At 70.6% G+C, this 111,581-nt stretch carries 107 protein-coding genes and 1 riboswitch (2 of these 108 only partly in view); of the genes, 39 read left to right on the top strand and 68 right to left on the bottom strand.

What is annotated here, in order from left to right:
• The 5 genes in view from CP983_RS17835 to CP983_RS17855 are tightly spaced (at most 2 nt apart) and all read right to left on the bottom strand, a layout consistent with a single transcriptional unit that may run on beyond the window.
• Positions 1–197, bottom strand: the 5' end (the start) of a protein-coding gene (locus CP983_RS17835; RefSeq protein WP_126901762.1) for a NuoI/complex I 23 kDa subunit family protein. The gene continues 355 nt to the left of window position 1, outside the view; only the first 197 of its 552 coding nucleotides appear in the window; the start codon lies at positions 195–197; the stop codon falls past the left edge of the window.
• A 2-nt stretch (positions 198–199) separates the two neighbouring features.
• Positions 200–1,168 (bottom strand): complex I subunit 1/NuoH family protein, encoded by a 969-nt coding sequence (locus CP983_RS17840; RefSeq protein WP_150500432.1) that lies wholly within the window; start codon positions 1,166–1,168, stop codon positions 200–202.
• On the bottom strand, positions 1,165–2,412 hold the full coding sequence (locus CP983_RS17845) for an NADH-quinone oxidoreductase subunit C (protein ID WP_150500434.1): 1,248 nt from the start codon (positions 2,410–2,412) through the stop codon (positions 1,165–1,167). The genes CP983_RS17840 and CP983_RS17845 overlap by 4 nt, the downstream gene beginning before the upstream one ends.
• Positions 2,409–3,122, bottom strand: coding sequence for an NADH-quinone oxidoreductase subunit B (locus CP983_RS17850; protein WP_150500436.1), 714 nt, complete (start codon positions 3,120–3,122; stop codon positions 2,409–2,411). The genes CP983_RS17845 and CP983_RS17850 overlap by 4 nt, the downstream gene beginning before the upstream one ends.
• Entirely contained in the window at positions 3,113–3,535 is a 423-nt protein-coding gene (locus tag CP983_RS17855) for an NADH-quinone oxidoreductase subunit A (protein ID WP_107904177.1), read from the bottom strand. The genes CP983_RS17850 and CP983_RS17855 overlap by 10 nt, the downstream gene beginning before the upstream one ends.
• Positions 3,536–3,837: 302 nt before the next feature.
• On the opposite strand from CP983_RS17855, the gene CP983_RS17860 reads away from it, so the two are divergent.
• From CP983_RS17860 to CP983_RS17880, 5 genes are all read left to right on the top strand, one after another.
• Positions 3,838–5,046 (top strand): sensor histidine kinase, encoded by a 1,209-nt coding sequence (locus CP983_RS17860; protein WP_125528237.1) that lies wholly within the window; start codon positions 3,838–3,840, stop codon positions 5,044–5,046.
• A gap of 121 nt (positions 5,047–5,167) precedes the next feature.
• Positions 5,168–6,532, top strand: coding sequence for a sensor histidine kinase (locus CP983_RS17865; protein WP_125528236.1), 1,365 nt, complete (start codon positions 5,168–5,170; stop codon positions 6,530–6,532).
• A gap of 435 nt (positions 6,533–6,967) precedes the next feature.
• Positions 6,968–7,627 (top strand): response regulator transcription factor, encoded by a 660-nt coding sequence (locus CP983_RS17870; protein WP_280116610.1) that lies wholly within the window; start codon positions 6,968–6,970, stop codon positions 7,625–7,627.
• Positions 7,628–7,899: 272 nt separating this feature from the next.
• The gene (locus CP983_RS17875; protein WP_107904183.1) at positions 7,900–9,828 is read left to right on the top strand and encodes a 2-oxoacid:acceptor oxidoreductase subunit alpha; all 1,929 of its coding nucleotides are present in this window, start codon (positions 7,900–7,902) and stop codon (positions 9,826–9,828) included.
• A complete protein-coding gene (locus CP983_RS17880; RefSeq protein ID WP_125528235.1) occupies positions 9,821–10,900 on the top strand; it encodes a 2-oxoacid:ferredoxin oxidoreductase subunit beta in 1,080 nt (359 codons plus the stop codon). The genes CP983_RS17875 and CP983_RS17880 overlap by 8 nt, the downstream gene beginning before the upstream one ends.
• A 54-nt stretch (positions 10,901–10,954) precedes the next feature.
• Here the strand turns inward: CP983_RS17880 and CP983_RS17885 are convergent, their stop codons facing one another.
• The 3 genes from CP983_RS17885 to CP983_RS17895 form a co-directional block, all read right to left on the bottom strand.
• Positions 10,955–11,212, bottom strand: coding sequence for a hypothetical protein (locus CP983_RS17885; protein ID WP_030967202.1), 258 nt, complete (start codon positions 11,210–11,212; stop codon positions 10,955–10,957).
• A 120-nt stretch (positions 11,213–11,332) separates the two neighbouring features.
• Positions 11,333–11,887, bottom strand: coding sequence for a DUF6082 family protein (locus CP983_RS17890; RefSeq protein ID WP_150500438.1), 555 nt, complete (start codon positions 11,885–11,887; stop codon positions 11,333–11,335).
• Positions 11,888–12,117: 230 nt separating this feature from the next.
• The gene (locus CP983_RS17895) at positions 12,118–12,525 is read right to left on the bottom strand and encodes a winged helix-turn-helix transcriptional regulator (RefSeq protein ID WP_125528233.1); all 408 of its coding nucleotides are present in this window, start codon (positions 12,523–12,525) and stop codon (positions 12,118–12,120) included.
• Positions 12,526–12,614: 89 nt separating this feature from the next.
• Between CP983_RS17895 and CP983_RS17900 the strand changes: the two genes are divergently transcribed.
• From CP983_RS17900 to CP983_RS17915, 4 genes are all read left to right on the top strand, one after another.
• On the top strand, positions 12,615–13,469 hold the full coding sequence (locus CP983_RS17900; protein WP_150500440.1) for an SDR family oxidoreductase: 855 nt from the start codon (positions 12,615–12,617) through the stop codon (positions 13,467–13,469).
• Between the two features lie 180 nt (positions 13,470–13,649).
• Positions 13,650–14,603, top strand: a complete 954-nt coding sequence (gene rarD / locus CP983_RS17905; RefSeq protein WP_150500442.1) for an EamA family transporter RarD — start codon at positions 13,650–13,652, stop codon at positions 14,601–14,603.
• Positions 14,604–14,761: 158 nt separating this feature from the next.
• Positions 14,762–15,238, top strand: a complete 477-nt coding sequence (locus tag CP983_RS17910; RefSeq protein ID WP_150500444.1) for a VOC family protein — start codon at positions 14,762–14,764, stop codon at positions 15,236–15,238.
• A 146-nt stretch (positions 15,239–15,384) separates the two neighbouring features.
• Complete coding sequence (locus CP983_RS17915; RefSeq protein ID WP_107904197.1) at positions 15,385–16,332, top strand: M28 family metallopeptidase; 948 nt, start codon at positions 15,385–15,387, stop codon at positions 16,330–16,332.
• Between the two features lie 74 nt (positions 16,333–16,406).
• Here the strand turns inward: CP983_RS17915 and CP983_RS17920 are convergent, their stop codons facing one another.
• Positions 16,407–17,783, bottom strand: coding sequence for a tetratricopeptide repeat protein (locus CP983_RS17920; protein ID WP_150500445.1), 1,377 nt, complete (start codon positions 17,781–17,783; stop codon positions 16,407–16,409).
• A 270-nt stretch (positions 17,784–18,053) separates the two neighbouring features.
• On the opposite strand from CP983_RS17920, the gene CP983_RS17925 reads away from it, so the two are divergent.
• The 3 genes from CP983_RS17925 to CP983_RS17935 all read left to right on the top strand — a co-directional run bounded on the left by CP983_RS17925 (position 18,054) and on the right by CP983_RS17935 (position 20,694).
• Positions 18,054–18,575, top strand: a complete 522-nt coding sequence (locus tag CP983_RS17925; RefSeq protein ID WP_229914941.1) for a DUF6668 family protein — start codon at positions 18,054–18,056, stop codon at positions 18,573–18,575.
• Positions 18,576–18,691: 116 nt separating this feature from the next.
• Complete coding sequence (locus CP983_RS17930; RefSeq protein ID WP_150500447.1) at positions 18,692–19,963, top strand: amidase; 1,272 nt, start codon at positions 18,692–18,694, stop codon at positions 19,961–19,963.
• 146 nt (positions 19,964–20,109) lie between these two features.
• Complete coding sequence (locus CP983_RS17935; RefSeq protein ID WP_150500449.1) at positions 20,110–20,694, top strand: flavodoxin family protein; 585 nt, start codon at positions 20,110–20,112, stop codon at positions 20,692–20,694.
• A gap of 63 nt (positions 20,695–20,757) precedes the next feature.
• On the opposite strand, the gene CP983_RS17940 is transcribed toward CP983_RS17935, so the two are convergent.
• The 5 genes from CP983_RS17940 to CP983_RS17960 all read right to left on the bottom strand — a co-directional run bounded on the left by CP983_RS17940 (position 20,758) and on the right by CP983_RS17960 (position 26,588).
• Positions 20,758–21,660, bottom strand: a complete 903-nt coding sequence (locus tag CP983_RS17940) for an ABC transporter permease (protein ID WP_150500451.1) — start codon at positions 21,658–21,660, stop codon at positions 20,758–20,760.
• Complete coding sequence (locus CP983_RS17945) at positions 21,647–22,756, bottom strand: ABC transporter ATP-binding protein (RefSeq protein ID WP_229914942.1); 1,110 nt, start codon at positions 22,754–22,756, stop codon at positions 21,647–21,649. Before CP983_RS17945 ends, CP983_RS17940 begins: the two co-directional genes overlap by 14 nt.
• A gap of 52 nt (positions 22,757–22,808) precedes the next feature.
• Positions 22,809–24,077, bottom strand: a complete 1,269-nt coding sequence (locus CP983_RS17950) for a LolA family protein (RefSeq protein ID WP_150500454.1) — start codon at positions 24,075–24,077, stop codon at positions 22,809–22,811.
• A gap of 305 nt (positions 24,078–24,382) precedes the next feature.
• On the bottom strand, positions 24,383–25,399 hold the full coding sequence (locus CP983_RS17955; RefSeq protein WP_229914943.1) for a CHRD domain-containing protein: 1,017 nt from the start codon (positions 25,397–25,399) through the stop codon (positions 24,383–24,385).
• 178 nt (positions 25,400–25,577) lie between these two features.
• Complete coding sequence (locus CP983_RS17960; RefSeq protein WP_107904219.1) at positions 25,578–26,588, bottom strand: polyprenyl synthetase family protein; 1,011 nt, start codon at positions 26,586–26,588, stop codon at positions 25,578–25,580.
• Between the two features lie 207 nt (positions 26,589–26,795).
• Between CP983_RS17960 and CP983_RS44955 the strand changes: the two genes are divergently transcribed.
• Together CP983_RS44955 and CP983_RS17965 are read left to right on the top strand one after the other, a co-directional pair.
• A complete protein-coding gene (locus CP983_RS44955) occupies positions 26,796–26,918 on the top strand; it encodes a hypothetical protein (protein WP_268256296.1) in 123 nt (40 codons plus the stop codon).
• A gap of 488 nt (positions 26,919–27,406) precedes the next feature.
• Positions 27,407–27,575, top strand: a riboswitch (cyclic di-AMP (ydaO/yuaA leader).
• Between the two features lie 5 nt (positions 27,576–27,580).
• Positions 27,581–28,309, top strand: a complete 729-nt coding sequence (locus CP983_RS17965) for a transglycosylase SLT domain-containing protein (RefSeq protein ID WP_150500458.1) — start codon at positions 27,581–27,583, stop codon at positions 28,307–28,309.
• 52 nt (positions 28,310–28,361) lie between these two features.
• Here the strand turns inward: CP983_RS17965 and CP983_RS17970 are convergent, their stop codons facing one another.
• On the bottom strand, positions 28,362–29,192 hold the full coding sequence (locus CP983_RS17970; protein ID WP_150500460.1) for an HAD family hydrolase: 831 nt from the start codon (positions 29,190–29,192) through the stop codon (positions 28,362–28,364).
• A gap of 308 nt (positions 29,193–29,500) precedes the next feature.
• On the opposite strand from CP983_RS17970, the gene fahA reads away from it, so the two are divergent.
• Positions 29,501–30,721, top strand: coding sequence for a fumarylacetoacetase (fahA, locus tag CP983_RS17975; RefSeq protein WP_150500462.1), 1,221 nt, complete (start codon positions 29,501–29,503; stop codon positions 30,719–30,721).
• Between the two features lie 348 nt (positions 30,722–31,069).
• Complete coding sequence (locus CP983_RS17980; protein WP_107904224.1) at positions 31,070–32,008, top strand: M56 family metallopeptidase; 939 nt, start codon at positions 31,070–31,072, stop codon at positions 32,006–32,008.
• Between the two features lie 34 nt (positions 32,009–32,042).
• Here the strand turns inward: CP983_RS17980 and recQ are convergent, their stop codons facing one another.
• The 15 genes from recQ to CP983_RS18055 all read right to left on the bottom strand — a co-directional run bounded on the left by recQ (position 32,043) and on the right by CP983_RS18055 (position 50,191).
• Positions 32,043–34,055 carry a DNA helicase RecQ gene (recQ, locus tag CP983_RS17985; RefSeq protein WP_150506670.1) on the bottom strand — a complete coding sequence of 671 codons (2,013 nt, stop codon included), beginning with the start codon at positions 34,053–34,055 and terminating at the stop codon, positions 32,043–32,045.
• A gap of 166 nt (positions 34,056–34,221) precedes the next feature.
• The gene (gene nuoN, locus CP983_RS17990) at positions 34,222–35,871 is read right to left on the bottom strand and encodes an NADH-quinone oxidoreductase subunit NuoN (RefSeq protein ID WP_107904226.1); all 1,650 of its coding nucleotides are present in this window, start codon (positions 35,869–35,871) and stop codon (positions 34,222–34,224) included.
• A complete protein-coding gene (locus CP983_RS17995; protein ID WP_125527281.1) occupies positions 35,868–37,439 on the bottom strand; it encodes an NADH-quinone oxidoreductase subunit M in 1,572 nt (523 codons plus the stop codon). The genes nuoN and CP983_RS17995 overlap by 4 nt, the downstream gene beginning before the upstream one ends.
• Positions 37,440–37,444: 5 nt before the next feature.
• A complete protein-coding gene (nuoL, locus tag CP983_RS18000) occupies positions 37,445–39,358 on the bottom strand; it encodes an NADH-quinone oxidoreductase subunit L (protein ID WP_150500464.1) in 1,914 nt (637 codons plus the stop codon).
• Between the two features lie 16 nt (positions 39,359–39,374).
• Positions 39,375–39,674, bottom strand: a complete 300-nt coding sequence (nuoK, locus tag CP983_RS18005) for an NADH-quinone oxidoreductase subunit NuoK (RefSeq protein ID WP_107904232.1) — start codon at positions 39,672–39,674, stop codon at positions 39,375–39,377.
• Positions 39,671–40,513, bottom strand: a complete 843-nt coding sequence (locus tag CP983_RS18010) for an NADH-quinone oxidoreductase subunit J (protein WP_150500466.1) — start codon at positions 40,511–40,513, stop codon at positions 39,671–39,673. Before CP983_RS18010 ends, nuoK begins: the two co-directional genes overlap by 4 nt.
• Complete coding sequence (gene nuoI, locus CP983_RS18015) at positions 40,510–41,112, bottom strand: NADH-quinone oxidoreductase subunit NuoI (RefSeq protein ID WP_107904236.1); 603 nt, start codon at positions 41,110–41,112, stop codon at positions 40,510–40,512. The genes CP983_RS18010 and nuoI overlap by 4 nt, the downstream gene beginning before the upstream one ends.
• Entirely contained in the window at positions 41,105–42,469 is a 1,365-nt protein-coding gene (gene nuoH, locus CP983_RS18020; protein WP_107904238.1) for an NADH-quinone oxidoreductase subunit NuoH, read from the bottom strand. The genes nuoI and nuoH overlap by 8 nt, the downstream gene beginning before the upstream one ends.
• Complete coding sequence (locus CP983_RS18025; protein ID WP_150500468.1) at positions 42,466–44,970, bottom strand: NADH-quinone oxidoreductase subunit G; 2,505 nt, start codon at positions 44,968–44,970, stop codon at positions 42,466–42,468. Before CP983_RS18025 ends, nuoH begins: the two co-directional genes overlap by 4 nt.
• The gene (gene nuoF / locus CP983_RS18030; RefSeq protein WP_107904242.1) at positions 44,967–46,316 is read right to left on the bottom strand and encodes an NADH-quinone oxidoreductase subunit NuoF; all 1,350 of its coding nucleotides are present in this window, start codon (positions 46,314–46,316) and stop codon (positions 44,967–44,969) included. Before nuoF ends, CP983_RS18025 begins: the two co-directional genes overlap by 4 nt.
• Positions 46,316–47,188, bottom strand: coding sequence for an NADH-quinone oxidoreductase subunit NuoE (gene nuoE, locus CP983_RS18035; RefSeq protein ID WP_150500470.1), 873 nt, complete (start codon positions 47,186–47,188; stop codon positions 46,316–46,318). Before nuoE ends, nuoF begins: the two co-directional genes overlap by 1 nt.
• Positions 47,185–48,507: an NADH-quinone oxidoreductase subunit D gene (locus CP983_RS18040; RefSeq protein WP_107904246.1), complete on the bottom strand. Its 1,323-nt coding sequence runs from the start codon at positions 48,505–48,507 to the stop codon at positions 47,185–47,187. Before CP983_RS18040 ends, nuoE begins: the two co-directional genes overlap by 4 nt.
• Positions 48,504–49,265: an NADH-quinone oxidoreductase subunit C gene (locus CP983_RS18045; RefSeq protein WP_150500472.1), complete on the bottom strand. Its 762-nt coding sequence runs from the start codon at positions 49,263–49,265 to the stop codon at positions 48,504–48,506. Before CP983_RS18045 ends, CP983_RS18040 begins: the two co-directional genes overlap by 4 nt.
• Entirely contained in the window at positions 49,262–49,816 is a 555-nt protein-coding gene (locus CP983_RS18050) for a NuoB/complex I 20 kDa subunit family protein (RefSeq protein WP_010041554.1), read from the bottom strand. Before CP983_RS18050 ends, CP983_RS18045 begins: the two co-directional genes overlap by 4 nt.
• Before the next feature lie 15 nt (positions 49,817–49,831).
• Positions 49,832–50,191: an NADH-quinone oxidoreductase subunit A gene (locus CP983_RS18055; protein WP_030950624.1), complete on the bottom strand. Its 360-nt coding sequence runs from the start codon at positions 50,189–50,191 to the stop codon at positions 49,832–49,834.
• A gap of 713 nt (positions 50,192–50,904) precedes the next feature.
• Between CP983_RS18055 and CP983_RS18060 the strand changes: the two genes are divergently transcribed.
• Complete coding sequence (locus CP983_RS18060) at positions 50,905–51,738, top strand: C40 family peptidase (protein WP_107904250.1); 834 nt, start codon at positions 50,905–50,907, stop codon at positions 51,736–51,738.
• 90 nt (positions 51,739–51,828) lie between these two features.
• On the opposite strand, the gene CP983_RS18065 is transcribed toward CP983_RS18060, so the two are convergent.
• Complete coding sequence (locus CP983_RS18065; protein WP_150500474.1) at positions 51,829–53,655, bottom strand: hydroxysqualene dehydroxylase; 1,827 nt, start codon at positions 53,653–53,655, stop codon at positions 51,829–51,831.
• 108 nt (positions 53,656–53,763) lie between these two features.
• Here CP983_RS18065 and def point away from each other — a divergent pair, with 108 nt between their 5' ends.
• Positions 53,764–54,405: a peptide deformylase gene (gene def / locus CP983_RS18070; RefSeq protein ID WP_150500476.1), complete on the top strand. Its 642-nt coding sequence runs from the start codon at positions 53,764–53,766 to the stop codon at positions 54,403–54,405.
• Between the two features lie 61 nt (positions 54,406–54,466).
• Here the strand turns inward: def and CP983_RS18075 are convergent, their stop codons facing one another.
• Positions 54,467–55,771 carry a geranylgeranyl reductase family protein gene (locus CP983_RS18075; RefSeq protein ID WP_107904256.1) on the bottom strand — a complete coding sequence of 435 codons (1,305 nt, stop codon included), beginning with the start codon at positions 55,769–55,771 and terminating at the stop codon, positions 54,467–54,469.
• Between the two features lie 71 nt (positions 55,772–55,842).
• On the opposite strand from CP983_RS18075, the gene CP983_RS18080 reads away from it, so the two are divergent.
• Positions 55,843–56,376, top strand: a complete 534-nt coding sequence (locus CP983_RS18080) for a GNAT family N-acetyltransferase (protein ID WP_107904258.1) — start codon at positions 55,843–55,845, stop codon at positions 56,374–56,376.
• 155 nt (positions 56,377–56,531) lie between these two features.
• Positions 56,532–56,846 (top strand): PASTA domain-containing protein, encoded by a 315-nt coding sequence (locus CP983_RS18085; RefSeq protein WP_093746921.1) that lies wholly within the window; start codon positions 56,532–56,534, stop codon positions 56,844–56,846.
• A gap of 9 nt (positions 56,847–56,855) precedes the next feature.
• Here the strand turns inward: CP983_RS18085 and CP983_RS18090 are convergent, their stop codons facing one another.
• From CP983_RS18090 to CP983_RS18105, 4 genes are read right to left on the bottom strand one after another with little or no spacing between them, the layout of a single operon-like run.
• Complete coding sequence (locus CP983_RS18090) at positions 56,856–57,551, bottom strand: demethylmenaquinone methyltransferase (RefSeq protein ID WP_150500478.1); 696 nt, start codon at positions 57,549–57,551, stop codon at positions 56,856–56,858.
• 23 nt (positions 57,552–57,574) lie between these two features.
• Entirely contained in the window at positions 57,575–58,906 is a 1,332-nt protein-coding gene (locus CP983_RS18095) for an acyltransferase family protein (RefSeq protein ID WP_150500480.1), read from the bottom strand.
• Positions 58,903–61,185, bottom strand: a complete 2,283-nt coding sequence (locus CP983_RS18100) for a bifunctional polysaccharide deacetylase/glycosyltransferase family 2 protein (protein ID WP_150500482.1) — start codon at positions 61,183–61,185, stop codon at positions 58,903–58,905. Before CP983_RS18100 ends, CP983_RS18095 begins: the two co-directional genes overlap by 4 nt.
• A 19-nt stretch (positions 61,186–61,204) precedes the next feature.
• On the bottom strand, positions 61,205–61,537 hold the full coding sequence (locus tag CP983_RS18105; RefSeq protein ID WP_373309858.1) for a hypothetical protein: 333 nt from the start codon (positions 61,535–61,537) through the stop codon (positions 61,205–61,207).
• A gap of 225 nt (positions 61,538–61,762) precedes the next feature.
• On the opposite strand from CP983_RS18105, the gene CP983_RS18110 reads away from it, so the two are divergent.
• Positions 61,763–62,791, top strand: a complete 1,029-nt coding sequence (locus tag CP983_RS18110; protein ID WP_150500486.1) for a chitinase — start codon at positions 61,763–61,765, stop codon at positions 62,789–62,791.
• Positions 62,792–62,809: 18 nt separating this feature from the next.
• Here CP983_RS18110 and CP983_RS18115 read toward each other — a convergent pair whose 3' ends face one another.
• From CP983_RS18115 to CP983_RS18135, 5 genes are all read right to left on the bottom strand, one after another.
• Positions 62,810–63,415, bottom strand: coding sequence for a hypothetical protein (locus CP983_RS18115; protein WP_150500488.1), 606 nt, complete (start codon positions 63,413–63,415; stop codon positions 62,810–62,812).
• Between the two features lie 7 nt (positions 63,416–63,422).
• The gene (gene mqnC / locus CP983_RS18120; RefSeq protein WP_107904271.1) at positions 63,423–64,622 is read right to left on the bottom strand and encodes a cyclic dehypoxanthinyl futalosine synthase; all 1,200 of its coding nucleotides are present in this window, start codon (positions 64,620–64,622) and stop codon (positions 63,423–63,425) included.
• Positions 64,623–64,714: 92 nt separating this feature from the next.
• The gene (locus tag CP983_RS18125) at positions 64,715–65,440 is read right to left on the bottom strand and encodes a prepilin peptidase (protein WP_373309860.1); all 726 of its coding nucleotides are present in this window, start codon (positions 65,438–65,440) and stop codon (positions 64,715–64,717) included.
• Between the two features lie 19 nt (positions 65,441–65,459).
• A complete protein-coding gene (locus tag CP983_RS18130) occupies positions 65,460–67,229 on the bottom strand; it encodes a serine/threonine-protein kinase (protein WP_150500492.1) in 1,770 nt (589 codons plus the stop codon).
• A 60-nt stretch (positions 67,230–67,289) separates the two neighbouring features.
• On the bottom strand, positions 67,290–68,138 hold the full coding sequence (locus CP983_RS18135; RefSeq protein ID WP_030958190.1) for a menaquinone biosynthetic enzyme MqnA/MqnD family protein: 849 nt from the start codon (positions 68,136–68,138) through the stop codon (positions 67,290–67,292).
• Between the two features lie 356 nt (positions 68,139–68,494).
• On the opposite strand from CP983_RS18135, the gene CP983_RS18140 reads away from it, so the two are divergent.
• Positions 68,495–68,698 (top strand): cold-shock protein, encoded by a 204-nt coding sequence (locus CP983_RS18140; RefSeq protein ID WP_003992177.1) that lies wholly within the window; start codon positions 68,495–68,497, stop codon positions 68,696–68,698.
• A 94-nt stretch (positions 68,699–68,792) separates the two neighbouring features.
• On the opposite strand, the gene CP983_RS18145 is transcribed toward CP983_RS18140, so the two are convergent.
• Positions 68,793–69,341: a helix-turn-helix domain-containing protein gene (locus CP983_RS18145; RefSeq protein ID WP_150500494.1), complete on the bottom strand. Its 549-nt coding sequence runs from the start codon at positions 69,339–69,341 to the stop codon at positions 68,793–68,795.
• Between the two features lie 106 nt (positions 69,342–69,447).
• Here CP983_RS18145 and CP983_RS18150 point away from each other — a divergent pair, with 106 nt between their 5' ends.
• Genes CP983_RS18150 through CP983_RS18165 form a run of 4 tightly spaced genes read left to right on the top strand, consistent with a single transcriptional unit; the run spans position 69,448 to position 71,402 of the window.
• Entirely contained in the window at positions 69,448–70,110 is a 663-nt protein-coding gene (locus tag CP983_RS18150) for an AzlC family ABC transporter permease (RefSeq protein WP_229914944.1), read from the top strand.
• Positions 70,107–70,421: an AzlD domain-containing protein gene (locus CP983_RS18155; protein ID WP_107904288.1), complete on the top strand. Its 315-nt coding sequence runs from the start codon at positions 70,107–70,109 to the stop codon at positions 70,419–70,421. The genes CP983_RS18150 and CP983_RS18155 overlap by 4 nt, the downstream gene beginning before the upstream one ends.
• Positions 70,422–70,446: 25 nt before the next feature.
• A complete protein-coding gene (locus CP983_RS18160; protein WP_150500495.1) occupies positions 70,447–70,695 on the top strand; it encodes a glycine zipper domain-containing protein in 249 nt (82 codons plus the stop codon).
• Between the two features lie 59 nt (positions 70,696–70,754).
• Positions 70,755–71,402: a class I SAM-dependent DNA methyltransferase gene (locus tag CP983_RS18165; RefSeq protein ID WP_150500497.1), complete on the top strand. Its 648-nt coding sequence runs from the start codon at positions 70,755–70,757 to the stop codon at positions 71,400–71,402.
• 60 nt (positions 71,403–71,462) lie between these two features.
• Here CP983_RS18165 and kstD read toward each other — a convergent pair whose 3' ends face one another.
• Entirely contained in the window at positions 71,463–73,235 is a 1,773-nt protein-coding gene (kstD, locus tag CP983_RS18175) for a 3-oxosteroid 1-dehydrogenase (protein ID WP_150500499.1), read from the bottom strand.
• 281 nt (positions 73,236–73,516) lie between these two features.
• On the opposite strand from kstD, the gene CP983_RS18180 reads away from it, so the two are divergent.
• Positions 73,517–74,407, top strand: a complete 891-nt coding sequence (locus CP983_RS18180) for a LysR family transcriptional regulator (RefSeq protein ID WP_150500501.1) — start codon at positions 73,517–73,519, stop codon at positions 74,405–74,407.
• On the opposite strand, the gene CP983_RS18185 is transcribed toward CP983_RS18180, so the two are convergent.
• Entirely contained in the window at positions 74,408–75,544 is a 1,137-nt protein-coding gene (locus tag CP983_RS18185) for a sugar ABC transporter substrate-binding protein (RefSeq protein WP_125527020.1), read from the bottom strand.
• 240 nt (positions 75,545–75,784) lie between these two features.
• Here CP983_RS18185 and CP983_RS18190 point away from each other — a divergent pair, with 240 nt between their 5' ends.
• Positions 75,785–76,324, top strand: coding sequence for a hypothetical protein (locus CP983_RS18190; protein WP_150500503.1), 540 nt, complete (start codon positions 75,785–75,787; stop codon positions 76,322–76,324).
• 17 nt (positions 76,325–76,341) lie between these two features.
• Here the strand turns inward: CP983_RS18190 and CP983_RS18195 are convergent, their stop codons facing one another.
• Both CP983_RS18195 and CP983_RS18200 read right to left on the bottom strand, forming a co-directional pair.
• A complete protein-coding gene (locus CP983_RS18195; RefSeq protein WP_150500505.1) occupies positions 76,342–78,270 on the bottom strand; it encodes an AMP-dependent synthetase/ligase in 1,929 nt (642 codons plus the stop codon).
• Positions 78,271–78,506: 236 nt separating this feature from the next.
• Positions 78,507–79,985, bottom strand: coding sequence for an acetyl-CoA C-acetyltransferase (locus CP983_RS18200; protein WP_229914945.1), 1,479 nt, complete (start codon positions 79,983–79,985; stop codon positions 78,507–78,509).
• Between the two features lie 84 nt (positions 79,986–80,069).
• Here CP983_RS18200 and CP983_RS18205 point away from each other — a divergent pair, with 84 nt between their 5' ends.
• The gene (locus tag CP983_RS18205) at positions 80,070–81,365 is read left to right on the top strand and encodes a 3-oxoacyl-ACP reductase (protein ID WP_150500507.1); all 1,296 of its coding nucleotides are present in this window, start codon (positions 80,070–80,072) and stop codon (positions 81,363–81,365) included.
• The gene (locus CP983_RS18210; protein WP_150500509.1) at positions 81,365–82,216 is read left to right on the top strand and encodes a MaoC family dehydratase; all 852 of its coding nucleotides are present in this window, start codon (positions 81,365–81,367) and stop codon (positions 82,214–82,216) included. Before CP983_RS18205 ends, CP983_RS18210 begins: the two co-directional genes overlap by 1 nt.
• Here CP983_RS18210 and CP983_RS18215 read toward each other — a convergent pair.
• The 8 genes from CP983_RS18215 to CP983_RS18250 all read right to left on the bottom strand — a co-directional run bounded on the left by CP983_RS18215 (position 82,198) and on the right by CP983_RS18250 (position 89,448).
• The gene (locus CP983_RS18215; protein ID WP_107904309.1) at positions 82,198–82,860 is read right to left on the bottom strand and encodes a TetR/AcrR family transcriptional regulator; all 663 of its coding nucleotides are present in this window, start codon (positions 82,858–82,860) and stop codon (positions 82,198–82,200) included. The two genes, CP983_RS18210 and CP983_RS18215, sit on opposite strands and share 19 nt — an antisense overlap.
• 58 nt (positions 82,861–82,918) lie before the next feature.
• Positions 82,919–84,259, bottom strand: a complete 1,341-nt coding sequence (locus CP983_RS18220; protein WP_107904311.1) for an SPFH domain-containing protein — start codon at positions 84,257–84,259, stop codon at positions 82,919–82,921.
• The gene (locus tag CP983_RS18225) at positions 84,256–85,902 is read right to left on the bottom strand and encodes an SPFH domain-containing protein (RefSeq protein WP_107904313.1); all 1,647 of its coding nucleotides are present in this window, start codon (positions 85,900–85,902) and stop codon (positions 84,256–84,258) included. Before CP983_RS18225 ends, CP983_RS18220 begins: the two co-directional genes overlap by 4 nt.
• Before the next feature lie 175 nt (positions 85,903–86,077).
• Positions 86,078–86,389: a DUF4229 domain-containing protein gene (locus CP983_RS18230; protein WP_107904315.1), complete on the bottom strand. Its 312-nt coding sequence runs from the start codon at positions 86,387–86,389 to the stop codon at positions 86,078–86,080.
• Between the two features lie 75 nt (positions 86,390–86,464).
• On the bottom strand, positions 86,465–87,001 hold the full coding sequence (locus CP983_RS18235) for a GNAT family N-acetyltransferase (protein WP_150500511.1): 537 nt from the start codon (positions 86,999–87,001) through the stop codon (positions 86,465–86,467).
• Between the two features lie 47 nt (positions 87,002–87,048).
• A complete protein-coding gene (mqnE, locus tag CP983_RS18240) occupies positions 87,049–88,212 on the bottom strand; it encodes an aminofutalosine synthase MqnE (protein WP_150500513.1) in 1,164 nt (387 codons plus the stop codon).
• Positions 88,213–88,259: 47 nt separating this feature from the next.
• The gene (locus tag CP983_RS18245; RefSeq protein ID WP_030944826.1) at positions 88,260–88,715 is read right to left on the bottom strand and encodes an Lrp/AsnC family transcriptional regulator; all 456 of its coding nucleotides are present in this window, start codon (positions 88,713–88,715) and stop codon (positions 88,260–88,262) included.
• 100 nt (positions 88,716–88,815) lie between these two features.
• Positions 88,816–89,448, bottom strand: coding sequence for a UbiX family flavin prenyltransferase (locus CP983_RS18250; protein ID WP_373309863.1), 633 nt, complete (start codon positions 89,446–89,448; stop codon positions 88,816–88,818).
• Between the two features lie 143 nt (positions 89,449–89,591).
• Between CP983_RS18250 and CP983_RS18255 the strand changes: the two genes are divergently transcribed.
• Positions 89,592–90,209 (top strand): rhomboid family intramembrane serine protease, encoded by a 618-nt coding sequence (locus tag CP983_RS18255; protein WP_229914946.1) that lies wholly within the window; start codon positions 89,592–89,594, stop codon positions 90,207–90,209.
• A gap of 6 nt (positions 90,210–90,215) precedes the next feature.
• Here the strand turns inward: CP983_RS18255 and mqnP are convergent, their stop codons facing one another.
• The gene (gene mqnP, locus CP983_RS18260; RefSeq protein ID WP_125527013.1) at positions 90,216–91,118 is read right to left on the bottom strand and encodes a menaquinone biosynthesis prenyltransferase MqnP; all 903 of its coding nucleotides are present in this window, start codon (positions 91,116–91,118) and stop codon (positions 90,216–90,218) included.
• Positions 91,115–92,572 carry a menaquinone biosynthesis decarboxylase gene (locus tag CP983_RS18265; RefSeq protein ID WP_150500515.1) on the bottom strand — a complete coding sequence of 486 codons (1,458 nt, stop codon included), beginning with the start codon at positions 92,570–92,572 and terminating at the stop codon, positions 91,115–91,117. Before CP983_RS18265 ends, mqnP begins: the two co-directional genes overlap by 4 nt.
• 86 nt (positions 92,573–92,658) lie before the next feature.
• On the opposite strand from CP983_RS18265, the gene CP983_RS18270 reads away from it, so the two are divergent.
• Complete coding sequence (locus CP983_RS18270; RefSeq protein ID WP_107904330.1) at positions 92,659–92,988, top strand: PLD nuclease N-terminal domain-containing protein; 330 nt, start codon at positions 92,659–92,661, stop codon at positions 92,986–92,988.
• 25 nt (positions 92,989–93,013) lie between these two features.
• Here the strand turns inward: CP983_RS18270 and CP983_RS18275 are convergent, their stop codons facing one another.
• Positions 93,014–93,535 (bottom strand): hypothetical protein, encoded by a 522-nt coding sequence (locus CP983_RS18275; RefSeq protein WP_150500517.1) that lies wholly within the window; start codon positions 93,533–93,535, stop codon positions 93,014–93,016.
• A gap of 297 nt (positions 93,536–93,832) precedes the next feature.
• On the opposite strand from CP983_RS18275, the gene CP983_RS18280 reads away from it, so the two are divergent.
• From CP983_RS18280 to CP983_RS18290, 3 genes are all read left to right on the top strand, one after another.
• The gene (locus CP983_RS18280) at positions 93,833–94,282 is read left to right on the top strand and encodes a nucleoside deaminase (protein ID WP_150500519.1); all 450 of its coding nucleotides are present in this window, start codon (positions 93,833–93,835) and stop codon (positions 94,280–94,282) included.
• Complete coding sequence (locus tag CP983_RS18285; RefSeq protein ID WP_229914947.1) at positions 94,275–95,270, top strand: isopenicillin N synthase family dioxygenase; 996 nt, start codon at positions 94,275–94,277, stop codon at positions 95,268–95,270. Before CP983_RS18280 ends, CP983_RS18285 begins: the two co-directional genes overlap by 8 nt.
• Positions 95,271–95,391: 121 nt before the next feature.
• The gene (locus CP983_RS18290; RefSeq protein WP_150500521.1) at positions 95,392–96,789 is read left to right on the top strand and encodes a condensation domain-containing protein; all 1,398 of its coding nucleotides are present in this window, start codon (positions 95,392–95,394) and stop codon (positions 96,787–96,789) included.
• A gap of 9 nt (positions 96,790–96,798) precedes the next feature.
• Here CP983_RS18290 and CP983_RS18295 read toward each other — a convergent pair whose 3' ends face one another.
• The 8 genes from CP983_RS18295 to hemL all read right to left on the bottom strand — a co-directional run bounded on the left by CP983_RS18295 (position 96,799) and on the right by hemL (position 105,028).
• On the bottom strand, positions 96,799–97,200 hold the full coding sequence (locus CP983_RS18295) for an SRPBCC family protein (protein ID WP_107904339.1): 402 nt from the start codon (positions 97,198–97,200) through the stop codon (positions 96,799–96,801).
• A 92-nt stretch (positions 97,201–97,292) separates the two neighbouring features.
• Complete coding sequence (ccsB, locus tag CP983_RS18300) at positions 97,293–98,393, bottom strand: c-type cytochrome biogenesis protein CcsB (protein WP_107904341.1); 1,101 nt, start codon at positions 98,391–98,393, stop codon at positions 97,293–97,295.
• Positions 98,390–100,120: a cytochrome c biogenesis protein ResB gene (resB, locus tag CP983_RS18305; RefSeq protein WP_150500523.1), complete on the bottom strand. Its 1,731-nt coding sequence runs from the start codon at positions 100,118–100,120 to the stop codon at positions 98,390–98,392. The genes ccsB and resB overlap by 4 nt, the downstream gene beginning before the upstream one ends.
• Positions 100,121–100,123: 3 nt before the next feature.
• On the bottom strand, positions 100,124–100,897 hold the full coding sequence (locus CP983_RS18310) for a cytochrome c biogenesis CcdA family protein (protein ID WP_030944790.1): 774 nt from the start codon (positions 100,895–100,897) through the stop codon (positions 100,124–100,126).
• Position 100,898: 1 nt separating this feature from the next.
• On the bottom strand, positions 100,899–101,504 hold the full coding sequence (locus CP983_RS18315) for a TlpA family protein disulfide reductase (RefSeq protein ID WP_107904345.1): 606 nt from the start codon (positions 101,502–101,504) through the stop codon (positions 100,899–100,901).
• 66 nt (positions 101,505–101,570) lie between these two features.
• The gene (locus CP983_RS18320) at positions 101,571–102,872 is read right to left on the bottom strand and encodes a polysaccharide deacetylase family protein (RefSeq protein ID WP_150500525.1); all 1,302 of its coding nucleotides are present in this window, start codon (positions 102,870–102,872) and stop codon (positions 101,571–101,573) included.
• Between the two features lie 111 nt (positions 102,873–102,983).
• Complete coding sequence (locus CP983_RS18325; protein ID WP_150500527.1) at positions 102,984–103,697, bottom strand: histidine phosphatase family protein; 714 nt, start codon at positions 103,695–103,697, stop codon at positions 102,984–102,986.
• Positions 103,694–105,028, bottom strand: a complete 1,335-nt coding sequence (hemL, locus tag CP983_RS18330; RefSeq protein ID WP_150500529.1) for a glutamate-1-semialdehyde 2,1-aminomutase — start codon at positions 105,026–105,028, stop codon at positions 103,694–103,696. Before hemL ends, CP983_RS18325 begins: the two co-directional genes overlap by 4 nt.
• Positions 105,029–105,396: 368 nt before the next feature.
• Between hemL and CP983_RS18340 the strand changes: the two genes are divergently transcribed.
• Together CP983_RS18340 and CP983_RS18345 are read left to right on the top strand one after the other, a co-directional pair.
• Positions 105,397–106,071 carry a hypothetical protein gene (locus CP983_RS18340; protein ID WP_176575950.1) on the top strand — a complete coding sequence of 225 codons (675 nt, stop codon included), beginning with the start codon at positions 105,397–105,399 and terminating at the stop codon, positions 106,069–106,071.
• Positions 106,072–106,324: 253 nt separating this feature from the next.
• A complete protein-coding gene (locus CP983_RS18345; RefSeq protein ID WP_150500531.1) occupies positions 106,325–107,047 on the top strand; it encodes a dienelactone hydrolase family protein in 723 nt (240 codons plus the stop codon).
• 156 nt (positions 107,048–107,203) lie between these two features.
• On the opposite strand, the gene CP983_RS18350 is transcribed toward CP983_RS18345, so the two are convergent.
• Together CP983_RS18350 and CP983_RS18355 are read right to left on the bottom strand one after the other, a co-directional pair.
• On the bottom strand, positions 107,204–107,971 hold the full coding sequence (locus CP983_RS18350) for an NAD(P)-dependent oxidoreductase (protein WP_150500533.1): 768 nt from the start codon (positions 107,969–107,971) through the stop codon (positions 107,204–107,206).
• A 92-nt stretch (positions 107,972–108,063) separates the two neighbouring features.
• Complete coding sequence (locus CP983_RS18355; protein ID WP_150500535.1) at positions 108,064–109,185, bottom strand: EamA family transporter; 1,122 nt, start codon at positions 109,183–109,185, stop codon at positions 108,064–108,066.
• A 79-nt stretch (positions 109,186–109,264) separates the two neighbouring features.
• On the opposite strand from CP983_RS18355, the gene CP983_RS18360 reads away from it, so the two are divergent.
• Positions 109,265–110,164, top strand: a complete 900-nt coding sequence (locus CP983_RS18360) for a LysR family transcriptional regulator (RefSeq protein WP_107904358.1) — start codon at positions 109,265–109,267, stop codon at positions 110,162–110,164.
• Positions 110,165–110,179: 15 nt separating this feature from the next.
• Here CP983_RS18360 and CP983_RS18365 read toward each other — a convergent pair whose 3' ends face one another.
• On the bottom strand, positions 110,180–110,845 hold the full coding sequence (locus CP983_RS18365; RefSeq protein ID WP_373309864.1) for a TetR/AcrR family transcriptional regulator: 666 nt from the start codon (positions 110,843–110,845) through the stop codon (positions 110,180–110,182).
• Positions 110,846–110,980: 135 nt separating this feature from the next.
• On the opposite strand from CP983_RS18365, the gene CP983_RS18370 reads away from it, so the two are divergent.
• Positions 110,981–111,581 carry the beginning of an MFS transporter gene (locus CP983_RS18370; RefSeq protein ID WP_150500537.1) on the top strand. The gene runs 938 nt beyond the window's last position, so only the first 601 of its 1,539 coding nucleotides appear in the window; it begins with the start codon at positions 110,981–110,983; its stop codon lies off the right edge, out of view.

Consider the following 111,581-nt stretch of genomic DNA (forward strand, 5'->3'; position numbering starts at 1 on the left):
ATGCACCAGTCCGGGCACTCGCGGGCGCACAGCATGCAGACCGTGCAGTTCTCCTCGAACAGGCCGATCACGCCGCGCGTGCGGGGCGGGAGGTCGGGCTGAGTGTCCGGGTACTGAGCGGTGACGGACTTCTTCGTCATCGTGCGCAGGGTGACGGCCAGGCCTTTGGCGAGCCCAGAGCCGGGAATGGGGGCCATGGTTACCGGATCACCACCTTGACGACGCCGGTGAGGGCGATCTGGGCGAGGGAGAGGGGGACCAGGAGGGTCCAGGAGAGCTTCTGGAGCTGGTCCTCGCGCAGTCGGGGGTAGGTGACGCGGAGCCAGATCACGATGAAGGCGAGGACGGCCGTCTTCAGCAGGGTCCACACCCAGCCGAGCCCGTCGGCGCCCCAGGGGCCGTGCCAGCCGCCCAGGAAGAGGACGGTGGTCAGGCCGCACAGGACGACGATTCCGGCGTACTCGGCGAGGAGGAAGAGGGCGAAGCGCAGGCCCGTGTACTCGGTGTAGGCGCCGAAGATGATCTCCGAGTCGGCGACCGGCATGTCGAAGGGCGGGCGCTGGAGCTCGGCGAGGCCGGCGACGAAGAAGACGATCGCGCCGACGATCTGCCAGGGCAGCCACCACCACTCGAAGGCGTCGAGGATGCCGGGGAGGGAGACGGTGCCGGCGGCCATCGCCACGGAGGCGGCGGTGAGCAGCATCGGGAGTTCGTAGGCGAGGAGCTGGGCTGCGGTGCGCAGGCCGCCCAGGAGGGAGAACTTGTTGGCGGAGGCCCATCCGGCCATCAGCGAGCCGAGGACTCCGATGCCCATCACTGCGAGGACGAAGAAGATGCCCGCGTCGATGACCTCGCCGACCGCGCCCTCGCTCGGGCCGATGGGGATGGCGAGGAGGACGAGTAGATAGGGGAGCAGCGCCACGGCGGGCGCGAGCTGGAAGATACGGCGGTCCGCGCCGGCCGGGACCACGTCCTCCTTCTGCGCGAACTTCACGCCGTCGGCGACGAGCTGGGCCCAGCCGTGGAAGCCACCGGCGTACATCGGGCCCAGGCGGCCCTGCATGTGGGCCATCACCTTGTGCTCGGTCTGACCGATGATCAGCGGGAACGTGAGGAAGACGACGAACACGATCAGGAGTCGCAGGGTGACGTCGAGCGCGTCGTTCACTGCGGGCCTCCTGCGGAGTCGTTGCGGTCTGCGGAGTCGTTGCTGTCCGCCGGGTCCGATTCCGGATCAGGCTCGGACTCCGGCTGCGATCGCGGCTCAGGCTCGGATTCGGAGTCGGATTCGGACTCGGACGGGCGCTCGCGCTCAGGCTCGTCGAAGGCCGGCCGCGCGTGGTGCCACGGGGCGTCCGAGCTGCGGGACGTCTTGGGGGTCGCCGTCTCGGAGGCGGCCGTATCGGGCGCCGAGTCGGCTGCGGCAGGGGCGCCGGATTCGGCCGGTTCGGGCGCCGACCTGTCGGGAGCGGTCGTTTCAGGTGCCGCCTCCGGCGCGCTCCTCTGGCTCGCCGACCCCTGCGAGGCGCTGCGCGAGCGACGAGGGCCGGACGGGGCAGCGGTGCCCTCGGGCGCTCCGGCGGCCGGTGCCGTCTGGCTCGCCGGCCCCTCGGCCGCCGTACGGGCAGGACGCGCGGGCGCAGATGCCGGCGCCGAACCCTCCGCCGCCCCGGCCTCCGGCGCCGCCTGACTCGCCGAACCCTCCGCCGACGTACGGGCACGACGCACCGGTCGTTCGCCCGCTGCCCGCGCCGGGCGCTCCCCAGCCGCGCGGGCCGGCCGCTCCCCCGCGGCTCCCGCAGCGCGGCCCGCGCCTCGGGCCGGGCGGGCCGGGGCAGGGGGGAGTTGGCCCTTCAGGGGGCCCCATTCGTTCGGGTCGGGGACGCCCGGTGGGAGCATCTGGCGGCGCTTGGGGCCGCCGTGTTCGGACTCGCCGGGTTCCTTGGCGCCGGGCCAGGCCTTGGCGACGCGGGCGGCGAGGACGAAGTCCTTGCGGAGGGGGTGGCCCTCGAAGTTCTCGGGGAGGAGCAGGTGGTCCAGGGCCGGGTGGTCGGTGAAGTCCACGCCGAACATCTCGTGCGTCTCGCGCTCGTGCCAGCCCGCGCCCGCGTACACGCCCACCGCCGAGGGCAGTGTCGGCGCCTCGTGCGGAACGGTCGTGCGGACCAGCAGGCGCCGTACCGGTGACAGGGCCGCGACATGGGCGGCGACGCGGAAACCGGTGCCGGGTTCGTCGACGGCGCTCAGCCAGTCGAAATACGTGCAGCCCAGCCCGTCGCGGGCCGCCTCCAGTGCGGCGAGCCAGGAGGCCGGGGGTACGTCGACCGTCAGGACCTCGTACGACTCCTCGGCCGTGGCCTCGGGGCCGAAGAGGTCCTCGACGGGGGCGGGCAGCCAGCCGGTCGTCGTCATCGGGCGGCCTCCCCCGCGCCGGAGGCGTCAGTACCGGAAGCACCACTACCGGAAGCACCAGTACCGGAGGTACCGGCACCGTCGGCACCCGGTACCTGCGGACCGCGCACCAACCCGCTCTGCAGCGCCGCCGCCGACGGTCGCGCCGAGCCGTGGCCGTACCGCTCCCCCAGCGACTCGCGCGCGATCTTCTCCTGGAGCTTCAGGATCCCCTGGAGCAGCGCCTCGGGGCGCGGCGGGCAGCCGGGGACGTAGACGTCGACGGGGATGATCTGGTCGACGCCCTTGGTGACGGAGTAGGAGTCCCAGTACGGGCCTCCGCAGTTCGAGCAGGCCCCGAAGGAGATGACGTACTTCGGCTCGGGCATCTGCTCGTACAGGCGCTTGACGGCCGGCGCCATCTTGTCCGTCACCGTGCCGGAGACGACCATCAGGTCGGCTTGGCGCGGGCCCGGCGCGAAGGGGATCACGCCGAGGCGGATGAAGTCGTGGCGGGCCATCGAGGCGGCGATGAACTCGATCGCGCAGCAGGCGAGGCCGAAGTTGAAGACCCAGAGGGAGTAGCGGCGTCCCCAGTTGAGGATCACCTTCATCGGCTCGGGCGCGAGGCGGGCCAGCGCGCCCAGTCGCTTCGGCTCCGGGAGCAGTACGGGCTCGGACGAGTTCGTTGCCGCGCGCTCCGGCGAATTCACTTCTGGCGTCACGTCCATGCCAGGACGCCCTTCTTGTATGCGTACAGCAGGCCCACGGCGAGGAAGCCGAGGAAGACGAACATCTCGACGAGGGTGGTCGCGCCGTAGCCCGGGTCGGCGAAGACCGTCGCCCAGGGGAACAGGAAGATCGAGTCGATGGCGAAGATCACGTACAGGAAGGCGTAGACGTAGTAGCGGACCTGGGTGTGTGCCCAGCCCTCGCCGACGGGGTCGACGCCGCACTCGTACGTCATGAGCTTCTCGGGTGTGGGGACCACGGGGCGCAGCAGGCGGCCCGCCCCGAACGCGACGGCGACGAACAGCACGCCGATGACGGCGAGCAGCCCGACCACCGAGTAGGACTGGAAGTAGTCCGCCGAGACGACGACGTTGTGCGCATCCGCCGCGACGACGACGGTCTGATCCGACACGTCCGCCCCTCGCTCCCTGACCTCGTGACCGATGCCCCAGGAACGGGCCCTGGGACCAGTGTCCTGCGATATGTGATCTCGTGAACACCACTGTTCGACGATCTGTACGCACGGGAGTCTAGGCCCTGCTAAAGAGACCGTAAGCAGCCCGTCACGCCTTGAGATCTCGTCGAGACGCGCGACGCGACACCGCGCGGTTGGCGACCGCTGCACGCGATCGGGCCCGGGGTGGGGTTTTCCCCCGGGGATCGCGGCGGTCCGCTCCATGGCGCGGCGGCCCGGCGCGCGGCACGCTAGCCCATATGACCGAACGCCCCAGCCCTGTCAGGGACGCCTCCCGGCGGCCCGAACGCGAGCAGCAGCCGCTGCCGCCGGCCCGTTTCGCCTACGACCGGCAGACCTGGAAGGAGATCGCGCACCTCCTGGCGAACCTTCCGCTGGCCCTGCTCGGCTTCACCTATGTCGCGGTGGTGCTGTTCACCGGCGCCATGCTGACGCTGACGGTGATCGGCTTCCCGCTGCTCGCGGCGGGCCTGGTGGGTGCCCGGCAGCTGGGCAAGATGGAACGCGCACGCGCGCGTGCGCTGCTGAACGTCGACGTGGCCGAGCCGAGTCCGCTGCCGTTGCGCGGCGGCCGGGACGGCTTCTTCCCGCAGCTGTGGCAGGCACTGAAGGACCCGGTCGGCTGGCGCACGATCCTGTACGACTTCATCCGCCTGCCCTGGGGCATCCTCACCTTCGTCATCGCGCTGACCTCGCTGTTCGTGCTGTGGCCGGTGCTGCCGTTCATCGCGCGGGGCCTGACGAACGCGGACCGCGCGATGGTGCGCGGCCTGCTGTCGCCCTCCGACGAGCTGGAGCGCCGGATCGCCGAGCTGGAGTCGGACCGGGGGGTCGTCGTGGACACGGCGGCCGCCGATCTGCGGCGCATCGAGCGCGATCTGCACGACGGCGCGCAGGCCCGGCTGGTGAACCTCGCCATGGGGCTGGGCCTGGCCAAGGAGAAACTTCTGGAGGACCCCGACACCGCGGCCTCGATGGTCGAGGAGGCGCACGGCGAGGTGAAGCTCGCGCTCCAGGAGCTGCGCGACCTGGCCCGCGGCATCCATCCGGCCGTCCTGACCGACCGCGGTCTGGACGCCGCCCTGTCGGCTGTGTCCTCGCGCTGCACGGTGCCGGTGAAGGTGACCGTCGACCTGCTCGCCAGACCGGTCGCCGCCATTGAGGGCATCGCCTATTTCACGGTCTCCGAGCTGCTTCAGAACGTCAGCAAGCACAGTGCGGCGAAGTCGGCGTCGGTCGACGTGTGGCGGTCGGACGACCGGCTGCTCATCCAGGTGCGGGACGACGGCCGCGGCGGGGCGAGCATGGACGGCGGTACCGGTATGCGCGGGCTGGCCGACCGGCTCAACGCGGTGGACGGACTGTTCGTGATCGACTCGCCGCACGGCGGTCCCACGACCGTGACGGCCGAGCTGCCCTGGCGGGACCGCACCCCCGGGCAGGGGTAGGGAAAACCCCCCGTTCAAGACGCCGACGGCCTCCATGTCGCGAGGACCTGCGGCCTAGGAAGGTGGAGGTACGACGGCACAGCCCCGCGGGGGCTACGGGACGAGGAGAACGGACGAGCCGATGGCCACGGAGTACGGACAGGGTTACGGGCACGGGCTCGCTCTCCACGAGCACGGCCTCCCCGAGCACGGCGGCGGGCGACGGCACCGGCTGCCGGCCGGACTGCGGGCGCCGTTCGAGGCACGCAGCTGGCGTGAGTTCGGGTACGTGCTGTTGAGCCTGCCGATCAGCATCCTGCTGTTCGTGTACGCCATCACGATGGTGTCGCTGGGCGCGGGCCTGCTGGTGACGTTCCTCGGCATCCCGGTGCTGGCGGCGGGCCTGGCGGGCTGCCGCGGCTTCGGGGCGCTGGAGCGGGTACGCGCGCGTGCCCTGCTCGGCCTGGAGGTGGCCGACCCGGAGCCGCTGCGGATGCGCCGGCGCGGCTTCATGGCGTGGATGGGCGCCGTACTGAAGAGCGGGACGTCGTGGCGGGCCCTGCTGTACGCGGTGCTGCACTTCCCGTGGGCGGTGTTCTCGTTCGTCGTCGCCCTGAACGTGTGGGTGTACGGCTGGGCGCTGCTGACGTACCCGCTGTGGTTCTGGGTCTTCCCGATGTGGGCCGGCCAGGACGGGCTTCAGATCTACGGCGACGAGACGCACAGCTTCTACCTCGACAACCCCTTCGAGATCACCGTCACCGCGCTGGTGGGCCTGCTGTTCACGCTGGCCACACCCTGGATCGTGCGGGCCCTGACGACGGTGGACCGGCTGCTGGTGCACGGTCTGCTCGGGCCGTCGACGCTGGCCACGCGCGTGGTGGAGCTGGAGTCCGACCGCGGGGTCGTCGTCGATACGGCCGCTGCCGACCTGCGGCGCATCGAGCGCGACCTGCACGACGGAGCGCAGGCCCGGCTGGTGGCCCTGGCCATGGATCTTGGCCTGGCGAAGGAGAAGCTGGCGGAGGACCCGCAGGCCGCCGCGCGGATGGTCGACGAGGCGCACGGCGAGGTGAAGACGGCGCTCCAGGAGCTGCGCGATCTGGCCCGCGGCATCCATCCGGCGGTCCTGACCGACCGTGGTCTGGACGCGGCCCTGTCGGCGGTGGCCTCGCGGTGCACGGTGCCGGTGGAGGTCCAGGTCGACCTGACGGAGCGGCCGGTTCCGGCGATCGAGGGGATCGCGTACTTCACGGTCTCCGAGCTGCTGCAGAACATCAGCAAGCACTCGCGGGCCACATGGGCGGCCGTTGATGTGTGGCGGGTGGAGAACCGGCTGATGCTGCAGGTCGTGGACAACGGGATAGGCGGCGCGGCGACGTCCGGCGGCTCGGGCCTGTCGGGGCTGGCCGAACGGCTGGACGCGGTGGACGGGATCCTCGTCGTGGACTCGCCGGTCGGGGGGCCGACCCGGGTCACGGCGGAGCTGCCGTGGCGGACGGTGTAAGCCAGGGCGTGCCGCTGCCGTTCGCGGCGTGCCTGTGTCGTTCGAGGCGTGGCGTTCGACCGCGCGCCCGGTGAGGTGAGATCCGGCTCCGGTGGGTTCGGGGCCGGATTTCCGTGTGCCGGATTTCCGTTTCCCAGGGTTCGGTCGGCGGAGTTCCGGTCGGCGGAGTTCCGGGGTCCGGCTTTCCGGTCGGCGGGCCTCCGTTTACCGGCTTTCCTTTTGCCGGCTTTTCGTTTGTTTGCAAGCACTCCCTGAGCACGCGCCCCGAAGTCGCCCCCTTTGTGCCCACGCGATCCGAACTGCGTCGGGAAGGTTATCCACAGGCCCGGTACGGAAGAGCCGATCGCGGGATACTGAGGTCGCGAAGGACGACAGGGCCGGGGCACGCTCGGCCGAACGCCAAGGCTCGGGGGGCCGAGGATCGTGGAGGACAGGGTGCGGGTGGTCATCGCCGAGGATTCGGTGCTGCTCAGGGAGGGGCTGACCCGGCTGTTGACCGACCGTGGGCACGAGGTCGTGGCGGGGGTCGGGGACGGCGAAGCCCTGGTCAAGACCATCACCGAGCTGGACGGCCAGGGCGAGCTGCCGGACGTGGTGGTCGCGGACGTACGGATGCCGCCGACGCACACCGACGAAGGAGTACGGGCGGCCGTGCTGCTGCGCAAGGCACACCCCGGTCTCGGGGTACTCGTCCTGTCGCAGTACGTGGAGGAGCGGTACGCCACGGAGCTGCTGGCCGGTTCCAGCCGCGGGGTCGGCTATCTGCTGAAGGACCGCGTGGCCGAGGTCAGAGAATTCGTGGACGCGGTGGTGCGGGTCGCCCAGGGCGGTACGGCCCTCGACCCGGAGGTCGTCGCCCAGCTGCTGGGCCGCAGCCGCAAGCAGGACGTGCTCGCGGGGCTCACCCCACGGGAGCGGGAGGTCCTCGGTCTGATGGCCGAGGGACGGACGAACTCGGCCATCGCCCGGCAACTGGTGGTGAGCGACGGCGCCGTCGAGAAGCACGTCAGCAACATCTTCCTCAAGCTCGGGCTGTCCCAGAGCGACGGGGACCACCGGCGCGTGCTCGCGGTCCTCACCTACCTGAACTCCTGATGGACCGACCCCGTGTCAGTCAAGTGGGTGACCGCTCCGCGGCGTCCACCGGACGGACGCGAGCGCGGCAACCGAACAAACAACAGGGAGCGTCTTCAAAAGCAGCGCCGGGGGCGCGGAAATCATGACAAGTCAGGGTGGCAAACCGGCTCAATTCCTTGTCCGTCATGCGAATGGCCCAGGGAGGGCGACCTTTGCGGACGTAGGGTTGATCCTGGGAAGGCTTGCGGGAAGGCCAGCCCAGACAGCCGCCTCGAAGGAGGTCCAGTTCAGTGACCAGCCAGGTCAGTAGCCCATCGGAGCAGGCCGACGAAGCCGTCGTGGGAGAGCAGCGCAAACCGGCAGGGACGAAGGACGTCCGCCGGCTGGACCGAGTCATCATTCGATTCGCGGGGGACTCGGGCGACGGTATGCAGCTCACCGGCGACCGCTTCACCTCGGAAACGGCGTCCTTCGGGAACGACCTGTCGACGCTGCCGAACTTCCCCGCCGAGATCCGTGCCCCCGCCGGAACCCTGCCGGGCGTGTCCTCCTTCCAGCTGCATTTCGCCGACCACGACATCCTGACTCCGGGCGACGCGCCGAACGTGCTGGTGGCGATGAACCCGGCGGCCCTGAAGGCCAACCTCGGCGATGTGCCGCGCGGCGCGGAGATCATCGTCAACACGGACGAGTTCACCAAACGGGCGATGCAGAAGGTGGGCTACGCCACCTCGCCGCTGGAGGACGGCTCCCTCGACGGGTACAGCCTCCACCCGGTGCCGCTGACGACCCTGACGGTCGAGGCGCTGAAGGAGTTCGACCTCACGCGCAAGGAGGCCGAGCGCAGCAAGAACATGTTCGCGCTGGGCCTGCTGAGCTGGATGTACCACCGCCCTACCGAGGGCACCGAGAAGTTCCTGAAGTCGAAGTTCGCCAAGAAGCCCGACATCGCGGCGGCCAACATCACCGCTTTCCGCGCGGGCTGGAACTTCGGCGAGACGACCGAGGACTTCGCCGTCTCCTACGAGATCGCCCCGGCGACGACGGCCTTCCCGGTCGGCACCTACCGGAACATCTCCGGGAACCTCGCGCTGTCCTACGGGCTGATCGCCGCGTCCCGGCAGGCGGACCTGCCGCTGTACCTGGGCTCGTACCCGATCACGCCGGCCTCGGACATCCTGCACGAGCTGAGCCGGCACAAGAACTTCGGCGTACGGACCTTCCAGGCCGAGGACGAGATCGCGGGCATCGGCGCGGCGCTGGGCGCGGCCTTCGGCGGCTCGCTGGCGGTGACGACGACGTCCGGCCCGGGTGTGGCGCTGAAGTCGGAGACCATCGGCCTCGCGGTCTCCCTGGAGCTGCCGCTGCTGGTGATCGACATCCAGCGGGGCGGGCCGTCGACCGGCCTGCCGACCAAGACCGAGCAGGCGGACCTGCTCCAGGCGATGTTCGGGCGCAACGGCGAGGCGCCGGTCCCGGTGATCGCCCCGTGCACCCCGGCCGACTGCTTCGACGCGGCGCTGGAGGCGGCGCGGATCGCGCTGACGTACCGCACGCCGGTGATGCTCCTTTCGGACGGCTATCTGGCCAACGGCTCCGAGCCGTGGCGGATCCCGGAGACGGACGAACTGCCGGATCTGACCGTGCAGTTCGCGCAGGGTCCCAACCACACCCTGGACGACGGCAGCGAGGTCTTCTGGCCGTACAAGCGCGACCCGCAGACCCTCGCCCGGCCGTGGGCGATCCCGGGCACGCCGGGCCTGGAGCACCGCATCGGCGGCATCGAGAAGGAAGACGGCACGGGCAACATCTCCTACGCGCCCGCCAACCACGACTTCATGGTCCGCACCCGCCAGGCCAAGATCGACGGCATCGAAGTGCCGGACCTGGAGGTCGACGACCCGCACGAGGCGAAGACGCTGGTGCTGGGCTGGGGCTCGACGTACGGCCCGATCACCGCCGCCGTACGCCGTCTGCGCACCGCGGGTGAGTCGATCGCGCAGGCGCATCTACGCCATCTGAACCCGTTCCCGCGCAACCTGGGCGCGGTACTCGGACGTTACGAGAAGGTGGTGATCCCCGAGATGAACCTCGGTCAGCTCGCCACCCTGGTCCGGGCGAAGTACCTGGTGGACGCCCACTCGTACAACCAGGTCAACGGCATGCCGTTCAAGGCGGAACAGCTTGCCAAGGCTCTCAAGGAGGCCATCGATGCCTGAGACGTCCACGGAAGGCACGGGCACGATCGAGGCACTCTCGCTCATTCCCAAGGCCGAGGCACGCCAGTCCATGAAGGACTTCAAGTCCGACCAGGAAGTGCGCTGGTGCCCCGGCTGCGGTGACTACGCGATCCTCGCGGCGGTCCAGGGCTTCATGCCGGAGCTGGGTCTGGCCAAGGAAAACATCGTCTTCGTCTCGGGTATCGGCTGTTCGTCGCGCTTCCCCTACTACATGAACACGTACGGGATGCACTCCATCCACGGCCGCGCTCCCGCCATCGCGACGGGCCTGGCCACCTCGCGCCGGGATCTGTCGGTGTGGGTGGTCACGGGTGACGGCGACGCGCTGTCGATCGGCGGCAACCACCTGATCCATGCCCTGCGCCGCAACGTCAACCTCAAGATCCTGCTGTTCAACAACCGGATCTACGGTCTGACGAAGGGCCAGTACTCCCCGACCTCCGAGGTCGGCAAGATCACCAAGTCGACGCCGATGGGTTCGCTGGACGCGCCCTTCAACCCGGTGTCCCTGGCGATCGGCGCCGAGGCGTCCTTCGTGGCCCGCACGGTCGACTCCGACCGCAAGCACCTCACGCAGGTGCTGCGGGAGGCGGCTGCCCACAAGGGCACCGCGCTGATCGAGATCTACCAGAACTGCAACATCTTCAACGACGGTGCGTTCGAGGTCCTGAAGGACAAGCAGCAGGCCGAGGAAGCGGTGATCCGCCTTGAACACGGGCAGCCGATCCGCTTCGGCACGGACCTCGCTCGTGGTGTGGTCCGCGACGCGCAGACCGGCGACCTGAGGGTCGTCAACGTCACCCCGGAGAACGAGTCGCAGATCGTGATCCACGACGCCCACGCCGCATCCCCGACCACGGCCTTCGCCCTCTCCCGCCTGGCCGACCCGGACACCCTCCACCACACCCCGATCGGCGTGTTCCGCTCGGTGGAACGGCCGGTCTACGACACCCAGATGGCCGACCAACTGGACTCGGCGATCGAGCAGAACGGCAAGGGCGATCTGGGGCAGTTGCTGGCGGGTGGCGACACCTGGACGGTCGTCGGCTGACGGCCGACGGCCATGTGAAGGCCTGGGCGCATTACGACGCCCAGGCCTTTCGCGTCAGGCGTCGGGGATGTCCCGCTTGGCGCGGATGAGGGTGTCGCGATCGATGACGACGATGCGCTCGTAGTCGGCTCGCGCTGCGTCCGGGGGGAGATGAGGGTCGAGATCGGCGGTGGCCTCGGTGCCGATGATCGCGAAATCGCCGTTGCTGAGCTCGAACAGGTCCGGACATGTCTCGCCGGTGGCACTCCCCCGCAAGCTAGGAGGATCCCCGAGCCGACGGGTAATACGGAACGCCGAGACGTCGTCGCGCACCTGAGCGGTCCCCTCTCGGGGCGCGCAGCCCCGCGTCTCAAGGGGCGCCACTCGATGAGTGACGCCCCTTGGGTTCACAGTGTTCTGGATCTTACACGCGTGTGATACCTCTCACATTTATTACCCCTCTAAATCCGGCCCGATTACCCACCATTCGTCCGGGTCATCCCGTAAGTCGTCCAGCATTGCATCAACGACCAGCCCGACCCGACTTTCGAGGGATTCACTGGGAACGCTGCGTCGATGCTCGACCGTGGAGGCCCAATACGCCGCGAAAACCTCATTGCGACATAGAACGCGCAGGTGTCCGACGAGCTCATCCCAGTCATAGACACCCACGCGATGAGCCATCAGCAGCACCCCGTACTGACGATTGGCGAAGAGCATCTGTCGGCGCTGGCGCTCCGAGAGCCCGGTCAACGTGCTCATGGCCGTAGCCAGCGACGGATCGTCGATCGCTCGATCCAGTTGCTCCACGGTGAGGCGGTACTGCTGGATGAGATTCGCCCGACGCATCTCCTCGGTCATCAGCGCCAACTGCCGCAGCAGTTCCAGCAAGAGTTCCTCCTGACGCCGACGACGGCCACGACCGAGAGGCGCACGCAGGAAACCGAGTCCCGCCATTACCGCAGAACCGATCCTGCTGGGCCGGGCGGCCGGAGTTTGTGTGGCCATGTCAAGGCAACCCCCTGGATCCGGTGAGCGTGCGCCATGCGGTGGCAGCGCGGGGCGGCGCACAGGTGGGCGTAGCACTCCGCCTCCACATTGCCCGTCAGTCAACGGCGGCGTGGGAGGCGGAGAGGGGGCGCATGGAAGGACGTGTCTCGCATGTCGACCAACGCCCTGACATATGTGTGCCCCCAGGCGCCGTACGCATTCCTGCCGGCGGGACCAGGCGATTCACATCACCCCTGATCAGAGCCGCCTTTTCGCGCGTCGTACACCTCCCGCGCCTTCTGCACCTCCCCCATCCGCTCCTCGGTCCACAGCGCGAGCCCCCGCACCTGTTCCGCCGCCTCGCGGCCCAGATCGGTGAGGGAGTAGTCGACCCGCGGAGGGATCACCGGCTTGGCGTCGCGGTGGACGAGGCCGTCGCGTTCCAGGGTCTGGAGGGTCTGGGTCAGCATCTTCTCGCTGACCCGGCCGATCGCCCGGCGCAGCTCGCTGAAGCGGTAGGGCCGGTCGAGAAGCTCGATCAGGACCAGGACACCCCAGCGGCTGGTCACATGCTCCAGCACCAGCCGGTGCGGGCACATCTGCTCGCCGGTGTCGTACTTGCTCGCCGTCACGCCCACCACGCCACTTACCGTCATGCCAGTACCTTACTTCAAAGTGGGTACTTTCGCAGAGTTAGCGCACCTCTTAGGGTTAGTGCCACCGCACCCCACAAGGAGTTCTGATCATGAGCATCGTCGTCACCGGAGCCACCGGACACCTGGGCCGCCACGTCGTGGAGCAGCTACTGGAGAAGGTCCCGGCCGACCAGGTGACCGCCGTAGTGCGCACCCCCGAGAAGGCCGCCGACCTCGCCGAACGCGGCGTGAAGCTCGCCGTCGCCGACTACAGCGCCCCCGAGACCTTCGACGGACTGTTCGCCGCGGGCGACAAGGTGCTGCTCATATCGGGCAGCGAGGTCGGCAACGACCGCGTCGGCCAGCACAAGGCCGTCATCGACGCCGCCAAGGCCGCCGGCGTCGCCCTGCTCGCCTACACCAGCGCCCCCGGCAGCCTCACGGCCGCCCTCGCCGACGACCACCGCGGCACCGAGACGGCGCTCCTGGAGTCCGGCCTGCCGTACACCCTGCTGCGCAACGGCTGGTACCACGAGAACTACACCGAGAACCTCGCCCCGGTCCTGGAGCACAGCGCCGTCACCCACGCCGCCAGCACGGGCCGCGTCTCCTCCGCCTCGCGCGCCGACTACGCGGCCGCCGCCGTCGCCGTACTGACCGGCGAGGGGCACGAGAACCAGACGTACGAGCTGGGTGGCGACGTCGCCTGGAGCTTCGCCGAGTACGCCGCCGAGCTGAGCCGGCAGACCGGCAAGGAGATCGCCGAGAACCCCGTCTCCGTCGAGGTCTTCACCGGCATCCTGGCCGGCGCCGGGCTGCCGGAGCCCGTGGCCGCGATCATCGCGGGCGTGGACGCCTCCGTGGAGAAGGGCGAACTCGTCGTCGACAGCGGGGACCTGTCCCGCCTGGCCGGCCGCCCGACCACGCCGATCTCCGAGGCGATCGCCGCCGGACTGAAGGGCTGACCCGACCTCTTCCGGGGTGCCCCGCGGGCGGAAGCAACGCCCCGCAGCGCACCCGGGTGCCCTGACCCCCGCCTGTCATGACCGTATGGCGATACGGGCATGACAGGCGGGGGCTTTCGGCGTTACCTTCGTGCGGGCCGACGTAGGGACGCGGCCACGTGAGGGCACGAAGGAGGGGCCGTGACCGGGAAGTCCAAGGGCGAGCGGCACATAGGTCTGCTGAACGGCTTCGCGGCCTACGGGATCTGGGGGCTGTTCCCGCTGTTCTGGCCGCTGCTGGAACCCGCCGGGTCGGTCGAGATCCTCGCCCACCGGATGGCCTGGTCCCTCGTCTTCGTGGCGGCCGTACTCCTCGTCGTGCGGCGCTGGGCCTGGGCCGGTGAGCTGATCCGGCAGCCGCGGCGGCTCGCGCTGGTCGCCGTGGCCGCGGCCGTGATCACCGTCAACTGGGGCGTCTACATCTGGTCCGTGAACTCGGGCCATGTCGTCGAGGCCTCACTCGGGTACTTCATCAATCCGCTCGTCACCATCGCCATGGGCGTGCTGCTGCTGAAGGAACGGCTGCGGCCCGTGCAGTGGGCGGCGGTCGGCGTCGGCCTCAGCGCGGTGATCGTGCTGACCGTCGGGTACGGACGGCCGCCGTGGATCTCCCTCGTCCTCGCCTTCTCCTTCGCCACCTACGGGCTTGTGAAGAAGAAGGTCAATCTCGGTGGTGTGGAGTCGCTGGCCGCCGAGACCGCGATCCAGTTCCTGCCCGCGCTCGGGTACCTGGCCTGGCTGACGGCGCAGGGGAAGTCGACGTTCACCACGGAGGGCTTCGGGCACGCGTCGCTGCTCGCGGCCGCCGGCGCGGTGACCGCGCTGCCGCTGGTCTTCTTCGGCGCGGCTGCGATCCGGGTGCCGCTGTCGACGCTGGGGCTGCTTCAGTACCTGGCGCCGGTCTTCCAGTTCCTGATCGGCGTCGTCTACTTCCACGAGGCCATGCCGGCCGAGCGGTGGGCCGGGTTCGCGCTGGTGTGGCTGGCGTTGACGCTGCTCACGGCGGACGCGTGGCGCGCGGCGCGTCGCTTGAGGAGCGCCGGGTTCAGGGTGCCGCGGGTCGAGAAGCCGAAGTCGGCCGTGGTGGACGCCTGATCTGAGGGCCGCCGCCCCCAGCCCCCCGCTTCGGCCCTGAACGGGCCTCGTCCTCAAACGCCGGACGGGCTGAAACAGAGCCCGGCCACGCGAGCATGCTGTGCACCGACCGGCGATTCCTGTTGCGTCCCGCTCCCCCACCGCCATTGAGTGGTCGCATGACAAAGGAACCCGCTACCGCACCGGCGCCACTGCACTGGAAGCTCGTCATCGACTGCGCCAACCCCCAGTCCCAGGCCGACTTCTGGGCCGCCGTGCTGCACTACGAGGTCGAGGACAACAACGCCCTGATCGACCGACTGCTGGAGCTCGGCGCGCTGCCGCGCGAGGCCGTCGTCGAGTTCCACGCCCGGCTCGCCTTCCGGGACCTGGTGGCCGTACGGCATCCCGACGACCCGTACGACAAGGACAGCGGTACCGGGCTGGGGCGGCGGCTGCTGTTCCAGCGCGTTCCCGAGAAGAAGACCGTCAAGAACCGGCTGCATCTCGATGTGCACACGGCGGCCGGGGAACGCGAGGACGAGGTCGGGCGGCTGGAAGGGCTGGGAGCGAGCGTGCTGCGGCAGGTGCAGGAACCGTCCGGGGCGTGGGTGGTGATGGCGGACCCGGAGGGCAACGAGTTCTGCGTGCACTGAGCCCGCGACGGACTCAGGGTTTTCCCTATACGAACATCCCGTCCGAATAGCGCTCTTGACGGAGAGTCAGGCTCACCCTCACCATCCAGGCACCCCATTCACTGAGGAATCCCTGCGATTCCCCAAGGAATTCGGAGCCCCCCACCATGAAACTCTCCGTCTCCTGGCGTACGTCGGCGGCTGTCGCCGTCGCTGCCGCCACCCTCCTGACCAGCGGATCCATAGCCGGCGCGGCGCCCAGAGCCGAGGCCCTGGCCGCCGCACCCGACATCCCCGTGGCCGGCGTCAAGGCCCATCTCACCCAGTTCCAGTCCATCGCCACCGCCAACGGCGGCAACCGCGCCCACGGCCGCCCCGGCTACAAGGCATCCCTCGACTACGTGAAGGCCAAGCTGGACGCCGCCGGGTACACCACGGCCATCCAGCAGTTCACGTCCTCCGGCCGCACCGGCTACAACCTGATCGCCGACTGGCCCGGCGGCGACGCCAACCAGGTCGTCATGGCCGGCTCCCACCTCGACAGCGTCACCTCCGGCCCCGGCATCAACGACAACGGCTCCGGCTCGGCGGCGGTCCTGGAGACCGCGCTCGCCGTGTCACGGGCCGGCTACCACCCCACCAAGCATCTGCGGTTCGCCTGGTGGGGCGCGGAGGAGCTGGGGCTCGTCGGCTCCCGCTACTACGTCAACAACCTCTCCTCCGCGAACCGGGCGAAGATCAGCGGCTATCTGAACTTCGACATGATCGGCTCGCCCAACCCGGGTTACTTCGTCTACGACGACGACCCCGCGATCGAGAAGACCTTCAAGGACTACTACGCCGGCCTCGGCGTCGCGACCGAGATCGAGACCGAGGGCGACGGCCGCTCCGACCACGCGCCGTTCAAGAGCGCCGGCGTGCCGGTGGGCGGCCTGTTCACGGGCGCGAGCCGCACGAAGACCGCGGCACAGGTGACCAAGTGGGGCGGTACGGCCGGGCAGTCCTTCGACCGCTGCTACCACTCGTCCTGCGACACGACGTCCAACATCAACGACACCGCCCTCGACCGCAACAGCGACGCCGTCGCGTACGCGGTGTGGGAGCTGTCGGAGTAGTAGGCCGGGTCGCCGGCACGGGACGGCGAACGGTCGAGTAGTACGCCGGGTCGCCGCCACCGGACGGCGAACGGTCAGCCGGTGGGCGGTTCGGTCGACTTGGCGGCCCGGGCGGCGAGGCGGTCCATGCGGGCACGGGCCGCCTCCAGCTCCTCGATGTCGTCGGCGGCCGGACCGCCCTCGGCCGCAAGCTCGTCCCACAGCCCGAGCAGGTCCCGGCCCATGTGCAGTCCCTGGGCCGGGTCCCGCACGGCGCGCCAGGCCGTGGCCGCGCCGTGCAGACTGCCGTACGCCGCCTCCGCGTCACGCGCGCTGTGATGCCTGCGCGCCACGTCCAGGGCGAGCGCGAAGGCGCGCTCCGGTTCGCCCGCCAAGTAGGCGATGTAGGCACCGAGTTCGCGGATCCGCAGCACCTCGGCGTGCTGCGGCCCGAGCACCGCCGACGCCTCCGCCACGGTCCGCTCCGCGAGCTCCGCCGCCTCCGCCGTGCGTCCCGCCGCCACGGCGTCATTGATCCGCGCCATCGATACGCCGAACGGGGAGGCGTCGGCGGTGGCGCCGCCCTGCGGATCCCCGAGAACGGCCTCGGCGACCGCGTCGAAGCCGCGGGGCGGTGCCGGCTTGGGGTCGGGGTCCGAGGCGGGGTCGGGATGGACGTGGGAGTGCGGGTGGGGGCGAGGGTGCGGGTCGGGGCCGGGGGCCGTCTTGGCGGCCGGGGTCGGGACCGGCAAGGGCGTCGGGTCCGAGACGGGGATGCGGGTGGAGGGCTGCGGCGGCGGCGCGTCGGCCGGTTCCGGCCTTGCCTCCGGCCCCGGCGTCGGCGTCGGCTTCGGGTTCAGGGGTGCGTCCATGACCGGCGGTGGCCCGAACTCCCCGAGCGGCGGGGCGACCGTGCCGGGTGCGGCGTCCCGCACCGGCTCGGGCAGGGCGCGCAGCCGGTAGGTGGGCGAGGCGTCCTGCGCCGGGCCCGGCAGCGGTCGTAGGACATGGGTGGGCTTGTCGTGGTGCGGTTCGGCGCTCGGCGCCTGAGACCCGGCCCCGCCCGGCGTCGGCGCTGGATCGGTGCTCGGCGGAGGGGCGGGCAGCGCGGGCCGCTCGGCCGCAGGGGCCACGGCAATGGCCTGTGCCGCGGGCGGACCGGTGCGTACGGGCTCGGCGGTGAAGCGGCTGGAGCCGTCCTCCTCGACCAGCAGCGGGACGACGTAGCCGATGCGCTCGTCGTGGACGGTGGCGTGCACGGGGTGGCCGCCGGCGCGGGCGATGCGCTGGAGGTGGGCCAGGACGACGTGCTGGATCTCCTCGCCCGGGGCCGCCATGACGGGGACGCCGCCGATGGACGCGCCGCCCGCGCCCGGACCGGCGACGGGGACGTGTACGTCGATCGGCGCGGCCACCTGGGCCGCGGCGGCGTGTTTCTGTTCCCGCTTCTTCGCGCGGCTCAGTCGAGGCATCGCTTCCCTCACTCGCATGCGTCGGGGAGTGCGCGGACGGCGCGTTCGGGTTCCATGGTGCTCCCTCTCGCCGTCGGGTTCCGCTTCCCCGGCGTCCAGGTCCGGTTGTACAGGTCGGACACGTCGTACACGTAATCTCGAGTCTCTCCGGCCGCGCACGGTACGGACGTCACCGTGACGTCACAGACTCGTTCCAGGAGCTTGTGCCACGTCACAGCGTTCTCATGCCTGGCTCGAAGATCGTTGGCGTGACGAGGGAGGAGTGCGGGCATGCGGACTGACATGCGCGTGCAGCATGGCCGGCCGCAGCTGGGGCCGGAGATCTGGATCCGCGGGCCGGTGGCCCTCCCGGAGGAACCTCCGCCCTCTCCCGGCGCCTTCCGACCCCGGCGTTTCTCCTGGGTCGGTGTGTGCGGCGGGGCCGGTGTGTCGACGCTCGCCTCGGTCTACGGCGGCCACGACTGCGGACGCGGCTGGCCCGGCCCCGCCGATCCGCCGTCGATACTGCTCGTGGCCCGCACCCACGCGGCCGGGCTGACCGCCGTGCTGAACGCCCTGGAGGTCTTCCGGCGCGGGGAGGCACCGCACGGGCTCGACCTCGACGCGGTCGTCCTGGTCGCGGACGCTCCGGGCCGCCTTCCGCGACCGCTCGCCGAGCGCGTCAAGGTCATCGAGTCGGTGATCGACGTGTACCGGGTGCCGTGGGTGCCGGCCTGGCGGCTCGGCGACCTGAGCGGGCAGCCGCCGAGGGAGGCGGAGGCGCTGGCGCGGCTGACCGGGCGGGCTCGGTGAGGTCGGGTCGGGTCGGGTCGGGTCGGGTCGGGTCGGGGGAGCGTCGGCCGTCGCTGCGTACTGGTGAGCACCGGTCATAGCGCGGAGGCCGGCCCCGGCGCCCGGACAATCACTGCATGACGCGTACACCTGACCACCCCGACGCGGACCCCTCTCCCGCCGCACCCACCTCCCTCTCGGCCGAGGAGATCGCCTCCGCCGTGCGTTCGCGGACCCTGCGCGCGGTCGACGTCGTCGCGGAGGCCCTCGACCGCATCGAGCGGGCCGACCCGGTCCTGTCCGCCTTCATCGAGGTGTGGGCCGACGACGCCCTTCGGCGGGCCGGCGAGGTGGACGCGCGGGTCGCGGCGGGTGAGCAGTTGCCTCTGGCCGGCGTACCGATCGGGGTCAAGGGGCGGCGCGGGCTCGGGACGGCGGGCCCGTTGCTCGAAGCGGGGTGTGTCGCGGTGGGAGCGACGTCGGTTCCGGGGCCGGGAACCGTCTGGCAGACCTGGGGGCTCGGCCGGCACGGCCCCACGATCAACCCCTGGCGCCACGACCGCACACCGGGCGGCTCCTCGGCCGGTTCCGCGGTGGCGGTGGCGGCGGGCCTTGTGCCGCTCGCGACCGGGAACGACGGGGCCGGCTCGGTACGGATCCCGGCGGCATGGTGCGGCGTCGTCGGACTCAAGGTCGGCAACGGGCGACTGCCGTCGAGCGACCGCACCGGGCTCATGGTGCCGGGGGTGCTGACGCGGCAGGTGGGGGATGCGGCGGCGTACTGGCGGGTGATGTCAGGCAAGGCCACGGCAGCCGGCCCTGGGGCTGGGTCTGCGTCCCGGGGTGGGTCCGGGTCCGCATCCGTAACAGCATCCGCATCCACCTCCATCTCCATCTCCGCCTCCGGCGATCAGCCGACCGCCGTCTGGTCCCCCGACCTCGGCTTCGACTCCCCCGACCCGGACGTCGTCGCCGTCGCCCATGCCGCCGCCCTCCGGCTCGCCGAGGCCGGGGCGCTACGGCTGACGTCCCCGCGCACCCCGCTCCGCCTCCACGACCCGGCCCCGGCATGGCTGGCCCTGCGGACGCCCGGCGCGGGGCCCACCCCCGAGGTCCATCGCATCCGGGCCGCGAACGACAGCCGGCTGGCCGCACTCTTCGCCGGCACCCGGCTGCTGCTGACGCCGACGGCACCCACCCCGCCGCACGGTCACGAGGGTCCCGGCGAGCGCTACTCCACCGCGCTCACCTGGGCGTTCAACCTGAGCGGGCATCCGGCGATCAGCATCCCTGCGGGGTTCGGGCCGGACGGCTGCCCCGTCGGACTCCAACTGGTGGCGGCGCACGGCGAGGAGGAACTGCTGCTCGACGTCGGCGGCCTGGCCGAGGGCCACCTCGGGCCCTGGTGAGCACAGCGCCCTCCTGGATCCCCCTCGCCTGGATCCTTCGGGGTCCCCCTGGACAGCTACATGCGTACGCATATAATGCACATGCGATTAGTTGTCGTACGCCGACCATCCGGCCCCCTGTGGAGGCCGACTGTTTGGGGGAAACCATGACCCGCCGCTTCCTGTTCGTCCTCGGCAGCAGCCGTTCCGACGGCAACACCGAGCTCCTGGCCCGCAGGGCCGCCGAGCAGTTGCCCGAGAGTGTCGAGCAGCAGTGGATCGACCTGGCCGCGCACCCGCTGCCCGACTTCGAGGACCTGCGCCACGACAGCGACCATGTGCGCCCGACCCGGGGCAACGTGGCACTGCTGCTCGACGCCACGCTCGCGGCGACGGACGTCGTGATCGTCTCGCCGCTGTACTGGTACTCGGTGTCCGCCCACGTCAAGCGCTACCTCGACTACTGGTCGGGCTGGCTGCGCACCCCCGGCGTGGACTTCAAGGCGACCATGGCCGGACGCACCCTGTGGGGCGTCACCGCGCTCGCGCACGAGGAGCAGGAGGTCGCCGACCCGCTGGTCGGGACGCTCAGCAACTCCGCCGCGTACCTGAGGATGCGCTTCGGCGGCGTACTGCTCGGCAACGGCAGCAAGCCCGGTGACGTGCTCGGCGACGCCGACGCCCTGGCCCGGGCGAAGACGTTCTTCGCGCAGGACGCGCCGCTCGCGCGCTTCCCGTACGAGACCGACTGAGCGCCACGCCGTGAGGTCCTGGGCCGTGAGGTCCTATGCCTCGATGTCCTACGCCTCGATGTCCTACGCCGTGATGTCCTTCGCCGTGAATCTCGCCCACGCCGCCGAGCCGAACACCGCCGCGTAGAGGCCCTGGAGACCGAGGTTCTTCACCAGATCGTCCCAGTAGACGGGCTCGCGCATGAGGTCGGCAAAGGACAGCCAGTAGTGCGAGAAGAAGTACGGCTGAAGCGCGTGCAGCTGGGGGATCTGGTCGAGGATCTGCACGGTGATCAGCAGGCCCACCGTCGTCGCCATCGCCGCGATCCCGCTGTTGGTCAGCGTCGAGACGAACAGGCCGAGCGCCGCCACGCCGATCAGTGACGCGGCGACGACCAGGGCGATCAGCAGGGCTCTGGCCAGGCCCTCGCCGAAGCTGATCCGGGTGCCGGAGATGGTCGTCAGATCGCCGAGCGGGAACAGCAACGCGCCGACGGTGAGCGCCGAGACCGCGACCACCAGGGTGGCCACCAGGCAGAACGTCATCGTGGTCGCGTACTTGGTGAGCAGCAGGCGGGTGCGGCCGGCGGGGGCGACGAGGAGGTAGCGGAGGGTGCCGGCGTTCGCCTCGCCCGCGATCGCGTCGCCCGCGATGACGCCGATCGCCATCGGCAGGAAGAAGGGGAGCGTCGCGGCGAGTGCGGTGAAGACCAGGAACAGGCCGTTGTTGGTGATCTGTGAGATGAACGCCGGACCGCCGCCGCCCTCGGGTCCACCGCCCGCGGACGAGCCGTCGCCGGTCTCGATCTTCACGGCGATGCCGACCAGGATCGGCACGGCGGCCAGGACGGCGAGCAGTGCGAGGGTGCGCCAGCGCCGGAAGGTCGTGACGAGTTCGCTGCGGAAGAGACCGAAGGTCCACAGAGGGCTGGGCTTGCGGCCCGTTCCGATCGCGCCGCCCTGCTCGACGACGTCAGCCCGCGACATCGAACCCCTCCCCCGTCAGTGCCACGAACGCGTCCTCCAGAGAGGCCCGTTCGACGCCGAAGCCGCGGACGCGGACCCCGGCCCTCACCAGCGCCGCGTTGACGTCCGCGAGATCACGGTCCGGGGGCTCGGCGGTCACCCGGTCGTCGGTGATGACGACATCGCCGGCGCCCTGCTCCTTGAGCACCCGGGCCGCGTCCCCGGTGTCGGGGGTGGTCACGACGAGCCGGCCGCGTGTCCCGGCCGCCAGCTCCGCCACCGCGCCCTGGGTGATCAGCCTTCCCTGGGCCATCACGGCGGCGTGGGTGCAGACCTGCTCGATCTCGTCGAGGAGGTGGGAGGAGAGGAAGACGGTCGTGCCGTCGGAGGCCAGCTCCCTGACCAGCGAACGGATTTCGCGCATGCCCTGCGGGTCGAGGCCGTTGGTCGGCTCGTCGAGGACGAGGAGCCTGCGCGGCTGGAGCAGCGCGGCCGCGAGCCCGAGCCGCTGCTTCATGCCGAGCGAGTACGCCTTGGCCTTCTTGCCGGCGGCGGCCGTCAGGCCCACCCGGTCCAGCGCGGCCGTGACGCGGGCGCGCCGGGTGCGGGGATCGGCGGTGGGGTCGGCGGCGTCGTAGCGCAGGAGGTTGTCGCGGCCGGAGAGGAAGCCGTACAGGGCGGGTCCCTCGATGAGCGCGCCGACGTGCGGCAGTACGGCGCGCGCGGCCCGGGGCATGGGCTGCCCGAGCACGCGTGCGGTACCGGAGGTGGGCTCGATCAGGCCCATCAGCATGCGGATGGTGGTGGTCTTGCCCGAGCCGTTCGGGCCGAGGAAGCCGAAGACGCTGCCCGCCGGGACGGCCAGATCGAGACCGTCCACGGCGAGCTGTCCACCGCGGTAGCGCTTGGTGAGGCCGTGGGTGGCGATCACGGCATCGCCGTCATCGGGCGCCGTGGAACGACCGCCCTCACCGAGCACCGCGGACCGACCACCGTCACCGGCCGCCGCGGACCGACCACCGTCACCGGGCGCCGCGGACCGACCGGCGTGCGCGGCCTCGTCGGCCTGCCGGCTCCGGTCGGCCTCGTCAGCATTCCCGGCGGGCGGTTCCTCCATCGGCGCCTCGGGCTCCTCGCTTCGTGGTGCGGGTGGGGCGGTCGGCGGTGGGCTACTTGCCCGAGTCCGCCGCCTTCACGAGCGCGTCCTTGGTGACGGCGCCGACGTAGACCTTGCCGTCGTCCGTGACGAGGGCGTTGATCAGACGCGTCTTGAAGACCGTGCCCGAGCCGAACTTACCGGTGGCCTTGTCGCCCAGGGAGTCCAGGAAGCCACCCATGTCGCCGCCGACCTCGCTGCCGGACGGGATGCCCTCGCCGCCGGTGTCGAAGACGGCCACGGAGTTCCAGCCCTCGCCGATGACCTCGGGGCCGCCCTCGGCGCCGTTGCCCAGCGCGCCTCCGGTCAGCGGGCCGCCGAACTCCTTCTCGAAGTCCTTGCCCAGCCCGTCCTCGGACTTGGCGCCGCCGTGCTCGCGGGCCGCCTTGTCCAGCTCGCCCTCCTCGGTGACCGTCGCGCCCTTGGGCGGGGTGAAGTCGAAGGTGGAGCCGGCGGGCTTGGCGAAGCTGACCTGGGTGAAGCCGGCGTCGATCACGGCCGCGCCGCCGCTCGACGGAGTCAGCGTGAACTTCAGCGGCATGCCGGTCTCGGCGTCCACGGCCACGCTGATCGCGCCGACCGTGCTCCCGGACTGCTTCGGCTTGATGACCAGCCGGTAGGCGTCCCGGCCCGCGACCTGCGCGGTGCCGTCGACGGTGACGGACGTGGTGTCGTCGACCGCCTTCAGGGCCTCCTCGGTGAACTCCTTCGGCGTGGCGGGGACCTCTTCGGACTTGCCCTTGTCCGCCTGCGCCTCGTCGGCGGTGCCGTGGAAGACCTCGTTGGACTTGCTGTCGTAGCCCCAGATGTCCTTGCCGTTGTGGATGAGGCTGTACTCGGAGGCGTTCTCCAGCAGGGAGAGCTTCTGCTTGTCGTCGCCGTCCACGGCGAGGCGCAGGGTGTGCGTGCCGGACGCCAGCTCGGTCAGCTTGGCCGAGGGGTCGGCGGACGATCCGTCACCCGAGCCGGAGGCCATGGCGCCGGAGGCGAAGCCGGCACCCAGCCCGCCGAGGTCGGGCAGACCCAGGTCGGTGGTGATCTTGAAGGTGCCGGACAGCTGCTCCACGTCCGACTTCGCGATCTTCTCGATGAGTTGCTGCGCGGTGATGTCCGGCAGGTCGGGGTCGCCGGAGTCGGCGATCGCCGGGACGAGCCCGATGGTCGCCGCCGCGATTCCCACGACCGCGACCGGAACGACGTACCGCGCGGCCTTGCGACGCCCCGCGCGCAGGTCGTCGGCCTCCCCTGCGGTCGTGCTGTCCTCGGATTCGTACGGTGCCATGTGTGCCTTACCTCCGTCGTCGGCGGCGGCTGTCCGTCTCGTTCCCTCGCTCGCGAGTCCTGTGACCCCGCACTCGCCCACCCCGTAGCCGCCATTCTCACCCGAATCGGTGAGGAGTGGTGTTTCCGTGGTCTCCATCTGACCAAATCGGCCAGGGAGATTCGTCAGCCTCCGGAGCCAACTCCGTGTACACCTGCGGTATGACACACGGAGGCGGCGCCTCCCCCGACCCGTAGGGGTCGACGGGGAGAACGCCGCCGGGTGGGCGCCGCGCGGACGGCCGTTCAGGCCGCCGCGGCCGCCGATCAGCCGTTGATGAACACGTAGTCCGCCTGGTACGGCACACCGACGATCGCGCCGGGCGTGCAGGATCCGGTCGGGGCCACTCCGCCGACGGTGTTCAGCCGCAGGATCTCGGCGGTGTCGGCGAGCAGCCCGTGGTGCTTGCCGGACTGAGTGGCCTTCAGGTCGAGCTCGGGGATGTTCTTCTCGCCGTTCGGGGTCCTGGAGATGACGGACCCCGTCACCGCGCTGCCGTCCCGTGCGATCCACTGCGGCGTACCGGAGTTGGGCGCCACGAAGGAGTGCGCGATACGGCCGCCGAGCACGGCGCTGACGTCCCGCTGGGCGAACGCGTACCCGCCGCCGTCGGCCGGCTTGCACTCGTAGATCTGCTTGCCCTTGACGACGGAGGCCTGGAAGTTGTCGAGCGCGTCGCGGAAGTCGAACCCGGCGACGGTGACCTTGTGGAGCTGCCCCCGCACCGCGCCGCCCGGGAACTCGGCCGTGTGGAGGTTGGCGTAGAAGGAACTCGGGTCGTTCTTGAGGGTGTTGAGCAGGGCGGGGTCCTTCACCTCGACGGTGCCGGTGACGCTGTGCCCCTTGCTCCTGCCGAGCAGGCCGCCGAAGTCGATCTTGATGCCGCCGTTGGTGCCCTTGGCGCCCTGGTGGATGTGGAGGGCGGTCGGCCGGCCGGTGCCGCGCCAGGTGACGGCGACGGACACCTTGTCGCCCTTGACCTTCACGAACTCCAGAGCGGCGCCGTCCTTGTCCCCGACGGCGGGCCCGCCCTCGACGGGCACCTCGTTGGCCCCGCGGAGGGAGGCCGCGAGGATCGTGCCCCCGCTGCCGCCGGTGCCGCGGGCGGTCCCGCTCTGGCTCACGATCCCCTGCGTGTCGCTTCCGGCGTGGCCCGCGTGGTCGGCGCGGTCACCTCCGGCGGCGAAGGCGGGAATCACCGCGGCGGCGACACCACCGGCGGCGGCCACCGCGACGGCGGTGACGATCAGGCTGTTGCGGCGCTTCGAGAACGTCGTCTTCATGCCCATGATTCTGTTTTCTCCCCGTAATGCAGCTGACGCCCCCTGCGTCAGCTTCTGGGCATTCATACGGAGCGGATCTTAGTTTGGACTCAGTCCAGGCTTGTGACGTGCGTCACGTACCGAGTGGGGGTGGCCGATCCGAGAGGGGATGGCCGATCCGACTGGGGGCGGCCGATCCTCAGCCCGCCCGGTGCACCACCGCGTCGCACAGCTCCATCAGCGCGGCCTTCGCGTCCATGTCCGGCAGCGGCGCCAGCGCGGCCCGCGCCTCCTCCGCGTACCTGACGGTGTCCCGTCGCGCCTGCTCCAGCGCCGGGTGCTCGCGGAGCCCGGCAAGCGCCTCCGCCAGCCGCGCGTCGTCGCTCAGGTCGGACTCCAGCAGCTCGCGCAGCGCGATGTCCTCGGCCAGCCCCAGCCGCGCGGCACGCTCCTGGAGCCGCAGCACCGGCATGGTCGCGATGCCCTCGCGCAGATCCGTGCCCGGCGTCTTGCCGGACTCGTGCGAGTCGCTCGCGATGTCCAGCACGTCGTCCGCCAGCTGGAAGGCGACGCCCAGCCGCTCCCCGTACTGGGTCAGCACGTCGACGACCGTCTCGTCGGCGCCCGACATCATCGCCCCGAACCGGCACGAGACCGCCACCAGCGAGCCGGTCTTCCCGCTGAGCACGTCCAGATAGTGATCCACGGGGTCGCGCCCGTCCTGCGGCCCCGCCGTCTCCAGGATCTGCCCGGTGACCAGCCGCTCGAACGCCTCGGCCTGCACCCGGACCGCCTCGGGCCCGAGGTCGGCGAGGATGTGCGAGGCCCGCGCGAAGAGGAAGTCGCCGGTCAGCACGGCGACGGAGTTCCCCCAGCGGGCGTTCGCGCTGTCGACCCCGCGCCGTACGGCCGCCTCGTCCATCACGTCGTCGTGGTACAGCGTGGCCAGATGGGTGAGCTCGACGACGACGGCCGAGGGGACGACCCCCGGCGCGTACGGGTCCCCGAACTGGGCCGCGAGCATCACCAGCAGCGGCCGGAACCGCTTCCCACCCGCCCGCACCAGATGCTGGGCGGCCTCGGTGATGAAGGGGACCTCACTCTTGGTGGCTTCGAGCAATCCCTCCTCGACAGCCGCCAATCCGGCCTGGACATCGGCTTCCAGAGCCTGGTCCCGCACGCTCAGCCCGAACGGCCCGACGACGGTCACGAGGGGTCTCCTGTCTGCTGGTGTCCACTGGCTGTTACACGGTTTGTCGATAGGTCGCTGCCATCACTCAAGTCAGCGTATCCGGTCAGGTTTCGATCACCGATGCCGCCCACCCGTCCACCACGGGCGGTATCGGATCACGGCCGGTATGTTTTTGATCACCTGATAAGGCCGGATATCGATCGACTTATACGGAAGTAGCGAGCCGTGTCCCGAACCGGCCCCGCCGCCGTCCCGGCCGTCCCGGCCGCCCTCACCCATCTGACCTCCCCCGTCGACGGCCGGCTCACCGATCACACCCTCCGCCGGCCGGACGGAGGACTGCCATGACAACGACTCGCACCGCGCACGAGGTTCCACCCTCAGGGTCGACATATGCGCCCGGAAGCGCTGGCCATGGCGCGACGGAACTCCCCTTGCGCGCACGCACGTTGGACGGAACGGAGATCATCGCGAGGCGGTCCGCACGCAGGGCGAAGGCGCGCTTTTCCGTCCAGCACGGGAAAAACGGACTCCACGGACAGCCGGATAAAGGCGAGTTGGAGCCATTGCCCGATTTGCCGCTCTTGCGCCTGCCAGTGAGTTGGGTCACTCACGCCCGTCGACACACCCCTCCGACAGCATCCCTTCCCGCCTTGCCCCGAAAGCAAGTTGAGGATTAACAACCGCAAAGGATCAAGCGCCTCATTCGCCTCAGACCAAGGTCAAACTGCCCTACAGGTGACGACGGCACTTGTTCCGGGCATGTGCTCTCGCATACGTTCCCGCTCGTCGGGCGGACGCCTAATCCTGCCGCCGCCCGAGTCATCCACCCACGTAACTCACAAACGCACGGCAGGAGCGGGGGACCCAGGTAAGCCGCCGGACCGGACGCCTTCATGGCGCGCCGGCCCGGCTAGGGGTGAAGTCGCGCTGCCGCACGGTGGCCCGGCCGGGCATCTCCCGCCCGAACCCGACAGCTCACCTCGCAGGCGTCGGAGAGGAACAGCGCCATGCCCCGAGGCAAGCACCGCCGCCCCCGCACCACCCCGCTCACCCGCCGTGCCGTCATCGCCGGAACCAGCACCGCCGCTCTCGCCCTCCCCCTCCTGGGCGCGACCGCCGCAACCGCCGCCGAGCCCGCGACGGCGAAGGTCGGCTCCGTCGCGTACACCACCAAGAAGGGCGACACGCTCTACGGCATCGCCGACCGCTACGACTCCCAGGGCGGCTGGAAGCAGCTCTACAAGGACAACCGCAAGGCCATCGGCGACGACCCCCGGCTGATCCACCCGGGCACCGACCTGAAGGTCCGGGCGACCAAGAAGGTCAGCACGCCGGGCAAGACGGCCTCCAAGGCCGCCGCGCCCGCCAAGAAGTCCTCCGTCGCGCAGGCCACCCAGTCCTCCGTGAAGACGTTCCCGGACAACCTCGACGGCTGGATCCGCAACGCCCTGGACATCATGGGACAGAACGGAATCCCGGGTTCGTACGAGGGCATTCACCGCAACATCATGCGTGAGTCGTCCGGCAACCCGCTGGCCATCAACAACTGGGACTCCAACGCCGTGGCCGGCACCCCGTCCAAGGGCCTCCTCCAGGTCATCGACCCCACCTTCGCGGCCTACCACGTGCCGGGGACCGTGTACGACCCCTACAACCCCGTCGCGAACATCGTGGCCGCGTGCAACTACGCGGCCGACCGCTACGGCTCGATCGACAACGTGAACGGGCCCTACTAGAAGCAGCGGCCCTACGGGGAGCAGCGAGCCACCCATCGACGCGTATCACCCCTTACCGGGTGATACGCGTCAGGGTGTCCGCGAACAGTCCCTCCAGGACGACGGCGATGCCGTCGTCCTCGTTCGAGGCCGTGATCTCGTCGGCGACCGCCTTGAGTTCGGGGTGCGCGTTGGCCATCGCGACCCCACGGGCGGCCCAGTCGAACATGGGGATGTCGTTGGGCATGTCCCCGAAGGCGATCGTCTCGCGCGGGCCGAGGCCGAGATGCTCGGCGGCGAGCGCGAGTCCGGTCGCCTTGGTGATGCCGCATGGCTGGAGTTCGACGGTGCCGGGCCCCGACATGGTGACCGTCGCCAGCGAACCGACCACCGCACGCGCCGTCGCCGCCAACTCGTCGTCCGACAGAGTCGGGTGGCGCAGCAGCACCTTGCTGATCGGCTCGCACCACAGGTCGTCGCGGCGCCTGACGCGTACGGCGGGCAGCGTGGGGTGCGGCATCAGATACCCCGGCTCGATGAGCGTGAGCCCGTCGACGCCGTCCTGGTCGACGGCCGCGTACACCTGCCCCACCTCGGCCTCGATCTTGCCGAGCGCGGTCTCCGCCAGCTCCCGGTCCAGCGTCACGGACCACAGCAGACGGTCCGCGCCGGCGTCGTACAGCTGCGCGCCCTGCCCGCACACCGCGAGCCCCGTACTGCCCAGGATGTCGAGCAGCGGCCGCACTCTGGGCGCCGGCCGCCCCGTGACGACGAGGTGTTGAGCACCGGCCGCCACCACCCGCCCGAGCGCGTCGAGGGTACGGTCGGACAGCGTGTCGTCACCGCGGAGCAGCGTCCCGTCCAGGTCAGTGGCGATGAGTGAATATGCGATGGGTGGGGCCATGATCAGAGAATACGGACAGGAAGCCCCATCGACTCGACCTGAACCGGACGGCTGCTGGGTTCACATGTGTTGACACCTGTTCCGGTTCCATTTGTGCTATTGCGCGCACAACTGCCTTCCTGCCCCTGTGATTTCACTCCGACGTGGCCGTGCGCTACGCCCGGGGCCCCGCCGGGGGTGACGAGCCGCCGTTCCACCGGTCCCCGCGACGCGGTTTTTTGCACTGCCCAAGGCAGGCGGCTCACACGTAACGTGTGGCCCGACCGACCACATGGCATACGGAGCGTATGAGAGTGAGGCAGCACCCCATGCCCCCCTTCGATCTCCCCGAGGGCGACCCCTTCGGCACGCACAACCTTCCGTACGGTGTCTTCTCCCTCCCCGGCTCGGACTCCGCACGACGGGTCGGCGTCCGGCTCGGCGATCACGTCCTCGACGCGGGCAGGGCCGCCCAGGCCCTCGGCTCGCCCTACGCCCCGCTGCTCGCCCAGGACTCCCTGAACCCGCTGCTCGCCGCCGGCCGCACCACCTGGTCGGACGTACGGCGCGCGCTGACGGCATGGGTGACCGTGCCCGCGCACCAGGAGGTCGTCCGCGACCTCTTCCACCCCCTGTCCTCGGTGACCCTGCACCTCCCCTTCCAGGTCGCCGACTACGTCGACTTCTACGCCTCCGAGAACCACGCCCGGAACGTCGGCCAGATCTTCCGCCCCGACGCCGAGGACTCCCTCACCCCCAACTGGAAGCACCTGCCGATCGGTTACCACGGCCGCTCCGGCACCGTGGTCGTGTCCGGCACGGATGTCGTACGTCCGTCGGGCCAGCGCAAGGCCCCCACCGACCCGGCGCCGGTCTTCGGCCCGTCGATCCGGCTCGACATCGAGGCCGAGGTCGGCTTCGTGGTCGGCACGCCGTCGCGGATGGGCGAGCCGGTGGCGCTGGGCGACTACCGGGAGCACGTCTTCGGCCTGTGCCTGCTCAACGACTGGTCGGCACGCGACATCCAGGCCTGGGAGTACGTCCCCCTCGGCCCCTTCCTCGGCAAGTCGTTCACCACGTCGGTGTCGGCGTGGATCACCCCGCTGGACGCCCTGGACGACGCGCGGGTGGCACCGCCGCAGCGCACCCACCCCCTGCTGCCGTACCTGGACGACTCCGGCTCCGAGACCGAACCCGGCGGCTACGACCTGCGTATCTCGGTGGCCGTCAACGGCCACGTGATCTCCGAGCCGCCCTTCTCCACCATGTACTGGACCGCCGCCCAGCAGCTCGCCCATATGACGGTGAACGGCGCCTCGCTGCGCACCGGCGACCTGTACGGCTCCGGCACGGTCAGCGGCCCGACGGAAGGCGAACGCGGCTCACTGCTGGAGCTGACCTGGAACGGCCGCGACCCGCTCGAACTCCCCGACGGCAAGCGGACGTTCCTGGAGGACGGCGACGTGGTGACCCTGTCCGCCTGGGCACCGGGGCCCGGCGGGGTCCGGGTGGGACTGGGCGAGGTCACGGGGCGCATCGCGGCGGGGTGACGGCGAGGCGGGGAGGGCGGCCCGGACCGGGAGCGGGGCCGACACCGGGACGGCGGCCGGGGCCGGGACGGCGGCCGGGGCCGAAGTCGAGGCCGGTGCTCACTCGCTTGTCGAGGTCGGGGCCAACTCGCTGATTCCGCAGGACGTTTCGCGTCAGCGGCGACGGCACCGGCGCCCCGGCCGTACGGTCGTCCGGGGCGCGCATTCGGCGCGTCCTTCCCCCTGACTCCGCCGGCGGTCACCGTCATACTGACTGGCGGTGGGATGCGAGCCGTGTCCGGCGTTCGCGGCCCGCCGCCCTGCACGGCCGCCCGCGCATCTTCCTGCCCAGGATCCGGAGACCAAGGCATGACCGTCTGCATGCTCCTGTTGAGCATCGTCGCCCTGACGGCCGCCGTACCCGTCCCCCGAGCACTGACCCGGGCCACCTGGCCCGAACGGGAACCTGTGGTCGCGCTCTGGGTGTGGCAGTGCATGGTCGCCACCGTCCTGCTGTGCTGCCTGACGGCCCTGTCCCTGGGCACGGCCGCGGTCTTCGGCACGGTGCGCGCCCAGCTCTTCGCTCCGGCTCCGCCGTCGGTGACGGAGGCGTACGACCTCTCGGCCGCGCCCGCCTGGGCCGCCGCCCTCACGCTGCTGCTGGCCTGCGGTGCGGCCTGGACGACCGCGATGCTGGCCCGCGAGACCGTCGAGGCCCGCCGGCGACGTGGCGTGGCCAGGGCCCACCTGCGCGAACGCGCCCCCGACCTGCCCGCGGGCCTGGGCTCGGCGCGCGGCCCGCTGCTGGTGCTGGAGGACGAGTACCCGGACGCCTGGTGGATGCCCGGCAGCCCGGCCCAGCTCATCGTCACCACCGGTGCCCTGCACCGCCTGACCGACCACCAGTTGGATGCCGTCCTCACCCACGAGCGGGGCCATGCCCGCGCCCGCCACGACTGGCTGCTGCACCTCTCCACCGCGCTCGCCACCGGATTCCCCCGCATCCCGTTGTTCGCCCACTTCTGCGACCAGACCCACCGCCTGGTCGAACTGGCCGCCGACGACACGGCGTCCCGCCGCTGCGGTCACCTGACGACGGCCCTGGCCCTGATCGAGCTCAACCAGCACCGGGGCGTCCTGTCCTGCGCGTCCACCCACCGCCTCCTGGGCGAACGCGTCGACCGCCTCCTCCAGCCCCCACCCCGCCTGGGCCGCCGCGACCGCGCGCTCACGACGACGCTGGCGGCACTGATTCCGCTGCTCCCACTGTTGATCACGTTCGCACCGGGGCTGACGGCACTGGCGTGACCGGGGTGCCGGACCGTCGGGTCCCCGACCCTCCCTAGGCCCAGTCCTCCGGCTCCGGCTCCATCTCCATCTCGGGCCAGTCGTCCATCCCGTGCCCCGCCGCAGGAGCCGCGTCGGACGCCGCCTCTGAACCGGCCCCGGACTCACCCCGCGCCGAGACCAGCACCTCGAGCACGCCCTCCCCGTACGTGGCCAGCTTCTTCTCGCCGACCCCGCTGATGCTCCCGAGCTCCCGCACGGAGGCGGGCCACACGGTCACGATCTCCCGCAGCGTCGCGTCGTGGAAGATCACGTACGCCGGGACCCCCTGCTCCCGAGCCTGCTCGGCACGCCAGGCACGCAACGCCTCGAAGGCCGGCACCAGCTCCTGAGGCAGCTCGGCCGCCGCGGCCTTCGCCTTCTTCTCCCCGCGCGCGCCGGAACCCGACCCCGACCGCGAGGTCGCCGGCTTCTTCGGTTCCTTCCGCAGCGGCACCTCCCGCTCGCGCCGCAGCACCGACCCGCTGGCCTCGGTCAGCACGAGCGTCCCGTACTCCCCCTCGACCGCGAGCAGCCCCTGCGCCAGCAACTGCCGTACGACGCCCCGCCATTCGCCCTCGCCGAGGTCCTCGCCGATGCCGAACACGGACAGCTGGTCGTGATCGAACTGGATCACCTTGGCGGTGCGCCGCCCCAGCAGGATGTCGACGATCTGCACCGCCCCGAACTTCTGGCCGCGCTCACGCTGCAGCCGCACCACCGTCGACAGCACCTTCTGCGCCGCGACCGTGCCGTCCCAGGTCTCCGGCGGGGTGACACAGGTGTCGCAGTTCCCGCAGCCCACCGGCTCGGCGTCCTGGCCGAAGTAGGCGAGCAGCTGGCCGCGCCGGCACTGGGCCGTCTCGCACAGCGCCAGCATCGCGTCGAGGTGGGAGGCGGCCCGGCGCCGGAACGCCTCGTCGCCCTCGCCCGAGTTGATCAGCTTGCGCTGCTGGATGACGTCGTTGAGGCCGTAGGCCATCCAGGCCGTGGAGGGGAGGCCGTCACGGCCGGCGCGGCCGGTCTCCTGGTAGTAGCCCTCGACCGACTTGGGCAGGTCGAGGTGGGCGACGAAGCGGACGTCCGGCTTGTCGATGCCCATTCCGAAGGCGATGGTCGCGACCACGACCAGGCCGTCCTCCCGCAGGAACCGGGACTGGTGCGCCGCGCGCGTGCCCCCGTCGAGCCCTGCGTGGTACGGCACCGCCTCGATGCCGTTGCGGGCCAGGAACTCGGCCGTGGCGTCCACCGACTTGCGGGACAGGCAGTACACGATGCCCGCGTCGCCCGCGTGCTCGTCCTTGAGGAAGCTCAGCAGCTGCTTCTTCGGGTCGGCCTTCGGCACGATCCGGTACTGGATGTTCGGCCGGTCGAAGCTCGCCACGAAGTGCCGGGCGGCCGGCATGTTCAGGCGTTGGGTGATCTCCTGGTGGGTGGCCCGGGTGGCCGTCGCCGTGAGCGCGACCCTCGGGACGTCCGGCCAGCGCTCGCCGAGCAGCGACAGGGACAGATAGTCGGGCCGGAAGTCGTGGCCCCACTGGGAGACGCAGTGCGCCTCGTCGATGGCGAACACCGAGATCTTGCCGCGGGAGAGCAGCTCCAGCGTCGCGTCGAGGCGCAGCCGCTCCGGTGCGAGGTAGAGCAGGTCGAGCTCGCCCGCCAGGAACTCCGCCTCGACCACCCGGCGCTCGTCGAAGTCCAGCGTGGAGTTGATGAACCCGGCGCGCACGCCCAGCGCCCGCAGCGCGTCCACCTGATCCTGCATGAGTGCGATGAGCGGGGAGACGACCACGCCCGTACCGGGTCTGACCAGGGACGGGATCTGGTAGCAGAGGGATTTTCCGCCACCGGTCGGCATGAGCACGACCGCGTCGCCGCCCGCCACCACATGCTCGATGACGGCTTCCTGCTCGCCGCGGAAGGCCTCGTATCCGAAGACCCGGTGCAGCATGGCCAGCGCCTCACTGCCGCCGGTCTGCGCCGTCTCGGTCACCCCTGGCATCTCCCTGATCCCACCCGTCGCGCCCATCGTCATGTCCCCCGTACGTCGTCCCTCGACCACTGCCTCCACGATAGGGGCCAGGACCGACAGTGCCGGAGTTATCCACAGGCTCGCACCCACCTCGACACGGCTGCGGCCCGGCACCCCTCGGAAGGGGTGCCGGGCCGCAGCCGTGATGCACGAGGCCGTCGCGTCAGCGCACGAACACGCTCGCCTGGTTCGCCAGGTCCAGGAAGTACTGCGGCGCCACACCCAGCACCAGCGTGACCGCGACACCGACGCCGATCGCCGTCATCGTCAGCGGCGACGGAACGGCGACCGTCGGGCCCTCGGGCCGCGGCTCGCTGAAGAACATCAGGACGATCACGCGGATGTAGAAGAACGCCGCGATCGCGGACGAGATCACACCGACCACGACCAGCGGGGCCGCCCCGCCTTCCGCCGCCGCCTTGAACACGGCGAACTTCCCGGCGAACCCGGAGGTCAGCGGGATACCGGCGAAGGCCAGCAGGAACACCGCGAACACGGCCGCGACCAGCGGTGAACGGCGGCCCAGACCGGCCCAGTTGGACAGGTGCGTGGCCTCACCGCCGGCGTCGCGCACCAGCGTGACCACCGCGAACGCGCCGATCGTCACGAACGAGTACGCCGCCAGGTAGAAGAGGACGGACGACACCCCGTCCGGCGTGGTCGCGATGACACCCGCGAGGATGAACCCCGCGTGCGCGATCGACGAGTACGCCAGCAGTCGCTTGATGTCGGTCTGCGTGATCGCGATGATCGCGCCGCCGAGCATGGTGACGATCGCCACGCCCCACATGACCGGCCGCCAGTCCCAGCGCAGGCCGGGCAGGACGACGTACAGGAGCCTCAGCAGCGCGCCGAACGCCGCCACCTTGGTGGCCGCCGCCATGAACCCGGTCACCGGCGTGGGCGCACCCTGGTAGACGTCGGGCGTCCACATGTGGAACGGGACCGCGCCCACCTTGAACAGCAGGCCCATCACGATCATCGCGGAGCCGATGAGCAGCAGCGCGTCGTTGCCCATGGTGTCCGCGAGCGCCGGGTTGACGTCCGGCACCGTGCCGTCGACGACCTGCGCGATCGTCGCGTACGACACGGAGCCCGCGTACCCGTACAGCATGGCGATGCCGAACAGCGTGAACGCGGAGGCGAAGGCTCCCAGCAGGAAGTACTTGACCGCGGCCTCCTGCGACATCAGCCGCTTGCGCCGGGCCAGCGCGCACATCAGGTACAGCGGGAGCGAGAGCACTTCCAGGGCGATGAACAGCGTCAGCAGGTCGTTGGCCGCCGGGAAGACCAGCATGCCCGCGATGGCGAACATCAGCAGCGGGAACACCTCGGTGGTGGTGAACCCGGCCTTGACCGCGGCCTTCTCGCTGTCGCTGCCCGGCACGGACGCGGCCTGCGCGGCGAAGGAGTCGACCCGGTTGCCGTGCGCCTCCGGATCGAGCCGCCGTTCGGCGAAGGTGAACAGGCCGACCAGGCCCGCCAGCAGGATCGTGCCCTGGAGGAACAGGGCGGGTCCGTCGACGGCGATCGCGCCCATCGCGGCGATGCCCGACTTGGTCGTGGCGTATCCGCCGGCCGCCAGCGCCACGACCGCGGCGAAGGCGGCGACGAGCGCCACGACGGCGACGAACACCTGGGCGTAGTAACGCGTCTTGCGCGGTACGGCCGCCTCGATCAGCACGCCGACGACCGCCGCGCCGACAATGATCAGGACGGGCGACAGCTGCCCGTACTCGATCTTCGGCGTGTCGATCTTCGAGATCGGTTCGGCCGCGGTTGTCCACAGGCTGTGGACGGCAGATGTGCTCACTTGGCCGCCTCCACCTCGGGCTGAGGATCCTTCTTGTGTACGTCGGACATGGTCTGCTGGACCGCCGGGTTGACGATGTCCGTCAGGGGCTTCGGGTAGACGCCCAGGAAGAGCAGCAGGGCGACCAGCGGGGCGACGACCACGAGTTCCCGGACCCTGAGGTCGGGCATCGCGGAGACCTCCGGCTTCACCGGGCCCGTCATCGTCCGCTGGTAGAGGACGAGGACGTAGAGCGCGGCGAGCACGATGCCGAAGGTGGCGATGATGCCGATCACCGGGTAGCGCGTGAACGTGCCGACCAGGACCAGGAACTCACTCACGAACGGCGCCAGGCCCGGCAGCGACAGCGTCGCCAGGCCGCCGATCAGGAACGTGCCGGCGAGCACCGGGGCGACCTTCTGCACACCGCCGTAGTCGGCGATGAGCCGCGAGCCGCGCCGGGAGATCAGGAAGCCGGCCACCAGCATCAGCGCGGCCGTCGAGATCCCGTGGTTGACCATGTAGAGCGTCGCGCCTGACTGGCCCTGGCTGGTCATCGCGAAGATGCCCATGATGATGAAGCCGAAGTGCGAGATCGACGCGTACGCGATCAGGCGCTTCATGTCGCGCTGGCCGACCGCGAGCAGCGCCCCGTAGACGATGCTGATCAGCGCCAGGACGAGGATCGCGGGTGTCGCCCACTTGCTGGCCTCGGGGAACAGCTGGAGGCAGAAGCGGAGCATCGCGAAGGTGCCCACCTTGTCGACGACCGCGGTGATGAGGACGGCGACCGGTGCGGTGGCCTCCCCCATCGCGTTCGGCAGCCAGGTGTGCAGCGGCCACAGCGGCGCCTTCACCGCGAAGGCGAAGAAGAAGCCGAGGAACAGCCAGCGTTCGGTGTTGGTCGCCATGTCGAGCGTGCCGTTGGCACGGGCCTCGGCGATCTCCTGGAGGCTGAAGTTCCCGGCGACCACATACAGGCCGATCACCGCGGCCAGCATGATCAGACCGCCGACCAGGTTGTAGAGCAGGAACTTAACGGCCGCGTACGACCGCTGCGTGGAGGCCACCTTCTCGCCGTGCTCGTGGGCACGGTCCCCGAAGCCGCCGATGAGGAAGTACATCGGGATGAGCATGGCTTCGAAGAAGATGTAGAAGAGGAAGACGTCGGTGGCCTCGAAGGAGATGATCACCATCGCCTCGACGGCCAGGATCAGGGCGAAGAAGCCCTGGGTCGGCCGCCACCGCTTGCTGCCGGTCTCCAGCGGGTCGGCGTCGTGCCAGCCCGCGAGGACGATGAACGGGATCAGCAGCGCCGTCAGCGCGATCAGCGCGACCGCGATGCCGTCCACGCCGAGTTCGTAGCGGACCCCGAAGTCCGCGATCCAGGAGTGGGATTCGGTGAGCTGATAGCGATCGCCGCCCGGGTCGAAGCGGACCAGGACGGTGATCGCGAGGGCGAGTGTGCCGAGTGAGACGAGCAGCGCCAGCCATTTGGCGGCGGTGCGCTGCGCGGCCGGTACGGCGGCCGTGGCGATCGCCCCGATCGCCGGGAGCACCGCCGTGGCTGTCAGCAGAGGAAAGGACATCGGTATCAGACCGCCCTCATCAGCAGGGTCGCGGCGATGAGGATCGCCACACCTCCGAACATCGAGACCGCGTAGGACCGCACGAAGCCGTTCTGGAGCCTGCGCATCCGTCCGGACAGGCCGCCGACCGAGGCCGCCGTGCCGTTGACGACGCCGTCGACCAGGGTGTGGTCGACGTACACCAGGGACCGCGTGAGGTGCTCGCCGCCGCGGACGAGGACGACGTGGTTGAAGTCGTCCTGGTACAGATCGCGCCGGGCGGCCCGGGTGAGCACCGACCCGCGCGGGGCGACGGCCGGGACCGGGCGGCGGCCGTACTGGCCGTAGGCGATGGCGACGCCGATGACCATGCACGCGACGGTCGCGCCGGTGATGACTCCCGCGCCGATCGGCGCGTGGCCGTGGTCGTGCCCGGTGATGGGCTCCAGCCAGTGGATGAAGCGGTCACCGATGCTGAAGAACCCACCGGCGGCGACCGATCCGACGGCCAGCACGATCATCGGGATCGTCATGATCTTCGGCGACTCGTGCGGGTGCGGTTCGTTGCCGTTCTCGTCCGGCTGCCAGCGCTTCTCGCCGAAGAACGTCATCAGCATCACGCGCGTCATGTAGAACGCCGTGATCGCGGCACCCAGCAGTGCGCAGCCGCCGAGGATCCAGCCCTCGGTGCCGCCCTTGGCGAACGCGGCCTCGATGATCTTGTCCTTGGAGAAGAAGCCGGACAGACCGGGGAAGCCGATGATCGCGAGGTAGCCGAGGCCGAACGTCACGAAGGTGACCGGCATGTACTTGCGCAGACCGCCGTACTTGCGCATGTCGACCTCGTCGTTCATGCCGTGCATGACGGAACCGGCGCCGAGGAACAGCCCGGCCTTGAAGAAGCCGTGCGTCACCAGGTGCATGATCGCGAAGACGTAGCCGATGGGGCCGAGGCCCGCGGCGAGGACCATGTAGCCGATCTGCGACATGGTCGAGCCGGCGAGTGCCTTCTTGATGTCGTCCTTCGCGCAACCGACGATCGCTCCGAACAGGAGCGTGACGGCGCCGACGATCGTGACGACCAGCTGCGCGTCGGGCGCGGCGTTGAAGATGGCGCCGGAGCGGACGATCAGGTAGACGCCCGCGGTGACCATCGTCGCGGCGTGGATGAGGGCGGAGACCGGGGTCGGGCCCTCCATCGCGTCCCCGAGCCAGGACTGGAGCGGTACCTGGGCGGACTTGCCGCATGCGGCGAGCAGCAGCATCAGGCCGATCGCGGTGAGCTTGCCCTCGCTCGCGTCGGCGGCCAGGCCGGGCTCCCCCTCGCCGCCGAGCAGCGGCCCGAAGGCGAAGGTTCCGAACCAGAAGAACATCAGCATGATCGCGATCGACAGGCCCATGTCGCCGACGCGGTTGACGAGGAAGGCCTTCTTCGCGGCCGTGGCGGCGCTGGGCTTGTGCTGCCAGAAGCCGATCAGCAGGTACGACGCGAGACCGACGCCCTCCCAGCCGACGTACAGCAGCAGGTAGTTGTCGGCGAGGACGAGCAGCAGCATCGCCGCGAGGAACAGGTTCAGATAGCCGAAGAAGCGGCGGCGCCGCTCGTCGTGCTCCATGTACCCGATCGAGTACAGGTGGATCAGCGAGCCGACGCCGGTGATCAGCAGCACGAACGTCATCGACAGCTGGTCCAGGCGGAAGGCGACGTCCGCCTGGAAGCCCTCGACCTGGATCCAGCTGAACAGGTGCTGGGTGAGGGTCCGCTGTTCGGGGTCCTTGCCCAGCAGGTCGGCGAAGAGGACCACGCCGAAGGCGAAGGAGGTGAACGACAGGAGCGTGCCGATCCACTGGCCGACGGCGTCCAGCCGCCGGCCGCCGCACAACAGGACGGCCGCTCCGAGCAGGGGCGCCGCGATCAGCAGCGCAATCAGGTTCTCCACGTTTTCTTCCGACCCCTCAGAGCTTCATCAGGCTGGCGTCGTCGACCGAGGCCGAGTGGCGGGAACGGAACAGCGACACGATGATCGCGAGCCCGACGACGACCTCCGCGGCGGCCACGACCATCGTGAAGAACGCGATGATCTGGCCGTCGAGATTGCCGTGCATCCGTGAGAAGGCGACGAGCGTCAGGTTGCAGGCGTTGAGCATGAGCTCGATGCACATGAACACGACGATCGCGTTGCGCCTGATCAGCACGCCGGTGGCGCCGATCGTGAACAACAGGGCCGCGAGATAGATGTAGTTGACCGGGTTCACTTCGACGCCTCCTCAGCCCGCTTGAAGGTCGACGGCTCGATGGCGGTGCGCTCCAGCCGCTCCTCCGCCCGCTGCTCCAGCGCCCGCAGGTCGTTGAGCGCCTCGGTGGACACGTCGCGGATCTGGCCGCGCTCGCGCAGCGTCTTGCTGACCGTGAGGTCGGAGGGGGTGCCGTCGGGCAGCAGGCCCGCGATGTCCACGGCGTTGTGCCGGGCGTACACGCCGGGGGCCGGCAGCGGCGGGATGTGCTTGCCTTCGCGGATGCGCTCCTCGGACAGCTCGCGCTGGGTCTTGGCGCGCTCGGTGCGCTCGCGGTGCGTGAGCACCATGGCGCCGATGGCGGCCGTGATCAGCAGGGCGCCGGTGATCTCGAAGGCGAAGACGTACTTGGTGAAGATGAGGGTGGCGAGGCCCTCCACGTTGCCGTTCGCGTTCGCCTGGGCGAGGCCGTTGAACTCCGTGATGGAGGCGTTGCCGATGCCCGCGATCAGCAGGATGCCGAAGCCGAGGCCGCAGAGAAGGGCCAGCCAGCGCTGGCCCTTGATGGTCTCCTTCAGGGAGTCCGCCGCGGTCACGCCGACGAGCATCACCACGAACAGGAACAGCATCATGATCGCGCCGGTGTAGACGACGATCTGCACGATGCCCAGGAAGTAGGCGCCGTTGGCCAGGTAGAAGATCGCCAGGACGATCATGGTCCCGGCCAGGCACAGCGCGCTGTGCACCGCCTTCTTCATGAATACGGTGCACAGGGCGCCGATGACGGCGACGGTGCCGAGCATCCAGAACTGGACGGCCTCTCCGGTGGAGGTGGAGTAGGCGGCGAGCTGTGCGCTCATGCGTCCACCTCCTCGTCTTCGGGCTTCTCGCCCTTGGAGGCGGCGACCTGGCGCTCGGTGCCGGGGGCGGCCTCGGTCACCAGGCCGCGGTAGTAGTCCTGCTCGTCGGTCCCCGGGAAGATGGCGTGGGGCGTGTCGACCATGCCGTCCTCGAGACCGGCGAGCAGCTGCTCCTTGGTGTAGATGAGGTTGGCGCGGCTGGAGTCCGCGAGCTCGAACTCGTTGGTCATCGTGAGCGCGCGCGTGGGGCACGCCTCGATGCACAGACCGCACAGGATGCAGCGGGCGTAGTTGATCTGGTAGACGCGCCCGTACCGCTCGCCGGGCGAGTAGCGCTCCTCTTCGGTGTTGTCTGCGCCCTCGACATAGATGGCGTCGGCGGGGCAGGCCCAGGCACACAGCTCGCAGCCGACGCACTTCTCCAGGCCGTCCGGATGGCGGTTGAGCTGGTGCCGTCCGTGGAAGCGCGGAGCTGTGGTCTTCTGCTGCTCCGGGTACTGCTCGGTCAGCCGCTTCTTGAACATGGCCTTGAAGGTCACGCCGAAGCCTGCGACGGGGTTCATGAAACCGGGCTTGGTCTCCTTGGGCTCCTCAGCCATCGGACGCCTCCTTTCCATCCAGAGATCCGTCACTCTGAGTATCGGGCCCACCACTGACAATCAGCTCCCGCTCGCGGCGTGAGCTGCGGCGCGGCACCGGCGGCAACTCCTGCCCCGGCAGCGGCGGTACGGGGAACCCGCCCGCCATCGCGTCGAACGAGGCCGGTTCCTCGGCGGCTCCCTCGGCGCCCTTCGCCTTCTCGCGGAACATGTCGGCGATGAAGGAGAGCAGGAGCAGCGCGAGGACGCCACCGCCGACGTAGAGGGCGATGTCGGCGAAGTCGTAGTTCTCGTTGCGCAGGGTCCGCACGGTCGCGACGAGCATCAGCCAGACGACGGAGACCGGGATGAGGACCTTCCAGCCGAGCTTCATCAGCTGGTCGTAGCGCACGCGCGGGAGCGTGCCGCGCAGCCAGATGAAGAAGAACAGCAGCAGCTGGACCTTGATCACGAACCAGAGGAGCGGCCACCAGCCGTGGTTGGCGCCCTCCCAGAAGGTGCTGACCGGGTACGGGGCCCGCCAGCCGCCCAGGAAGAGCGTCACCGAGACCGCCGAGACCGTCACCATGTTCACGTACTCGGCGAGCATGAACATCGCGAACTTGATCGACGAGTACTCGGTGTTGAAGCCGCCCACCAGGTCGCCCTCGGACTCCGGCATGTCGAACGGGGCGCGGTTGGTCTCGCCGATCATCGTGACGATGTAGATCAGGAAGGACACCGGCAGCAGGACGACGTACCAGCGGTCCTGCTGGGCCTCGACGATCGCCGAGGTCGACATCGAACCGGAGTAGAGGAACACCGACGCGAAGGCGGCGCCCATCGCGATCTCGTAGGAGATCATCTGCGCGCAGGAGCGCAAGCCGCCGAGCAGCGGGTAGGTGGATCCGGAGCTCCAGCCCGCGAGCACGATGCCGTAGATGCCGACCGAGGCGACGGCGAGGATGTAGAGCATCGCGATCGGCAGGTCGGTGAGCTGCATCGTGGTGCGCTGGCCGAAGATCGAGATCTCGTTGCCGGCCGGGCCGAAGGGGATCACCGCGATCGCCATGAAGGCCGGGATGGCCGCGACGATCGGTGCGAGGACGTAGACGACCTTGTCCGCGCGTTTGACGATGACGTCTTCCTTCAGCATCAGCTTGATGCCGTCGGCGAGCGACTGGAGCATGCCCCAGGGGCCGTGCCGGTTGGGCCCGATGCGCAGCTGCATCCAGGCGACGACCTTGCGCTCCCAGACGATGGAGAACAGCACGGTCACCATCAGGAAGGCGAAGCAGAACACCGCCTTGACGACGACCAGCCACCAGGGGTCGCGGCCGAACATCGAGAGGTCTTCAGCGGCGAGGAAAGGGCTCATGCCTCCACCTCCTCGGGGGCCTCGGACGCGAGGGTCGCCGGGCCGATGCGGACGAGTGAGCCGGGCAGCGCCCCGGAGTCGGAGGCGACGCCGGCGCCCACGGAGTTCAGCGGGAGCCACACCACCCGGTCGGGCATCTCGGTGATCTGCAACGGCAGTTCCACGGTTCCGGCGGGGCCGGTGACGGCGAGGGCGTCGCCGTCCTTCACGCCGGCCTCGGCGGCGGTGGCGGCCGACACACGCGCGTGGGCGGCGTGCCGGGTGCCTGCGAGTGCCTCGTCGCCCTCCTGGAGACGGCCCTGGTCGAGCAGCAGCCGGTGCCCGGCGAGTACGGCCTCACCGGCGGCCGGCCGAGGCAGCTGGACCCCGGTCTGGAGGGGTTCCGTGGCCCGCGGGCCGTCCCAGGCGCCGAGCCGGTCGATCTCCGCGCGCGTGGTGCGCAGATCCGGCAGGCCCAGGTGTACGTCCATGGCGTCGGCCAGCATCTGCAGGACGCGCGCGTCGCTCGGCGCCATGCGGCGCGTCATCTGGTCGGGCTTGAGCGCGGCCTCGAAGAAGCGCACCCGGCCTTCCCAGTTGAGGAAGGTGCCGGCCTTCTCGGCGACCGCGGCGACCGGCAGCACGACGTCGGCGAGCTCGGTCACCTCGCCGGGCCGCAGTTCCAGCGACACCACGAAGCCGACCTCGCCGAGCGCCTCACGCGCGCGTGCCGGGTCGGGCAGGTCGGCGACCTCGACGCCCGCGACCAGCAGGGCCTGGAGTTCGCCGGTCGCGGCGGCCTCGACGATCTGGCCGGTGTCGCGGCCGTAGCGCAGCGGCAGTTCGGCCACTCCCCAGACGGCGGCGACCTGCTCACGCGCGCGTGGGTCGGTCGCGGGACGTCCGCCCGGCAGCAGGGAGGGCAGCGCGCCCGCTTCGACGGCACCGCGCTCCCCCGCCCGGCGCGGGATCCACACCAGCTCGGCGCCGGTCGCGGTCGCGGCCCGTACGGCGGCGGTCAGCCCGCCCGCCACGGCCGCCAGCCGCTCACCGACGACGATCACCGAACCCTCGGTGCGCAGCGCCTCGGACGCCTGCGCACCGGCCCCGTCCAGGCCGACGCCGCTCGCGAGCGCGTCCAGCCACTCGGTCTCGGTGCCGGGAGCGGCCGGCAGCAGCGTGCCGCCCGCCTTCTCCAGGCCGCGTGTCGCGTGCGTGGCGAGCGAGAAGACCTTCTGGCCGTGCCCACGCCATGCCTTGCGCAGCCGCAGGAAGACCCCGGGCGCCTCCTCCTCGGCCTCGAACCCGGCCAGCAGCACGGCCGGTGCCTTCTCCAGGGAGGTGTACGTGGTGCCCTTGCCGTCGAGGTCGCGGCCGTGACCGGCGACCCGCGCGGCGAGGAAGTCGGCCTCCTCGCCGCTGTGCACGCGCGCGCGGAAGTCGATGTCGTTGGTGTCGAGCGCCACGCGCGCGAACTTGCTGTACGCGTAGGCGTCCTCGACGGTCAGCCGGCCGCCGGCCAGCACGCCGGTGCGGCCGCGGGAGGCGAGCAGGCCCTGCGCGGCGATCTGGAGCGCCTCCGGCCAGGAGGCCGGCTCCAGCTCACCCTCCGCGTTGCGCACGAGCGGCGTCTGGAGCCGGTCGCGCTGCTGGGCGTAGCGGAAGCCGAACCGGCCCTTGTCGCACATCCACTCCTCGTTGACCTCGGGGTCGTTGGCCGCGAGGCGTCGCATGACCTTGCCGCGCCGGTGGTCGGTGCGCGTGGCGCAGCCGCCGGAGCAGTGCTCGCACACCGACGGCGAGGAGACGAGGTCGAAGGGGCGGGAGCGGAACCGGTACGCCGCCGAGGTGAGCGCGCCGACCGGGCAGATCTGGATGGTGTTGCCGGAGAAGTACGACTCGAACGGGTCGCCCTCACCGGTGCCGACCTGCTGGAGCGCGCCCCGCTCCAGGAGCTCGATCATCGGGTCGCCCGCGACCTGGTTGGAGAACCGGGTGCAGCGGGCGCACAGCACGCACCGCTCGCGGTCGAGCAGCACCTGCGTGGAGATCGGGACGGGCTTCTCGTAGGTCCGCTTGCGTCCCTCGAAGCGGGACTCGGCCTGGCCGTGCGACATGGCCTGGTTCTGCAGCGGGCACTCGCCGCCCTTGTCGCAGACCGGGCAGTCCAGCGGGTGGTTGATGAGGAGGAGCTCCATCACACCGTGCTGGGCCTTCTCGGCGACCGGCGAGGTGAGGTGCGTCTTGACGACCATGCCGTCGGTGCACGTGATCGTGCAGGACGCCATCGGCTTGCGCTGGCCCTCGACCTCGACGATGCACTGGCGGCAGGCGCCGGCCGGGTCGAGGAGGGGGTGGTCGCAGAAGCGCGGGATCTCGATGCCGAGTTGCTCGGCGGCGCGGATGACCAGGGTGCCCTTGGGCACGCTGATCTCGGCGCCGTCGATGGTCAGCGAGACGAGATCCTCCGGCGGGACCGCCGCCTCTCCCCCTCCGGAGGGAGCGCTGGTGGTCACAGTCATGCGTTCACCTCCGTGCGGTGGTCGGCCCAGGCCGTCGACTTGGCCGGGTCGAAGGGGCAGCCACGGCCCGTGATGTGCTGCTCGTACTCCTCGCGGAAGTACTTCAGCGAGGAGAAGATCGGCGAGGCGGCGCCGTCGCCGAGGGCGCAGAAGGACTTGCCGTTGATGTTGTCGGCGATGTCGTTCAGCTTGTCGAGGTCGCTCATGACGCCCTTGCCGGCCTCGATGTCGCGCAGCAACTGCACGAGCCAGTACGTGCCTTCGCGGCAGGGGGTGCACTTGCCGCAGGACTCGTGGGCGTAGAACTCGGTCCAGCGGGTGACGGCGCGGACGACGCAGGTCGTCTCGTCGAAGCACTGGAGCGCCTTGGTGCCGAGCATGGAGCCGGCGGCGCCGACGCCCTCGTAGTCGAGGGGGACGTCGAGGTGCTCGTCGGTGAACATCGGCGTCGAGGAGCCGCCCGGCGTCCAGAACTTCAGACGGTGGCCGGCGCGCATACCGCCGCTCATCTCGAGCAGCTGGCGCAGGGTGACGCCGAGCGGGGCCTCGTACTGGCCGGGGCTCGTGACGTGGCCGCTGAGCGAGTAGAGCGTGAAGCCCGGGGACTTCTCGCTGCCCATCGAGCGGAACCATTCTTTGCCGCGGTGCAGGATCGCGGGAACCGACGCGATCGACTCGACGTTGTTCACAACAGTCGGGCAGGCGTAGAGACCTGCCACCGCGGGGAAGGGGGGACGCAGCCGCGGTTGTCCACGGCGGCCTTCGAGCGAGTCGAGCAGCGCGGTCTCCTCACCGCAGATGTACGCGCCGGCGCCGGCGTGCACGGTGAGTTCGAGATTCAGTCCGCTGCCGAGGATGTTCTCGCCGAGGAAGCCGGCCGCGTAGGCCTCGCGCACGGCCTCGTGCAACCGCCGCAGAACGGGGACGACTTCACCACGCAGATAGATGAAGGCATGCGAAGACCTGATGGCGTAACACGCGATGACGATGCCCTCGATGAGGCTGTGCGGGTTCGCGAAGAGGAGCGGAATGTCCTTGCAGGTTCCGGGCTCCGATTCGTCGGCGTTGACAACTAGATAGTGCGGCTTGCCATCACCTTGGGGAATGAACTGCCACTTCATCCCCGTCGGGAATCCCGCGCCGCCGCGCCCGCGCAGACCGGAGTCCTTGACGTACGCGATCAGGTCGTCCGGCGACATGGCGAGCGCCTTGCGGAGCCCCTCGTACCCTTCGTGCCTGCGGTAGACGTCCAGCGTCCAGGACCTGTCCTCGTCCCAGAAGGCCGACAGCACGGGTGCGAGCAGCTTCTCGGGGCTGTTTTCCTTCAGCTCTGGTGCCAACGTCATCACTCCCCCTCCTCGGCGACAGGCCCTGCCGGGTGGGCGGGGTCGGATGCCGACGTCTCATGCGGCGCGTCGTGCGAACTGAGGTGCTCGGTCGGCGAGGGCTCGTGCGATGCCCTGTCCTGCGGCTCGTCGTGCGGGCCGCCGTCGCGCGGATGGACCACGCGCGCGGGTGCGCTCTCCCCCTTGGCCAGGCGGAGGCCCACCAGCGAGGCCGGTCCCGCACTGCCGCTCTCCTCGACGGCCCCGGGCCGCTCGTCGGGGAAGCCGGCCAGGATCCGCGCGGTCTCCTTGAAGGTGCACAGCCGTGCCCCGCGCGTCGGCTCCACGGGCCGCCCCTCGCGCAGGTCGTCGACGAGGCGCTTGGCGCTCGCGGGGGTCTGGTTGTCGAAGAACTCCCAGTTGACCATCACGACGGGCGCGAAGTCGCAGGCGGCGTTGCACTCGATGTGCTCCAGGGTGACCTTGCCGTCGCCCGTGGTCTCGCCGTTGCCGACGCCCAGGTGCTCCTGGAGCTCCTCGAAGATCGCGTCGCCGCCCATGACCGCGCACAGCGTGTTGGTGCAGACGCCGACCTGGTAGTCACCGCTCGGCTTGCGCCGGTACATGGTGTAGAAGGTCGCGACCGCGGTGACCTCGGCCGTGGTCAGCTCCAGCACGTCCGCGCAGAACTGCATGCCGGTGCGCGTGACGTGTCCCTCCTCCGACTGCACGAGGTGCAGCAACGGCAGGAGGGCGGAACGGGAGTCCGGGTAGCGGGCGATGATCTCGCGCGCGTCGGTCTCCAGCCGGGCCCGGACGTCGTCCGGGTAGCCGGGCGCGGGCAGTGCGGGCATGCCCAGGCTGACGCCCCGCTCGGAAGAAGAGGTGGTCACCGGTCGACGCCTCCCATCACGGGGTCGATGGACGCCACGGCGACGATGACGTCGGCGACCTGGCCGCCCTCGCACATCGCCGCCATGGCCTGAAGGTTGGTGAAGGACGGGTCGCGGAAGTGGACCCGGAAGGGGCGGGTGCCGCCGTCGGACACGGCGTGCACACCGAGCTCGCCCTTGGGCGACTCGACGGCCGCGTACGCCTGTCCCGCCGGAACGCGGAAGCCCTCGGTGACCAGCTTGAAGTGGTGGATCAGGGCCTCCATGGAGGTGCCCATGATCTTCTTGATGTGGTCGAGGGAGTTGCCGAGTCCGTCGGGGCCCAGGGCGAGCTGGGCGGGCCAGGCGATCTTCTTGTCGGCGACCATGACCGGGCCGGGCTGCAGCCGGTCCAGGCACTGCTCGACGATCCCGAGCGACTGGCGCATCTCCTCGAGGCGGATCAGGAAGCGGCCGTAGGAGTCGCAGGTGTCGGCGGTCGGGATCTCGAAGTCGTAGGTCTCGTAGTCGCAGTACGGCTGCGACTTGCGCAGGTCGTGCGGGAGGCCGGTGGAGCGCAGGATCGGGCCCGTCGCGCCGAGGGCCATGCAGCCGGCCAGGTCGAGGTAGCCGATGTCCTGCATACGGGCCTTGAAGATGGGGTTCCCGGTGGCGAGCTTGTCGTACTCCGGGAGGTTCTTCTTCATCTTCTTCACGAACTCGCGGATCTGGTCCACCGCGCCGGGCGGCAGGTCCTGGGCGAGTCCGCCGGGGCGGATGTACGCGTGGTTCATCCGGAGCCCCGTGATGAGCTCGTAGATGTCGAGAATCATTTCACGATCGCGGAATCCGTAGATCATGATCGTGGTGGCGCCGAGCTCCATGCCGCCGGTGGCGATGCACACCAGGTGGGAGGAGAGCCGGTTCAGCTCCATCAGGAGCACCCGGATGATCTTGGCGCGCTCGGTGATCTGGTCCTCGATGCCGAGGAGCTTCTCGACGGCGAGACAGTAGGCGGTCTCGTTGAAGAAGGACGTCAGGTAGTCCATGCGCGTCACGAACGTGGTGCCCTGCGTCCAGGTCCGGTACTCGAGGTTCTTCTCGATGCCGGTGTGGAGGTAGCCGATGCCGCAGCGGGCCTCGGTGACGGTCTCGCCGTCGATCTCCAGGATCAGGCGGAGCACTCCGTGCGTGGAGGGGTGCTGGGGGCCCATGTTGAGGACGATGCGCTCGTCGTCGGCACGGGCCGCGGCCTCGACGACCTCGTCCCAGTCGCCACCGGTGACCGTATATACGGTGCCCTCGGTGGTCTCACGGGCAGATGCTGACTGAGTGCTCACGAGTACGACCTCCGCTGGTCCGGAGCCGGGATCTGGGCGCCCTTGTACTCGACGGGGATGCCGCCGAGGGGGTAGTCCTTGCGCTGCGGGTGGCTCTGCCAGTCGTCCGGCATCATGATCCGCGTCAGGGCGGGGTGACCGTCGAAGACGATGCCGAAGAAGTCGTAGGTCTCGCGCTCGTGCCAGTCGTTGGTCGGATAGACGGAGACCAGCGACGGGATGTGCGGGTCGCTGTCGGGGGCGCTGACCTCGAGGCGGATCAGCCGGTTGTGGGTGATCGAGCGCAGGTGGTAGACGGCGTGCAGTTCCCGGCCCTTGTCGCTCGGGTAGTGGACGCCGCTGACCCCGGTGCACAGTTCGAAGCGCAGGGCCGGGTCGTCGCGCAGGGTGCGGGCGACGCGGACCAGGTGCTCGCGTTCGATGTGGAAGGTGATCTCGTCCCGGTCGACGACCGTCTTCTCGACGGCGTTGTCGGGCAGGAGACCCTGCTCCTCCAGCGCGCCCTCGAGCTCGTCGGCGACTTCGTCGAACCAGCCTCCGTAGGGGCGGCTCGCCGGGCCGGGGAGCCGGACCGAGCGGACGAGGCCGCCGTAGCCGGAGGTGTCGCCGCCGTTTTCGGCGCCGAACATGCCGCGCTGGACGCGGATCTCCTCGCCGCCCTGGCCGCGCTGGCCCGGGAGGTTGGAGGCGGAGAGGTCCTTCTCGGGGTTGACCCCGTTCGACTCGTTCGCCCCGTTGGTGCCGTTCGCGTCGCTCATCGCAGCAGCCCCTTCATCTCGATCGTGGGCAGAGCCTTGAGCGCCGCTTCCTCCGCCTCGCGGGCCGCCTCCTCGGCGTTCACGCCGAGCTTGGAGGTCTGGATCTTCTGGTGGAGCTTGAGAATGGCGTCCATCAGCATCTCGGGCCGCGGCGGGCAGCCCGGCAGATAGATGTCGACCGGGACGATGTGGTCGACGCCCTGCACGATCGCGTAGTTGTTGAACATGCCGCCCGAGGAGGCGCAGACCCCCATGGAGATCACCCACTTGGGGTTCGGCATCTGGTCGTAGACCTGCCTGAGCACCGGCGCCATCTTCTGGCTGACCCGGCCGGCGACGATCATCAGGTCCGCCTGGCGGGGCGAACCGCGGAAGACCTCCATGCCGAAGCGCGCCAGGTCGTAGCGGCCGGCGCCGGTGGTCATCATCTCGATGGCACAGCAGGCGAGTCCGAACGTGGCCGGGAAGACGGACGACTTGCGCACCCAGCCCGCGGCCTGCTCGACGGTGGTCAGCAGGAATCCGCTCGGCAGCTTTTCTTCGAGTCCCATGTCTTTAAAGGCCCCTCAGTCCCATTCCAGGCCGCCGCGCCGCCATACGTACGCGTACGCGACGAAGACGGTGAGCACGAAGAGCAACATCTCCACGAGCCCGAAGATCCCCAGGGAGTCGAAGGTGACGGCCCAGGGGTAGAGGAAGACGATCTCGATATCGAAGATGATGAAGAGCATCGCCGTCAGGTAGTACTTGATCGGGAAGCGCCCGCCGCCGGCCGGCGTGGGGGTCGGCTCGATACCGCACTCGTAGGCCTCGAGCTTGGCCCGGTTGTACCGCTTCGGACCGATCAGCGTGGCCATGACCACGGAGAAGATCGCAAAGCCTGCCCCGAGGGCTCCCAGTACGAGGATGGGCGCATAGGCGTTCACCGCTCCTCGCTCCTCTCAGTCGGCACTGACTGCTGGCGGTTGCACTGGGCTCCCAGCCGCCCCACCCGTCCCACGAGCCCCGCTCGTCCCGGCGAAGATCGAGAACATGTGAAGCAGGTCACAAGCCCAACTGCCTCGCATCTTATGCCCGCCGCTCTGTGATCTGCGACACGGGGTATTACACAAGCTTTGTGATCTCCACCACCTGACGAAGGATCATGAACACGGATGAGCGGTGATCTTCACACGAGAAGCGTCCGAGTGATCACCAGAGGTGACATTTTCGCTCGTCGGCGCAGCTCGGAGGGGGCGTCTCAATATCAAGAGGGTTCTCTTGCATGCAAATTGGCGCTGGACCGGATGTGTTGCTAGAGGACCTCGTTCACACATCAGAGGGAGAGCGGGGAGTGGATGTGGACGCGTGCACGCATTCACGAGCGGCGGCGGTCGCGGTTCGCGCACCGGACGCACACGACCCCGTGACCGTTGCGTGACCTCCGCCACATCGATGAGAGACCCATGAGAACCGGGCTTGGCCACCCGTCCCAACAGGTGGTAGGCGGAGAGCAATTCGGACTTAATGATGAAAGTCCGTGATCGCGGGCAGACGGGGGCCGCCCGCAATGTCCGTTACGGCGTCAATAAAGGGTGACGCGGGCGAATTTCGGGCCGTCGATTGAACAACTGTGGCGCAGCCCACGTTTCTTGAAGGTATGGAGGAGTCCCTGGTACCCGTTGTTCTCATGTCCCACACCGCTCACATACGCAGCCACCGGAAACCCCGCCGCACCGCGTCCTCGACGATCGCGATGCGCGCCGGAGTTGCCGGTGGCGTCCTCAGCATGGCAGCGGCAGGCGCAGCGGCCACGGCGCACGCCGCCGAGCCCGTGACGCAGACCATCGAACTGCCCACCCTCACGGGTGACCTGGCGGACCAGCTCGCCCAGTCCGCCGACGCCACGCAGCTGGCGGCGGCGAACTACGAGCTCGACGCCGAGCGTGACGCGGCAGCCGCCGCGGCCGCCAAGGAGGCCAAGAAGGACCTCGCCGAGGCCAAGAAGAAGGCCGAGGCGAAGAAGAAGGCCGAGGAGGCCCGCCGGGCCGCCGCCGAGGAGGCCGCCTCCCGCAGCTCCGAGCGGACCACCCTGTCCGCCTCCGCGAGCACCAGCACGGACGTGTCCGCTCCCGCGAGCGGCAGCGTCGGCACGGTCATCGCCTTCCTCAAGGCGCAGCTGGGCGACGCGTATGTCATGGGTGCCACCGGCCCCAACGCGTGGGACTGCTCCAGCCTGGTCCAGGCCGCGTACAAGCAGGTCGGTGTCGACCTGCCGCGGGTCTCGCAGGACCAGTCGATGTCCGGCACCGACATCCCGCTCTCGCAGGTGCAGGTCGGCGACATCCTCTACTGGGGTGGCAAGGGTTCCGCCTACCATGTGGGCGTCTACATCGGTAACGGCCAGTACCTGGACGCGGCCAACCCCTCCAAGGGCGTCGTCATCCAGGACCTGTCCGGCTACCCGGCGTCGGGTGCGGTGCGCGTGCTCTGACACGAGCCGTACAGCACAGGCGTACGGAAGGGGCCGCAGCCGCTCGGGGGCAGCGGCCCCTCCGTCCTGTTCGTGGGGCCCTCGCGGTATCTAGCCGAGGTCGAAGGTGTTGGGCAGGCCCAGCCTGTGGCGCACCGCGTCGATCCGCTTGAGGGGCTCCATCTCCGGGGGCCGGTACAGCTCCTGGATCTCACAGCGCTCGGCGTCCGAATTGTCCGCGTCCAGGAGCGCGTTGACCGCGAGGCGGGCCGACTCGTTGGCGCCCTCCATCGTCGCGAGGTCGACGTCGGTACGGACGTAGTCGCCCGCGAGGAAGAAGTTCGGGACCCTCGTGCGGGCCGTGGGGCGGTTGTAGAGCGTGCCCGTGGGGTGGATGAGGAGCTGTTCGCGGTTCTGCGGGTCGGGGCCGCCCAGGCCCGTCACCGCCGGGTCCATGAACCAGCCGAGGCGGTCCTCGTCCCGCAGCACCGTCTTGCCGGCGTCGTTGAGGCCGTCCTTCAACTGGGCCCAGAGTTCGGCGACGACCTCCTCCTTGGTGCACTCCTTGGCCGTCTTGCCGTACAGGATGCCCGGCTTGTCCCACTCCGAGATGATGGCGGAGAGGCAGTCCCGGGCGCGTCCGTCGCCGTAGTCGCGGGAGAAGTCCCGTCCGGGCCAGAACTGTGCCTGGCCGACGCCGGTCACCGACCAGGGTGAGTCGAGGCAGTTGATGTGGCCGTGCACGACCGGGGTGGGTGTGCGGAGGTAGAACATCACGCCGGTCATCCAGTCGGCCTGGAGGGCGTCGCAGCGTGCCAGCTGCGGGTCGGCCGCGCGCAGGGCGGGGCCCCAGGTGCCGCGGGCGTGCTCGACGGGGAGGGCGGATACGTAGTGGTCGGCGGTGACGGTCCGTTCGTCGCCGCCGTCGCGGTCCGAGACGCGCACGCCCGTCACGCGGCCCCCGGCGTACTGGACCTCGCGGACCTGGGTGCCGAGGGCGAACTCGACGCCGAGAGAGCGCAGGTGGGTCTCCCAGGGGTCGATCCAGGCCTCGCTGGTGGGGGCGTTGAGGACGCGGTCGATGTCGGCGTCGCCGTCCATGCCGCGGCCGAGCAGGCCCCACAGGAGCAGGGCCTCGATGATGACGCGGCCGACGGTCCGGGTGGAGGCGACCTCCGCGCGTGTGGCGACGAGGTTGCGGGTCTGGCCGATGCCGAGGACGGTCCGGTACTCCTCGCTCATCTCCTCGGCGCGGATGAAGTCCCACCACGAGACCTTCTCCCACTGCTGCTCGCGGCGGGCGTCGCAGCTGGTGAGGTGGACCAGGACACGGTCGGCGAAGTAGGCGGCCTCGTGGGCGGGCAGGCGGGTGCCGAGCTCCAGCACCGACAGGAGCTGGTCGCGGATCCAGCCGGGGGTGAGGTCGCCGGGGCGCGGCGGGGTGGTGGCGCGGCGCAGCGGGAAGTGCAGGTCGGCGCGGCCGCCGGAGCGGGCGAACAGGGCCTCGGTGCCGCTGACGAGGTTGTCGTGGACGCCGTGCGCGTTGCCGGGGACGGGGATGCGGCGCATGGTGTCCGGCAGGTTCCGGTAGAAGCCCGGGAAGAAGCGGAAGCCGTGCTCGGCGGGGAGGTCGGCGCGGCCGCCGGCCGCCGTCCCCGGTACGGGCATCGAGCGGGCCTTGCCGCCGAGGGCGTCGTAGTACTCCAGGACGGTGACGGCGTAGCCGCGTTCGGCGAGTTCGTGGGCGGCGCTCAGGCCGGAGACTCCCCCGCCGAGGACGGCGACGCGGTTGCCCGTGGCGGCCCGGGCGGTACCTGCGGGCCATAAGGCGACGGCGCCGGCCATCGTGCCGGCTCCTGCCAGGAAGCGTCTGCGGGTGTGGCCGGACGGTGTGTGACCTGTCTGCTCCTGGGGCTCGTGCGCGTGTTCTGTTGTCATGAGACCCGGAGGGTAGGGAGGGTCCGTGCAGGCCGGAAGCCCGTTTCGCGCCCGGCCACAGCATCCTCACAACCCGCGACGGCAGAAGGACGGAAAGGGAGAACGACGATGCCCAGCGTTTTCGTGCAAGGCAGGCCCGTGGAGTCGTATCCGCCGCTGGCGCCGGAGGCCCGGCGTGGCTCGGTGCGGCGGATCACCGAGGTGGGCGAGGAGGTGCTGCACAAGCCGTGCCGGGACGTCACCGAGTTCGGGCCCGATCTCGCCGCGCTGATCGACGACATGTTCCTGACGATGTACATCGCCGACGGGGCGGGACTCGCGGCGAACCAGGTCGGGGTCGACGCGCGGCTGTTCGTGTACGACTGCCCGGACGACGACGGGGTCCGGCATGTCGGGCACATCGTCAATCCGGTGCTGGAGCCGCTCGACGCCGCGGACCGGCGGCTCCTGACCGACTCGGAGGGCTGTCTGTCCGTGCCGGGTGCCGTGATGGACGTACCGCGTCCGGACCGGGCCGTGGTGCGCGGAGTCGACAAGGACGGCGAGCCGCTCGTGATCGAGGGCACCGGGTACTTCGCCCGCTGTCTCGCGCACGAGGCCGATCACTGCGACGGGCAGGTCTATCTGGACCGGCTGTCGAAGCGGGAGCGCAGGGACGCGCTGGGGCAGGTGGCGGACCGGCGCGACGAGGTGTTCGCGCGCCGGGCCGCCAACGTCGAGGCCCTCGGCGAGGCCCGGAACACAGGCTGACCCCTGCCCCCGGCCCCGACCGGGGCCGCAGCCACAGCCACAGCCACAGCCACAGCCATGATCAGGCCTTCGGGGCCACCTTGCTGAGGCCGTTGATGATGCGGTCCATCGCGTCGCCGCCGGTCGGGTCCGTGAGGTTCGCGAGCAGCTTCAGCGTGAACTTCATCAGCATCGGGTGGGTCAGGCCGCGCTGGGCCGCGATCTTCATGACCTTCGGGTTGCCGATGAGCTTCACGAAGGCGCGGCCCAGCGTGTAGTAGCCGCCGTAGGTGTCCTTCAGGACGCGCGGGTAGCGCTGGAGGGCGAGTTCGCGGCTCGCGGGCGTCGGGCGGGCGTGGGCCTGGACGATGACGTCGGCGGCGATCTGGCCGGACTCCATGGCGTAGGCGATGCCTTCGCCGTTGAAGGGGTTCACCAGGCCGCCGGCGTCGCCGACCAGCAGCAGGCCCTTGGTGTAGTGCGGCTGCCGGTTGAAGGCCATGGGCAGGGCGGCGCCGCGGATCGGGCCGGTCATGTTCTCCGGCGTGTAGCCCCAGTCCTCCGGCATGGAGGCGCACCAGGCCTTGAGGACCTCGCGCCAGTCCAGCTCCTTGAAGGAGTCGGAGGTGTTGAGCACGCCGAGGCCCACGTTCGAGGTGCCGTCGCCCATGCCGAAGATCCAGCCGTAGCCCGGCAGGAGACGGTCCTCGGCACCGCGGCGGTCCCACAGCTCCAGCCAGGACTCCAGGTAGTCGTCCTCGTGGCGCGGCGACTCGAAGTACGTCCGCACCGCGACGCCCATCGGGCGGTCCTCGCGGCGGTGCAGGCCCATCGCCAGCGAGAGCCGGGTGGAGTTGCCGTCGGCGGCGACCACCAGGGGCGCGTGGAAGGTGACCTCGCGCTTCTCCTCGCCGAGCTTGGCGTGGACGCCGGTGATGCGGCCGGTGCGGTCGTCGATGATCGGGGCGCCGACGTTGCAGCGCTCGTAGAGCCGGGCGCCGGCCTTCTGGGCCTGGCGGGCGAGCTGCTCGTCGAAGTCGTCGCGCTTGCGGACGAGTCCGTAGTCGGGGAAGGAGGCGAGATCCGGCCAGTCCAGCTGGAGGCGGACGCCGCCGCCGATGATGCGCAGCCCCTTGTTGCGCAGCCAGCCGGCCTCTTCGGAGATGTCGATGCCCATGGCCACGAGCTGTTTCGTGGCGCGCGGGGTGAGGCCGTCGCCGCAGACCTTCTCCCGCGGGAACTCGGTCTTCTCCAGCAGGAGTACGTCGAGGCCGGACTTGGCGAGGTGGTACGCCGTCGTGGAGCCGGCCGGCCCCGCGCCCACGACGATCACATCGGCGGTGTTCTCGGTGAATGGGGAGGAGTGGGGCTCGGTCACGACGGTCACGGCTGGATCTCCCCAGGGTTCGAAATCTGCGTGCCGACCGGCACTGGACATGGGCAGTCTATTCAGCAGAATTGATCACCCGGCTGAAGGGCTGCCCTGTGAACCGAGCTCTCCCCGTAGTACGGCTGCGTGTGCCCACCGACGAGGACGCGATCGCGTGGCACCGGGTGTTCGCCCACCCGGACGTCATGGAGTTCCACGGCGGCCGCGCCGCCGAACTGTCCGTCTACGAGGAGCTCACCGCCCGCCAGCGCCGGCACGACGCCGAGCGGGGATTCTGTCTGTGGACCCTGCTCGACGAGCAGGAGCGGGTCCTCGGCTTCACGGGCGCCCAGCCCTGGGAGCGGCCATGGGGTCCGACGGGCGAGATAGAGATCGGCTGGCGGCTCGGGCGTGAGCACTGGGGACAGGGGTACGTCACCGCCGCCGCGCGGTTGACGCTGGAGCGGGTGCGGGCGGCCGGGGTGCCGGACGTGGTCGCCATGGTCGACGCCGGCAACGCGCGGTCGATCGCGGTGACGCGGCGGCTGGGGATGCGGTTCGCCGAGGAGTTCACCGGCCCGGACGCCGGGCGGACGGCGCACTGCTACCGGCTCGGCCTGTGAGCGGGTAACTGAGAGGCCAAATTCCGGATTCATCACAGCCAGTAACCGACTGTTACAGAAAGGTACTTGAAGCTTCCGGACGACACCCCCGGGCGGTTACCCTTCCAATACCGCTGGGGGTGACATCTGTGCGTATAACACCCAAAACGCCCGAGGTGCGAGTTCCTAGACTCGTCGGACTGATGGCCATGGACGCGCGCGAGGCGGCGAAGTCGCACGGCCTCGTCCTGAACGCACCGGACCGGCCGGACTTCCATCTCACCGTCGTCGACTACGTCGTACGCCAGTATCCCCAGCCCGGAGCCGAGGTGCCGCGGGACTCGATGGTCTACATCTGGTTCGACTTCGGCGAGGGCGAGGGCGGCGGAGGCATACGCGAGCCACGCATACCGCGACCGCCCTCGGGCGGACTGCGACGCGAGCTCGACGAGCCCGGAGAGGATTCGTACCCGGTGGTCAGCTCGGCCTGAACCCGGCGTTCAGTCCTGCTTGAAGCCCCGGTGCAGGGCCACGACCCCGCCCGTCAGGTTCCGCCACGCCACCTTCGACCAGCCCGCCTTGCGCAGCCGCTCGGCCAGGGCCGGCTGGTCGGGCCAGGCGCGGATGGACTCGGCGAGATAGACGTACGCGTCGGGGTTCGAGGACACCGAGCGCGCGACCGGCGGCAGGGCGCGCATCAGGTACTCGGTGTAGACGGTGCGGAAGGGCGCCCAGGTCGGGTGCGAGAACTCGCAGATCACGACCCTGCCGCCGGGCCGCGTCACCCGGTACATCTCGCGCAGCGCGGCGTCGAAGTCCTGGACGTTGCGCAGCCCGAAGGAGATCGTCACGGCGTCGAAGGCGTCGTCCTTGAACGGCAGCTTCGTCGCGTCCCCCGCGGTGAACGGCAGCCAGGTGTGCTTGCGCTTGCCGACCTGGAGCATGCCGAGGGAGAAGTCGCAGGGGACGACGTAGGCGCCGGTCTGTGCGAAGGGCAGCGAGGAGGTGGCCGTGCCGGCGGCCAGGTCGAGGATCTTCTGCGCCGGGCGGGCGTCGACGGCCTTCGCGACCTCCTTGCGCCATCTGCGGTCCTGGCCGAGCGACAGCACGTCGTTGGTCAGGTCGTACCGTTCCGCCACGTTGTCGAACATCGAGGCGACTTCGTGCGGCTGCTTGTCCAGGGATGCGCGGGTCACGGGCCCATTGTGGCAGTACGGCCTCACGGGCTCGCAGGACGGCCTCCCGGGAGGAGCGTCGGCTTCTTCCTCCCGGCCACGTCCTCCACCCAGCCGCACAGCAGCACGAAGACGGCGATCAGGATCCAGCCGACGCCGAACATGAACCACTGGCTCTCCAGCGGCAGGTAGGTCTCGAACGCGGGCACGTTCCAGAACCGGTCGATCAGCGGGACGGCGAGGATCAGGGCGATCTCGTGCCAGAGGTAGATCGTCACCGCGCGGGAGTTGAAGATCGTGACGATCCGGTCGGTCCGCCGGAAGCGGGTCAGCCATGCGAAGTCGATCCCGAAGTACGACTTCGCCCACATCAGGAGCGTCACGTACCCGGCCGACCACAGGGCCTGCGCGAGCGGGATGTCGTCCAGGTCGTACGAGCCGGTCCCGGCCTGGTGCGTGAGGGCGTACCAGCCGGCGAAGCCGATGGCGGCGAGCGACAGGACGGCCACGGCGAACGGCCTCAGCCGGGCGAGCACCCCGTCGCGGTGGGCGAAGCCGAGGATCCAGCAGAACAGGAAGGTGGCCAGGTCGGTCAGCGCGCTGCCGAGGCGGTCGTCCGGCGGCTCCCACAGGAAGTGGAGGACGAGGATCGGGGTCAGGGAGAGCAGCAGCACCGGCACCGGGGCCAGGCGGAAGATCTTCAGCAGCAGCGGGGAGAGCAGCACGAACCACAGGTACGTCCGCAGGTACCAGAGGATCTCCCAGGCCTGCTCGGCCCACGCGCTGCCCGGCGGGTCGCCCAGCGGCACGATCCAGTAGACGATCTGCCAGCCCGGCATCCAGCCGTGGATCAGCATCGCCAGGACCACGAAGCAGCCCCAGAACCAGAAGGGCGGCAGCAGCCGGCGCAGCCGTCCGCGCACCACCTTCGGCGCGGGGCGCTCCAGGGACTTCGCCATGAGGGTGCCGGCCAGGGCGAACATGATCCCCATCGAGGGGAACACCATGCCCGCCCAGGCCCACCCGAAGGTGTGGTAGCCGACGACGCGGATCAGGGCGACGGCACGCAGGGTGTCGAAGTAGCGGTCGCGGCCCGGGGGCCGAGGCGGAGGCTTCTCCTCCTCCGCCTCGGCGGCTGCGGGAGGCGCCGGAGCCAGGGGCTGCGGCACCGGTTCCTGCTGCGCGTGGGCCGGGTACCCGTACTCCTGACCGTACCCCTGGTGGTAGGTCGGCTGCTCGTACGGCTGCGGATCCGGGGGCACCGGCTCGTACGGCTGCGGATACGCAGGCTGCGTGTACGGCTGCTGGTACTGCGGATACTGCGGCTGCTGACGGCCCTGCTCCTGCCAGTGTCCCGGCTGCTGTTCCCAGCTCATCGGCCCGCCCCCGCCGGCGTCCCGACCTCGCCGGTGCGCTTCAACTTCTGCCAGCGCAGCCGGCCGCCCGTCATCGCCGTGATGCAGGAGTGGATCAGGACGAGGTACATCATCTGGCGGTAGGCGAGCTGCTGGAGCGGCATCATCAGCAGGTAGCGGTACTTCTCGCGGTCCAGGCGGAAGGCGTACGCCGCGCACAGCAGCTGCACCGCCAGCACCGCGAACCAGGCCAGCAGCGCCGCGCGGAAGTCGACGAAGATCATCGAGTAGACGGTGAAGACGTCGATGAGCGGCGCGAAGACCGGCGTGACGATCTGGAAGATCACCACGAGCGGCATGCCGACCCGGCCGAAGCGCCCCGAAGGCCCCTTGTCCGTCAGCGACTTGCGGTGCTTCCACAGCGCCTGCATGGTGCCGTAGGACCAGCGGTAGCGCTGCGACCACAGCTGCTTGAGCGAACCCGGCGCCTCCGTCCAGGCCCTGGCGTGCTCCTGGTAGACGACCCGCCACCCTGCGCGGTGCATCGCGATGGTGATGTCGGTGTCCTCGGCGAGGGTGTCCTCGCTCATGCCGCCGACCTCCAGGACCGCCTCACGGCGGAACGCGCCGATCGCGCCGGGGATGGTCGGCATGCAGCGCAGCAGGTCGTACATGCGCCGGTCGAGGTTGAAGCCCATCACGTACTCGATGTGCTGCCAGGCGCCGATCACGGTGTCGCGGTTGCCGACCTTGGCGTTGCCGGCGACCGCGCCGACCCCGGGGTCGGCGAAGGGCTGCACCAGCTGCCGTACGGCGTCCGGCTCGAAGACCGTGTCGCCGTCCATCATCACGACGATGTCGTGACTGGCGCTGCGCACACCGTTGTTCAGCGCGGCCGGCTTGCCCGCGTTCTCCTGGCGGATCACGCGCACGTTGGTCATGCCGAGTTCCCGGGCCGCGGTGCGGGCGATCTCGGACGTGCCGTCCGTGGAGCCGTCGTCGACCACGATGATCTCGATCGGATGGGTGCTCCGCGCCAGCGACTCGAGGGTGTTGGCGATGCACTCCTTCTCGTTGTACGCCGGGACGATCACGCTCACCGGTTGCGAGACCGGCGGTCCCCAGCTGAACCGGCGTCTGTTGCGCTGCCGGTAGTGGCGCCGGGCGAGGATCAGCATCATGCCGAAGCGGCCCATGACGGCGACGCCGACGACGAGGAGGCCGACCGACAGCACCGGCACCGTCCATTCGGCGACGGCCACCGCTCCGATCAGGGCCTTGCCCTCGTAGAGGGTCGCGCCGGTGGCCGTACGGTGGGCGGCCTGGAGGTTCGAGGTCCCCGCCCCGGCGCCCGCCCCGCCGGGTTGCCCGTTCGGACCGCCCTGCGCCTGGCCACCGGCCTGACCACCGGCCGCCGCCTCCTGCTTCTGGACGGCGCCGCTGATCGTGGTGAAGGTGTACCCCTTCGCCCGCATCCTCTCGATGTACTTCGGCAGCGCCTTGATCGTCTGCGAGCGCTCGCCGCCCGCGTCGTGGAAGAGGACGGACGCGCCCTCGCCGTCGTCCGGTGTGGCCCACTTGACGATCTTCGAGACGCCGGGCCGCTTCCAGTCGTCGCTGTCGGTGTCGACGAAGACGCTGGTGTAGCCGTCCTCGCCGAGCTTCTTGTAGACGGGCCAGCTGTAGTTGTCGACGGCGTCCGTCTCCGACGAGTACGGCGCCCGGAACAGCGTCGTCGTGATGCCGGCCGCGCCCGCCAGCGCGAGCTGCGTCTGCTGCATCTCGCGGTTGACGCGGGCGTCGCTCTGGTAGGAGAGGTCGACGTGGGTGAAGGTGTGGATGCCCACCTCGTTGCCCGCGTCCACCATGTCCGCGACGATCGACGGATAGCGCGAGACCATCGAGCCGACCACGAAGAACGTGGCGGGGATGTCGTACTTCTTCAGGATCGCCAGGACCTGCGGCGTCCAGGTCGGGTTGGGGCCGTCGTCGAAGGTGAGGGCGATCGTCTTGTCCGGCACCGAGACGGTGGTGGCCCGGCCGCCCCGGAACGTGAGGATCGGACCGCCGTCGAGGACCTTGTCCGGGACCTTGCCGGAGCTGGCCCCGGTGCGCACCCGCTGGTCGCCGCCGACCTCGGCGCGCAGATAGCCGTCGAGCAGCATGACGCTGGTCAGCGCGAGCAGCAGAAGCCCGGCGAGGATCACCCGGGGTTTTTGCAGGGCCGCGGCCTTGCCCGCCACCCGCTCGATGCGGGTGGGGGCGCGGCGGCGGCGACGTGAGGGCGTCGTCGTGGTCATGAGTGGGGCTGCGCTCCGGTCAGTTCGCGGACGCGTCGTCGGACGCGGAGGGGGCGGCGGACGCGGGCGCGTCGGCGGACGGGGCGGGGGCGCCCGAGGGCGGCGCCGTCGGGGTGCCGCTGGGCGGGGCGACCGGGTTGCCGCGGCCGCCCTGGGGGACGGTGCCCGGGCCCGTGCCGCCGGGGCCGCCCTGACCGTTCGCGAAGGGCAGCAGCTGGGACGGGCTCAGCGAGGTGCCGACGCCCATGAAGGCCATGCCCAGCACCACCGCGTAGCCGAGACAGGCGACGCCGAGCAGGAGGCCGAGGCGCCGCAGCAGCTTGGAGCGGCGTCCGGAGTTGTCAACGAACACGGGCCCCTCTGCGGACCCGTTACCGCGTTTGCGGCGGCGACCGCGTGCACGCCGTTCGGCGGCGCGGTTTTCGATGGCAGGCTCGGAATGCATTCCCCGGATGTTAGGGAGCCTTTATGTGCCCACGGCTCCCTTTCTATGTGAGACGCCCATGAGAAAAGACTGAGCCTGTCCTTTTCCTGAGAATTTGGACGACGGCCTCAAAATGATGAGAGATTTGCCGGCATGCATACGTACCGAGGGAAGTCGGCGGCCTGTCTCATCTGCGTGTTCGCACTGGCCGTCACGGGGTGCTCCGCGGGCTCCGGCGGCACGGCGGACGCGGCGGCTCCGACGCCGTCGCGGGCCGGGGCGTCAACCTCCGGGAGCGCCGCGTCGGGTACGTCGTACGCGCCCTACGTCAGCGCCACCGAGGCCTCCGCCAACGACTCCGCCGGCTCCCCGGCGACGTACAACCTGGCCTTCGTCATCGCGGACGGCAGCGACTGCACGCCGAAGTGGAACGGCACCACCGCCCTCTCCGACGCGGCCGTGAAGTCCCGTGTCTCCAAGCTGACTCAGGGCGGCGCCTCGGTCCGCGTCTCCTTCGGCGGGGCCTCCGGCCAGGAACTGGCGGCGAGTTGCGACAGCGCCTCCGAGCTGGCGCGGGCGTACGGGACGGCGCTGGACGCGGCGGGTTCCGCGCAGGCCGACTTCGACGTCGAGGGCGAGCAGTTGGCCGACTCCGACTCGGTGGACCTGCGGTCGGAGGCGATCGCGCTGCTCCAGAAGGAGCGCGCCGACCTGGAGGTCTCCTTCACGCTGCCGGTGATGCCGTCCGGGCTGGACGACGACAGCGTGGCGCTGCTGGAGTCCGCGAACGAGCACGACGTCCAGGTGTCCACCGTGAACATCATGACGATGAATTACGGCGAGTCGTACGACGGTGGCATGGGGGACTACGCTCTCGTGTCCGCGAAGGCCACGCATTCCCAGCTGAAGAAGATTTTCGGTACGTCGGACGCGACCGCGTGGAAGGCGATGGCGTTGACGTCGATGCTCGGTACGAATGACGTCGACAACGAGACGTTCACGCTCGACGACGCGGCGCAGGTACGGGAGTTCGCCGACGAAAAGGGGATCGGCTGGGTGTCCATGTGGGCGACGTTCCGGGATCAGCAGTGTGCCGACGGATCGTCCTCGGATGACGCTCTGACGAATTGCAGTGGGGTGGATCAGGAGGAAGGGGCGTTCGCGGAGGCGTTTTCGGGATGAGCGGGACCTGAAAGCCCTTCAGTGCCGCCGGTACACCAACCGGCCGTCCACCACCGTCGCCACACAAGTGCCCGCCCCCCGCTCCGCGAGCTCCGCCTCGTCCCGTACGTCGAAGAAGGCGAACCGCGCCGCCGAGTCGGGCTCCCTCGGCTCGGCGAACTCCACCGGGAGCCCGGAGGCGTACGGGTCGAGGGCCGGCGTTCCGCCCGGGCTGCCGATCCTTCCCATGACCGCAAGCCCCGAGCGGTGCACGGCGTCGCGGACCGCGCGGTTGGTCAGTGTCTCGCAGGCCGCGCGGACCGTGCCGTGGGCCAGCATCCGCTGCACCCCGCGCCGGGCGCTCGCGCCCCAGCGGGCGTCGTCCATGGCGAGGGCCGCCAGCGCGTCGCCGGTCAGCGGCTCGGTGCCCAGCTCGTCGGCCTCGCGCGGATCGGGGTGGTACGCCTGCTCCAGCAGCTCGTTGCCGTGGAGGTTGATCAGGCCGGGCGTGAGGATGCCCGGCCACTGCCGCACCCGGGCCCCCGGATGCGCGGCGACCAGGTCCTCCAACAGCCCGGCGCCGGCGATCCACGCGCCCTTGACGGCGAGCGCCCGCCCCCTGGAGTCCGCGTGGATCGTCAGCACGAGTACGTCAGTTGGAGGCGAGGATCTTCAGCTCGGGGTGAGCCGTGCCGCCGGCGATCGCGGTGGACGAGATGTGCGACATGACCCGCTCGTCGACCGGGTCGTTCGCCGGGTCGTCGTGCACGACGAGGTGCTCGTACGTCGTGGCGCGCTGCGCCGGCACGCGGCCCGCCTTGCGGATGAGGTCGATGATCTCCATCCGGTTGGAGCGGTGCTTGGCGCCGGCGGAGGAGACGACGTTCTCCTCCAGCATGATCGAGCCGAGGTCGTCCGCGCCGTAGTGCAGCGACAGCTGGCCGACCTCCTTGCCGGTGGTCAGCCAGGAGCCCTGGATGTGGGCGATGTTGTCCATGAAGAGGCGCGCGATGGCGATCATCCGCAGGTACTCGAAGAGCGTGGCCTGCGTGCGGCCCTTCAGGTGGTTGTTCTCGGGCTGGTAGGTGTACGGGATGAAGGCCCTGAAGCCGCCCGTGCGGTCCTGGACCTCGCGGATCATCCGCAGGTGCTCGATGCGCTCGGCGTTGGTCTCGCCCGTGCCCATCAGCATCGTCGACGTCGACTCCACGCCCAGCCCGTGCGCGATCTCCATGATCTCCAGCCAGCGCTCGCCGCTCTCCTTCAGCGGCGCGATGGCCTTGCGCGGCCGCGCGGGCAGCAGTTCGGCGCCGGCGCCCGCGAAGGAGTCGAGTCCGGCCTCGTGGATCCGGGTGATGGCCTCCTCGACCGACACACCGGAGATCCGGGCCATGTGCTCGACCTCGCTCGCCCCCAGGCTGTGGATGACGAGCTGCGGGAAGTCCTTCTTGATGGCCGCGAAGTGCTTCTCGTAGTACTCCACGCCGAAGTCCGGGTGGTGGCCGCCCTGGAACATGATCTGGGTGCCGCCGAGTTCGACGGTCTCGGCGCAGCGCCGCAGGATGTCGTCCAGGTCGCGGGTCCAGCCCTTGGCGGTGTCCTTGGGGGCGGCGTAGAACGCGCAGAACTTGCACGCCGTGACGCACACGTTCGTGTAGTTGATGTTGCGCTCGATGATGTACGTCGCGATGTGCTCGGTGCCCGCGTACCGGCGGCGGCGTACGGCGTCGGCGGCGGCGCCCAGCGCGTGCAGCGGGGCGTCGCGGTACAGGTCCAGCGCCTCGTCGGGTGTGATGCGCCCACCCGCGGCGGCACGGTCGAGGACGGACTGAAGGTCGGCCTTCTCGGTCACCGGGGCGTCCCTTTCGTCAAGGGTTGTGGACTGATCCACCTTGTTGGCAGCGGACCGAACCAGCCTACGCCAGGCCGTTCACGGGACGGACGTCAGGCCGCGTAGGCCCCCATCAGCAGTCCCGCGAGGGCCCCGCCGAGCAGGAACGGCCCGAACGCGATCGCCGATCTGCGCCCGGCCCGCCGCAGCGCGACGAGCCCCCAGCCGTACAGCGCCCCGAACAGGAACCCGGCGAACGTACCGAGCATCACGGTCGGCCACCCGTACCAGCCGAGCGCCGCCCCCACTCCGAGCGCGAGCTTCACATCGCCGAACCCCATGCCGGCGGGGTTGATCAGGTGCAGCGCGTAGTACCCGGCGCCCAGCGCGAGCGCGCCCCACACCGCGGTCGGCCAGTCGCCGGCGTGCTCGGGGACGAGGGCGACCAGGCCGAGCAGCCCGAGCGTGGCGCCGGCGAGGGAGAGCGTGAGCGGGTTCGGCAGCCGCCGTACCCGGAGGTCGACCACCGTGAGCAGCACGCCGACCGGTGCCAGCAGCAGCCAGACGCCCAGTTCGGGGCGGGTGCCGGTGGCGGCGGCGAGGGCGGCGCAGACCAGGGCGGTGGCGGTGCCGAGCGCGGCGGCGCCCGGGCCGTACGAGGTGCCCGCCTCGCATCGCGTGCACCGGGCCCGGCCGAGCCACCCCGGTATCGGATGCCCGCCGGGGCAGTGCTCCCGCCACCCCTCCTCGTCCGGCGCGGAGAAGCGGTAGGCCGCCCGGGGCAGGAGGAGGCCCGCCGCCAGGCCCCAGAGCGCGGCGACGACGACCACGGCGAACACGCTCACTCCCAGGGGCCCGTCACCGCTGGACCTTCGACAGGCGTGCCTCGGGATTGCCCTCGTCGTCGCTCTCCGACCGGTACACGAGGTCGTCGCCGGAGGGTGTGATCCGGACGGTGTGCGGGGTCGGGTTGCAGCCGCCGTGGTTCGACCTGCGGCCCACGGACGTCACGACGAGCTCCTTCGCCGAGGCCTTCTTCAGGGTCAGTACGTCGTTGCAGGCACCGCCGAGCAGGTCGGCCTGCCGGAGGGTGCCCACCTCGTCGCCGACGTCGGCCTTGTGCACGGTGAGCCGGAAGGTGCCGGCGGGCAGGGCGCCGTCCAGGACGGTGGCCTTGCCCTCCCAGGTACCGAGGTAGCGGTCCGGCACCGCGCTCCCGGCCGGGGCGTCGGACTCCTGGGGCGCCTGGGACGACGCGGCTCCGGTGTCCCCGCTCGCGGAGTCCTTCTCCCCGCCGGGCAGCAGCTCGAACACGAACACCGACCCCACGGTCACGGCCGCCAGCGCACCCGCGACGGCCAGCGCCACCGTGCAGCTCATCCGCCGCCCACGGCCGCCCTCCCCGGGCGTCGAGGACGCGGCGACGGACACGGCGAGCTTGCCGGGCCGGTGCTCGGAGCCGGGTACGGCGTCCTGCGGCGGCGGCGCGTCACGCGGTTCCGGTACGGCAGCGGGTGACGAGGGCGGGGCAACGGGCGGTGCGGACACCGGCGTGAAAGGCGTGGAAGGCATGGGCATGGGCATGGGCGTCGGCGTGGCGGGACCTCCCATAACCGGTGGCGGGCCGAACTCCCCCACCGTCGCCCGCCCGGCCGCCTCACCGCCGGCCGTCGTCTCCACGGCCCCGACCGAGGGCAGGTCGAATCGGACGGGCCCCGACGAGACGTCCTCCCCCGCCTCCAGATTGAGCAGCCGCACCGCACCGCGGCTGACCTGCTCCACCAGCGGCCCCGGCAGCCAGCCGCCCGCGACCAGGCGGGCCGCGCCCTGCGGAGCCAGCCGCCGGGCCACCTCACCGGGTGCGGGCCGGGCGCCCGGGTCCTTCACCAGGCAGGCCGCCACCAGCTCCCGCAGCTCACCGTCCAGCGCGTCGAGTTCGGGCTCCTCGTGGACGACCTTGTAGAGGAGTGCCGCCGACGAGTCCCCGGAGAACGGCGGCTCCCCGGTCGCCGCGTACGCCAGCACGGCACCCAGCGAGAAGACGTCCGCCGCTCCCGTGGCCCCCTTGCCGAGGATCTGCTCGGGCGACATGTAGCCCGGGGAGCCGATCGAGACGCCGGTCGACGTCAGGGACGCGGTGCCGTCCATGGCGCGGGCGATGCCGAAGTCGATGAGCAGGGGTCCGTCGAGGGTGAGCAGGACGTTCGACGGCTTCACGTCCCGGTGCACCAGGCCCAGTTCGTGCACCGCCGCCAGCGCCTCCGCGAGACCCGCGCCGAGCGCTCGTACCGAATGGGGCGGCAGCGCGCCCGAGTCCGCGACGGCGGACGTCAGCGAGGGACCCGCCGCGTACGCCGTGGCCACCCACGGCACCGGCGCCTCCGGATCGGCGTCCAGGACGGGTGCCGTCCACGCGCCGCCCACCCGGCGGGCCGCCTCCACCTCCCGGCGGAAGCGCGCGCGGAACTCCTCGTCGAGGGCGAAGTGGGGGTGCACGATCTTGACGGCGACCGTGCGGCCGCCCGCGCTGCGCCCCAGGTACACCCGCCCCATGCCGCCGGAACCGAGCCGGCCGAGCAGCCGGTACGGTCCGACGACCGTGGGCTCGTCAACTCCGAGCGGCTGCATCCGCGTCCATCCCTCCCCCGTAGGAACCGTCAGCAGATTAGTGCGGAATCACCGTGTGCTTTACGGCTGGAGCAGATCGACCTTCACATCCGCCGGGAATCCGGTGGTCGGCCCCACCCTTCGCGCGAACTCCGCGACCGCGGCCAGCTGCGGGCCGCCGAACCGGAAATCGAGGGTGGTGAAGTACCGCTCCAGGACCTGCTCGTCGAAGGCCTCCCAGCGGGCCGCCTGCTCGGCGACCTTGCTCACCTCTTCCAGGGAGAGGTTGCGGGAGTCGAGGAACGCCTCGTGGACCCGGCGGGTGATGACCGGTTCGCGCTCCAGATAGTCCCGGCGCGCCGCCCAGACGGCGAAGACGAAGGGCAGGCCGGTCCACTCCTTCCACAGCGCGCCGAGGTCGTGCACCTCGAGGCCGTAGCGCGGCCCGTCCAGCAGGTTCGCCCGCAGCGCGGCGTCCCCGATGAGTACGGCGGCCTCGGCCTCCTGCATCATCAGGCTGAGGTCGGGCGGGCAGGTGTAGTAGTCGGGCTGGACGCCGTAGCGCTCGGCGAGCAGCAGCTGGGCCAGCCGGACCGAGGTGCGCGAGGTCGAGCCGAGGGCGACGCGGGCGCCGTCCAGTTCGTCCAGCGGGACCTGCGAGACGATCACGCAGGACATCACCGGGCCGTCGCAGCCCACAGCGATGTCGGGGAAGGCGACCAGGTCGTCGGCGTTGCGCAGGAACTCGACCAGGGTGATCGGGCCGATGTCGAGGTCTCCCCGCACGAGCCGCTCGCTCAGCTTCTCGGGGGTGTCCTTGGTGAGCTCGAAGTCGAGCAGGGTGCCCGTTCTCGCGAGCCCCCAGTAAAGGGGCAGGCAGTTCAGGAACTGGATGTGGCCTACGCGCGGCCGGGTGCGAGAATTGTCCACATCGCGAGACTAGACCCCATGAGGTAGCGTGCAGCCTTCAGGGTCGTGACACCCTCGTCACAACCTCCCTTCACCCGAGTGTCGGATTCGAACCGTCACCGTGTAGGCCTTCGGCCCGTCAACATGAAACGCGCCTTCAAACGTCCGAGTGACGTGATCTTGGCCTCTATTGCTTTCGGCTGCCTGCGTGCTAGGCTCGCCGCAAGTTGCAGTTTGGTTTCCCTTGCAGTACAGAGCCTGCGGAGCATGTAACCGCGGGCTCTCGTCGTTTTCAGACGTATGCAGTTGTGCGGGACTTTGTTTTCACACTTGCAGGGTTCTGGAGCAGGGCAACCCTTTGGGCCCAAGGAGGGCTTATGGCTACCGGAACCGTGAAGTGGTTCAACGCCGAAAAGGGCTTTGGCTTCATCGCCCAGGAAGGCGGCGGCCCCGACGTCTTCGTTCACTACTCCGCGATCAACGCGAGCGGCTTCCGTTCGCTGGAGGAGAACCAGCAGGTCTCCTTCGACGTGACCCAGGGCCCGAAGGGCCCGCAGGCGGAGAACGTCACCCCCGTCTGATCATTCGGTCTCGGAGCCTGGTGCTTTGATCCGGAACAGATAGCAGTACCCAAGGAGCCCCGTGCCGCAAGGCGACGGGGCTCCTGCCTTTTGCTCAGATGTGCTGCATGACCAGCACGAACGTGGTTCCGGGCGCGAGCGCCCCGTAGGAGTGCGGCACATCCCCCCGGTACGACATGTAGTCGCCGGGACCGAGCTCGGCCTCGTCGCCCCGGGGACCCGCCTTCACCCGGCCGGTGCTGACGATCAGATGCTCCACGGTCCCCGGAATGTGCGGGTCCGACTCCCGGGGCGGGCCCGGCTCCGCGCTCAGGTGGTAGATGTCCCGGCGCGCGCCGGGCGGGCTCGCGGAGAGCAGCGTGGCCACGAAGTCCGCCCGCTCCGAGGCCACCGTGGGCCCTTCACCCGCACGGATCACCTGCACGGCCGGCGCCGGCGGCTCGACCAGCACGCTGAACGGCACACCGAGCGCGACCCCCAGTGCCCACAGCGTCTCCACGCTGGGGTTTCCGCCGCCCGCCTCCAGCTGGGACAGCGTGGACTTCGCGATCCCGGCCCGCTTGGCCAGCTCCGACAGCGACAGCCCGGCCCGGGTGCGCTCGCGGCGCAGGGCGACGGCGATCCACGCGAGGGGCTCGCTCATCCGGTTCACTTCCCGTCGTTCGCTCTACAGGTACGTTCGTTCGGCTTGACGAACAGCCGATCGCTTGTTCATTCTGGGAAACATGCGTTCGCTACTCCGAACACCGATGATGGCACCTCTGGTGCGCGACAGTGCGCTCGTCTGGCTGGCGAGCGGTGTCGTCGGCGTCTCCTTCGGCGCGATCTCGGTCGCCGGCGGGCTGCCGGTCTGGGTGCCGGTGGCGATGTCGCTGATCGTGTACGCGGGGTCGGCGCAGTTCAGCGCGGTCGGCGTGCTGCTCGCCGGGGGCGGGCCGCTCGCCGCGGCGGCCACCGGACTGCTGCTGAACACGCGCACGGCGGCCTTCAGCCTCGCCGTCGCCGACGTCCTCGGCGGCCGGAGCCGGCTCGCCCGTTTCCTCGGCGCCCACCTCGTCACCGACGAGACGGTGGCCTTCACGCTCGCCCAGCCCGATCCGGTGCGGCGCCGGGCGGCGTTCTGGGTGAACGGGCTCGGTCTGTTCGCCGCCTGGAACATCGGTGTCCTGGCCGGTGCGCTGGCCGGGACCGCGCTCGGCGACACGGCGAGGTACGGCCTCGACGCCGCCTTCCCGGCCGTCCTGGTGGCACTGGTCCTGCCCACCCTGCGCACGGACGCCCGCATCCGCCGGTGCGCGCTGCTCGGCGCCGCACTGGCCCTGGCCGTGACACCGGCCGTCCCCGCGGGGGTGCCGGTGCTGCTGGCGCTGGCGGGGCTGGTCCGGTACGGCCGCAAGGAGGGGGCGGCGTGAACGCCACGGTCGCCGTGATCCTGGTGCTGGCGGTGGGGACGTATGCCTTCCGGCTGGTCGGGCCGGCGCTGCACGGGCGGGTCGAACTCCCGGACCGGGTACAGGAGTTGCTGTCGGCCGCCGCGGTGGTGCTGCTGGTGGCGCTGCTGGCGACGGGGGCGCTGACGGAGGGCGGCGGCTTCGCGGGGTGGGCGCGGCCGGCCGGAGTGCTGGTCGGGGGCGTCCTCGCGTGGCGGCGGGCGCCGTTCCCGGTCGTGGTGCTGGGGGCGGCCGGGGCGGCGGCGCTGCTGCGGGCGGCGGGCCTGGCGTGAGCCGCCCGCGTGCGAAAATCGCCGGATGACCGGCCAGGACGAGAACAACCACAGGGAAGAGGGCGGGTCCCCCGCCGACAACAGACTGGCGACGGGCCTGTCCATCGGGCTGGCCCTCGGCACCAGCATCGGCCTGGTCCTCGGGCTGATCGTCTTCGACAACCTGGCGCTCGGGCTGGGGCTGGGGCTGTGCCTGGGTGTCGCCGTCGGCACCGCGATCGGGGCGGGCGGGACGCGGGGCGACGGCGAACAGCCGGGACAGGGCACCGAGTAGCCGAGGGCAACTACCGGGCTGCCCGGCACTGTCAGTGCCGTTGGCTAGGGTCCCGCGCCATGACCGACTCCGACTTTCTGGCCACCACACGCACCTTCTACGACGCCATCGCCGAGGACTACGCGGTCCTCTTCCAGGACGAGCTCGCGAACAGGCCCCTGGAGCGGGCGATCCTCACCCTGTTCGCCGAACTCGTCGACGGGGACGGGCCGGTGGCCGACCTGGGCTGCGGACCGGGCCGTACGACAGCGCGCCTCGCCGCGCTGGGGCTGCCCGTGTACGGGGTCGACCTGTCGGAGTCGATGCTCGCGATCGCCCGCCGCGAGAACCCGGAGCTGCGGTTCGAGCAGGGCTCGATGCTGGAGCTCGACCTGCCCGACGGCACGCTGGCCGGCGCGCTGTCCTTCTACTCCTCCATCCACACACCCGTGGAGCGACTGCCCGCTCTGTTCGCCGAGTTCCACCGGGTGCTGGCGCCGGGCGCGCCGCTGCTCGTCGCCTTCCAGGCCGGCGACGAACACCGGCACCACGACCGGCCCTTCGGCCACCCGGTCGCGCTCACCTTCCAGCGGCGGCGGCCCGAGCACATCGCCGGGCTGCTGACGGCGGCAGGCTTCGCCCTCGTCTCCCGGACCGTCCGCGAGCCGGACCCGGCGCTCGACGAGACCTCGCAGCAGGCGTTCCTGATCGCCAGAAAGCCCGAGTAACCCGGGTAGCCCGAGTAACCCGGGTGGCCCGGGTGGCCCGGGTGGCCCGGGTGGCCTCCGCTACAGGGTCCCGGCTATGTCCTTCGCGGCGATGTACCCGAAGGTCATCGCCGGGCCGATCGTCGAGCCCGCGCCCGCGTAGCTGTGCCCCATGACGGCCGCGCTCGCGTTGCCCGCCGCGTACAGGCCCCGGATGACCGAGCCGTCCTCCCGCAGCACCCGGGCGCGGGCGTCGGTGAGGAGGCCGCCCTTGGTGCCGAGGTCGCCGGGGACGATGCGGAAGGCGTGGTACGGGGGCAGCCAGAGGGGTGCCAGGCAGGAGTTGGGCAGCACGGACGGGTCCGTGTAGTAGTGGTCGTAGGCGCTGTCGCCCCGGTGGAAGTCGGGGTCCTTCCCTCTCAGGGCCTGCGAGTTGAAGCGGTCCACCGTGGTGCGCAGGGCCGTCGCCGGGACGCCGATCGAGGCGGCGAGCGCGTCCAGCGTCCAGGCCTTGTGCGCGGCACCCGAGTCGTACCAGGCGGCCGGGAAGGGCAGGGTCGGCAGGACGTCCTTGAAGAGGTAGCGGTTGCGGTAGTGCTGGTCGACGATCAGCCAGGACGGGATGGCCGGGCTGGTGTCGTGGACGTCGTACATGGTGTGGACGACGTCGCTGTAGGGGGCGGCCTCGTTGACGAAGCGGGCGCCCGCCGCGTTGACCAGCAGCCCGCCGGGGAGGGTGCGTTCGGCCAGGCAGAAGTACGGCTGGCCGGGGACCGGGATCGCCGGGCCCCACCAGGCGTCGTCCATGAGGCCGAGCGCGGCGCCCAGCCGGTGTCCGGCCCGGATGCCGTCGCCGGTGTTCTCCTTCGCGCCGACCGTCCAGTCCGTGCCGATGGGCTGCCGCTGGTACTGCGCGCGCATCGCCGCGTTGTGCTCGAAGCCGCCCGAGCCGACGATCACCCCTCGCCGGGCGCGGACCAGGCCCGGACCGCCGTCCCGGGTGACGACCGCCCCGGTCACGGCGCCGTCCTCGACGTGGAGATCGCTCAGCGGTGTGCCGAGCCATACGGGCACCCCCGCCGAGCGGAGCCCGAGCCGCAGCCCGGCCGCCAGCGACTGGCCCATGGTCAGCGGCTTCTCGCCACGCAGGGCGGCCGCCGTACCGCGTGCCAGGCACTGGGTGGCCACGGCTGCGCCCTTGGCGTTCACCGCGGCCAGGGCCAGCCACTTGTAGTCGGCGCTGAAGACGACCATGCCGGCGGGCACGTCCATGTACGGCGGGTTCAGGCGTGCCAGTTCGGCGCCCAGGAGGTTGCCGTCGAGTTGGTCGGGTTCGATGGAGCGGCCGTTCGGCAGTCCTCCGGGCAGCTCGGGGTAGTAGTCGCTGTACCCCTCCATCCAGCGGAAACGCAGAGGGCTGCGGGCCATGACCAGGGAGAGCATCGCCGGGCCGTGGGCGAGGAAGGCCCGCTGCCGGTCCTCGGGCACGTCCGGGCCGACGACGGCGGAGAGATAGGCGGCGGCCTTCGCGGGCGTGTCCGGCACGCCCGCCGCCAGCAGCACGGAGTTGTTGGGGATCCAGATCCCGGCACCGGACCGGGCGGCGGACCCGCCGAAGGTGGGCGCCTTCTCCAGCACCACACAGCTCAGGCCCTGCGCCGCGGCGGTGAGGGCGGCGGTCATGCCGGCCGCGCCCGAGCCGACGACCACGACGTCGTACGTACCGAGGAGCGGCAGGTCGGCCGCCCGCGCGGTCTGCTGCGAGACCGCGGTGAGCCCGAGGGCGGTGGTGGCCGTGCCCGCGGCACCGGCGGCCAGGACATGTCTTCGGGAAGGGTGCGCGCTGGTGGTCATGGGGGCAGCTCCCGCCTGGACGACTCCGCATTTCTGAGGGTGTGTCAGAAATGCGAATGTGACGCGGATGCCTTGTGAAGTCAAGCGCAAGGCACGGGAGCTGAAGCCCTCCGTCGCTCGTGTTGGGTCGGCACCCGCCCCCTCCCCCCGCCATGGTCCGGACTCCGACGGGGGGCGAGGAGCGGGTTGCCGCCCGGGCCCGTCAAGGATCGTCGTCCATCGGGCAAAGCCCAGTCAATCCTTGGGATTTATGGCCTCACCCAAGCATTAGCTTGGGTGTCATGACCCTCGATGACCTGCGGGTGTTCGTGGCCGTGTGCCGGGCCGGAAGTCTCAGCTCGGTGGCGCGGGAGCTGGGCTGCACCCAGTCGGCCGTGAGCCAGCACGTGAAGCGGCTGGAACGGGAGACCGGTGTCGCGCTGCTGGAGCGCCAGCCCCGGGGAGTGGTGCCGACACAGGCCGGCCGGGTACTGGAGGCCGCGGCCGCGGAGGGCATATCCGGGCTCGATCTGGCGGTACGGCAGCTGCGGGACCTGCTCGACGGCGAGAGCGGGTACGTGCGGGTGGCGACTGGGGCGACGACCGTACGGCACTTCATGTCGGAGGCGGTGGTCGCGTACCGGCGCCGGCATCCCCGGGTCAATCTGGAGTTCCGCACGGTCAGTTCGGGGCGGGGCAGCTTCGACGCGCTGGCCGACGGCACGCTCGACCTGGCCTGGATCACCCTCGGGCCGCCGGTGCGCGGCATCGAGCAGCGGCCGGTGGTGGAGCTGCCGTGGGTGCTGGCGGTACGGGCCGACGACCCGCTGGCCGGACGGCCGTACGTCGACGCCGGGGCCGACATGGCCGGCGTACGGCTGATCCGGCTGCCGCCGAACTCCGCGTCGGCGGCTCATCTGGACGCCGCCTGCGCCGAGTTGGGCGTCCGGTTCGCGCAGGACACCAGCGTCGCCGACTGGGACACGGCGCTGCTGCTGGCCGAGCTGGGGGTCGGACGGGCGGTCGTGCCCGCGCTGCCGGGGCTGGCGGTCCCCGGCGACGGCGAGCTGCGGCTGATCCCGGTGCCCGCGCTGCGTCCGCTGCCCGTGGGCTGGGCCGTGCGCCGGTGGGACGCGCTCGGCCCGCCGGCCAGGGCGTTCGCGGACCTGGTGGAGAGCTACCGCCGGGGCTGACTACTTCAGGCCGATCCGGTCGCAGTCCGCCTTGTACTCGGGGGTGCAGATCTGGTCGACGGTGTAGACGCCGTCCTTGACCACCGTCTCCTCGATGTTGCCCTGCGTCAGGGCGATCACCGTCACCAGCTGGGCCGGGATGTCGTCCTGGGTGGGGCTGTCGACCGAGTCCTGGGTCAGCGAGTCGAACTCCAGGTCGCGGCCCTGCACCCGGTACACGGCCATCTTCGCGGCGTTGGTCGCCTCCAGCAGGAAGGGCTTGTACACCGTCATGAACTGCTCGCCCGAGACGATCCGCTGGACCGCGTCCAGGTTCGCGTCCTGCCCGGTCACCGGGGGGATCGTGCTCGCGCCGGCCTCCTTGAGCGCGTCGATCACGGCCCCGGCCATGCCGTCGTTCGCGGAGTAGACGGCACCGATGCCGGAGACCCCGACGGAGGCGATCGCCTTCTGCATGTTGGCCTTGGCGGCCTCGGGCGACCACTTCTCGGTGTCGTACTTCTTGACGATGTTCACCGCGCCGTCGAGCTCCGTGAGGGCGCCCTTCTTGAAGCGGTCGGTGTTCGGGTCGGCAGGGTCGCCGTTCATCATGACGACCTTGCTGCTCGCTGCCTTGTCGCCGAGTTCCTCGACGAGGGAGCGGCCCTGCACCTCGCCGACGAGTTCGTTGTCGTGGGAGACGTAGGCGTCGATGGGGCCCTCGGCGAGGCGGTCGTAGGCGATGACGGGGATGCCCGCGTCCTTCGACTTCTGCACCTGCGGGGCGATGGCCTTGGCGTCCACCGCGTCCACCAGCACGACGTCGACCTTCTCGTCGATCATCTGCTGGAACTGCTCGCTCTGCTTCTCCGGGCTCGACCCGGCGTTGGCGTAGACGACCTTGCCCTTGTCGTCGGTGAGGTTGCCGACTTCCTTCTTGATGAGCGGGTAGTCGAACTTCTCGAAGCGTGCGGTCTCCTTGTCGGGCAGCAGCAGCCCCACCGTGATGTCGTCGCCCTTCTCCGGCGAGGCCGAGCTGTCACCGCCCCCGATGCCGTCGATGACGCCGCACGCGGTGAGCGACATCGCCGAGGCGGAGGCGACGAGGGCTATGCCGATCCGGCGTACGGCGGAGGTGTGGGGGGTGCGAGCGTTCACTACTGGGCCTTCCGAGCGGAGGAGCGGCGTTGCTACCCGGGTGGCGGTAGCCAACGCGGACAGGGCATGTCACGTCAAGCGGTTGTCGTAACGAGACAGCAACCGTTCTTCATGCTCCGTACACGGAGTTGACCCTGCAGTGACGACAGGCTCGCCCTCGATCGGGTGAATGCCCGAACAGTCGTACCAAAACGACCTACGGTCTCCCGCTGACACCCGAGATCCACGAAGGGAGCCACCATGGCAACCGCCTCCCGTGCCGCGCTGACCGTCGAGGTCATGGAGATGCTGGCCGGTCTCGACCCACGGCTCTGGGAGATCGTCGAGCCGCCGGTTCCGCCGAACCCCATCCATGCCCCCGGCATCCCCATCGGCTTCCGGTCGGCGGTGGACGGCGAGCGCCTGAACCCGCAGCCGCTGCCGCCCGGCGACGGCCTGCTCGCGTCCGTGCGCGGCATGGCCGTCTCGGTGGCGGACGCGACGATCGCGGCGAGTCTGGCGGGCCGTAAACCGGCCGAGGTCCTCAGGGAGGTCGGGGACGACATCTGTCCCGAGCCGCCGAAGCTGCCCTGGCCGAAGAAGTGGCCGGTGCCGGTCCAGCTGCGGGAGCAGCTGATCACCGACCCGAACCGCGTGTCGCCCGCCGTCCAGGCCTCGGCCGCCCTGGTCTTCCAGTCCTACGCCCATCGCATCTCGGACAAGAACCTGAGCACGGCCTTCGGCGACCTCGCCGAACGGCTGCTGGAGCGTGCTCTGAAGACCGCCGGCAGTGCGGGCTGAGGGGTCGCTTCGGTCGGTCACTTCGCGTACAACCCCTCCACCTCTCCCGCGAAGTCCCGCATGACCACGTCCCGTCGCAGCTTCATCGACGGGGTCAGGTGGCCGTCCATCTCCGTGAAGTCCGTCGGCAGGATCGTGAAGCGGCGGATGGACTCCGGGCGGGAGACGAGCTTGTTGGCCTCGTCGATGGCGCGTTGCAGGATCGCCCTCAGCTCCGGGTCGTCGACGAGGAGTTCGGCGGGGACGGAGTGCTTGCCGTTCATCCGGCGCCAGTGGGTGACGCCGTCCATGTCCAGGGTGATCAGCGCGGAGACGTAGGGGCGGCGGTCGCCCAGGACCATGCACTGGGAGATCAGCGGGTGCGAGCGCAGCCAGTTCTCCAGGGGTGCCGGGGCCACGCTCTTGCCGCCCGCGGTGATGAGGAGTTCCTTCTTGCGGCCGGTGATCGTCAGATAGCCGTCGTCGTCCAGGGCCCCGATGTCCCCGGTCGGCAGCCAGCCGTCCGCCGCCGCCGGGACGACGCCACCGGCGGCCGGGTCCCAGTAGCCGCGCAGCACCTGGTCACCGGAGACGAGGATCTCGCCGTCGGCGGCGATCCGGACGCGGGTGCCGGGCAGCGGCCAGCCGACGGTGCCCAGGCGGGGCTTGAGCGGCGGTGTCACGGTCGCGGCGGCGGTCGTCTCCGTGAGGCCGTAGCCCTCGTAGATCTCGATGCCCGCCCCGGCGTAGAAGGCGGCCAGGCGTCGGCCGAGCGGGGAGCCGCCGCAGATCGCGTACTTCACACGGCCGCCCATCGCGTTGCGGATACGGCGGTAGACCAGCGGGTCGTAGAAGGCGCGGGCGGCCTTGAGGGCCGTGTTCGGGCCGCCGCCGGTCCCGGACGCGCGGGCCTCCAGCGCCTCGCCGTAGCGCTCGGCGACCGACGCCGCGCGGTCGAAGGAGGAGGCCCGGCCGCCCGTCTCGGCCTTGGCGCGGGCGGAGTTGAAGACCTTCTCCAGCATGTAGGGGATGGTCAGCAGACAGGTCGGGCGGAACGCGGCGAGGTCCGGCAGCAGGTCCTCCGCCTTCAGGCTCGGCGCGTGCCCGAGGCGCACCCGGGCCCGTACGCAGGCCACCGCCACCATCCGGCCGAAGACGTGCGACATCGGCAGGAAGAGCAGCACCGACGCCTCTTCGCTGGTCCGCGTCTTGAAGATCGGGTAGAGCAGCTCGATGGCGTTGTCGACCTCGGCGAAGAAGTTGCTGTGGCTCAGCGCGCAGCCCTTGGGGCGGCCCGTCGTGCCGGACGTGTAGATGAGGGTCGCCAGCGTGTCCGGCACCAGCATGCCCCGCCGTACGGCCACTTCCCCGTCGGGCTGCTGCGCGCCGGCCTCCGCGAGCCGGTCCACATGGCCCTTCTCCATCACCCACATGTGGCGCAGGTCGGGCACCCGGTCCAGCTCGGGGCCGAGCGCGGCCGCCTGGCCCGCGGTCTCGGTGACCAGGGCCACCGCGCCGGAGTCCTGGAGGATCCAGCGGGTCTGGAAGACGGAGGAGGTGGGATAGACGGGGACCGTCACCAGGCCGGCCGCCCATGCGGCGAAGTCGAGCAGCGTCCACTCGTAGCAGGTGCGGGCCATGACGGCGATCCGGTCCCCGGGCACCAGGCCCTCGCCGATCAGCCCCTTCGCCACCTGCTGCACCTGCTCGGCGAACTCGGCCGCCGTCACGTCCGTCCACTGCCCGTCCGCGCCCTTGCGGCTGAGGACGACGGCGTCGGGAGCCGCCTCCGCGTTGTCGAACGGCAGGTCCGCGAGCGAGCCGTGGGTGACCGGCGGCGCGAACGGCGGCACGTACGCCTCCCGTACGACGCCGTCCAATCGCCTCGTCTCCGGCTGCACCAGGGTCGGTCCCGGGGCGTCATGGAAGGCGGCCGAGGGGGCGAAGGACGGAAGCGAGGTGGACACGGGCGGCTCCTGCGACGGGCTTGCAGCGAGGAAATCTGCTTGCTGCATGACGTACGTGCCTCGCGCACCTTGGTGTTCACCTGCGGAGGCCTGCGGAAAGGGGTTACCGCTGGTTAGGCAGGAGATCGTACGGCTCGCGAGTGTGGGGGTTGTGCGGGTTCGGCGGTGGTCCGGAGCCGGGTATGTGCAACCTCGGGGTTTATGTGAGGGGCACTCAGCTTCGCCTCACCCGATCCTTACCTTCGCTCCAGAATCGCCGTCACGCCCTGCCCGCCGGCCGCGCAGACCGAGATCAGCCCGCGCCCCGAACCACCGCTCTCCGCGAGCGACTTGGCGAGCGTCGCCACGATGCGGGCCCCGGTCGCCGCGAACGGGTGACCGGTCGCCAGCGACGAGCCGTTGACGTTCAGCCGGGCGCGGTCCACGGGGGCGAGCCCGCGCTTCTCCCACGCCGCCAGCGTGGCCAGCACCTGGGAGGCGAAGGCCTCGTGGACCTCCACGAACTCGAAGTCGTCCAGGCCGAGTCCGGCCCGCTCCAGCATGCGCGGGACGGCGTACGCCGGTGCCATCAGCAGTCCGTCCTCGCCGCCCGCCACGTCGCCGTGCACGAAGTCCACGGCCGCCGTCTCGTGGGCGGTGAGGTAGGCCAGCGGCTCCAGCCCCCGGCGCTCGGCCCACTCCTCGCTCGCCAGCAGCACCAGAGCCGCCCCGTCCGTCAGCGGCGTCGAGTTGCCCGCCGTCATCGTCGGGTGCTCCCCGTCCAGGCCGAACACCGGCTTCAGCGCGGCGAGTTTCTCCGGCGTCGAGCCGGGGCGCAGGTTCTGGTCCCGGTCCAGCCCCCGGAAGGGCACGACCAGGTCCTCGAAGAAGCCGCGTTCGTACGCCGCCGCCAGCCGCCGGTGACTCGCCGCCGCGAGTTCGTCCTGGGCCTCGCGGGTGACACCCCACGCCCGTGCCGTGACGGCGGCGTGCTCACCCATGGAGAGCTTCGTGCGCGGCTCGGCGTTACGGGGGATGTCCGGGACGAGGTGGGAGGGCCGCACCCGGGAGAGCGCCTTGACCCGGCCGCCGAGCGACTTGGCCCGCCGGGCCTCCAACAGGATGCGCCGCAGACGGTCGTTGACGCCGAGGGGCGCGTCGCTCGCCGTGTCCGCGCCGCCCGCGATCGCCGCCTCGGTCTGGCCGAGCGCGATCTTGTTGGCGGCGGCGATGACGGCCTGGAGGCCGGTGCCGCAGGCCTGCTGGATGTCGTACGCGGGCGTGCGGGCGTCCAGTTCCGAGCCGAGGACGGTCTCGCGGGCGAGGTTGAAGTCACGGCTGTGCTTGAGGACGGCCCCGGCGACGAACTCGCCGACGGCGCCCGGGTCGCCGAGTCCGTACCGTTCGACCAGGCCGTCGAGGGCGGCCGTGAGCATGTCCTGGTTGGACGCGGTGGCGTACGGGCCGTCGGAGCGGGCGAAGGGGGTGCGGGTGCCGCCGATGACCGCGACGCGCCGGACCGCGGGGGCCGGAGCGGAACTCGTGCCCGAGCGGTTGGCGGGGATCGCGCCGGAGCTCTTGGAGGGGGTCGTGCCCGAGCGCTTGGCGGAGCTCCCGCCCGAGCGCTTGGCGGGGGTCGCGCCGGGGCTCTTTCGGGAGCCCGTGCCCGAGCTCTCGCCGGTGCTGGTCCCAGAGCTGTCGCCGGTGCTCGTCCCGGAGCTCTCGCTGGGGCTCATCTCCACCCACTCCTCACGTCCACCAAGGCTTACCTCCGGTAACCTTACTCCAGAGTCAGTTCCGGAGCGCACTGGGAGTCGCACATGGCCGACCGCTATCTGAGCTTCACCGGCACCGCACCCGGCCGCTTTCTCACACGCCGCCTGGGGCTGCCCCAGCCCGCGTCGCTGAAACGCTTCTCGCCCGAGCGGCCCGCGCTCCAGGGCGACCGGCTGCTCCTGACGGCCGGCAAGTCGGACCTCGACCTCGCCGCGACGGGCCTCGGCCTGACGGACTCCTCCGAGCACCCGGTTGCCGTCCTGCTGGACGCCACTGGAGTGCGGGACGTCGAGACGCTCGCCGAGGTGCACGCGGCCCTGCATCCGGTCGTGCGGTCGGTGGCGCAGAGCGGCCGGATCGTCGTCCTCGGCGCGCCCCTCGACCCCGCCGACCATCACCAGGCCGCCACCCAGCAGGCCCTGGAGGGCTTCACGCGCTCGCTCGGCAAGGAGATCGGGCGCGGCAGGACCGTGAACCTGGTCCGGCTGACGGACGCGCCCGCCGCCGCGTCGACCCTCGGCTTCCTCCTCTCCCCCAAGTCGGCCTACGTCAGCGGCCAGGTCGTCGAGGTCGGCCCGCAGGACGTCACCGTCCCCGCGGACCCCGAGCGTCCCCTCACCGGCCGCACCGCCCTGGTCACCGGCGCCGCGCGCGGCATCGGCGAGGCGGTCGCCGAGACGCTGGCCAGGGACGGCGCCCGGGTCGTCGTACTGGACGTGCCGCAGGCCGAGCAGGACGCGCGACGAGTGGCCGACCGGCTCGGCGGCACCGCGCTCGCGCTGGACATCACCGCCGACGACGCCGGGGCGCGGATCGCGGCCGCGCTGCCCGACGGGCTGGACGTCCTCGTCCACAACGCCGGCATCACCCGCGACCGGCGGCTGGTCAACATGCCCGCCGAGCGCTGGAGTTCGGTGCTCGACGTGAACCTCGTGAGCGTGCTGCGCACGACGGACGCGCTGCTGGCGGGCGGGACGCTGCGCGAGGGCGGCCGGATCGTGGCGACGGCCTCCATCGCGGGGCTGGCGGGGAACGCCGGGCAGACCAACTACGGCGCGAGCAAGGCGGGCGTGGTCGGTCTGGTCCGCTCCCTGGCACCGCGGGCGCTCGCCGAGCACGGGGTGACCGTGAACGCGGTCGCGCCCGGCTTCATCGAGACGAAGATGACCGCCGCGATCCCCCTGTTCATCCGGGAGGCGGGCCGGCGCATGAACTCCCTCGCGCAGGGCGGGCTGCCTGCCGACGTCGCCGAGACGACCGCCTGGCTCGCGCATCCCGCGTCGGGTGCGGTCAACGGCCAGGTCGTCCGGGTGTGCGGCCAGAGCCTGCTGGGGGCCTGATGACGACCGTGCTGACGGGCGCCCCCTCGCTTCCGGCCCTGCTCGCCCGGGGCGCGGTGCTCTCCGCGTTCAAACGGCCGCGTCCCGACGCGGAGTTCCCCCGCACCCGGCTCGTGCTGCCCGGCGCGCGCGTCGACCTGGCGCGGCTGGCGGCGTACGAGCGGGTGTGCGGCTTCGCGACCGGCGCCGACGCGCTGCCCCTCACCTATCCGCACGTCCTGGGCTTCCCGCTGGCCATGCGGCTGATGAGCGAGCGGGCCTTCCCGCTGCCGCTGCTGGGGCTCGTCCACACCTCCATCGAGGTCACCCGGCACACGGCGATGCCCGCGACCGGCGCGTACGAGATCGGCGTGCACGTCGACCGGCTGGCGGAGCACCGCCGGGGCACGGAGGCCGTGGTGGTCACCGAGGTGCGGTCGGGCGAGGACGTCGTGTGGGAGTCGACGAGCAGATATCTCGCCCGGCACCGCACGAACGGCCCGGACGCCGGTGCTCAGACCCGGCCGGCCGAGGAGCCGAAGCCGCTCCCGGCGGTCGCCGAGTGGCGCATCGCCGGGGACGTCGGACGCCGCTACGGCGCCGCCTCCGGTGACCGCAACCCCATCCACCTGCACGCCCTCACCGCCCGGCTGTTCGGCTTCCCGCGCGCCATCGCGCACGGCATGTGGACGGTGGCCCGCTGCCTCGCCGCCCACGGCACACCGGACGCGGTGCGGGTACGGGCCGACTTCCGGGCGCCGGTGCTGCTGCCCGGGACGGTGACGTACGCCGCGGAGGACGGGCGGTTCGAGCTGCGCGGCGGGGACGACCGCGTCCACCTGACCGGGGAGGTCTATCCGCTCACCTCGTGAGCTGCCTCCGGCGGTGTCCAGGGCCGGCCGTCCATGAGGTTGGCCAGGCCGGCCCACGCGAAGTTCATGAGCGTGGCCGCCGCCTGCCGCGCGCTGACGCCAGGCGTGGTGTTGGCCCAGTCGGCGAGCGACTCCGCGGCCCCCACCAGGGCTTCGGCGATCCCGGCGACCTCGCTCGCCGGGAGGTCCGGATCACGGTGGGCCTCGCGGGCCGCCACCAGGATCAGCTGCGTCACGAAGTCGACGATCTCCGCGCGCATCGCGGCGACCTCGGTCGCGAACGGCTCGCCGTGGGTGCGGGCCTGGAGGTGCAGCACGGACCAGGCGTCCGGGTAGTGCGAGGTGTGGGTGAAGAACGCCCGCAGTCCGTCCCAGAGCTGGCGGTCGGCGGGCAGCTCGGTCCGCACACCGCCACGCACGGCCGCGACCAGCGCGGCGGCCTCGCGCCGGATGCAGGCGGTGAAGAGGTCTTCCTTGGAGTTCAGGTACAGATAGACCAACGGCTTGGAGACGCCCGCCAGTTCGGCTATCTCGTCCATCGACGCGGCCATGTACCCGCGCCTGCCGAAGGTCCGCACTGCGGCATCCAGCATCTGCTGCTCACGGACGGCCCGCGGCATCCGTTTGGTCTTCACGGCACCCATGGCCGTTAGCGTACGGGCCGGGAGGGAGATCCCACCCGGCCCGCCGTGAACGCCTGCCCTACTCCTCGCCGCCCAGCCCGTCCGCGAACCGTGTCATCCGGTCCGTCAGCGCCTGCCCGTCGACGGCCGGCAGAGCCGTCAGCCGGGGCAGCAACTGCGCGGTGAGCAGGGTGGACAGGGCCGAGGTGTCGGCGCCGGTGCCGTCGGTGCGCACCACCACCGGCTGCGGTGCCCGGCCGGCGAGCTTCGCGCCCACCTCCAGGCGGCGCCGGGCCAGTTCGTACTGGAGGACGGCTCGGTTGTCGCGGTAGGCCTTGGCGAGGGCGCGCTGGGCGCGGGCCTCGTTCTCGGCGGCGATCAGACCGCTGCGGCCCCGCGTCTCGATCTCGAACCGCACCCGCTGGGCGTTGGTCTCCTGCTCCTCCAGCAGCTGGGCGACCTCCTCGCGGGCCCGGTTCAGCGCCGCCTTGACCTCGACGATCCGGGCGTCGCGCACCTTCTTGGCCCGCTCGATGTCCATGCCCAGCTGGTCGATCCGGCGCTTGCGGATCAGGCCCCACTCCTGGTCGTAGGCCGTGCGCTCCTTGGCGACCCGCTCCCGGGTGGCCAGGTGCTGCTGGTACTGCGTCGGCAGCTGCACGTCCGGGATGTTGGAGCCGGTGATGCGCACGCCGTAGCCGGACAGCTGGCGGTTGAGCAGTTCCTGCATGTCGGCGACGTCCGAGCCGCGCAGGTCGTAGGCCCGCTCGGTGCGCATCTTGCGGGCGCGCTGACGGATGGCGTCCTGCACGGCGCTGGAGAGCACCAGGTCGAAGTTGCCGGCGCCGATGGTGCGTACGAACAGCACGGCGTCCGTGATGCGGAACTTCAGGAAGAACTCGATCGAGCGCAGCGGCACGTTCTCCTGCGTCGGGCAGGCCATCACCGGTGCGGAGTACGGGATCTCGGTGGCCGTGTCGACGACGAAGTCGACCCGGGACCACGGGTGCCACAGGTAGTGCCGGCCGGCGTCCAGGGTGCGCACGACGGCGCCGTAGCGGGTCAGCACGCCGTTGGTGCCCTGCTCGATCTCCACGATCGAGGAGCGCCACCACCACAGCGCGCCGATCAGCAGCAGCACGGCGCCGCCGGTGTAGGACAGGGCGGCGAGGGTGCCGTAGGCGAGGTCCCCGGCGGCGGACTCGGCGTCCGCCTCCTTCAGGGACAGCATCACGCCCATGAACAGGGCGTACACGCCGAGCCACAGGGGCAGCATCCACCACAGGCGGCGCCGGTGGCGGGGGATGATCACCGGGATCAGGGTGTCGGCCTCGCCGCCGCGCAGCAGCCGCGCGATGTCGGCCCACGGGGCGACCTTCTCGGAGATGACCGACCTGCGCTGGGAACGGGCGGTGCTCATCGGGTGGCCTCCTCGGCGGCGTCGGAGCTGTCGTCGCCGGCGTCTGCGTCGGCCGGTGCGGGCTGGTCGGGAACCTGCGGCACCGTCGGCCGCTCGGCCGCCAGCAGCGCGCCGATCTCCGCCTCGCGCGCGGCGATCCGCTCGGACACCTCCCCGAGACGTGCCCGTACGGCGGCCATGTCCTCGTCGGTGAACAGCTCCGTGCCGCGTTCGCCGACCAACTCGCGGGCCAGTTCCAGGAAGTCGATGCCGGCGACGCCGCCGTCGGTCGTGCCGCCGATGCGCACCAGTCGCGGCAGGTGGTCGGCGACCTGCTCCAGGGTGTCCAGCACCTGCTGCTGGTAGCGGTACTCCAGGATCTCCGGCGCCTCGGCCGCGGTCACCGCGCGGATGTCGAGGGCCTGCGCCTCGAGGAGGGCCGCGTTGGCCTTCGCCTCCGACTCGGCCTGGACGTAGCGCTGCCGGGCGAGTGCCTCGGCGCGGTTCGTCTCGCGCTCCACGGCCGTGTCCATCTGCGCCTGGTACTGGGCGATGTCGGCCTGGATCGCGGAGAGCGTCTCCTGGCTGGAGGCGAGTTCGCGGGTGAGGTCGCCCTCGTCCTGCTCCTTGCGGAGCTGGAGGGCGTACTCGTGGGTGTACGCCTCCTTGGCCACGCGCACCATCTCGGGCGCCGCCAGGTCCATGCGGTAGCGCTGGTCGGAGGGTTCGGCGTGGGTGATGTTGGCGTTGGTCAGCTCGACGGCCGGGCGGAACTGCTGGTTGAGCTGCTCGAGGAGGCGGCCGGTGTCCTCGCCGACCATGTCGTAGATGCCGGCGGCCTCCTGTTCGTAGATCAGGCTGCGGATCGTCTCGCTGACCGCGTTGCTGAGCTTCTCCTCGAAGCCGCGCACCGCGCCCAGGGTGTAGACGAACTCGGTGGGGTCGCTGATCCGGAACTGGATGAACAGGTCGATGGAGCCCTTCACACCGCCCCGGGTGGGCGCCTCGCGCACCGGCGCGTTGAACGGGTACTCGATCGTGGTGTTGACGATGTACGACACCCGCTTCCACGGGCTCAGCAGCACGATCCGGCCCGGTCCGACGACCTTCTCCAGCTTGCCGAAGCGGGTGATCATCGCCTGGCAGCCGTCGGGCACCATGACCATGCCCTGGCGCCACCACACGAAGGCGACGGCGAGCAGTGAGATGACCCAGTAGTGCACGCCGAACAGGGGGTTGGTCAGCACGTCGGCGCCGGACGCCCCCACGATGCCCGCGCCGGCCACACCCAGCAGGAACAGCATCAGCACCGGCAGCATGGAGATGATCGAGCGGCCCTTGGGAATCACCATCGGGCAGATGGCGTGCACCGTCTCGGTGCCCTCGCGGACCTGCTCGCTGCGGCCGAGCGCCTCCCCGGCCTCGTCCAGCGGCACCGTCTTCTGCCGCATCACCGTGGCGGTGGAGCCGCCCTGTTCCCGTGCCGCCGGGAAGTCGGCCGGGTCGATGCCCTGGCCCTGGGCGTCATAGCCGCCGGCGCCCTGTGTTCCTCGTCCGCCGGTCTGCCGCCGCAGTTCCTCCTGCGCGGCCGTCCGCGGATCGGTGCCGGAGGCCACGGCCTCGGCAACACGTCGTGCGCCCTGTTTCGCGCGCGCTCGCGCCACGGTTCCCCCTTGTGTTCCGATGCCCGTCGAATGCGGGTCCTACTGCTGATACACCGGTCGGCCCGATGTGGTTCCAGCCATCCCACATCATGATCCGGACAAGGGTAAAGGGGTCGCTCCCGCAGCTACCGGCGGGTATTCACTGCCGGGATCCGGAAGCGGCCGTACGACGGTTCTACGAGGCCTGGGAAGTCTGCCCCTGCGCGCGGGCGGCCTCGTCGACCGCGTCGTCCTCCTGGCTGCGGTTCGCCTCCAGGTTGGCCTTCATGCGGTCGACGCGCTGGACGATCCCGACGGAGGCGCGGTCACGCTCCTTGCGCAGGACCACGAAGCTGATCGGGGCCGAGAGCACCAGGGCGAGCAGGACGACCCACATGCCGTTGGAGTCGCCGAGGCCGCGCGGGGCGAGGCCGGAGTAGACGAGCCCCGAGACGACCACGAGGCAGCCCACGAAGATCCCGAGGCGCATCAGTGTGTAGCGGAGCATCTCAATCCACTCTTCCGAATCCAAAAAGGGCCACTGCCCAGTGAAGCACGGCGTGGTGCCGATCTTGCAGGGGGGTCAGACGGCTGCCCGGCCGAGCGGCAGCAGCATGATCACGTCGTCCCGGTCGTCGCCCGGCGCGACCCGGATGGCGTCCGGGATCCGGCCGACCTCCTTGTAGCCGCAGGAGCCGTAGAAGCGCTCCAGGCCGAGGCCGCCCCGGCAGGTGAGGCGGATCGCGTCGATGCCGTCGAAGGTGCGGGCCGACCCCTCGGCGGCGCTCAGCAGCTCGCGGCCGTAGCCCTTGCCCTGGTGCCGGGGGTGCACCATCACCGTGTACAGCCACACCCAGTGGGCCATCAGCCGGTGCGTGTTGAAGGTGAAGAACGCGGTCGCGGCGACCTCGCCCGCCTCGTCGTGCCCGACCAGCAGCCGGCAGCGTCCCTCCGCCATCGCCACGAAGTGCCGCACCAGCTCGGGCCGGATGTCCTCGCGCGTCACGGGCGGCACGAACCCGACGGCCCCGCCCCTGTTGGAGACGTCGGTCCACATGTCGAGGATGCCGTCACGCAGGTCGGGGGTGACGGCGGGGTCGAGCGTGAAAGTAAGGGACACGACGGAATCGTATCCCTTACACGCCTCGCCCCTTCCGGGCCGGCGGCTCAGACCCGCATCGGCTGCGGGGACTCGCGGCGCTCCGGGTCCGGGCCGTCGTACTCGCGGATGATCTCGTAGCGCGTGTTGCGCTCCACCGGGCGGAAGCCGGCGTCCCGGATCAGGTCCAGGAGGTCCTCGCGGGTCAGCTTGTTCGGGGTGCCGAAGTTGTCCGCGTCGTGGGTGATCTTGTACTCGACGACCGAGCCGTCCATGTCGTCGGCGCCGTGCTGGAGGGCCAGTTGGGCGGTCTGCACGCCGTGCATGACCCAGAAGACCTTCACGTGCGGGACGTTGTCGAAGAGCAGCCGGGAGACCGCGAAGGTCTTCAGGGCCTCGGCGCCGGTGGCCATCTGGGTGCGGGCCTGGAGCCGGTTGCGTACCTTGCCGTCCTTCATGTCGACGAAGTCGTGCTGGTAGCGCAGCGGGATGAAGACCTGGAAGCCGTTCGTCTCGTCCTGGAGCTCACGCAGGCGCAGGACGTGGTCGACGCGGTGGCGCGGCTCCTCGATGTGGCCGTAGAGCATGGTGGAGGGCGTCCTGAGGCCCTTCTCGTGCGCCAGGCGGTGGATGCGGGACCAGTCCTCCCAGTGGGTGCGGTGGTCCACGATGTGCTGACGGACCTCCCAGTCGAAGATCTCCGCGCCGCCGCCGGTCAGGGACTCCAGGCCGGCGTCGATGAGCTCGTCGAGGATCTCGGAGGCGGACAGCCCGCTGATCGTCTCGAAGTGGTGGATCTCCGTGGCGGTGAACGCCTTCAGGGAGACGTTCGGCAGGGCCGCCTTCAGCTCCCGCAGCGAGCGCGGGTAGTAGCGCCACGGCAGGTTGGGGTGCAGGCCGTTGACGATGTGGAGTTCCGTGAGGTTCTCCGCCTCCATCGACTTGGCCAGCTTCACGGCCTCCTCGATGCGCATCGTGTACGCGTCCTTCTCGCCCGGCTTGCGCTGGAAGGAGCAGTAGGCGCAGGAGGCCGTGCAGACGTTGGTCATGTTGAGGTGGCGGTTGACGTTGAAGTGGACCACGTCGCCGTTCTTGCGCGTGCGCACCTCGTGGGCGAGGCCGCCGAGCCACGCCAGGTCGTCCGACTCGTACAGCGCGATGCCGTCCTCGCGGGACAGCCGCTCACCGGAACGGACCTTCTCCTCCAGCTCGCGCTTGAGCCCGACATCCATGCGTGCACCTCTCTCGATCAGACTCCGTCAACCGTACGCCCAGCCCCCTAGACCTCTTCCGGCAGCTCACCCACCCGGTTCTCCCACTTCGTGGACAGCACGATGGTGGTACGGGTCCGGGAGACGCCCGTGGTGCCGCTGAGCCGCCGGATGATCTTCTCGAGACCGTCCACGTCGGCCGCGCGCACCTTGAGCATGTAGGAGTCGTCGCCGGCGATGAACCAGCAGTCCTCGATCTCGCCCAGGTCCCGCAGGCGGTTCGCCACGTCCTCGTGGTCGGTGGCGTCGGACAGCGAGATGCCGATCAGTGCGGTGACGCCGAGACCGAGCGAGGCGGCGTCCACGGTGGCGCGGTAGCCGGTGATGACCCCGGCCGCCTCCAGCCGGTTGATGCGGTCGGTGACGCTGGGCCCCGACAGTCCGACGAGGCGCCCCAGCTCCGCGTAGGAGGCCCGGCCGTTCTCCCTCAGGGCCTGGATGAGCTGCCTGTCCACCGCGTCCATGCGATTGAAAGCCTTCCGCTGAAGAGGTCTGACGTACTTGCTGAACTGAGCCTTGAAGTGATGAGTTCCGGTGCTGCCGCGTGATGCGGTCGCGTGCCGGTCAGGTGGAACGGGCGCCGCCGCCCAGTTCGCCCTTCCAGCGGCGGTAGAGGCGGTGCTCGACACCCGCCGCGTCCAGGACGCGTCCGGCGACGAAGTCCACCAGGTCCTGGATGTGCGTGGCCCCGGCGTAGAAGGCGGGCGAGGCGGGCACGACGGTCGCGCCCGCGTCGTCCAGTGTCACCAGGTGGCGCAGCGTCTGCCCGTTCAGGGGCGTCTCCCGTACGGCGACGACGAGCTCGCGCCCCTCCTTCAGGGTCACGCTGGCCGCCCGCTGCAACAGGTCCTTGGACAGCCCGAGCGCGACTCCGGCGACGCAGGCGGTGGAGGCGGGCACGATCAGCATGCCCTTGGTGGCGTACGACCCCGAGGACGGCCCGGCGGCGAGGTCCCCGGCGTTCCAGTACCGGACGTCCGCGATGTCCGCCTCGAAGGTCCCGGGCTTGCCGTCGGCGCCCCGCGCGAGCCATTCCCGCAGGTCGTCCTGCCAGTGGCCGTCCCGGAACGAGATCCCCGTCTCGTCGAGGAGGGTGAGCCGCGACGCCCGGCTGACGACCAGGTCGACGCTTTCCCCGGCGGCGAGGAGCGCGCGGAGCACGGCGGCGGCGTATGGGGTGCCGGAAGCGCCGGACACCCCTACGATCCAAGGCGTACGCGCCGTCTCTCCTGGCTTGACTGGGTTCACGACACCGAGCCTATCCGGCGTGGCGGGGTGGGAACCGACCAAGGGGTGCCAGGCGTTCCCGTTTGGGGACGAGTTGGGCAGTGGGGGTTGCCATGCCGGACATGTGGGACGCGCGGCGCGAGGTGTCGCGGAGTGACCGGGCGCTGACCGCGGCCAAGCTGATGGCGGGCTGGGTGGCGCTGCTGTGGCTGCTGGAAGTGGCCGACGTGATCAGCGGACACGCGCTGGACGGCTTCGGCATCGTCCCGCGCACCCCGTCGGAGCTGGTGGACGTCGTCCCGGCCGCCTTCATCCACTTCGGCTTCGCCCATGTCGCCGCGAACAGCGTGCCGCTGCTGGTCCTCGGGTTCCTCGCGGCGCTCGGCGGCATCCGCCGGTTCGCCGCGGTCTGTGCGCTGATCGTCGTCGCGGACGGGCTGGGCGTGTGGCTGATATCCCCGTCCGGCACCAACACCGCGGGCGCCTCGGGCCTGATCTTCGGCCTCTTCGGCTTCCTGTTGGTCACCGGGTTCGTCGAGCGGCGTCCGCTCGGCGTTCTGGCCGGACTGCTGGTGGCCGCGGTCTGGGGCGGCTCGATCCTGGCGGGCTTCGCCCCGACCCAGTCCGGCGTGAGCTGGCAGGGGCATCTGGTGGGGCTGGTGGCGGGCGTCGCGGCGGCGTTCGTGTTCCGCCGCCGCGACCCCGTCCCCCGTGGGGAACTCGCGGTCTAGGCCCCGTCAGACGGTGAGCCCGCGCACCAGCAGATCCAGCAGCGCGCACACGAACAGGGCGATCCCGATGAACCCGTTGACGCTGAAGAACGCCCTGTTCAGGCGGGACAGGTCATGGGGGCGGACGATCGAGTGCTCGTACACGAAGGCGCCGGCCACGATCAGCAGGCCCAGCCAGAAGAAGGCGCCCGCGTCGGTGGCGAGCGCGTACCAGGCGAACAGGGCCGTGGTGACGGCGTGGCAGACCCGCGCGCCCCAGATCGCCGCGGGGATGCCGAAGCGGGCCGGGACCGACATGACGCCGATCTCGCGGTCGGTCTCGACGTCCTGGCAGGCGTAGATCAGGTCGAAGCCGCCGATCCAGATGCCGACGGCGAGGCCGAGGATCACCGCGTCCCAGGACCAGGTGCCGGTGACGGCCAGCCAGCCGCCGACCGGGCCCATCGCCTGGGCGAGGCCGAGGATGGCCTGGGGGAAGTTCGTGAACCGCTTGCCGTAGGGGTAGACCACCATCGGGATCACCGCGATGGGGGCGAGGGCCAGGCACAGCGGGTTCAGCAGGGCGGCCGAGCCCAGGAAGATCACCAGGGCGATCAGGGCGCCGGTCCAGGCGTGCCGTACCGACATCGCGCCCGTGACCAGCTCGCGCTGCGCGGTGCGCGGATTGCGGGCGTCGATCTCGCGGTCGATGATCCGGTTCACGGCCATCGCGAAGGTCCGCAGGCCCACCATGCAGATCGTCACCAGCAGCAGCCGGCCCCAGTGGATGTTCCTGTCCCACTGGAACATCGCGCTGAGCGCGGCGATGTACGCGAACGGCAGCGCGAACACCGAGTGCTCGATCATGACGAGGCGGAGGAACGCCTTCGTGCGTCCTGGCTGCGGAATCGCGGCGGAGGCGCTGCTCACAGGCCGTACTCCTTCCAGCGGCGGTCGACCTTCGCCGCCGTCTCCGGGTCGGACTCGACCATGTCGGGCCAGCCGCCGTCGCGGGTGTAGCCCTCCTCGGGCCACTTCCTCGTCGCGTCGATGCCCGCCTTGCCGCCCCAGAACTGCTGGTAGGAGGCGTGGTCGAGATGGTCGACGGGACCTTCGACGACGGTGAGGTCGCGGGCGTAGTCGGTGTTGCCGAGGGCCCGCCAGGAGACCTCGTGCAGATCGTGCACGTCGCAGTCGGAGTCGACGACGACGATCAGCTTGGTCAGGGACATCATGTGCGCGCCCCAGATCGCGTGCATCGTCTTCTGGGCGTGCTTGGGGTACTTCTTGTCGATCGAGACGATCGCGCAGTTGTGGAAACCGCCGGACTCCGGCAGGTGGTAGTCCACGATGTCCGGGACGATGATCTTCAGCAGCGGCAGGAAGAAGCGTTCCGTCGCACGCCCCAGGGGCCCGTCCTCCGTCGGAGGCCGGCCCACGACGATCGACTGGAGCAGGGGCCGGCGGCGCATCGTCACGCAGTCGATCTTCAGGGCCGGGAAGGGCTCCTGCGGGGTGTAGAAGCCGGTGTGGTCGCCGAAGGGGCCCTCCGGCAGCATCTCCCCCGGCTCAAGCCACCCCTCCAGCACGACCTCGGCCTGCGCGGGGACCTGGAGCGGGACGGTCTTGCAGTCGACCATCTCGATCCGCTTGCCCGCGACGAAGCCGGCGAACAGGTACTCGTCGATGTCACCGGGCAGCGGGGCGGTCGAGGCGTACGTCACCGCCGGCGGGCAGCCGAAGGCGATCGCGACCGGCAGCCGTTCTCCCCTGCGCGCCGCGACCTGGTAGTGGTTGCGGCTGTCCTTGTGGATCTGCCAGTGCATGCCGATCGTGCGCTTGTCGTGGCGCTGGAGGCGGTACAGACCGAGGTTGCGGACGCCGGACTCCGGGTCCTTGGTGTGGGTGAGCCCCAGGTTGAAGAAGGAGCCGCCGTCCTTGGGCCAGGTGAACAGCGCCGGCAGCCGGTCGAGGTCGACCTCGTCGCCGTGCAGCACGACCTCCTGCACCGGCGCGCTGTCGGACTTCACCTTCTTCGGCGGCACGTGCGTCATCGCGCCGAGTTTCCCGAAGGCCTCGCGGACACCGACGAAGCCGTGCGGCAGCTCGGGCTTCAGCAGCCCGCCGATCTTGTCGGAGATGTCGCCGTAGGACTTCAGTCCCAGGGCTTTCAGCAGCCGCCGGTCGGTGCCGAAGACGTTCATCGCGAGGGGCATCGAGGAGCCCTTCACGTTCTCGAAGAGCAAGGCGGGACCGCCGGACTTCTGGACCCGGTCGACGATCTCCCCGACCTCCAGATACGGATCGACCTCAGCCTTCACACGCTTGAGGTCGCCCTCGCGCTCCAGCGCCCTGAGCAGGGAACGAAGATCGTCGTAAGCCATGGGGTCAAGTATCCCCGAGCGGCTACCCTGGCCCTTACCCCGGGGGCCGTGCCCCCGGTCCGCCGACCGTTTCGCTGAGAGGGCCCATGCTCCGGGTGCTGATGTTCCTCGTGCCACTGGCGCTGAGCGTGTACGCGTTCATCGACTGCATCAGCACGAAGGAGGACGACATCCGCCACATGCCCAAGCCGCTGTGGGCGATCCTCGTGCTGGTGTTCCCGCTGGTCGGCTCGATCTCCTGGCTGATCGCGGGCAAGAAGCGCAGCCCGGCCGCGGAGGGCTGGTCCGGCGTACGGGACCGCGGGCGTCAGCAGTGGGTCGCGCCCGACGACAACCCCGAGTTCCTGAAGTCCCTGGGCGACGAGGACAAGTCGGCGGACGAGGACGACGACAAGAAGAAGCGCGACGAGCCCTGACCGGGCCCGGCCGAAGAGGCCGGCGTCACTGCTTGACGCAGGTCTCCCTGAGCCGCCGCAGCCGCGCCGCCTCGCGTTCGGCGGCCCGGCGATGGCCGAGGTCGAGGGCCATCGTGCCGCGCCCGTAGACGTAGAAGGCGTCCTCGCGTGTCCGGCGGTCCAGGCCGCGCGCCCGGCACAGGGCCTGGTAGTGGACGTCCAGGGAGAGCCGGGTGGCCGACATCCAGTCGCGGGCCGGGACCGTCAGGGCCTCGCGCAGCACGTCCTTGAAGTGGTCGCGCGTCAGCCGGTCCGCCGCGTCCGGGCGGGACCCGCCGGGACGGTACGGATGGTCCCCGAGGTCGTCCGCCCACTCCTCCAGCGTCCGTACGGCGTCCTCGGCCGCATCGAGGTCGCCCCCGGCGTACGCGAGCCCGCACACCCCGGACGCCAACTCCCGCGCCCGCCGCGCCCGTTCCCCTTCGCCGCAGGCGGCCACGAACGCCGCCAGCACATCCCCCCGCTGCCGCAGCTCGGCGATCCGCCAAGCCCGCTCCCACCACACCATCGACCCTCCCCACCCCGGCGTTCCTGGTGATCACCGGGCCCGGCCACACAACACCGGCCGGCCGTCGCACGCCACCGAATTACCGGGGCGGGGCAACGCGGAGGCCCGGAAGCGCGCGGCGAGGCGCCCGCCGCGCGGGTGGGGCGGCTGTCCGCCGAGGACGACACCCCGCGCACCCTGGAACGGGTGACCCGCCTCGCCCCCCGCAACAGCGAGAGCCGGGGCACGCTCCGCAGTCGATCCCGCTCGCCCCTTCCCGCCGTTGCCTGCGCGGGTCCGCCGCTGGAGAGTGAGGGCATGGATCAGTCGGAGGCACGCGAGTGGCTGGCCACCGCGCTCGCGGAGGCACGCGCCGGGCTCGGCGAGGGCGGCATCCCCATCGGAGCCGCGCTGTACGGGCCCGACGGAACGCTGCTGGGGCGCGGCCACAACCGCAGGGTGCAGGACGGCGACCCGTCCATGCACGCGGAGACGGCGGCGTTCCGGGCGGCGGGGCGGCAGCGGTCGTACCGCGGCACGACCATGGTGACCACCCTCTCCCCCTGCTGGTACTGCTCGGGCCTGGTCCGGCAGTTCGGCATCTCCCGGGTGGTGATCGGCGAGGCGGTCACGTTCCGGGGCGGACAGGACTGGCTGGCCGGGCATGGTGTGGAGATCGTGCTGCTCGACGACCCCGAGTGCCTCGACCTGATGCGTGCCTTCATCGAGCACCATCCCGACCTGTGGAACGAGGACATCGGTGATTGACCGACGCCGTAACCCCGGCACCCCCCGCATTCCGACCGTCGACCTGCGGCCCTGGCTGAACGGTGACGCCGAGGCCCGCGGGGCCATCGCCCGCACCGTCGACGAGGCCCTGCGGACCGCAGGGTTCCTGCTGGTCACCGGGCACGGCGTGGACCCGTCCCTGCGCGCCCGGATCCGCACCGCCGCGCGCGCCTTCTTCACGCTCGACGCCGAGGCCAAGCAGGCGTACGAGGTGAAGGTCGGCGGACGCGGCTGGCTCGGGCCGGGCGCGGAGGCCAACGGCTACTCGGAGGGCACCGAGACCCCGCCGGACCTGAAGGAGTCGCTGAGCTTCGCCACGCACGAGCCCTTCGAGGACCCGGTGGTCAACGCCGAGTGGTACGCGCCGAACGTCTGGCCCGGCGAGGTGCCCGAACTGCGGCCGCTGGTCGAGGAGTACCTCGCGCGCATGGGCGAGCTGGAGAACCGGCTCCTCGCCCTGCTCGGCGAGGCCCTCGGCCTCGAACCCGACTTCTTCACCCGGCACATGGACCACCCGACGTACGGCTTCAACATCAACTGGTACCCGGGCAGGGAGGTCCTCGGGGAGCCGGAGCCGGGCCAGTTCCGCATCGGGCCGCACACCGACTTCGGGACGGTGACGATCCTCGACCGGCAGGCGGGCAAGGGCGGCCTTCAGGTCTACACGGACGACGGCGGCTGGGAGGACGCGCCCTACGACCCGGCCGCGTTCACCATCAACATCGGCGATCTGATGGCCCGTTGGACCGGGGACCGGTGGCGGTCGGGGCGGCACCGGGTGCTGCCGCCGCCCGCGGACGCGCCCGCCGAGGAGCTGATGTCGCTCGTGTACTTCGGGGAGTGCACTCCGGGCACGATCGTCGAGTCCGTGCCCGCCCCGGTGGGCCGGGTGGCGCACCCGCCGGTCGACTCGCACGTGTATCTGCGCCGGCAGCTGGACTCGATCACCGTCGACCGAACCGGCTGATCAGAACGACGATCCGGCCGGTCGGCCCGTCTGTTCGCCGGACCGTTTCCGAGAAAGGGTTGCCTCGTTGGGCGGGATACCACCCTTTCGGGTGTGTCCCCCGCCGCGAATGGAGCCGCCCGTGCGAATGACTGACATCCAGCGCTGCGAGGTCCGGCCCGGACGACTCGTCGAATGGACGTTCAGTCCGGCGAGTGTCGCGGCGGCGGCGGACCTGCCGGAGGACTCACGGCCCCCGGCGTACATCCAGGAGTCGCACATCAGGACCGCCCAGTCCGTGCGGGACGGCGGACTGTTCGTACCGACCTGGCTCGGCACGGCCTTCGACATGCCGGGCCGGGCCGACCTCGACGCGCTTCAGGAGGCGCTGCGCGACTGGACGCTCCGGCACGAGACGCTGCGCAGCGGCTTCCGCTGGTCCGGCGCGGCCGGCGACGAGATGCGCCGGTTCACGCTCGACGCCGACGACGTCTCCCTGCACCGCACGGTGGTCGGCGACTTCACCGACCCCGACGACCTGGTCCGCCGGCTCCAGGACCGCTTCGACGTCACGGCGGACGCGCTGCGCTGGCCCAACTTCATCTACACGGCCGTCGTCCGGGACGACTCCACCAGCGTGTACATGGCCTTCGACCACAGCAATGTCGACGCCCAGTCCATCCACCGCATCCCCGCCGAGCTCCACGAGCTGTACACGGCACGGCTCGCGGGCACGTCCCCGCAGTCGGCGCCGGCCAGCAGCTACGTCGACTTCTGCGAGATCGAGCGCACGGACGCCGACCGGATCGACGACCGCCACGAGATCGTCGCCCGCTGGCGGGAGTTCATCCGCCGCTGCGACGGCCGGCTGCCGAACTTCCCCGTCGACCTCGGTCTCGACCCCGAGGCCGGCCTGCCCACCCAGAAGCTGCTGCGCGAGGAGCTCACCGACCCGGACACGGCCGCCGCGTTCGAGGCGTACTGCCGCCCGTACGGCGGGAGTTCGGTCGGTGTCCTGGCCGCCACCGCTCTCATCGTCCACGACCTCGGCGGACAGCCGGTCTACCGCACCGTCGTGCCGTTCCACACCCGGGTGAAGTCCCGCTGGACCGACTCGGTGGGCTGGTACGTCGGCGGCGCGCCCATCGAGATCCCGGTCGAGCAGGCGTACGACCTGCCCAGCGCCCTGCGCACGGTCCGCGACGCGCTGCACGCCGCCCGGCATCTGGCCCGCATGCCGCTCGCCCGGGTGCTGCACCTGCTCGGCACGGACTTCCGCCCCACCTCGCCCGACCTGTACTCGATCGTCTCCTACGTCGACACCCGCGGCATCGCCGGCTCCGGGCAGTGGACCGAGCAGAAGGCGTACGGGCTGATCAGGGTGTCGTACGGCGACCAGGTGTGTGCCTGGGTCACCCGGCTGCACGAGGGCCTGTGGTTCGCCGGCCGCTACCCGGACACCGACGTGGCGCAGAAGAACATGCGGCTGTACGTGGAGCGGCTGCGGGACGTCATCGCCTCGACCGTCCGCCAGGCCTAGGGCGGCCCTTCAGGAGCCGTCCTCCAGCCCCGCGATCAGCAGCTCGAAGCGGGCCCGCCAGCGCTGCTCCGTCTCCGCCTCGCCCTGGAACTCGTGGGTGAAGCGGAGGGCGGCGCCCGACTCGCCGTCCCGTTCCAGGTGGAACCGGATCCGGCCGCCCTCCACCGTGTACTCGGCGACGCGGTCCACGTCCCAGGCGGTGATCTGCCCGCTGCCGAAGTCGCGCAGGTCGACCTCGCCGCCGAGGCGCGGTTCGAGGGCGTCGACCGGAGTGCACCAGGACGTGAGCCCCTCCGGGGTGGCGAGGCTCGGCCAGACCGCGTCCATGGGCCGGGGAAGCCGCACCAGGAAGTGCAGGATGTGGGTGTTCCCGTGGGTCTGGCTGATGCCCTGCTCTATCGAACCGGTCATGACACCAGCCTGACCCCGGCGGGCCCGAAGTGCACCCGTTACGGCCGCTGACCTGCGCGATCGACCACGTCCAGGTCGTTCTTGTCCGGGGCCTACACGCCCGCGTAGGAGTGCTTGCCGGAGACGAAGATGTTGACGCCGTAGTAGTTGAACAGCCAGCAGCCGAAGGCGATGAGGGCCAGGTAGGCGGCCTTGCGGCCCTTCCAGCCGGCCGTGGCGCGGGCGTGCAGGTAGCAGGCGTAGGCGACCCAGGTGATGAAGGACCAGGTCTCCTTGGGGTCCCAGCCCCAGTAGCGGCCCCAGGCGTCGCCCGCCCAGATGGCGCCCGCGATGATCGTGAACGTCCACAGCGGGAAGACGGCGGCGTTGACGCGGTAGGAGAACTTGTCCAGGGACGCCGAGGCGGGCAGCCGGTCCAGGACGGAGTTCGCGAAGCGGCCCGGCTTGCCGCCGCTCGCCAGCTTGTTCTCGTAGCTGTCCTTGAAGAGGTAGAGCAGCGTGGACATCGCACCGACGTAGAACACCGCACCGCAGAAGATCGCCGTGGAGACGTGGATGTACAGCCAGTACGAGTGAAGGGCGGGAACCAACTGGTCACTGGCGGTGTACAAGACAGTGACGGCGAGGCCGAGATCGAGGAGGACCGTGGTGATCAGGAAGAGCCCGAGCCAGCGCACGTTCTTCTTCAGCGCGAGCAGCCCCAGGTACACACCGACGGCGACGGTGGAGAAGGTGATGTTGAACTCGTACATGTTGCCCCACGGCGCCCGCTGCACCGACAGGGCCCGCGTGAGCACACCGCCGAACTCGACCAGGAAGGCCAGCACGGTGAGGGAGATGGCGATACGCCCGTAGAGGTCGCCCTGCTCGTCCCCGCCGTGTGCGCCGGGCCCGTCCGGGACGTCCCGCTGTCCGGCCGTGGCCCGCACGACGACCTTCGGCCGCTCCAGTACGGCGGTCGAGCCGCCCTTCTTCACGGTGACGGCGGGCGCCGCGGCCTTGGCGGCCTTGGCCGGGGTGAGCGCGGCGGCCGTGCGGCCGACCTTGCTGCGGCTGCCGAGGAGCCATTCGGCGATGTACGCGAAGAAGGCCAGGGTGTAGACGGCCATCGACGAGTAGATCAGCGTGTTGCTGATGCTGGCGAGGTTCTCGTTGGTGGCGGCGGCCAGATCGGTTGCGGCGGCGAGAGTCACTTCTCAGCCCCTTCGGCAGGTACGACTTGGGGGTCGGGGGAAGCTTCGGATTCTGCGGGGTCGTCTTCGGCATCGGGTGCGCCCGGCGCCTGCTCGTAGAGGATCCCGGCGAGGTCGCCGAGCTCCTCGGGCACCTTGGCGGACTCGCTGCGGCCGAGGCCGGCCATCTCGACGACCGTGACGCCGTCACTGCCGGTGGCGGCCCGCACCCACACGCGGCGGCGCTGGATGAACAGGGAGGCGGCGAGGCCGAAGATCGCGGCGAGGGAACCGGCGAGCGCCCAGCCGCTGCCGGGCTGGCGGGCGACCTGGAAGCCGGCCCACTCCTTGATCTCCTTCTCGAAGGTGACCGTGCCCGCGCCGTTCGGGAGCTTCATGGACTCGCCGGGCTTGAGGTTCTCCCGGACCTGGGCGCCCTTGGCGTCCTTGAAGCCCTTCAGGTTCTTCTTGTTGAGCTGGTACACGCTCTGCGGGATGCCCGCGTCGACCCCGAGGTCGCCGTGGTACGCCTCCAGGTTGATCACCGGGTTCAGCAGCGCGGGGAACTGCGAGGCCAGCTCGTTGCCCTTGACGTAGGTGGGCAGGAAGAAGGCCTGGAAGCCGAGCTGCTCCCGCTCGCCCTTGGCGTTGCGGTAGCCGTCCATGACCTTGATCGCACCGGTGGAGGTGACGTTGCCGTCGAGGGGCAGCAGCGGCACGGCGTCGCGGTAGACGATGTTGCCCTTGCCGTCGCGGATCGTGATGACGGGGGCGTAGCCGTGGCTGACGAGGTAGACCTTCGAGTCGCCGATCTCCAGCGGCTCGTTGACCTTGATGGTGGTCTTCTCGTCCTTGCCGTCGGCGCCGACGCTGTAGCTGATGTCGGCCTTGTAGATCCGCGGGGTGCCCTTGTTGGGGCCGGACGCCTCGTAGGTGCCGGTGAAGTTCTTCAGGTTGAAGCTGAACGGGTCCAGGTCGTCCTGGGTGAAGAGGCTGCCGGACTTGAAGTCGTCGTACTGGGTGAGGGTGTTGGAGAACCCGTCGCCCTCGACGACCAGCTTGTTGCCCTCGGACTTGAACAGCTGGCCCCAGGCGAAGGCGGTCAGCATCACGATCAGCGCGATGTGGAAGGCGAGGTTGCCGACCTCGCGCAGATAGCCCTTCTCGGCGGCGACGGCGTCACCGGTGAGGTGGGCGCGGAAGCGCCGCTTCTTCAGCAGGGCGAGCGCGGCCTCGCGGACCTGCTCGGGCTCGGCGTCGGTGCGCCAGGTGGTGTAGGCGGGCAGCCGGGTCAGCCGCTTGGGGGCGCCCGGCGGCCGGCCGCGCAGCTGGCCGACGAACTGCCAGGTGCGCGGGACGATGCAGCCGATGAGGGAGACGAACAGCAGGATGTAGATCGCGGAGAACCACACCGAGCTGTAGACGTTGAAGAGGCCGAGCTTGTCGTAGATCGGGGCGAGCGTCTCGTGCGCCTTGCGGAACTCGGCGACCTTCGTCTCGTCGATGCCGGTCTGCGGGATGAGGGAGCCGGGGATCGCGCCGAGCGACAGCAGCAGGAGCAGCAGCAGTGCGACCCGCATCGAGGTGAGCTGCCGCCAGAACCAGCGGGCCCAGCCGATGACACCGAGCGAGGGCAGGTTGGGGGCGTCCTCGGCGGGGGCGGTGGAGAGCTGGGAGCCGGCGGCGCCCAGGTCCTCGTCGCCCGCGGCCGGCGTGCTGTCGGGTGCGCTGGTCTTCGTCTCGCTCATCGATCAGATCCCCACAGTGAAGCCGTTGGACCAGACCTGCATCTCCTGCACGATGCGGTCCCACGCGCCGGTCAGCAGCAGCACTCCGGTCACGATCATCATGGTGCCGCCGACGCGCATGACCCAGGCGTAGTGACGCTTGATCCAGGCGAAGGCGCCGAGCGCCTTGCGGAAGGCTACGGCAGTGACGACGAACGGAATGCCCAGACCGAGGCAGTAGGCGACGGTCAGCAGGGCGCCGCGTCCGGCGCTGGCCTCGTTGATGGCGAGCGTCTGCACGGAGGACAGGGTCGGGCCGATGCAGGGCGTCCAGCCGATGCCGAAGAAGGCGCCGAGCAGGGGGGCGCCGGCGAGTCCGGTGGCGGGCCTGGTGTGGAAGCGGAACTCCCGCTGGGTCAGCCAGGGCATCAGGCCCATGAAGAAGACGCCCATCAGGATCATCAGGACGCCGAGGATCTTCGTCAGGAGGTCCTTGTTCTCCTGGAGGGTCGAGCCCCAGTAGCCGAACAGGGCCCCGCCGGAGACGAACACGACGGTGAAGCCGAGCACGAACAGGGAGGCCCCGGCGACCATCCGCCAGCGCCGGGCCTCGGCCAGGTCGGTGCCGCTGACTCCGGTGACGTACGAGAGGTAGCCGGGGACGAGCGGCAGGACGCACGGGGAGAAGAAGGAGACGAGGCCGCCGAGCACGGCGATCGGCAGCGCGAGGAGCAGGGCGCCGTGCATGACGGTGCCGTTGTAGGTCGCGCCCTCGGCGAGCGTGGACAGTGCGCTCACGTCACTTCTCCGCGAGGACGGGCTTGATCATGCTGCGCAGGGTGTCCTCGCCCAGTGGCATCAGCGCCCGCGCGGCGATCTTTCCCTCCCGGTCGATGACCAGCGTGGAGGGGATCGCCTGCGGGTTGAGCGTGCCCTTCTTGAAGCGGAGCATCTGCTTGCCCGTGGGGTCGTACAGGCTCGGGTAGGTGACCCCGAACTCCTTCTCGAAGGCCTTCGCCGGGGTGGTGCTGGTGTCCCGGGTGTTGATGCCGACGAACTCGACGCCCTGGTCCTTGACGTCCTCGTAGACGGTCTGGAAGTTCTTCGCCTCGGCCCGGCAGGGCGGGCACCACGATCCCCAGACGTTGATGACGAGGACCTTGCCCTTGTAGGAGCCGGTGTCGAGCTGCTTGCCGTCGATGGTCTCGCCGGAGAGGGCGGGCGCGGCGGCGCGCTTGCCCTGGGCGACGGTGTCGATGCCGTTGTTGCCGGTGACGAAGTTGGTGTCGCCGCCGCCACCGGACGTACCGCCCGAAGTGCACGCGGACAGGACCAGCGCGGCTGTGGCGGCGCCGGTGGTGGCGAGCAGGGCGGTACGGCTACGGGCGCGACGGGCGGCACTCATGTGAAAAGTTTCGCATGTCCGTTCCGGGGATCTTGCGCACCCCCCTCCCGGACACAAAACCGCATTTCAGGCAGCGTTTTGGGTGTCCGCGGAGGAGTCCGCGGAAGAGCCGGTGGAGTCGGCCTCCAGGAAGGACTTCCAGCCCCCGGCGGGCTGCTGCCCGACTTCCAGAGTGCGCAACTTGTCGAGAATGTCCGGCTTCTGTACGTCCATCCAGTCCACGAACTGCCGGAAGGAGACGAGTCGGACGTCCGCACCCTTCTCCTTCTCCCGCGCGATGTGCTTCAGGGCCTCCTCGACGGCGTCCATGTAGATGCCGCCGTTCCACTGCTCGAAGTGGTTACCTATGAAGAAGGGCGCCCGGTTCGACTCGAATGCCCGCTTGAAGCCCTGGATGTACGCCTGCGCCGACTGCTCGCGCCAGGCCGGGTAGTTGTGGCTCGGCGCGTTCGTCGAGTTGACCGACTGGTTGGCCAGCATGTTGTAGTCCATCGACAGGACCTCGAAGCTGCGGCCGGGGAAAGGTATCTGCTGCAACGGCAGGTCCCACAGTCCCTGCTTCTTGTCCGGCCACACCTGACGGCCGCCGGGCGAGGAGGCGTCGTAGCGCCAGCCCAGCTCCTTGGCGGTGGGCAGCAGGTTGTCCTGGCCGAGGAGGCAGGGGGTGCGGCCGCCGACGAGCTCCTTGTCGTAGTCGAAGGGCAGCGAGGGCAGATCGGTCCACCCGGAGTTCGTCCGCCACTCCTTGACGAAGGACTTGGCCTGGTCTATCTCGCTGCGCCACTGCTTCGGGGTCCAGTTGCCGACGGTGCCGGTGCCGCCGCAGAAGTGGCCGTTGAAGTGCGTGCCTATCTCATGGCCTTCGAGCCAGGCGCGCCGCACGCCCTTCAGCGTCTGCTTGATGTGGTCGTCGGTGAGGTAGCCGATGTCGGAGGCGCCGCGCGGGTTGTTCGGCGGGTCGTAGAGCCGCTTCTTGCTCTCGGGCAGCAGATACAGCCCCGAGAGGAAGAAGGTCATGTGCGCCTCGTGCTCCTTGGCGAGGTCGAGGAAGCGCGGGAAGAGACCGTTGCCGACCTCGCCGGCGCCGTCCCAGGAGAAGATGACGAACTGCGGCGGCTCCTGGCCCGGCTCCAGCGGCTCCGGCTTGGCGGGCTGGTTCGGCTGCTTGCCGGTGAAGGAGGTGGAGCCGTCGCCTATGGGGCGGGCGCGGTCGGTCTGGGCGCCCGGCTTGTTTGCCGAGCCGTCCCCGGAACCCGATGACCCGTTCGAACCGTCTGACGAGGTGAGGGTGCCGCACCCCGCGAGTCCGAGGCCGGCGGCCGCTCCGGCACCGAGTCCGATGGCTCCCCTTCGGCTGAAGTTGCGCATTGCTGCCCCGTCCGTCGTGCTTGCCCTGGTGGTCACCCAGTCAGAGGGCACGACGAACGAGGAGGTTCCTCCAGATCACGGAGGATTCGAAACAAATGTCACAAAGGCGTCTTAAGCGCCGAAAGCCTTGTCCTTCCCCTTCACCGGCTGGGCGCCGGCGCGGAGATGGGCGGGCACGAGATCGATGGCGGGCTCGGTGTAGCCGACGGACACGATCTTGTCGCCCTGGTACGTGAAGGTCGTCAGGGACGCGAGGGTGCACTGCCGCTTGCGCGGGTCGTGCCACAGCCGGCGCCGCTCGACATAGCTGCGCACGATCCAGATCGGCAGCTGATGGCTGACCAGCACGGCCTCGTGCCCGCGGGCGGCGTCCTTGGCGGCGTCCAGCGCGCCCATCATGCGCACGACCTGGTCGACGTACGGCTCGCCCCAGGACGGCCGGAACGGGTTGACCAGGTGCTTCCAGTTCGCGGGCTTCTTCAGCGCGCCGTCGCCGACGCCGAAGGTCTTGCCCTGGAAGACGTTGCCGGCCTCGATGAGCCGCTCGTCGGTCGCGAGGTCGAGCCCGTGCGCCTTGGCGATCGGCGTCGCCGTCTCCTGCGCCCGCTCCAGCGGGGAGGCGCACACATGGGTGACGTCACGGGGGGCGAGGTGCTCGGCGACCCGGTCGGCCATCTGCCGGCCGAGCTCGGAGAGGTGGTAGCCCGGAAGCCGGCCGTAGAGGATCCCGTCCGGGTTGGCCACCTCGCCGTGCCGCATCAGGTGGACGACGGTGACGTCACTGTCGTTCTTGATGATGTCGTCCTTGTTGATGTCGTCGCTCATTCCGCCGTGGCCTCCGCCGCCGCTCGGGCCGCCGCCGGAAGGGCGTCGGCGATGCGCTGGACCGCCTGCTCGTCGTGTGCCGTGGACACGAACCAGGACTCGAAGGACGAGGGCGGCAGATAGACGCCCCGCGCCAGCATCGAGTGGAAGAAGGCGGTGAAGCGGAAGGATTCCTGCCGCTTGGCGTCCTCGTAGTTGCGGACCTCACGGTCGGTGAAGAACACCGAGAACATGTTGGAGGCGTTCTGGAGCCGGTGGGCGACGCCTTCCTTGGTGAGGGCCTCGGTGACGAGGGTCTGGACGGTCCGCGACACCGCGTCGACCTTGGCGTAGGCGGCCTCGTCGAGGAGCCGCAGCTGAGCGAGGCCCGCGGCGGTGGCGACCGGGTTCCCGGACAGGGTGCCCGCCTGGTACACGGGGCCGGCCGGGGCGAGGTGCGCCATCACGTCGGCGCGCCCGCCGAAGGCCGCGGCCGGGAAGCCGCCGCCCATCACCTTGCCGAACGTCATGAGGTCGGGCCTGACCCCGTCGACGCCGTACCAGCCGGCGCGGCTGGTGCGGAAGCCGGTCATGACCTCGTCGGAGATGTACAGGGCGCCGTTCTTGTGGCAGGCGTCCCGCAGCCCCTCGTTGAAGCCGGGCTGCGGCGGGACGACGCCCATGTTGCCGGGCGAGGCCTCGGTGATGACGCAGGCGATCTCGCCGGGGTGCCGGTGGAAGGCCTCGTGCACGGACTCCAGGTCGTTGTACGGCAGCACGATGGTGTCGCCGGCCTGGGCGCCGGTGACGCCGGGCGTGTCGGGCAGGGCGAAGGTGGCCACACCCGAGCCGGCGGCGGCGAGCAGCGAGTCGACGTGCCCGTGATAGCAGCCGGCGAACTTGATCACCTTGGTCCGCCGGGTGAACCCGCGGGCGAGCCGGATGGCCGACATGGTGGCCTCGGTGCCGCTGGAGACCAGCCGCACCTGCTCCAGCGGCTCGATCCGGTCGACCATCTCCTCGGCGAGCGCGACCTCGCCCTCACCGGGCGTGCCGAAGGAGGTGCCGCGGGAGACGGCGTCCTGGACGGCGGCGATCACGTCCGGGTGGGAGTGCCCGAGGATCATGGGTCCCCAGGAGCAGACGAGGTCGACGTACTCACGCCCGTCCGCGTCGGTCAGGTACGGACCGCTGCCGGACACCATGAACCGGGGCGTACCGCCCACGGCGCGGAAGGCGCGCACCGGGGAGTTCACGCCGCCCGGCGTGACGGCGGCCGCACGGTCGAACAGAGCCTGCGAGGCAGGCGCATCGTATGGATAGGGCGTTCCTGAAGAGGGCGCTTCGCTCATGGCCTGCGACTACTCCGACCTTCTCTGACCTACTCCGATGATCTCGGACTCCGGTTGCCAGTGACCTCCTCAGAGTAGGCCAGCGGTCGGCGACGCCCGCGGGGCGCTACCGGCGCGGGGAGCGGTCGTCCCGTCCGCTCGCACCCCTGGCGCCCCTCACTTCACCCGCCGTCACCTCTCCGGGAATCTGCGAGACTGGACGTGATACACACAGCTCATGCGGGGCGTGGTGATCGGGGACTGAAAAGATCCCGCGGACAGGTGTTTCAGCGCACGTTTCGGCGGGCGGCCGTGGGGGAGGTCACTGACACGATGATCGGGTTGCGCGGCGGGGCCTGCGCGTCCTAGAAAAGCAGTCGGGTGGAGATATGCATCGCGGTGGCGGACTGGGCGAGGGGACTGATGACCTGGGTCCTCGACGTGCCCGGCGGGGAAAGCACCGGCGCGACGCGGAGGATTCGAACGAAGCACGCCAGGGACACGTTGTACCAGGTATGCCAGACGCAACGGGTGTACCGGGTGTACCGAGTGAGCACGAGCCGTTCGACCGGCGGATCGACGGCCAGGTCGACCGTCTCCGGGCGGAGAGCAGGAATGGTGGTCGGGTGGGGGTGACGTACAAGTACTTCGGCGCGCCGGACGGCGCCACCGCTGCCCGCGTCCCCATCTCCATGCGGCCCGAGGAGCTGGGCGGCGACGAGCTCGGCATGAACGGCATGTTCACCAAGATCAAGCCGGAGACCATGGCGGCGATGGTGCTGACCGGCATCGAGGGCGTGCCCCTGCACAAGGTGCCGCCGCTGGAGCTTGTCGTCCTGCACCCCGACTACGCGGTCGTCAAGCTGCCGATGACGGTCGTCGACCCGCTGCGGGGCATAGGGGAGGAAGCGGTCGGCGCGGCCGCCTTCATCTGGTCGACGGTGCCGGACCGGGGTGGCCCGCGGGACGCGTTCAACGTGTACCAACTGCTGCACGAGTGGCAGGACTTCTCGCACCGGTTGCATGAGGCGGGGCATCAGCCGTATTGCCTTGTGTGGCCGTGAGCTGGGATTTCATTGGTTTCGGGCGGGGTTTTCGGACCCCGCCTTTGTCATGTGCCGCCTTTGTCGTGCGGCGTCGCGAAAACCTGTTGGTGGGGTGTGGCCGCCGTTGGTAGTTTTTCGGTGGCCGTGCCGGAGGGTGAGGAGGTGGTACCCGTGAACGCAGTATCGACGTGGGTGCTCCCCTCCGGGGTCGCGGTCGGGCGATAGGTCGTCCGGGAGCGCCGTTCAAGCGCACTCCCGAAAGGGCACGACCATGCAATTCACTTCTGAGCAGCGCCTCGACGACGGCGTCCTCGAACGCGAATTCACCCTCGGCGAGATCCCCGGCACCCTGTGGACGCCCGGGTCCGCCACACCGGTCCCGCTGATCCTGATGGCCCACAACAACGGGCTGCCCAAGAAGGACAGCCGGCTGGTCGCCCGGGCCCGGCACACCGCGGCCTGCGGCTACGCGGTGGCCACCATCGACGCCGCCGGGTGCGGTGACCGGCCCCGTTCCGCCGCCGACGAGCAGATCCGCGCCGACCTCCGCCGGGCGATGCAGGCCGGCGAGCCGGTCGACGGGATCTTCGAGGCCCTCGTCGGCCCGCTGGTCGAGAAGGCGGCCCCGGAATGGCTGACCACCCTGGACGCCCTCCTCGCGCTGCCCGAGATCGGCGGCCCGGTCGGGTACTCCGGGTGGACCGCCCTCGGTATCCGCCTCGCGGCGTCCGAGCCGCGCATCGAGGCCGCCGGGTTCTTCGCCGGGGGCTACGTGCCCCTGGCCCAGCGTGAGGAGGCCCGGCAGGTCACCGTCCCGCTGCTGGTCCTGCTCCAGTGGGACGACGAGGGGAACCCCAGGCAGCGGGCCCTGGACCTGTTCGACTCGTTCGGCAGCAAGGAGAAGACACTGCACGCCAACCTGGGCGGCCACACCGGCACCCCGTGGTTCGAACTCGAGGACGGGTGCCGGTTCTTGGACCGACACCTGAAGTAGGGAGGGGCCGTAGGGGCGGGGTTCCTCGATCCCGCCCCTACGTGCCCGAGCAGGCCGCGCAGCTCGCGACGCTCGTCGTCGCGGGCGCGGTGCCCGACGGACGTCAGCGCGATGGCGCAGGCCGTCTCCAGCCTGTGGTGACCGGCATGTCGGCACTCACGTCGACGGCCGGTGGACGACCGTGATGTGGCGTTCCGTGCCGGGGTTCTCGACCTCGTCGACCACCGCCACGGCCAGGTCCTCCGCGCTGATCCACGACCGGCCGTCGTCCGAGGCCGTGAGCAGGGTGTCGGTGCCGCGGCGGTAGCGGCCGGTCCGTTCGCCGGGTTCGAGCTCGGCCGGTGGGCTGAGGTAGACCCAGTCGGCGTCGGCGTGGGCCTCGCAGGTCACCAACTGCGCAGTCCCGGCGAGCGCCACGGCCCGGTACTCGTCCGGCACGTACGCCCGGTTGTCGGCCACCGGCAGGTCGGGGTCGCCGGGGCTGCGCAGGGCACCGGCCCCGCCGACCACGAGCACACGCGTACCGAGCCGCGCGGCGGCGTCCAGCACCGTGCGGGTGGCGCCGACCAGGAACTCCCGGTCGGCCGGGAAGGTCCGCACGGAGAGGATTACGGCGTCTGGGGGGTGGGGCGGGGTGGTGCCGGTCGCGGTGACGCCGGGTGCGGTGGTGCCGGGTGCGGTGACTCCCGTCGCAACGGTGCCGGGTGCGGTGGCTCCCCTCGCAACGGTGCCGGTCGCGATGGTCCCCGCGAGGGCCTCGCGTACGGCCTCCGGGTCGCCCACGTCGACCGCGACCGGCGTGACGTTCGGGTCGCCGTCCCCGGGCTTCCGGGACAGGGCCAGCACCCGGTGCCCGCGTGCCACCGCCTCGGCGATCACCCGGCTGCCGACCATGCCGGTGGCGCCGAGCACGGCGATCGTCATGCGGGGAGACCGGGAAGACCGGCCGACCGATGGCGCGGCCGTAACCGCCCTCTCCGGAACCGGCGTTGCCGAGACCCCGACTGAACTCCCCGTCACCGAACCCGCCCCTCTCCAACCCGCTCATCCCGAACCGGCAGATCCGGAACCGACTCACCCCTGACCGACTCACCCCGGACCAACTCGCCCTCGACCGGCATCCCCGGAATCGGCGCACCCCGGACCTGCACCCCCAGAGCCGGCCCCCCTCCACGCAACCCTTCCGGCCCCGGCCCTGGCCGCTGTCGCCGCCTCCCACGCACCAGCACCCTCCACACCCCCGCCGCGGACTCGAACTGCGCTGCCAGCAGCGCGGCCAGAGCCAGGACGAAGCCGAGGGACTGGGGCAGGCTCAGGGATTCGCCCAGGGCTGTGCCGATGACCGTCGCGACCAGTGGGGACAGCAGCACCAGCGGTGCCGACGCGCCCACCGACAGCTTTCCGATGCCGCGGAACCACAGCGTGTACGCGATCAGCCCGCCGACGCTGCCGAGCCAGAGGTAGCCGGTCGCCGCCCCCGCGTCGATCCGCTGCGGCACGCCCTCGATCGCGAGGGTGAGGGGGAGCAACAGCAGCCCGCCCATGGTCAGTTGCCAGCCGGCCAGGGCCAGGGGGCCGACGCCGGCGGGTCGCCCCCAGCGCTTGGTGAGGACCGTGCCGCAGGCCATCGCGGTCGTACCGCCGAGACCGGCGAGCACTCCGACCGCGTCCAGCCGGGCCTCCGGACCGAGCACGACGAGCCCGACCCCGGCCACGCCGAGCACGCCCCAGGTCCATCGCCAGACCGTCGGCCGGACGTGGAGCGCCGCGATGGCGAGCCCGGCGACCAGCAGCGGCTGGGCGGCGCCGAGGGTGGCGGCGACACCGCCGGGGAGCCGTTCGGCGGCCAGGAACAGCAGCGGGAACAGGGTGCCGATGTTGAGCGCGCCGAGGACGCCGGCCTTCCACCACCAGTCGCCGCGCGGCAGCACGCGGGTGATCGCCAGGGCGAGCAGCCCGGCGGGCAGGGCGCGGACGAGCCCGGCGAACATCGGGTGGCCGGGCGGGAGGAGTTCCGTGGTCACGGCGTAGGTGGTGCCCCAGGCCGCGGGGGCGAGGGCGGTCAGTGCGACGGTCGCGATCGGCAGCGCGCGGGAGACCCGCGGCAGCCCCGATGGCCGCTCGGTCGTGGGATGCATGAGAAGCAGTCTCCGCAGCCCGGCGCCATGACTCCAACACATGGTTGTCATCGCAGCCATGAATCAGAATCATGGGTCTGTGGATCTCCAGCAGATGCGCTACGTCGTCGCCGTGGCCGAAACCCGTAACTTCACGCGCGCTGCGGAGCGCTGCTTCGTGGTGCAGTCGTCCCTCAGCCATCGGATCGCCGGGCTGGAACGGGAGCTCGGGGTCAAGCTGTTCGCGCGCTCCAGCCGCCGCGTCGAACTCACCAGCGCCGGCGTGGCGTTCGTGGCCGCGGCGCGCGAGTGCCTGGCCGCCGCCGACCGCGCGGTCGCCGACGCCGCCGCCGCGACCGGGGTCGTACGGGGCCGGCTCGCCGTCGGAGTGATCGTGACGACGGCCGCGGTGGACGTGCCGGATCTGCTTCAGCGGTATCGCGCCCGGTACCCGGACGTGCACGTCGTGCTGCGTTCGGGGCGCAGCGACGAGCTGGCCGCGGCGGTGCGGGACGGCGAGCTGGACATCGCCTTTCTCGGGCTGCCGGAGGGCGAGCGGCCGTCCGGCGTGGAGACCCTGGTCCTCGATCACGACGAGCACGCCCTGGTCGTGCCGGCCGGGCACCGGCTGGCGGGCGCGCAGCGGGTCACGCTGGAGGAGATCGCCGAGGAGACCTTCGTGGACTTCGCGGCCGGCACCCCCGCCCGCGCCCAGTCCGACCGCGCCTTCGCCGCCGCGGGCCTGGTCCGTGACGTCGCCTACGAGGCCGGGGTCGTCGAGCTGATCTCCCGGCTGGTCGCGCGCGGGCTCGGCATCGCGCTGCTGCCCTCCGCGTACGTCCGTCCGCTGGCCGCCGGTGATCCCGAACTGGCGCTCGTCCGCGTGCTCGACGGGCCGCATCGCCTGGAGTACCTGGTGTGGAGCCGCTTCAACCCCAGCCCGGCGACCCGGGCGATGCTCGACGTCCTCGGCGTCCGGCCGCACTCCGCGGGTTCCTGACCCGGGGTCGGGGGCTCAGCCGCGCGGTACGGGCCCCTTCGCCAGCAGCCCGTTGACCACCAGTGCCGCGAGCGTCTCGGCCGTGGCCGTGAGCTGCTCGGGCGAGGCGGGCACGGGCCTGCCCAGACGACGGGCCAGCGGCACCTCCACCATGCCGGAGACGGGCGGGATGACGGCGAAGAACAGGACGTCCATCGGTACGGGTGCCATGCGCCCCTCGGCCACGAGCCGCTCGATGCTGGGCGTCAGGGTCTGGAGGGTGGGGGCGATGTAGCGCTCGTAGAGGTAGTCCAACCGCTCGGTCTCCCGGTTGAGTTCCTCGACGAATAGCCGTCCGACCAGCGGAGTGTCGACCGCGCTGCGGTAGAAGCCGGTGATGATCAGCCGCAGCCGCTCGGCGTCGTCGACCGAGTCGTCCACCTCGGGCATCCGGGCCAGCTGCCCGCCCAGGGCGTGGTCGACGACCGCGCGCCAGAAGGCCGCCTTGGACCCGTAGCGGTCGTTGATGAAGTTGTGGCTGACGCCGAGGCGGCGGGCCAGCTCCCGCGCGGAGGCGTGGTCGTATCCCAGCTCCGCGAAGGCCTCCAGGCCGCGTTGCAGGATGCTCTGCTCCTCCGGCACCGCGGGCGTGTCCGCGCCGGGGCGTCCCGGCCTGCGGGCGGACTCGGCTCGTGCACCCACTCCTGCCTCCTCACTGCGTGACCCCGACCCGAGGGGCCGTCCACACCTTACTTGACACCTGTCAGACGACAGCTAATCTGACACTCGTCAGGCAAATCTGACAACCGTCAGAACCCTCGAAGCGGAGCCCTCGCCATGTCCCGGACCTCCACCGACGCCACCGACTCCCCCAGCTCCCCCGCCTCCCCTGTCTCCCCCGTCGACCCGCCACCCCCGCCGTCCGCCGAGGCGTCGCCGCGCCATCGCTGGTGGATCCTCGCCGTCATCGGCGTGGCCCAGCTGATGGTCGTGCTGGACGGCACGATCGTGAACATCGCCCTGCCGTCCGCACAGCAGGACCTGGGCTTCTCCGACGGCGACCGGCAGTGGGTCGTCACCGCCTATGCCCTGGCCTTCGGCAGTCTGCTGCTCCTCGGCGGCCGGATCGCCGACCTCTTCGGCCGCAAGATGACCTTCCTGGTCGGCCTGGTCGGCTTCGCCGGGGCATCCGCGCTCGGCGGCGCCGCGACCAATTTCGAGATGCTGGTCGCCGCCCGCGCCGTACAGGGCCTGTTCGGCGCGCTGCTGGCACCCGCCGCGCTGTCCTTGCTGACGACGACCTTCACCGACGCCAAGGAACGCGCCAAGGCGTTCGGCGTGTACGGCGCCATCGCGGGCGCCGGCGGTGCCATAGGGCTGCTGCTCGGCGGTCTGCTCACCGAGCACCTCGACTGGCGCTGGACCCTCTACGTCAACC

Source organism: Streptomyces chartreusis (assembly GCF_008704715.1).
GTDB classification, from domain to species: domain Bacteria; phylum Actinomycetota; class Actinomycetes; order Streptomycetales; family Streptomycetaceae; genus Streptomyces; species Streptomyces chartreusis.

What these genes read in the sequence shown, in the direction of transcription:
- CP983_RS17845 (WP_150500434.1), bottom strand. Translation starts at nt 2,412, where the DNA reads ATGACGACGACCGGCTGGCTGCCCGCCCCCGTCGAGGACCTCTTCGGC.
- CP983_RS17850 (WP_150500436.1), bottom strand. Translation starts at nt 3,122, where the DNA reads ATGGACGTGACGCCAGAAGTGAATTCGCCGGAGCGCGCGGCAACGAAC.
- CP983_RS17860 (WP_125528237.1), top strand. Translation starts at nt 3,838, where the DNA reads ATGACCGAACGCCCCAGCCCTGTCAGGGACGCCTCCCGGCGGCCCGAA.
- CP983_RS17865 (WP_125528236.1), top strand. Translation starts at nt 5,168, where the DNA reads ATGGCCACGGAGTACGGACAGGGTTACGGGCACGGGCTCGCTCTCCAC.
- CP983_RS17880 (WP_125528235.1), top strand. Translation starts at nt 9,821, where the DNA reads ATGCCTGAGACGTCCACGGAAGGCACGGGCACGATCGAGGCACTCTCG.
- CP983_RS17890 (WP_150500438.1), bottom strand. Translation starts at nt 11,887, where the DNA reads ATGGCCACACAAACTCCGGCCGCCCGGCCCAGCAGGATCGGTTCTGCG.
- CP983_RS17895 (WP_125528233.1), bottom strand. Translation starts at nt 12,525, where the DNA reads ATGACGGTAAGTGGCGTGGTGGGCGTGACGGCGAGCAAGTACGACACC.
- CP983_RS17900 (WP_150500440.1), top strand. Translation starts at nt 12,615, where the DNA reads ATGAGCATCGTCGTCACCGGAGCCACCGGACACCTGGGCCGCCACGTC.
- CP983_RS17910 (WP_150500444.1), top strand. Translation starts at nt 14,762, where the DNA reads ATGACAAAGGAACCCGCTACCGCACCGGCGCCACTGCACTGGAAGCTC.
- CP983_RS17915 (WP_107904197.1), top strand. Translation starts at nt 15,385, where the DNA reads ATGAAACTCTCCGTCTCCTGGCGTACGTCGGCGGCTGTCGCCGTCGCT.
- CP983_RS17920 (WP_150500445.1), bottom strand. Translation starts at nt 17,783, where the DNA reads ATGCCTCGACTGAGCCGCGCGAAGAAGCGGGAACAGAAACACGCCGCC.
- CP983_RS17925 (WP_229914941.1), top strand. Translation starts at nt 18,054, where the DNA reads ATGCGGACTGACATGCGCGTGCAGCATGGCCGGCCGCAGCTGGGGCCG.
- CP983_RS17930 (WP_150500447.1), top strand. Translation starts at nt 18,692, where the DNA reads ATGACGCGTACACCTGACCACCCCGACGCGGACCCCTCTCCCGCCGCA.
- CP983_RS17935 (WP_150500449.1), top strand. Translation starts at nt 20,110, where the DNA reads ATGACCCGCCGCTTCCTGTTCGTCCTCGGCAGCAGCCGTTCCGACGGC.
- CP983_RS17940 (WP_150500451.1), bottom strand. Translation starts at nt 21,660, where the DNA reads ATGTCGCGGGCTGACGTCGTCGAGCAGGGCGGCGCGATCGGAACGGGC.
- CP983_RS17945 (WP_229914942.1), bottom strand. Translation starts at nt 22,756, where the DNA reads ATGGAGGAACCGCCCGCCGGGAATGCTGACGAGGCCGACCGGAGCCGG.
- CP983_RS17950 (WP_150500454.1), bottom strand. Translation starts at nt 24,077, where the DNA reads ATGGCACCGTACGAATCCGAGGACAGCACGACCGCAGGGGAGGCCGAC.
- CP983_RS17955 (WP_229914943.1), bottom strand. Translation starts at nt 25,399, where the DNA reads ATGAAGACGACGTTCTCGAAGCGCCGCAACAGCCTGATCGTCACCGCC.
- CP983_RS17965 (WP_150500458.1), top strand. Translation starts at nt 27,581, where the DNA reads ATGCCCCGAGGCAAGCACCGCCGCCCCCGCACCACCCCGCTCACCCGC.
- CP983_RS17970 (WP_150500460.1), bottom strand. Translation starts at nt 29,192, where the DNA reads ATGGCCCCACCCATCGCATATTCACTCATCGCCACTGACCTGGACGGG.
- fahA (WP_150500462.1), top strand. Translation starts at nt 29,501, where the DNA reads ATGCCCCCCTTCGATCTCCCCGAGGGCGACCCCTTCGGCACGCACAAC.
- CP983_RS17980 (WP_107904224.1), top strand. Translation starts at nt 31,070, where the DNA reads ATGACCGTCTGCATGCTCCTGTTGAGCATCGTCGCCCTGACGGCCGCC.
- recQ (WP_150506670.1), bottom strand. Translation starts at nt 34,055, where the DNA reads ATGGGCGCGACGGGTGGGATCAGGGAGATGCCAGGGGTGACCGAGACG.
- CP983_RS17995 (WP_125527281.1), bottom strand. Translation starts at nt 37,439, where the DNA reads ATGTCCTTTCCTCTGCTGACAGCCACGGCGGTGCTCCCGGCGATCGGG.
- CP983_RS18010 (WP_150500466.1), bottom strand. Translation starts at nt 40,513, where the DNA reads ATGAGCGCACAGCTCGCCGCCTACTCCACCTCCACCGGAGAGGCCGTC.
- nuoI (WP_107904236.1), bottom strand. Translation starts at nt 41,112, where the DNA reads ATGGCTGAGGAGCCCAAGGAGACCAAGCCCGGTTTCATGAACCCCGTC.
- nuoH (WP_107904238.1), bottom strand. Translation starts at nt 42,469, where the DNA reads ATGAGCCCTTTCCTCGCCGCTGAAGACCTCTCGATGTTCGGCCGCGAC.
- CP983_RS18025 (WP_150500468.1), bottom strand. Translation starts at nt 44,970, where the DNA reads ATGACTGTGACCACCAGCGCTCCCTCCGGAGGGGGAGAGGCGGCGGTC.
- nuoF (WP_107904242.1), bottom strand. Translation starts at nt 46,316, where the DNA reads ATGACGTTGGCACCAGAGCTGAAGGAAAACAGCCCCGAGAAGCTGCTC.
- CP983_RS18045 (WP_150500472.1), bottom strand. Translation starts at nt 49,265, where the DNA reads ATGAGCGACGCGAACGGCACCAACGGGGCGAACGAGTCGAACGGGGTC.
- CP983_RS18050 (WP_010041554.1), bottom strand. Translation starts at nt 49,816, where the DNA reads ATGGGACTCGAAGAAAAGCTGCCGAGCGGATTCCTGCTGACCACCGTC.
- CP983_RS18060 (WP_107904250.1), top strand. Translation starts at nt 50,905, where the DNA reads ATGGAGGAGTCCCTGGTACCCGTTGTTCTCATGTCCCACACCGCTCAC.
- CP983_RS18065 (WP_150500474.1), bottom strand. Translation starts at nt 53,655, where the DNA reads ATGACAACAGAACACGCGCACGAGCCCCAGGAGCAGACAGGTCACACA.
- def (WP_150500476.1), top strand. Translation starts at nt 53,764, where the DNA reads ATGCCCAGCGTTTTCGTGCAAGGCAGGCCCGTGGAGTCGTATCCGCCG.
- CP983_RS18095 (WP_150500480.1), bottom strand. Translation starts at nt 58,906, where the DNA reads ATGAGCTGGGAACAGCAGCCGGGACACTGGCAGGAGCAGGGCCGTCAG.
- CP983_RS18100 (WP_150500482.1), bottom strand. Translation starts at nt 61,185, where the DNA reads ATGACCACGACGACGCCCTCACGTCGCCGCCGCCGCGCCCCCACCCGC.
- CP983_RS18110 (WP_150500486.1), top strand. Translation starts at nt 61,763, where the DNA reads ATGCATACGTACCGAGGGAAGTCGGCGGCCTGTCTCATCTGCGTGTTC.
- CP983_RS18130 (WP_150500492.1), bottom strand. Translation starts at nt 67,229, where the DNA reads ATGCAGCCGCTCGGAGTTGACGAGCCCACGGTCGTCGGACCGTACCGG.
- CP983_RS18140 (WP_003992177.1), top strand. Translation starts at nt 68,495, where the DNA reads ATGGCTACCGGAACCGTGAAGTGGTTCAACGCCGAAAAGGGCTTTGGC.
- CP983_RS18145 (WP_150500494.1), bottom strand. Translation starts at nt 69,341, where the DNA reads ATGAGCGAGCCCCTCGCGTGGATCGCCGTCGCCCTGCGCCGCGAGCGC.
- CP983_RS18150 (WP_229914944.1), top strand. Translation starts at nt 69,448, where the DNA reads ATGATGGCACCTCTGGTGCGCGACAGTGCGCTCGTCTGGCTGGCGAGC.
- CP983_RS18160 (WP_150500495.1), top strand. Translation starts at nt 70,447, where the DNA reads ATGACCGGCCAGGACGAGAACAACCACAGGGAAGAGGGCGGGTCCCCC.
- CP983_RS18165 (WP_150500497.1), top strand. Translation starts at nt 70,755, where the DNA reads ATGACCGACTCCGACTTTCTGGCCACCACACGCACCTTCTACGACGCC.
- kstD (WP_150500499.1), bottom strand. Translation starts at nt 73,235, where the DNA reads ATGACCACCAGCGCGCACCCTTCCCGAAGACATGTCCTGGCCGCCGGT.
- CP983_RS18180 (WP_150500501.1), top strand. Translation starts at nt 73,517, where the DNA reads ATGACCCTCGATGACCTGCGGGTGTTCGTGGCCGTGTGCCGGGCCGGA.
- CP983_RS18190 (WP_150500503.1), top strand. Translation starts at nt 75,785, where the DNA reads ATGGCAACCGCCTCCCGTGCCGCGCTGACCGTCGAGGTCATGGAGATG.
- CP983_RS18200 (WP_229914945.1), bottom strand. Translation starts at nt 79,985, where the DNA reads ATGAGCCCCAGCGAGAGCTCCGGGACGAGCACCGGCGACAGCTCTGGG.
- CP983_RS18205 (WP_150500507.1), top strand. Translation starts at nt 80,070, where the DNA reads ATGGCCGACCGCTATCTGAGCTTCACCGGCACCGCACCCGGCCGCTTT.
- CP983_RS18210 (WP_150500509.1), top strand. Translation starts at nt 81,365, where the DNA reads ATGACGACCGTGCTGACGGGCGCCCCCTCGCTTCCGGCCCTGCTCGCC.
- CP983_RS18215 (WP_107904309.1), bottom strand. Translation starts at nt 82,860, where the DNA reads ATGGGTGCCGTGAAGACCAAACGGATGCCGCGGGCCGTCCGTGAGCAG.
- CP983_RS18220 (WP_107904311.1), bottom strand. Translation starts at nt 84,259, where the DNA reads ATGAGCACCGCCCGTTCCCAGCGCAGGTCGGTCATCTCCGAGAAGGTC.
- CP983_RS18230 (WP_107904315.1), bottom strand. Translation starts at nt 86,389, where the DNA reads ATGCTCCGCTACACACTGATGCGCCTCGGGATCTTCGTGGGCTGCCTC.
- mqnE (WP_150500513.1), bottom strand. Translation starts at nt 88,212, where the DNA reads ATGGATGTCGGGCTCAAGCGCGAGCTGGAGGAGAAGGTCCGTTCCGGT.
- CP983_RS18245 (WP_030944826.1), bottom strand. Translation starts at nt 88,715, where the DNA reads ATGGACGCGGTGGACAGGCAGCTCATCCAGGCCCTGAGGGAGAACGGC.
- CP983_RS18255 (WP_229914946.1), top strand. Translation starts at nt 89,592, where the DNA reads ATGCCGGACATGTGGGACGCGCGGCGCGAGGTGTCGCGGAGTGACCGG.
- CP983_RS18265 (WP_150500515.1), bottom strand. Translation starts at nt 92,572, where the DNA reads ATGGCTTACGACGATCTTCGTTCCCTGCTCAGGGCGCTGGAGCGCGAG.
- CP983_RS18270 (WP_107904330.1), top strand. Translation starts at nt 92,659, where the DNA reads ATGCTCCGGGTGCTGATGTTCCTCGTGCCACTGGCGCTGAGCGTGTAC.
- CP983_RS18275 (WP_150500517.1), bottom strand. Translation starts at nt 93,535, where the DNA reads ATGGTGTGGTGGGAGCGGGCTTGGCGGATCGCCGAGCTGCGGCAGCGG.
- CP983_RS18280 (WP_150500519.1), top strand. Translation starts at nt 93,833, where the DNA reads ATGGATCAGTCGGAGGCACGCGAGTGGCTGGCCACCGCGCTCGCGGAG.
- CP983_RS18295 (WP_107904339.1), bottom strand. Translation starts at nt 97,200, where the DNA reads ATGACCGGTTCGATAGAGCAGGGCATCAGCCAGACCCACGGGAACACC.
- resB (WP_150500523.1), bottom strand. Translation starts at nt 100,120, where the DNA reads ATGAGCGAGACGAAGACCAGCGCACCCGACAGCACGCCGGCCGCGGGC.
- CP983_RS18315 (WP_107904345.1), bottom strand. Translation starts at nt 101,504, where the DNA reads ATGAGTGCCGCCCGTCGCGCCCGTAGCCGTACCGCCCTGCTCGCCACC.
- CP983_RS18320 (WP_150500525.1), bottom strand. Translation starts at nt 102,872, where the DNA reads ATGCGCAACTTCAGCCGAAGGGGAGCCATCGGACTCGGTGCCGGAGCG.
- CP983_RS18325 (WP_150500527.1), bottom strand. Translation starts at nt 103,697, where the DNA reads ATGAGCGACGACATCAACAAGGACGACATCATCAAGAACGACAGTGAC.
- hemL (WP_150500529.1), bottom strand. Translation starts at nt 105,028, where the DNA reads ATGAGCGAAGCGCCCTCTTCAGGAACGCCCTATCCATACGATGCGCCT.
- CP983_RS18340 (WP_176575950.1), top strand. Translation starts at nt 105,397, where the DNA reads ATGCATCGCGGTGGCGGACTGGGCGAGGGGACTGATGACCTGGGTCCT.
- CP983_RS18345 (WP_150500531.1), top strand. Translation starts at nt 106,325, where the DNA reads ATGCAATTCACTTCTGAGCAGCGCCTCGACGACGGCGTCCTCGAACGC.
- CP983_RS18350 (WP_150500533.1), bottom strand. Translation starts at nt 107,971, where the DNA reads ATGACGATCGCCGTGCTCGGCGCCACCGGCATGGTCGGCAGCCGGGTG.
- CP983_RS18355 (WP_150500535.1), bottom strand. Translation starts at nt 109,185, where the DNA reads ATGCATCCCACGACCGAGCGGCCATCGGGGCTGCCGCGGGTCTCCCGC.